The organism is Capnocytophaga sp. oral taxon 903 (assembly GCF_013394785.1).
Classification (GTDB): domain Bacteria; phylum Bacteroidota; class Bacteroidia; order Flavobacteriales; family Flavobacteriaceae; genus Capnocytophaga; species Capnocytophaga ochracea.
In genome coordinates, this window is sequence record NZ_JABXYW010000002.1 from 2,335,315 (window position 1) to 2,450,657 (window position 115,343).

At 38.9% G+C, this 115,343-nt stretch carries 100 protein-coding genes and 3 pseudogenes (2 of these 103 only partly in view); 60 read left to right on the forward strand and 43 right to left on the reverse strand.

The genetic code is table 11. The features are described from left to right. The 3 genes from lgt to idi all read left to right on the forward strand — a co-directional run. Positions 1 to 511, forward strand: the 3' portion of a protein-coding gene (gene lgt / locus HW279_RS09770) for a prolipoprotein diacylglyceryl transferase (protein ID WP_009411110.1). Its footprint begins 449 nt before the window's first position; 511 of the gene's 960 nt are visible here — the last part of the coding sequence; its start codon lies beyond the left edge, outside the window; the stop codon is at positions 509 to 511. Positions 512 to 572: 61 nt separating this feature from the next. Next, positions 573 to 1,088 (forward strand): DUF192 domain-containing protein, encoded by a 516-nt coding sequence (locus tag HW279_RS09775; protein WP_009419960.1) that lies wholly within the window; start codon positions 573 to 575, stop codon positions 1,086 to 1,088. 18 nt (positions 1,089 to 1,106) lie between these two features. Further along, entirely contained in the window at positions 1,107 to 1,625 is a 519-nt protein-coding gene (gene idi, locus HW279_RS09780) for an isopentenyl-diphosphate Delta-isomerase (RefSeq protein ID WP_178958832.1), read from the forward strand. A gap of 57 nt (positions 1,626 to 1,682) precedes the next feature. On the opposite strand, the gene speB is transcribed toward idi, so the two are convergent. The 7 genes from speB to pncA all read right to left on the reverse strand — a co-directional run bounded on the left by speB (position 1,683) and on the right by pncA (position 8,210). After that, a complete protein-coding gene (gene speB, locus HW279_RS09785; RefSeq protein WP_048748020.1) occupies positions 1,683 to 2,588 on the reverse strand; it encodes an agmatinase in 906 nt (301 codons plus the stop codon). A gap of 101 nt (positions 2,589 to 2,689) precedes the next feature. Next, positions 2,690 to 3,064 carry a DUF4293 domain-containing protein gene (locus HW279_RS09790; RefSeq protein ID WP_002672326.1) on the reverse strand — a complete coding sequence of 125 codons (375 nt, stop codon included), beginning with the start codon at positions 3,062 to 3,064 and terminating at the stop codon, positions 2,690 to 2,692. A 56-nt stretch (positions 3,065 to 3,120) separates the two neighbouring features. Then, positions 3,121 to 4,026: a YitT family protein gene (locus HW279_RS09795; protein ID WP_009411114.1), complete on the reverse strand. Its 906-nt coding sequence runs from the start codon at positions 4,024 to 4,026 to the stop codon at positions 3,121 to 3,123. A gap of 104 nt (positions 4,027 to 4,130) precedes the next feature. Then, a complete protein-coding gene (locus HW279_RS09800) occupies positions 4,131 to 5,321 on the reverse strand; it encodes a pyridoxal phosphate-dependent aminotransferase (protein ID WP_178958833.1) in 1,191 nt (396 codons plus the stop codon). A 15-nt stretch (positions 5,322 to 5,336) separates the two neighbouring features. Then, on the reverse strand, positions 5,337 to 6,161 hold the full coding sequence (locus HW279_RS09805; protein WP_178958834.1) for an endonuclease/exonuclease/phosphatase family protein: 825 nt from the start codon (positions 6,159 to 6,161) through the stop codon (positions 5,337 to 5,339). 25 nt (positions 6,162 to 6,186) lie between these two features. After that, positions 6,187 to 7,647, reverse strand: coding sequence for a M14 family zinc carboxypeptidase (locus HW279_RS09810; protein ID WP_178958835.1), 1,461 nt, complete (start codon positions 7,645 to 7,647; stop codon positions 6,187 to 6,189). A 23-nt stretch (positions 7,648 to 7,670) separates the two neighbouring features. Further along, the gene (gene pncA, locus HW279_RS09815) at positions 7,671 to 8,210 is read right to left on the reverse strand and encodes a bifunctional nicotinamidase/pyrazinamidase (protein ID WP_016479475.1); all 540 of its coding nucleotides are present in this window, start codon (positions 8,208 to 8,210) and stop codon (positions 7,671 to 7,673) included. A gap of 640 nt (positions 8,211 to 8,850) precedes the next feature. Here pncA and HW279_RS09820 point away from each other — a divergent pair. The 3 genes and pseudogenes from HW279_RS09820 to HW279_RS09830 all read left to right on the forward strand — a co-directional run bounded on the left by HW279_RS09820 (position 8,851) and on the right by HW279_RS09830 (position 13,394). Next, positions 8,851 to 9,492 carry an O-methyltransferase gene (locus HW279_RS09820; protein WP_178958836.1) on the forward strand — a complete coding sequence of 214 codons (642 nt, stop codon included), beginning with the start codon at positions 8,851 to 8,853 and terminating at the stop codon, positions 9,490 to 9,492. Positions 9,493 to 9,580: 88 nt separating this feature from the next. Further along, a pseudogene (locus HW279_RS09825) lies at positions 9,581 to 11,802 on the forward strand (patatin-like phospholipase family protein). A 137-nt stretch (positions 11,803 to 11,939) separates the two neighbouring features. Then, a complete protein-coding gene (locus tag HW279_RS09830; RefSeq protein WP_178958837.1) occupies positions 11,940 to 13,394 on the forward strand; it encodes an aminoacyl-histidine dipeptidase in 1,455 nt (484 codons plus the stop codon). Between the two features lie 90 nt (positions 13,395 to 13,484). On the opposite strand, the gene fumC is transcribed toward HW279_RS09830, so the two are convergent. Then, positions 13,485 to 14,882: a class II fumarate hydratase gene (gene fumC / locus HW279_RS09835; protein WP_178958838.1), complete on the reverse strand. Its 1,398-nt coding sequence runs from the start codon at positions 14,880 to 14,882 to the stop codon at positions 13,485 to 13,487. Between the two features lie 967 nt (positions 14,883 to 15,849). Between fumC and HW279_RS09840 the strand changes: the two genes are divergently transcribed. From HW279_RS09840 to HW279_RS09860, 5 genes are all read left to right on the forward strand, one after another. Further along, positions 15,850 to 16,431, forward strand: a complete 582-nt coding sequence (locus tag HW279_RS09840) for a MarC family protein (RefSeq protein WP_002672351.1) — start codon at positions 15,850 to 15,852, stop codon at positions 16,429 to 16,431. Between the two features lie 93 nt (positions 16,432 to 16,524). Continuing rightward, positions 16,525 to 17,316, forward strand: coding sequence for a 3-deoxy-8-phosphooctulonate synthase (gene kdsA, locus HW279_RS09845; protein WP_002672353.1), 792 nt, complete (start codon positions 16,525 to 16,527; stop codon positions 17,314 to 17,316). Further along, positions 17,316 to 18,725, forward strand: coding sequence for a CCA tRNA nucleotidyltransferase (locus tag HW279_RS09850; protein ID WP_178958839.1), 1,410 nt, complete (start codon positions 17,316 to 17,318; stop codon positions 18,723 to 18,725). The genes kdsA and HW279_RS09850 overlap by 1 nt, the downstream gene beginning before the upstream one ends. Positions 18,726 to 18,800: 75 nt before the next feature. Further along, complete coding sequence (locus HW279_RS09855; RefSeq protein ID WP_255495814.1) at positions 18,801 to 19,580, forward strand: carboxypeptidase-like regulatory domain-containing protein; 780 nt, start codon at positions 18,801 to 18,803, stop codon at positions 19,578 to 19,580. 93 nt (positions 19,581 to 19,673) lie between these two features. Continuing rightward, complete coding sequence (locus HW279_RS09860; protein ID WP_178958840.1) at positions 19,674 to 21,380, forward strand: phospho-sugar mutase; 1,707 nt, start codon at positions 19,674 to 19,676, stop codon at positions 21,378 to 21,380. Between the two features lie 168 nt (positions 21,381 to 21,548). On the opposite strand, the gene HW279_RS09865 is transcribed toward HW279_RS09860, so the two are convergent. From HW279_RS09865 to HW279_RS09895, 7 genes are all read right to left on the reverse strand, one after another. Further along, positions 21,549 to 23,030: a RagB/SusD family nutrient uptake outer membrane protein gene (locus HW279_RS09865; protein WP_178958841.1), complete on the reverse strand. Its 1,482-nt coding sequence runs from the start codon at positions 23,028 to 23,030 to the stop codon at positions 21,549 to 21,551. 24 nt (positions 23,031 to 23,054) lie between these two features. Further along, positions 23,055 to 26,327 (reverse strand): SusC/RagA family TonB-linked outer membrane protein, encoded by a 3,273-nt coding sequence (locus HW279_RS09870; protein ID WP_178958842.1) that lies wholly within the window; start codon positions 26,325 to 26,327, stop codon positions 23,055 to 23,057. Positions 26,328 to 26,396: 69 nt separating this feature from the next. Further along, complete coding sequence (locus HW279_RS09875) at positions 26,397 to 27,320, reverse strand: dihydrodipicolinate synthase family protein (protein ID WP_002672362.1); 924 nt, start codon at positions 27,318 to 27,320, stop codon at positions 26,397 to 26,399. 145 nt (positions 27,321 to 27,465) lie between these two features. Next, positions 27,466 to 28,698 (reverse strand): MFS transporter, encoded by a 1,233-nt coding sequence (locus HW279_RS09880; RefSeq protein ID WP_016479466.1) that lies wholly within the window; start codon positions 28,696 to 28,698, stop codon positions 27,466 to 27,468. A 135-nt stretch (positions 28,699 to 28,833) separates the two neighbouring features. Continuing rightward, a complete protein-coding gene (locus HW279_RS09885; RefSeq protein WP_178958843.1) occupies positions 28,834 to 30,099 on the reverse strand; it encodes a cyclically-permuted mutarotase family protein in 1,266 nt (421 codons plus the stop codon). Between the two features lie 6 nt (positions 30,100 to 30,105). Further along, positions 30,106 to 31,275 carry an AGE family epimerase/isomerase gene (locus HW279_RS09890; protein WP_009420570.1) on the reverse strand — a complete coding sequence of 390 codons (1,170 nt, stop codon included), beginning with the start codon at positions 31,273 to 31,275 and terminating at the stop codon, positions 30,106 to 30,108. A gap of 556 nt (positions 31,276 to 31,831) precedes the next feature. Next, positions 31,832 to 32,191, reverse strand: coding sequence for a hypothetical protein (locus tag HW279_RS09895; protein ID WP_178958844.1), 360 nt, complete (start codon positions 32,189 to 32,191; stop codon positions 31,832 to 31,834). A 198-nt stretch (positions 32,192 to 32,389) separates the two neighbouring features. Here HW279_RS09895 and HW279_RS09900 point away from each other — a divergent pair, with 198 nt between their 5' ends. Genes HW279_RS09900 through HW279_RS09910 form a run of 3 tightly spaced genes read left to right on the forward strand, consistent with a single transcriptional unit; the run spans position 32,390 to position 36,739 of the window. Continuing rightward, a complete protein-coding gene (locus HW279_RS09900; RefSeq protein ID WP_178958845.1) occupies positions 32,390 to 33,115 on the forward strand; it encodes a copper homeostasis protein CutC in 726 nt (241 codons plus the stop codon). A gap of 20 nt (positions 33,116 to 33,135) precedes the next feature. After that, positions 33,136 to 34,347 (forward strand): metallophosphoesterase, encoded by a 1,212-nt coding sequence (locus HW279_RS09905; protein WP_178958847.1) that lies wholly within the window; start codon positions 33,136 to 33,138, stop codon positions 34,345 to 34,347. A gap of 22 nt (positions 34,348 to 34,369) precedes the next feature. Further along, positions 34,370 to 36,739: an ATP-dependent helicase gene (locus tag HW279_RS09910; RefSeq protein WP_053580703.1), complete on the forward strand. Its 2,370-nt coding sequence runs from the start codon at positions 34,370 to 34,372 to the stop codon at positions 36,737 to 36,739. Between the two features lie 124 nt (positions 36,740 to 36,863). Here HW279_RS09910 and HW279_RS09915 read toward each other — a convergent pair whose 3' ends face one another. Then, a complete protein-coding gene (locus HW279_RS09915) occupies positions 36,864 to 37,292 on the reverse strand; it encodes a hypothetical protein (RefSeq protein WP_178958849.1) in 429 nt (142 codons plus the stop codon). A 100-nt stretch (positions 37,293 to 37,392) separates the two neighbouring features. Between HW279_RS09915 and bshA the strand changes: the two genes are divergently transcribed. Further along, positions 37,393 to 38,517, forward strand: coding sequence for an N-acetyl-alpha-D-glucosaminyl L-malate synthase BshA (bshA, locus tag HW279_RS09920; protein ID WP_178958851.1), 1,125 nt, complete (start codon positions 37,393 to 37,395; stop codon positions 38,515 to 38,517). A gap of 328 nt (positions 38,518 to 38,845) precedes the next feature. On the opposite strand, the gene HW279_RS09925 is transcribed toward bshA, so the two are convergent. Next, positions 38,846 to 39,745: a GYDIA family GHMP kinase gene (locus HW279_RS09925; RefSeq protein ID WP_178958853.1), complete on the reverse strand. Its 900-nt coding sequence runs from the start codon at positions 39,743 to 39,745 to the stop codon at positions 38,846 to 38,848. 66 nt (positions 39,746 to 39,811) lie between these two features. Here HW279_RS09925 and HW279_RS09930 point away from each other — a divergent pair, with 66 nt between their 5' ends. From HW279_RS09930 to HW279_RS09940, 3 genes are read left to right on the forward strand one after another with little or no spacing between them, the layout of a single operon-like run. After that, entirely contained in the window at positions 39,812 to 40,729 is a 918-nt protein-coding gene (locus tag HW279_RS09930) for a leucine-rich repeat domain-containing protein (RefSeq protein ID WP_178958855.1), read from the forward strand. 24 nt (positions 40,730 to 40,753) lie between these two features. Beyond that, a complete protein-coding gene (pdxA, locus tag HW279_RS09935) occupies positions 40,754 to 41,812 on the forward strand; it encodes a 4-hydroxythreonine-4-phosphate dehydrogenase PdxA (RefSeq protein WP_178958857.1) in 1,059 nt (352 codons plus the stop codon). Between the two features lie 7 nt (positions 41,813 to 41,819). Beyond that, the gene (locus tag HW279_RS09940; RefSeq protein WP_048748042.1) at positions 41,820 to 42,704 is read left to right on the forward strand and encodes a Ppx/GppA phosphatase family protein; all 885 of its coding nucleotides are present in this window, start codon (positions 41,820 to 41,822) and stop codon (positions 42,702 to 42,704) included. 91 nt (positions 42,705 to 42,795) lie between these two features. Here the strand turns inward: HW279_RS09940 and HW279_RS09945 are convergent, their stop codons facing one another. Further along, the gene (locus HW279_RS09945) at positions 42,796 to 43,980 is read right to left on the reverse strand and encodes an alpha-hydroxy acid oxidase (RefSeq protein WP_009417310.1); all 1,185 of its coding nucleotides are present in this window, start codon (positions 43,978 to 43,980) and stop codon (positions 42,796 to 42,798) included. 316 nt (positions 43,981 to 44,296) lie between these two features. Here HW279_RS09945 and lepA point away from each other — a divergent pair, with 316 nt between their 5' ends. The 8 genes from lepA to HW279_RS09985 all read left to right on the forward strand — a co-directional run bounded on the left by lepA (position 44,297) and on the right by HW279_RS09985 (position 53,571). Further along, entirely contained in the window at positions 44,297 to 46,093 is a 1,797-nt protein-coding gene (gene lepA, locus HW279_RS09950; RefSeq protein WP_178958859.1) for a translation elongation factor 4, read from the forward strand. Positions 46,094 to 46,156: 63 nt separating this feature from the next. Then, positions 46,157 to 47,479 (forward strand): FRG domain-containing protein, encoded by a 1,323-nt coding sequence (locus tag HW279_RS09955; protein ID WP_178958861.1) that lies wholly within the window; start codon positions 46,157 to 46,159, stop codon positions 47,477 to 47,479. A gap of 22 nt (positions 47,480 to 47,501) precedes the next feature. Continuing rightward, the gene (locus tag HW279_RS09960; protein WP_178958863.1) at positions 47,502 to 48,029 is read left to right on the forward strand and encodes a hypothetical protein; all 528 of its coding nucleotides are present in this window, start codon (positions 47,502 to 47,504) and stop codon (positions 48,027 to 48,029) included. Between the two features lie 76 nt (positions 48,030 to 48,105). Continuing rightward, positions 48,106 to 48,915, forward strand: a complete 810-nt coding sequence (locus tag HW279_RS09965; RefSeq protein ID WP_178958865.1) for a hypothetical protein — start codon at positions 48,106 to 48,108, stop codon at positions 48,913 to 48,915. Positions 48,916 to 48,954: 39 nt separating this feature from the next. Further along, positions 48,955 to 49,860 carry a hypothetical protein gene (locus HW279_RS09970; protein ID WP_178958867.1) on the forward strand — a complete coding sequence of 302 codons (906 nt, stop codon included), beginning with the start codon at positions 48,955 to 48,957 and terminating at the stop codon, positions 49,858 to 49,860. A 79-nt stretch (positions 49,861 to 49,939) separates the two neighbouring features. Beyond that, positions 49,940 to 51,790, forward strand: coding sequence for a DNA topoisomerase IV subunit B (locus HW279_RS09975; RefSeq protein WP_178958869.1), 1,851 nt, complete (start codon positions 49,940 to 49,942; stop codon positions 51,788 to 51,790). Beyond that, positions 51,787 to 52,767 (forward strand): polyprenyl synthetase family protein, encoded by a 981-nt coding sequence (locus HW279_RS09980; RefSeq protein ID WP_178958871.1) that lies wholly within the window; start codon positions 51,787 to 51,789, stop codon positions 52,765 to 52,767. The genes HW279_RS09975 and HW279_RS09980 overlap by 4 nt, the downstream gene beginning before the upstream one ends. Before the next feature lie 69 nt (positions 52,768 to 52,836). Continuing rightward, a complete protein-coding gene (locus HW279_RS09985) occupies positions 52,837 to 53,571 on the forward strand; it encodes a shikimate dehydrogenase family protein (RefSeq protein ID WP_178958873.1) in 735 nt (244 codons plus the stop codon). Positions 53,572 to 53,586: 15 nt separating this feature from the next. Here the strand turns inward: HW279_RS09985 and HW279_RS09990 are convergent, their stop codons facing one another. After that, a complete protein-coding gene (locus tag HW279_RS09990) occupies positions 53,587 to 54,246 on the reverse strand; it encodes a class I SAM-dependent methyltransferase (protein WP_178958874.1) in 660 nt (219 codons plus the stop codon). 157 nt (positions 54,247 to 54,403) lie between these two features. Here HW279_RS09990 and HW279_RS09995 point away from each other — a divergent pair, with 157 nt between their 5' ends. The 3 genes from HW279_RS09995 to HW279_RS10005 all read left to right on the forward strand — a co-directional run bounded on the left by HW279_RS09995 (position 54,404) and on the right by HW279_RS10005 (position 57,087). Continuing rightward, positions 54,404 to 55,150 (forward strand): electron transfer flavoprotein subunit beta/FixA family protein, encoded by a 747-nt coding sequence (locus HW279_RS09995; protein ID WP_178958876.1) that lies wholly within the window; start codon positions 54,404 to 54,406, stop codon positions 55,148 to 55,150. A gap of 6 nt (positions 55,151 to 55,156) precedes the next feature. After that, the gene (locus HW279_RS10000; protein ID WP_178958878.1) at positions 55,157 to 56,107 is read left to right on the forward strand and encodes an electron transfer flavoprotein subunit alpha/FixB family protein; all 951 of its coding nucleotides are present in this window, start codon (positions 55,157 to 55,159) and stop codon (positions 56,105 to 56,107) included. A gap of 185 nt (positions 56,108 to 56,292) precedes the next feature. After that, complete coding sequence (locus tag HW279_RS10005; protein WP_178958880.1) at positions 56,293 to 57,087, forward strand: lysophospholipid acyltransferase family protein; 795 nt, start codon at positions 56,293 to 56,295, stop codon at positions 57,085 to 57,087. Here HW279_RS10005 and rlmH read toward each other — a convergent pair whose 3' ends face one another. The 8 genes from rlmH to HW279_RS10045 form a co-directional block, all read right to left on the reverse strand. Then, the gene (gene rlmH / locus HW279_RS10010) at positions 57,088 to 57,561 is read right to left on the reverse strand and encodes a 23S rRNA (pseudouridine(1915)-N(3))-methyltransferase RlmH (RefSeq protein WP_009412231.1); all 474 of its coding nucleotides are present in this window, start codon (positions 57,559 to 57,561) and stop codon (positions 57,088 to 57,090) included. Positions 57,562 to 57,605: 44 nt separating this feature from the next. Further along, positions 57,606 to 58,070 (reverse strand): Appr-1-p processing protein, encoded by a 465-nt coding sequence (locus tag HW279_RS10015; protein WP_178958882.1) that lies wholly within the window; start codon positions 58,068 to 58,070, stop codon positions 57,606 to 57,608. Positions 58,071 to 58,374: 304 nt separating this feature from the next. After that, entirely contained in the window at positions 58,375 to 59,790 is a 1,416-nt protein-coding gene (locus tag HW279_RS10020) for a S1C family serine protease (protein WP_178958883.1), read from the reverse strand. Positions 59,791 to 59,850: 60 nt separating this feature from the next. After that, positions 59,851 to 61,203, reverse strand: coding sequence for a UDP-N-acetylmuramate--L-alanine ligase (gene murC, locus HW279_RS10025; protein ID WP_178958884.1), 1,353 nt, complete (start codon positions 61,201 to 61,203; stop codon positions 59,851 to 59,853). A 54-nt stretch (positions 61,204 to 61,257) separates the two neighbouring features. Continuing rightward, a complete protein-coding gene (locus tag HW279_RS10030) occupies positions 61,258 to 62,166 on the reverse strand; it encodes a hypothetical protein (protein ID WP_009410129.1) in 909 nt (302 codons plus the stop codon). Between the two features lie 5 nt (positions 62,167 to 62,171). Next, a complete protein-coding gene (gene murG / locus HW279_RS10035) occupies positions 62,172 to 63,254 on the reverse strand; it encodes an undecaprenyldiphospho-muramoylpentapeptide beta-N-acetylglucosaminyltransferase (protein ID WP_178958885.1) in 1,083 nt (360 codons plus the stop codon). A 51-nt stretch (positions 63,255 to 63,305) separates the two neighbouring features. After that, entirely contained in the window at positions 63,306 to 64,256 is a 951-nt protein-coding gene (locus HW279_RS10040) for a hypothetical protein (RefSeq protein WP_178959048.1), read from the reverse strand. A gap of 1,144 nt (positions 64,257 to 65,400) precedes the next feature. Further along, positions 65,401 to 66,210: a M48 family metallopeptidase gene (locus tag HW279_RS10045; RefSeq protein WP_009410124.1), complete on the reverse strand. Its 810-nt coding sequence runs from the start codon at positions 66,208 to 66,210 to the stop codon at positions 65,401 to 65,403. 201 nt (positions 66,211 to 66,411) lie between these two features. On the opposite strand from HW279_RS10045, the gene HW279_RS10050 reads away from it, so the two are divergent. The 3 genes from HW279_RS10050 (at position 66,412) to HW279_RS10060 (ending at position 71,824) form a co-directional block, all read left to right on the forward strand. After that, positions 66,412 to 68,943: an ATP-dependent Clp protease ATP-binding subunit gene (locus HW279_RS10050; RefSeq protein ID WP_178958886.1), complete on the forward strand. Its 2,532-nt coding sequence runs from the start codon at positions 66,412 to 66,414 to the stop codon at positions 68,941 to 68,943. Positions 68,944 to 69,008: 65 nt separating this feature from the next. Continuing rightward, positions 69,009 to 69,917 (forward strand): C40 family peptidase, encoded by a 909-nt coding sequence (locus HW279_RS10055; RefSeq protein ID WP_178958887.1) that lies wholly within the window; start codon positions 69,009 to 69,011, stop codon positions 69,915 to 69,917. After that, on the forward strand, positions 69,914 to 71,824 hold the full coding sequence (locus HW279_RS10060; RefSeq protein ID WP_178958888.1) for a ComEC/Rec2 family competence protein: 1,911 nt from the start codon (positions 69,914 to 69,916) through the stop codon (positions 71,822 to 71,824). Before HW279_RS10055 ends, HW279_RS10060 begins: the two co-directional genes overlap by 4 nt. On the opposite strand, the gene HW279_RS10065 is transcribed toward HW279_RS10060, so the two are convergent. Next, positions 71,810 to 72,514, reverse strand: coding sequence for a CDP-alcohol phosphatidyltransferase family protein (locus HW279_RS10065; RefSeq protein ID WP_178958889.1), 705 nt, complete (start codon positions 72,512 to 72,514; stop codon positions 71,810 to 71,812). The two genes, HW279_RS10060 and HW279_RS10065, sit on opposite strands and share 15 nt — an antisense overlap. 1 nt (position 72,515) lies before the next feature. Continuing rightward, positions 72,516 to 73,349 (reverse strand): FKBP-type peptidyl-prolyl cis-trans isomerase, encoded by an 834-nt coding sequence (locus HW279_RS10070; protein ID WP_178958890.1) that lies wholly within the window; start codon positions 73,347 to 73,349, stop codon positions 72,516 to 72,518. Positions 73,350 to 73,429: 80 nt separating this feature from the next. Between HW279_RS10070 and HW279_RS10075 the strand changes: the two genes are divergently transcribed. Further along, the gene (locus tag HW279_RS10075; RefSeq protein WP_178958891.1) at positions 73,430 to 73,816 is read left to right on the forward strand and encodes an RNA-binding S4 domain-containing protein; all 387 of its coding nucleotides are present in this window, start codon (positions 73,430 to 73,432) and stop codon (positions 73,814 to 73,816) included. On the opposite strand, the gene HW279_RS10080 is transcribed toward HW279_RS10075, so the two are convergent. Continuing rightward, entirely contained in the window at positions 73,811 to 76,156 is a 2,346-nt protein-coding gene (locus tag HW279_RS10080; RefSeq protein WP_178958892.1) for a thiamine pyrophosphate-dependent enzyme, read from the reverse strand. The two genes, HW279_RS10075 and HW279_RS10080, sit on opposite strands and share 6 nt — an antisense overlap. Before the next feature lie 407 nt (positions 76,157 to 76,563). On the opposite strand from HW279_RS10080, the gene HW279_RS10085 reads away from it, so the two are divergent. After that, a complete protein-coding gene (locus tag HW279_RS10085; protein WP_178958893.1) occupies positions 76,564 to 77,175 on the forward strand; it encodes a fumarylacetoacetate hydrolase family protein in 612 nt (203 codons plus the stop codon). 99 nt (positions 77,176 to 77,274) lie between these two features. Here HW279_RS10085 and HW279_RS10090 read toward each other — a convergent pair whose 3' ends face one another. Genes HW279_RS10090 through HW279_RS10100 form a run of 3 tightly spaced genes read right to left on the reverse strand, consistent with a single transcriptional unit; the run spans position 77,275 to position 80,310 of the window. Next, on the reverse strand, positions 77,275 to 78,051 hold the full coding sequence (locus tag HW279_RS10090) for a diadenylate cyclase (RefSeq protein ID WP_009417337.1): 777 nt from the start codon (positions 78,049 to 78,051) through the stop codon (positions 77,275 to 77,277). Further along, positions 78,048 to 78,866, reverse strand: coding sequence for a dihydropteroate synthase (gene folP, locus HW279_RS10095; protein ID WP_178958894.1), 819 nt, complete (start codon positions 78,864 to 78,866; stop codon positions 78,048 to 78,050). The genes HW279_RS10090 and folP overlap by 4 nt, the downstream gene beginning before the upstream one ends. Before the next feature lie 25 nt (positions 78,867 to 78,891). Beyond that, complete coding sequence (locus HW279_RS10100; RefSeq protein WP_178958895.1) at positions 78,892 to 80,310, reverse strand: L-serine ammonia-lyase; 1,419 nt, start codon at positions 80,308 to 80,310, stop codon at positions 78,892 to 78,894. A gap of 321 nt (positions 80,311 to 80,631) precedes the next feature. Here HW279_RS10100 and HW279_RS10105 point away from each other — a divergent pair, with 321 nt between their 5' ends. From HW279_RS10105 to HW279_RS10165, 13 genes are all read left to right on the forward strand, one after another. Next, the gene (locus HW279_RS10105) at positions 80,632 to 80,955 is read left to right on the forward strand and encodes a hypothetical protein (protein ID WP_178958896.1); all 324 of its coding nucleotides are present in this window, start codon (positions 80,632 to 80,634) and stop codon (positions 80,953 to 80,955) included. A 127-nt stretch (positions 80,956 to 81,082) separates the two neighbouring features. Next, the gene (locus HW279_RS10110; RefSeq protein ID WP_178958897.1) at positions 81,083 to 81,235 is read left to right on the forward strand and encodes a hypothetical protein; all 153 of its coding nucleotides are present in this window, start codon (positions 81,083 to 81,085) and stop codon (positions 81,233 to 81,235) included. 75 nt (positions 81,236 to 81,310) lie between these two features. Further along, entirely contained in the window at positions 81,311 to 83,989 is a 2,679-nt protein-coding gene (locus tag HW279_RS10115) for an AsmA-like C-terminal region-containing protein (RefSeq protein ID WP_178958898.1), read from the forward strand. 22 nt (positions 83,990 to 84,011) lie between these two features. Continuing rightward, the gene (gene gpmA / locus HW279_RS10120) at positions 84,012 to 84,758 is read left to right on the forward strand and encodes a 2,3-diphosphoglycerate-dependent phosphoglycerate mutase (protein WP_002672496.1); all 747 of its coding nucleotides are present in this window, start codon (positions 84,012 to 84,014) and stop codon (positions 84,756 to 84,758) included. A 149-nt stretch (positions 84,759 to 84,907) separates the two neighbouring features. After that, the gene (locus HW279_RS10125; protein ID WP_178958899.1) at positions 84,908 to 86,029 is read left to right on the forward strand and encodes an N-acetylmuramoyl-L-alanine amidase; all 1,122 of its coding nucleotides are present in this window, start codon (positions 84,908 to 84,910) and stop codon (positions 86,027 to 86,029) included. A gap of 20 nt (positions 86,030 to 86,049) precedes the next feature. After that, a complete protein-coding gene (locus HW279_RS10130) occupies positions 86,050 to 87,000 on the forward strand; it encodes an MlaD family protein (protein WP_178958900.1) in 951 nt (316 codons plus the stop codon). 9 nt (positions 87,001 to 87,009) lie between these two features. Continuing rightward, positions 87,010 to 88,320 carry a (Fe-S)-binding protein gene (locus tag HW279_RS10135; RefSeq protein ID WP_178958901.1) on the forward strand — a complete coding sequence of 437 codons (1,311 nt, stop codon included), beginning with the start codon at positions 87,010 to 87,012 and terminating at the stop codon, positions 88,318 to 88,320. Between the two features lie 23 nt (positions 88,321 to 88,343). Then, the gene (locus HW279_RS10140) at positions 88,344 to 90,209 is read left to right on the forward strand and encodes an ABC-F family ATP-binding cassette domain-containing protein (protein ID WP_178958902.1); all 1,866 of its coding nucleotides are present in this window, start codon (positions 88,344 to 88,346) and stop codon (positions 90,207 to 90,209) included. A gap of 121 nt (positions 90,210 to 90,330) precedes the next feature. Continuing rightward, positions 90,331 to 91,581 carry a peptidase U32 family protein gene (locus HW279_RS10145; protein WP_178958903.1) on the forward strand — a complete coding sequence of 417 codons (1,251 nt, stop codon included), beginning with the start codon at positions 90,331 to 90,333 and terminating at the stop codon, positions 91,579 to 91,581. A gap of 23 nt (positions 91,582 to 91,604) precedes the next feature. After that, on the forward strand, positions 91,605 to 91,835 hold the full coding sequence (locus HW279_RS10150; RefSeq protein ID WP_002672503.1) for a ferredoxin: 231 nt from the start codon (positions 91,605 to 91,607) through the stop codon (positions 91,833 to 91,835). A gap of 39 nt (positions 91,836 to 91,874) precedes the next feature. Continuing rightward, positions 91,875 to 92,489 carry a porin family protein gene (locus HW279_RS10155; RefSeq protein WP_128090731.1) on the forward strand — a complete coding sequence of 205 codons (615 nt, stop codon included), beginning with the start codon at positions 91,875 to 91,877 and terminating at the stop codon, positions 92,487 to 92,489. 20 nt (positions 92,490 to 92,509) lie between these two features. Next, positions 92,510 to 92,986 carry a hypothetical protein gene (locus HW279_RS10160; protein ID WP_178958904.1) on the forward strand — a complete coding sequence of 159 codons (477 nt, stop codon included), beginning with the start codon at positions 92,510 to 92,512 and terminating at the stop codon, positions 92,984 to 92,986. Continuing rightward, complete coding sequence (locus tag HW279_RS10165) at positions 92,986 to 93,918, forward strand: hypothetical protein (protein ID WP_178958905.1); 933 nt, start codon at positions 92,986 to 92,988, stop codon at positions 93,916 to 93,918. The genes HW279_RS10160 and HW279_RS10165 overlap by 1 nt, the downstream gene beginning before the upstream one ends. Here HW279_RS10165 and upp read toward each other — a convergent pair. Continuing rightward, positions 93,892 to 94,545, reverse strand: coding sequence for a uracil phosphoribosyltransferase (gene upp / locus HW279_RS10170; RefSeq protein ID WP_178958906.1), 654 nt, complete (start codon positions 94,543 to 94,545; stop codon positions 93,892 to 93,894). The genes HW279_RS10165 and upp overlap by 27 nt on opposite strands. 138 nt (positions 94,546 to 94,683) lie before the next feature. Here upp and HW279_RS10175 point away from each other — a divergent pair, with 138 nt between their 5' ends. Further along, complete coding sequence (locus HW279_RS10175) at positions 94,684 to 95,268, forward strand: porin family protein (RefSeq protein WP_002672509.1); 585 nt, start codon at positions 94,684 to 94,686, stop codon at positions 95,266 to 95,268. A 104-nt stretch (positions 95,269 to 95,372) separates the two neighbouring features. Here the strand turns inward: HW279_RS10175 and HW279_RS10880 are convergent, their stop codons facing one another. Beyond that, complete coding sequence (locus HW279_RS10880) at positions 95,373 to 95,516, reverse strand: hypothetical protein (protein ID WP_218975868.1); 144 nt, start codon at positions 95,514 to 95,516, stop codon at positions 95,373 to 95,375. Between the two features lie 131 nt (positions 95,517 to 95,647). After that, positions 95,648 to 96,970: an exo-beta-N-acetylmuramidase NamZ domain-containing protein gene (locus HW279_RS10180; protein ID WP_178959049.1), complete on the reverse strand. Its 1,323-nt coding sequence runs from the start codon at positions 96,968 to 96,970 to the stop codon at positions 95,648 to 95,650. Here HW279_RS10180 and HW279_RS10185 point away from each other — a divergent pair. From HW279_RS10185 to ybeY, 3 genes are all read left to right on the forward strand, one after another. Further along, positions 96,954 to 98,111: an ABC transporter permease gene (locus HW279_RS10185; RefSeq protein ID WP_053580744.1), complete on the forward strand. Its 1,158-nt coding sequence runs from the start codon at positions 96,954 to 96,956 to the stop codon at positions 98,109 to 98,111. The two genes, HW279_RS10180 and HW279_RS10185, sit on opposite strands and share 17 nt — an antisense overlap. A gap of 101 nt (positions 98,112 to 98,212) precedes the next feature. Continuing rightward, positions 98,213 to 98,422, forward strand: coding sequence for a DUF2892 domain-containing protein (locus HW279_RS10190; protein WP_002672528.1), 210 nt, complete (start codon positions 98,213 to 98,215; stop codon positions 98,420 to 98,422). 5 nt (positions 98,423 to 98,427) lie between these two features. Further along, complete coding sequence (gene ybeY, locus HW279_RS10195; RefSeq protein WP_178958907.1) at positions 98,428 to 98,847, forward strand: rRNA maturation RNase YbeY; 420 nt, start codon at positions 98,428 to 98,430, stop codon at positions 98,845 to 98,847. On the opposite strand, the gene HW279_RS10200 is transcribed toward ybeY, so the two are convergent. The 3 genes from HW279_RS10200 to rfbA all read right to left on the reverse strand — a co-directional run bounded on the left by HW279_RS10200 (position 98,834) and on the right by rfbA (position 102,608). After that, on the reverse strand, positions 98,834 to 100,252 hold the full coding sequence (locus HW279_RS10200) for a lipopolysaccharide biosynthesis protein (protein ID WP_178958908.1): 1,419 nt from the start codon (positions 100,250 to 100,252) through the stop codon (positions 98,834 to 98,836). The two genes, ybeY and HW279_RS10200, sit on opposite strands and share 14 nt — an antisense overlap. Before the next feature lie 12 nt (positions 100,253 to 100,264). Further along, positions 100,265 to 101,629 (reverse strand): DNA repair protein RadA, encoded by a 1,365-nt coding sequence (radA, locus tag HW279_RS10205; protein WP_016479409.1) that lies wholly within the window; start codon positions 101,627 to 101,629, stop codon positions 100,265 to 100,267. A gap of 97 nt (positions 101,630 to 101,726) precedes the next feature. Next, on the reverse strand, positions 101,727 to 102,608 hold the full coding sequence (rfbA, locus tag HW279_RS10210; protein ID WP_178958909.1) for a glucose-1-phosphate thymidylyltransferase RfbA: 882 nt from the start codon (positions 102,606 to 102,608) through the stop codon (positions 101,727 to 101,729). 839 nt (positions 102,609 to 103,447) lie between these two features. Here rfbA and HW279_RS10215 point away from each other — a divergent pair. Both HW279_RS10215 and HW279_RS10220 read left to right on the forward strand, forming a co-directional pair. Further along, entirely contained in the window at positions 103,448 to 104,500 is a 1,053-nt protein-coding gene (locus tag HW279_RS10215; protein WP_178958910.1) for a glycoside hydrolase family 6 protein, read from the forward strand. Between the two features lie 80 nt (positions 104,501 to 104,580). Next, entirely contained in the window at positions 104,581 to 105,747 is a 1,167-nt protein-coding gene (locus HW279_RS10220; RefSeq protein ID WP_178958911.1) for a glycoside hydrolase family 6 protein, read from the forward strand. Positions 105,748 to 105,771: 24 nt separating this feature from the next. Here HW279_RS10220 and HW279_RS10225 read toward each other — a convergent pair whose 3' ends face one another. Further along, complete coding sequence (locus HW279_RS10225; protein ID WP_178958912.1) at positions 105,772 to 106,374, reverse strand: M15 family metallopeptidase; 603 nt, start codon at positions 106,372 to 106,374, stop codon at positions 105,772 to 105,774. Positions 106,375 to 106,451: 77 nt separating this feature from the next. On the opposite strand from HW279_RS10225, the gene smpB reads away from it, so the two are divergent. Together smpB and HW279_RS10235 are read left to right on the forward strand one after the other, a co-directional pair. Next, positions 106,452 to 106,907 (forward strand): SsrA-binding protein SmpB, encoded by a 456-nt coding sequence (smpB, locus tag HW279_RS10230; protein WP_009410605.1) that lies wholly within the window; start codon positions 106,452 to 106,454, stop codon positions 106,905 to 106,907. Between the two features lie 150 nt (positions 106,908 to 107,057). Continuing rightward, on the forward strand, positions 107,058 to 107,540 hold the full coding sequence (locus tag HW279_RS10235; RefSeq protein ID WP_178958913.1) for an ABC transporter ATPase: 483 nt from the start codon (positions 107,058 to 107,060) through the stop codon (positions 107,538 to 107,540). Positions 107,541 to 107,610: 70 nt separating this feature from the next. On the opposite strand, the pseudogene lysA reads toward HW279_RS10235, so the two are convergent. Then, a pseudogene (lysA, locus tag HW279_RS10240) lies at positions 107,611 to 108,806 on the reverse strand (diaminopimelate decarboxylase). A gap of 595 nt (positions 108,807 to 109,401) precedes the next feature. Here lysA and rpmB point away from each other — a divergent pair. From rpmB to ftsY, 4 genes are all read left to right on the forward strand, one after another. After that, complete coding sequence (gene rpmB / locus HW279_RS10245; RefSeq protein ID WP_002672544.1) at positions 109,402 to 109,638, forward strand: 50S ribosomal protein L28; 237 nt, start codon at positions 109,402 to 109,404, stop codon at positions 109,636 to 109,638. Positions 109,639 to 109,655: 17 nt separating this feature from the next. Then, on the forward strand, positions 109,656 to 109,838 hold the full coding sequence (gene rpmG / locus HW279_RS10250) for a 50S ribosomal protein L33 (RefSeq protein ID WP_002672545.1): 183 nt from the start codon (positions 109,656 to 109,658) through the stop codon (positions 109,836 to 109,838). A 10-nt stretch (positions 109,839 to 109,848) separates the two neighbouring features. Further along, positions 109,849 to 110,001 carry a DUF4295 domain-containing protein gene (locus HW279_RS10255; RefSeq protein ID WP_002672546.1) on the forward strand — a complete coding sequence of 51 codons (153 nt, stop codon included), beginning with the start codon at positions 109,849 to 109,851 and terminating at the stop codon, positions 109,999 to 110,001. Between the two features lie 113 nt (positions 110,002 to 110,114). Beyond that, positions 110,115 to 111,077, forward strand: coding sequence for a signal recognition particle-docking protein FtsY (gene ftsY / locus HW279_RS10260; protein WP_178958914.1), 963 nt, complete (start codon positions 110,115 to 110,117; stop codon positions 111,075 to 111,077). Between the two features lie 39 nt (positions 111,078 to 111,116). Here ftsY and HW279_RS10265 read toward each other — a convergent pair. Both HW279_RS10265 and HW279_RS10270 read right to left on the reverse strand, forming a co-directional pair. Then, a pseudogene (locus tag HW279_RS10265) lies at positions 111,117 to 112,144 on the reverse strand (2Fe-2S iron-sulfur cluster-binding protein). Further along, on the reverse strand, positions 112,141 to 113,619 hold the full coding sequence (locus HW279_RS10270; RefSeq protein ID WP_178958915.1) for a S41 family peptidase: 1,479 nt from the start codon (positions 113,617 to 113,619) through the stop codon (positions 112,141 to 112,143). Before HW279_RS10270 ends, HW279_RS10265 begins: the two are co-directional and overlap by 4 nt. A 478-nt stretch (positions 113,620 to 114,097) precedes the next feature. Between HW279_RS10270 and mutL the strand changes: the two genes are divergently transcribed. Beyond that, on the forward strand, positions 114,098 to 115,343 hold the 5' portion of the coding sequence (gene mutL / locus HW279_RS10275; RefSeq protein WP_178958916.1) for a DNA mismatch repair endonuclease MutL. The gene runs 593 nt beyond the window's last position; the window shows 1,246 of its 1,839 coding nt (coding positions 1-1,246); the start codon lies at positions 114,098 to 114,100; its stop codon lies off the right edge, out of view.

A 115,343-nucleotide genomic window follows, 5' to 3' on the forward strand; every position in this document is an offset into this window, starting at 1 on the left:
CACTATCGGAGGTATGTTTGTGCGCTTTGGTAACTTTTTCAATTCCGAAATCAACGGCAAAATAGTAAGCAATACTTATCCGTTAGGGGTGAAATTTGTACAAGGCGGAGCTATCTCTCCCCGTCGAGCAATGGCTATTACTGAACAAACCGACCCTCAAACTGCTTATAAACTCATTGCTCACGACCCTCGTTATGCTGATATTTTAGCTTCTATCCCTTACCAACACCCTGCACAATTATACGAAGCCTTTGGCTATTTTTGCTTGTTTTGGGTACTGTGGTATGTGTATTGGAAAACTGACAAAAAAGATCAACCTTACTTCATCTTTGGACTATTTTTAGTAGCCTTGTGGAGTATTCGTTTTGCAGTAGAATTTGTAAAAGAAAGTCAAGGAGGTTTCGAAAGCTCTCTCGGCTTGCTCTCTACTGGTCAGTGGCTCAGTATTCCATTTATCTTAGCAGGTTTCTACTTGTTATTCAGAAATCGCATCGAAACACGTAAGTATTAATATTAATTTTGTGAACATTTTAGAACTTAATTAGAGTTAAAATTTAAATTTTATAATTAGAATGCAATTTTTTAGAAAACACTTTGTAACTGTAGCATTAGTATTGGTAGCCTTAGCAGCTATTGCTCTTATTTTACCTCGTTTCTTCTCTAATGAGAGTAATAGAGTACAAGAAATAGAAATCACTCCTCAGGATATTGATTTTACTCGGGACGGTGAAGTCTCTATCTTTAAGAACGACTCTCTTATCCAAACTATTGAAGTTGAATTTGCTAAAAACGATGAGGAGCGTGCCTTAGGACTAATGTACCGCTCTTCAATGGACGAACATCAAGGAATGTGGTTTATTTTTCCAGAAGAAGCTCCTCGTTCTTTCTATATGAGAAATACTGAAATACCTTTGGATATCATCTATCTAGATAAAGATAAAAAGGTGGTTAGTATAGCTAAAAACGCTCGCCCTTACGACGAAACCTCTTTACCCTCAGAGAAACCCGCTATGTATGTATTAGAAATCAATGGAGGATTGTCCGATAAATGGGGAATTGAAAAAGGCGATAGAATGGAAGTAAAATAAGTACTCCTATTTGCAAATATGGAAGAACAAGTAATATTAGTGAACGAACACGATACTCCCATAGGCTTAATGGGGAAGCTTGAAGCACACCAAAAAGCCTTATTACATAGGGCTTTCTCAGTATTTATACTCAACGATAAAGGGGAGATTATGCTACAACAAAGAGCTACGAGCAAATATCATTCGCCTAACTTGTGGACGAATACTTGTTGCAGTCACCCACGTCAGGGCGAGACAACTATTGAAGCAGGTAAGCGTCGCTTACAAGAAGAAATGGGGTTTGTTACTGAACTTACCGATATATTGAGTTTTATCTACAAAGCCCCTTTTGATAACGGGCTTACAGAGCACGAACTCGACCATATTCTCATAGGATACTATAACGCCTCCCCTACTATCAACCCTGAAGAAGTAGCCGATTGGCGTTGGGAACTTCCAGAAAAGATAAAGGAAGATATTGCTAAGCACCCGCATCGGTATACTGAATGGTTTAAGATTATTTTCGATAAATTCTTACATCAAGTACTAAAAGGATAAACAAAAGAGGCTATTTGAAAAATCAAATAGCCTCTTTTATTATTTATAATCATTAATTTATCCCTTCTTCGCAAAAAACTCTTCTATACCTTTATTCTCTTTTTTCTTGCTTCTATATTTAAAATAATAAGCTAACATCTTGTAATAAAGTTTAGCTGCCAAGAAAGCTGTAGGCTTAGCCTGCGGACTATCCATTAGTTCTACAATGTCAAACGCTACCACATTACATTTTTTAAACACTTTACGTAAGAGTTTAAGAGTAGGGTACCATTGCAATCCTCCTGGTTCAGGAGTGCCTGTTGAAGGTGCGATAGCAGGATCGAAAGCGTCTAAATCTATCGTGATATATACATTCCCCGATACTTTGTCGAGTACATCATCAATCCACTCTTTATTTTTAGCTATTTCGTGAGCGAAAAATACACGCCCTTTTGGTAAATATTGCTTTTCTTCTACATCCATCGAGCGAATACCTACTTGTACTAATTTATGTTTTTGGTTAGCTTCAAATACGGCACAAGCGTGATTAGAGGTTGAACCGTGATACTCAGGGCGCAAATCAGTATGGGCATCAAGCTGCAATACTGTAAGCTTTTCATACTTTTCACCTACGGCACGTATAGAACCAATAGACACTGAGTGTTCCCCACCAAAAAGAGTAAAAAGCTTATCTTCGTGCTTCAATAGTTCTTGGGTCTTTTCATAAACCGCTTGTGTCATTGCCTCTGGCGAACTGTTTTCGCTTACTTCACCTGCTAAAAACACTCCGTTGAGATAAGGCTCGGTATCCGTTTCAATATCGTATAGTTCCATATTTTCTGAGGCATCTAAAAACAGTTCAGGTCCTTTATCGGCTCCTTTACCCCAAGTAGACGTACCATCATAAGGTACTGTTACCAGCATTACTTTCGAGTTTTCCAGCGTTGCATTTTCTGTTGGAATACCTGCATATGTTCTTTTCATTATCTGATTTATTTAATAAATAGGGTACAAAGATAATAAAAAAATCCTAAGTTCAAACACTTAGGATTTTTTTAACGCACAACACTACTAAGATTATAGGTCTATCGCAATCGGTCTGCTGATTTTACGAGCTTCTCGTCCCGTCTGATAGCCTTGTTGGCTAAAAACAAAAAAACGATAGAAAGCACGGGTACGAAAACCCCAACACCTTTCTCCGAAAGCAAGCCTTCTCCAGATGAGTTTAGCATTCGATATACAAATATTCCTAGTAAAGTAAAATTTATAAGGACGTTCAGCCAGTTAAGCCACTGCTGAACACTTCTTTTCTTATATTTAAATATGGTGTATAGAGCCAATATTGCTGTTATCCCTAATAAGATACTCCTAAGCCAATCTATACTAAAAAGCATCGGGACGGCTACGGTAGCTACAATCACTACCAACAGCATATAAATAGTTTGTATTCTCTGAATCATTCTTTTTTGTTTTGAACGTGCAAATATAGTACTTTTTCTAAAACTTGAAAAATATTTTACTTTAATTTATCAAAACCATTACCATAAACCCCCATTACGTTGGTCTTCGTTACAAAGGCAGCAGGGTCTATTGTTCGCACCAAACGGAAGATAGAAGTAGCCTCTGTACGGCGAGCTATTACAATCACTATTTTTTGTGAGGATTTAGAATACCAACCTATCCCATCGATAATAGTACAGCCACGTTTGAGTTCACTATTGATGTGGTTCGCAATCTCATCATAGTGTTTAGAGAAGATAAACAACTGCACCGACTGTCTTGCTCCATTGATAACAATTTCTACCATCTGCCACATCAGTGGTAAGAGGATAAGTCCATAAATAGTCTTTTCAAGTGAATTGTCTTGGCGTTCCAAAATGAAGAAAGATGATAGCACGATACACACGTCCACCACCAAAAGAATACGCGCTATACTGATGCTGTAATACTTAGTGATAACAAAGCCTATTATATCAGTGCCTCCTGTACTTCCGTTAGCTGAATAAACCAATCCTAAACCTGTACCGCATAGCAATCCTCCCATAATTACATTTAAGAAGTCGTCTCTCAAAGGAGGGTGTTCTATAAAATAAGGCATTAAATACTCTTTCCCAGCCCAAATCAATCCCGATAGAATAGTTATAGAGATGAGTGTTCGGTAGGTGAATTGCTTACTCATTGCTTTAAAGCCTATCACCAAGAGTATAAAGTTGATAATCCAATAGGTAATAGCCAAGTCGGCTCCTAACTTATAATTTAGGATAAGACAGATACCTGCCAAACCTCCCGTTACTATCCCATTAGGCATTATAAAGCCTGTAATCCCTATCGCATATGATATAAGCCCTAAGATGATAATAAGATAATCCTTTATGTAAAAAGACTTTAGGTATTTAATAGTCTTGCTATCTGCTATTGCCATAACACTACTTTAATTTTACAATGATTCTTTAGTCGTTTATTTTTTAGGCGCAAAAGTACTATTTTTAATTGAATGTGCAAACCAAAACCGAAAAAGTGTTTTTATTATTGCAAACTCTCTTTTATACGTCTTATAGCTTCTCGCAAATCTTTCTCAGAAGCGGCATACGAAAAGCGAATACAATTAGCATCACCAAAGGCTTCACCCGTAACAGTAGCTACCATTGCTTCTTCTAACAGATACAAAGAGAAGTCGGTTGCGTTATGGATATTGCGACCTCTTAGGGTTTTGCCAAAGAAAGACGATACATCGGGGAACACATAAAAGGCACCTTCGGGGACGTTGAGTTTAAACCCGTCAATCTCACTTAGGAGTTGTAATACTAAATCTCTACGCCTTTTAAACTCGTCTACCATATATTGTATTTTGCTCTTAGGTGCTTTCAGGGCAGCAATAGAAGCGCGTTGAGCTATGGCATTAGCACCGCTGGTTATTTGTCCTTGTACTTTGGTACAGGCTTTAGCAATCCATTCAGGAGCACCCATATAGCCTATACGCCAGCCGGTCATTGCAAAGGCTTTGGACATTCCATTTACGGTGATAGTACGTTCATAGAGTCCATCAATTTCGGCTACACTGGTTACTCTCTCATTGGTGAAGTTGATATACTCATAAATCTCATCAGATAGAATGAAGATGTTAGGGTGTTTTCTAAGCACTACGGCAAGAGCTTCTAATTCTTCTTTGCTGTATATAGAACCACTGGGGTTACAAGGGGTATTAAACCATACCATTTTAGTTTTAGGAGTAATAGCCTCTTCCAACTGAGCTGGAGTTATTTTGAAGTCGCTATCAATGGTTGTGTGAACCTCTATGGGAACACCTCCTGCCATTTTAGCTATTTCCTTATAACTTACCCAATAAGGAGCAGGAAATATCACCTCGTCACCAGGATTGAGCATCGCCAAGGCTACATTTGCCAAGCATTGTTTAGCTCCCGTAGATACTACTATTTGTGACGGCTTGTAATGAAGGTTATTGTCGCGTCTGAACTTTTCACAAATCGCCTCTCTCAATTCCAAATAACCATCGATAGGAGTATATTTACTGTAGTTCTGTTGTACTGCCTCGATAGCTGCTTCTTTTATAAAATCAGGGATATCGAAATCGGGTTCGCCTAAGCTAAGACCAATGATGTCCTTGCCTTCGGCTTTTAGTTCACGTGTTTTGGCTGCCATTCCTAAGGTAGCCGATACTTCCATAGCGTTGATACGGTCGGACAAATACTGTTTCATACTGTTTTAAAAAGTTTATTTCAGTTCTAATTCTACCCATACAGGTAAGTGGTCGGAAGGATAGAGACCATCGATGCGGGTTTCTATAATTTTATATTGTTTTACTTTTATAGACTTCTGAACAAAGATAAAATCTATGTGTCCTTTTAAAGGTTCATCGGTTTTAAAAGCATTGAAAGTACCCATATTAGGTGTTTTATTAGTGGGTGATAACTGGGTATCGTACAACTGAGATGCTATTTTTTGTACGGCAGGGTGCTCAGTAGGAAGATTGAAATCACCCATTAAGATGACTTTTCCGCTCTTGGCAATCTCCTTGATTTTTTGCAATACCAAGTCAGCACTTTGTACCTGAGCTACCTTGCCTTCGTGGTCGAAATGGAGATTGAACACCCAAAAGGTCGTCTTCTTATCTTTGAGTTTCACCCAAGAGCAGATGCGGTTACAGCAAGTAGCGTCCCAGCCTAAGGAAGGCACCTCAGGAGTTTGAGAGAGCCAAAAGTTCCCCTTGTCGAGCAAGGTAAAACGTCCTTTTTTGAAGAAAATAGCCGAATGTTCACCCGCTTCTTTGCCGTCGTCACGCCCTACACCTTCACGCTGATAAGTAGGGAAACGCTCTTCCAAAAATTTAAGTTGGTGTGGTAAGGCTTCTTGTACTCCAAAGATATCGGGGTTTGCCTCTGTAAGCACTGTAAATACCTTTTCTTTCCTATTGCCATCAGTCCAAGCGTTTACACCGTCTTGAGGAACTTCGCAACGAATGTTATAAGTCATTACGGTTAGGTCTTGCGCTATGGAAAAAGTAGGCAAGACACATAAAATAAATAATAATGGTTTCATAATATTGCTATTTTAAAATTATTAATTATTCTTTTCGGTAAATAGGGTAAATAGGTTTATTTTTGCCTTCTTCTTTCCCTAAAATACTATCAAAAAAGTTCCAATTAAAGAAAGAATCAGGTGCTTGAGGTTCTAAGGTTTCTAACAGATAGTGTTTAGCAGGTTGCGCTACCTCAATAAGATAATCGCCTTTGTAAAGTTGTACTTTTTCTTTCTGAGGACTCACTTGTGTTTGGTGATGCAAATAATGCCCCTCAAACGGATAGGTATAAGTTTTAAAATTCTCAATGCGATAAGATGTTACATTCATCAGCGTATCTTTCTCTATTTCTGTTATTGCTACACCGTTAGCTTTTAGGCGATCAATTACTCTTTGCCATACTTTAGGAACGATATAACTTTGAGGAATACTAACACTCTGCACGGGTTTAAAATGATTGTAAAGAGGTTTTTCATCTACTTTTGTATATTGAGTGGAATCTATTTCCCATTCCAACGAATATTCTTTTTGTGCATTATCAGCCTCTGTTTGTTTGATTTTTACTTGCTTGATATACTGATTGTCAGCATCGGCTATTTCTACAAGGGTCTTCATCATCTCATAGTTAGCTTCTACGCGTTGTTTGTAGGGTTTCTGCCCATTAGTATTAATGCGGATACTCATACAGTTCCACAAGCTGACATAACCAGTGGCATATCGAGGAATATCGGGGTGTGAGGATAAGGTTAATTGCTTAAAAGGGGTTCTCAAACTATCGCTTTGGAAAGGGAGTTGCCTTTTTTCTAACTGCTGAGAGAGACGTGGCAATAAAGCATCACGTATATAACCTCCTGTAAAAACACCTAACTTCTCAATTTGTGAGGTAGAATAGCTTAACACATAAGAAGCATTAGCTACATCAGTTACGTGGTTATCAATAAAGATATCTGGCTGTACTTCTTGTAAGATTTTAGCAAATGAGAAAGTATTCTCTACATCAGCTTTTACAAAATCGCAGTTCAAATTATAGTTTGCTTCACTGTTTTTCTTACCTGTGAGCATTCCGCCTATATTATACACTGGGATAGTTACTACTATCACATTTTTGGAAAGCTTGATTTCATTCTGCGCCAAATTACGAAAGAGCAACATAGTAGCGTCCACTCCATCAGGTTCGTTGCCGTGAATAGCATTATTAATAAAAACAATGGTTCTATCTTTGTGATACTTGGAGAGATTGAACTCGGCATCGGGACTGTAGATTACCAGGTGCAATGGCTGACCATTATCGGTTTGCCCCATTGTTTTAAAGGAAATAGAAGCAAACTCTTTCGATAAATCTTTGTAGTAGTCTATTACTTCCTCATACGATGAGCTCTTGGTACCATCAGTTTGCTCAAAGGGTGTTTGGTAGTTCTCCCTTGGAGAGAAGAAAGGTGTATCACAACCCTCAAAAGCCACAGCTAATATTATATAAGCAATATATTTCACTTCTATTTTTAACATATTATTCTTTCAATATTTATTTTTTAGCAATTGATTGACCTTATACCTTTGTCGAACAAACTTACCTTATAGCCTAAGGCTTTGGCATCATTGGCACTATAAGCTACACAAAAATCACCTGCTAAGCCACAAAATACGAGTTCTGTAATGCCTTTGTCTTGCAAAAAGCCGTGTAATCCTGTGTTGTTCTGTTTATTATTATCAAAAAAAGCACTGTAACTATCCACTTCGGGATTCATTCCTTTGCGAAAGATGGCTGCAATGGGGCGAATATCTAAATCTTTATGCAGTTCAGCTCCGAAAGTACCTTGCACACAGTGGTCAGGCCACAGTATTTGGTCGATACCTCCGAGCTGTATTACTTCAAAAGGCTTTTTTCCTGCGTGCTGACTTGCAAAACTTTTATGAGTAGCAGGGTGCCAATCTTGTGTTGCAACAATAAGGTCATACCCTTGTGTCATTTCGGCATTGATAAAGGGAATTATTTGGTCGCCTTGAGGTACAGGTAATGTACCGGTAGGCATAAAATCGTTTTGAACATCTACAATTACAAGTGCTTTCATAGTAACTCTTTTTCTAAACTAATGATTAATGGTTAATGATTAATAATTAATGGTTAATGGCGAGTTAGGAGGGTTTATACGAAATCTTATGTGATAAACGGTGCGAGCCACACGGGCAGTCATAGCACGACAGGCAGATAATGAAAAGACGAACAAATGACGGTGCGAGCCGCACGGGCAAATAAGCAATGAACGAACAAAAGACGAACAAAAGACGAACAAAAGACGAACAAAAGACGAACAAAAGACGAACAAAAGACGAACAAAAGACGAACAAATGACGAACAAATGACGAACAAATGACGAACAAATGACGAACAAATGACGAACAAATGACGAACAAATGACGAACAAATGACGAACAAATGACGAACAAATGACGAACAAATGACGAACAAATGACGGTGCGAGCCGCACGGGCAAATGAACAATGAACGAACAAATGATGGTGCGAGCCACACGGGCAAATGAACAATGAACGAAGAAAAGGTATAGTAAAGTTATTGTTATATTGGAAATAAAAAGTACTTTACCTCGCTTCTTCTACATTTCTATCAATCTCCTCTACCTTTGGCTTTTGTGGCAAAGGTACAGCTTTTTTGAATATTATTGCTATCTTTGCCAAAAAAATATTTTACCAATGCACTTTTTATCAGAAGATTTAGAAAATTACGCTTGCGAACATACTGACAGCGAACCTCCTTTACTGCAAGAACTCAGTAGGCGCACTCACCTTACTGTATTGCAACCGAGAATGATTAGTGGTCATTTACAAGGGCGTTTCCTCAGTTTGCTCTCTAAATTGATACAGCCTAAAACCATTTTGGAAATAGGCACTTACACGGGCTACGCAACCCTCTGTTTGGCAGAAGGGTTGGCAGTTGATGGTGTCTTGCATACTATCGACATCAAAGAGGAACTCACTGACCTGCAAAGGGAGTTTTTTGACCGGAGTGGCTATGGGGCGCAAATTGTGCAACACTTAGGCAAGGCAACCGATATTATTCCTACTCTCAGCACTACTTTCGACCTTGTTTTCATAGATGCTGACAAACAGAATTACGCTCATTATTTTGATTTGGTGATAGACAAAATGAACTCAGGAGGTGTTATCCTCTCTGACAATGTGTTGTGGAGTGGTAAAGTAGTGCAAGAAGTAAAGCCTTCGGATAAACATACCCAAGCCTTAATGGCTTACAACCAAAAACTAAAAGAAGACCCTCGTATAGAGACAGTGCTACTCCCCATACGGGACGGTATTACCATATCGAGAGTAAAATAGAGTGATTAAAAAATTAATCCTCATTTTTATATTGTTATTTGTTAATTATTTTATACCTTTGTACCTGTTTTAAAAAGCAATTCATTGGATGAGAATATTCTTAGCAACCATATTTCTGATACTTAGTAGTCCTCTTCTGCGTGCGCAAGATACTACCCACAAAAAGGATTTAAAAGTGGGATTGGTACTCAGCGGTGGAGGTGCGAAAGGGTTAGCACATATAGGGGTACTAAAAGTGTTGGAAGAAGCAGGGGTGCGCATCGATTACATCGGGGGTACGAGTATGGGGGCTATGGTAGGAGCTATGTATGCAGCGGGATATTCAGCTAATGAGTTGGACTCTATCTTCCGTCAGTTAGACTTTGATAAACTCCTGCAAGACAAGACTTCACGCCGTGCTAAATCATTACACGAGCGCTATATATACGACCGTTATGCAGTAGCATTGCCTTTCAATAACTTCAAAGTAGGGTTGCCTCGTGCGGTATCAAAAGGACAAAACATCTACAACGAGTTTGTGAAACTACTCTATCCGGTGAATGAAATCTATGATTTTTCGCAGTTACCCATTCCTTTCTTGTGTGTAGCAACGGATATAGAAACAGGTAAAGGAGTAGTACTCGAAAACGGTTTCTTGCCTCAAGCGATACAAGCAAGCGGTTCGTTTCCTTCGCTATTCGATTTGGTAGAAATAGATGGTAAATGGCTTACCGATGGCGGTATTGCCGATAATTATCCGGTAGACGAAGTTAAGAAAAAAGGAATGGATATTATCATAGGGGTAGATGTACAGAGTCCGCTAGCAAAACGAGAGGAGATTAACTCTTTTTTGAGTATTTTTTCGCAGATTACTACCTTCCCGATGATAGATAATATGCCAAAAAAAATAAAAGAGACCGATGTGTACATCAAACCTAATATAGAGGGATTCAACGTTATTTCGTTTGATAAAGGAGAGACAATCATCAACAATGGCAAAATAGCAGCGGAACATTTTCTACCAAGATTGCGTGAGATTGCAGCTCAACAAAAACATACAGAGGAAAGAGAACGAATACAAAAGATAGATTCCTTTTACTTAAAAGACGTCCATTTTCATAACAACGAACACTTTTCGCGTAGTTATTTGCGCGGTAAACTACACTTGAAATATTTAAACCGTAAGATTTCGTTCGAGCAACTGAACGACGGAATCGACAACTTGATGGCTACTAACAATTTCCATTCTATCAATCACCAGATTAGGCACACATTTGAAGGGGAACATATAGACTTTTATTTAAGAGAGAATCCGCAACGCACCTTTTTGAAATTTGGGATACATTATGACAATCTGCTAAAAACAGGGTTCTTGATGAACTATACTCGGAACTATTTCTTACAAAGCAGTGATTTTCTTTCACTCGACCTTATTGTAGGAGATAACATACGCTATCAGTTTGATTATTTTGTGGATAAGGGATTTTACATCAGTTATGGATTGCGATCTAAGTTTGTGCAATTCGACCGAAAGCTGAACACAAAACGCTTGTCTAACTACCGAATAGAGCAGTCGGAGCTCAACCGAATGGACGTAGAGGCTTACGACTGGGTAAATCAGCTGTATTTGCAAACACTTTCGGGTAATGGTTTTGTATTTGGCTTAGGAGTAGAGCACCGTAAAATACAGTTTGATACTGAGCAAGTGTATTCAATAAGTTCAGCGACTTCGTATTCGGAAAAGAGTCATATAGGCAGTTTGTATTCTTATCTTAAATACGACAGCTTTAACAATAGCTTTTTCCCCAGTAGAGGGGTGTACTTCAATACACAGTTCAATTTTTATGCACTTGCCTCTAACTACTCAGATTTTAACAAATTTACAACGGGTAAAACAGAGTTATCATTTGCTTTTCCTATCTTGCCAAGATTGAGCGCACGAGTAGGATTAGAAGGTGGTGTTACCATAGGAGGCTCTAATGTATACTCATTAGACTTCTTTTTAGGAGGGTATAACAAGAATGTATTTACGAACTATTCACCTTTTTACGGCTATGATTTTTGAGTATTGGTGCTAAAAACTACTTAAAATCAGAATTGGTAATAGATATCCAACCCTTTAAGAAACAACACTTGCTATTATTAGCGAATATTGCTAAAGCAGACAATAATCTTTTTGAGAGCTTTGAGTGGAAGAAATACCCAGACTATTCGGGGTATGGGATAGGATATAGCATTGAGAGCTTTTTAGGTCCTATAGAACTGAAGTGCACTTACTCACCTGAAATACGACAAGCGATATGGCTGTTTAATATAGGGTACTGGTTCTGATTAGGTAAAAGATAAAAGGTAAAAGGTAAAGCCAGCGAGGGCTCACAGCTGGGTATGTGAATAAAAGGTAAAAGCGGTAGCGACTAAATACTAACAACTGATAACTGATGACTAAAAACTAATAATTAATAAATATAATGAAAATAACAGAGTTAGAACCAAAACAGTTATGGGCGAACTTTGCGAGCTTGAATGCCGTGCCTCGTCCATCAAAAAAAGAAGAGAAAGTCATTGCTTTTATGGTGGCTTTTGGCAAAAGTTTAGGACTTGATACCTACCAAGACGAAACGGGCAATGTAATCATTAAAAAGCCCGCTACGGCAGGAATGGAAAACCGCAAAACAGTAGTGTTACAATCGCACCTCGATATGGTACACCAAAAGAACAATGATACGGTGTTCGACTTTAGTAAGGAAGGTATCAAAATGTTAGTAGATGGCGACTGGGTACGTGCTGATGGTACAACTTTGGGAGCCGATAACGGTATTGGGGTTGCGAGTATTATGACTATCTTACAAAGTAAGGATATCCCCCACCCTGCTCTTGAAGCTCTCTTTACTATTGACGAAGAAACAGGAATGACGGGTGCTAAAGGGCTCAAAGGCGGATTGCTCTCTGGTGATTTTCTTCTCAACTTAGATACTGAGGAAGACGACGAAATTGATATAGGATGTGCCGGTGGTGTAGATGTATCGGCGTTTAGAGAGTACGACGTGATAGATACGCCTGATAATTCAGTAGGCTATATACTTACCATAAAAGGATTGCACGGCGGACATAGTGGTACAGATATCCATAAGGGCTATGCTAATGCTAACAAACTGATGAACCGTATATTATTCACTTGTACTGAGAAATTTGGTTTGCATATTGCAAGTGTAGATGGAGGCGGTTTGCGCAATGCTATTCCGAGAGAAAGCGTAGCGGTGGTAACTATTAATAAAAACGACGAAGTAGCTTTTAAAAAAGAAGTAGCTACGCTTACCCAAGCTCTCCAACACGAGTATTCAGTAACTGAACCGACTCTTACAGTATTACTTGAACCTACTGCGGTACCTGAGAAAGTAATGGAAGAAGAAGAACAAGAAGATGTGTTACGCGCTCTTTACGCAGCCTTCAACGGGGTGTACAAAATGAGTCAGACGATTGCTGACCTTGTAGAAACCAGCAATAACGTAGCAAGGGTACAAATTAAAGACGGCGAAATAAACGTGTATTGCCTCACTCGTTCAGCTTCAGAAACTTCTAAATATGATTTGGCTGATACGATTCGCAGTAGTTTTGAGTTAGCTGGATTTGAAGTAGAATACACTGGTAGTTACCCAGGTTGGGAGCCCAAAGTAGATGCTGAAATCTTGAAGATTGTAAAAGCACAATACAAAACGCTCTTCGGTGAAACGCCTAATGTAGTAGCTTGCCACGCAGGCTTAGAATGTGGCATTTTAGGAACCCACTACCCCGAAATGGAAATGGTGAGCTTTGGTCCTACTATCAAAGGGGCACACTCGCCAGCTGAAAAGGTAAATATAGCTTCTGTACAGAAGTTTTGGAAGTTCTTACTAGCGATATTGCAACATATTCCTAACAAATAAGAACAAGTATACAGTTACTTATATAAAAAAGGGGAAGCTATCTAATTGATAGCTTCCCCTTTTTGAAATATTATACACTTTTTATATTACTTATTTAAGGCTTCCGACCATATCTTCAGGGCGTACCCATTTGTCGAAGTCTTCCGGAGTTACATAACCTAAACGCACAGCTTCTTCTTTAAGAGTAGTACCATTGCGGTGAGCCGTTTGCGCTATTTCGGCTGCTTTGTAATAGCCAATCTTAGTGTTAAGAGCTGTAACAAGCATTAACGAGTTATCTACTAATTCCTTAATACGTTTGTAATTAGGTTCAATACCACTTGCACAGTGTTCTTCAAATGATACACAAACATCTCCTATCAACTCAGCTGATTTAAGGAAGTTAGAAGCCATTAATGGTTTAAATACATTTAATTCATAATGACCTTGTGTACCTCCTATTGAAATGGCTACATCATTACCCATTACTTGAGCTGCCACCATTGTCATAGCTTCACATTGGGTAGGATTTACTTTACCGGGCATAATAGAGCTACCAGGTTCGTTAGCAGGAATAAGGATTTCGCCTATACCTGAGCGAGGTCCTGAAGCCATCATACGAATATCGTTTGCAATCTTATTGAGTGATACGGCTAATTGTTTAAGAGCTCCGTGGCTTTCGACAATTGCATCGTGAGAAGCTAAAGCTTCAAACTTATTAGGAGCGGTTACAAAAGGTAGACCGGTGAATTTAGCAATGTATTCAGCTACTTTCACATCGTAACCTTTAGGGGTGTTGAGCCCTGTACCTACGGCTGTACCTCCTAAGGCTAATTCTGAAAGGTGAGCTAATGTGTTTTTAAGAGCACGCAAACCGTGGTCGAGTTGAGATACGTAGCCAGAAAGTTCTTGCCCCAAAGTAAGTGGTGTAGCGTCCATAAGGTGAGTACGACCTATTTTTACTACATCTTTAAAAGCTTCGGATTTAGCAGCGAGAGTATCGCGTAGTTTCTGAACACCAGGAATAGTTTTCTCAACTACCATTTTATAGCAAGCGATGTGCATACCGGTAGGAAAAGTATCATTAGACGATTGTGACTTGTTTACATCGTCATTGGCTTTTAATACAGGGTCGCCTTCACCTATTTGTTTACCAGCCAACACTTGAGCACGATTGGCAATCACTTCGTTCACGTTCATATTAGATTGTGTGCCTGAACCGGTTTGCCAAATTACTAATGGGAATTGGTCGTTGAGTTTGCCTTCGAGAATTTCATCGCAAACTTGAGCGATAGCATCGCGTTTTTCGGCTGAAAGCACTCCTAAATCGAAGTTTGCATAAGCGGCAGCCTTTTTAAGGTAAGCAAAACCACGGATAATTTCAATCGGCATAGAAGCGGGTGCACCGATTTTAAAGTTGTTGCGTGAACGCTCTGTTTGTGCTCCCCAATATTTATCGGCTGGCACTTTCACTTCACCCAAAGTGTCTTTTTCAATTCTATAACTCATTTTGTTTGTATTAGTTAAAATAATCTTCTTTTAAAAACGCTACAAAGGTACGTTGTATTTTCTAAATATTAAAATTTTTCTGAGATTTTTTGATACCATTACTGTATTCTATTTATTAAAGACAGGTAGTGCGAGCCACACAGACAGTCGTAGCACGACGGGCAATTGTAGCACAACGAGCAGTCGTAGCACGACGAGCATTTTGGGGGTGAAATGAATTAATGATGAAATTAGGAGAGGAATATACAAAACTTATAGGAAACTTATAGGATAATCGAACAATAAGTGGCTTTTCAGTGGCTCTACAGTGGCTCTACAGTGGCTCTACAGTGGGTCTACAGTGGCTCTACAGTGGGTCTACAGTGGCTCTACAGTGGGTCTACAGTGGGTCTAGAACGAACAAAAGACGAACGATGGATAAATCTAAGTTAAAGCTAAAAGATAGATAAAAAGAAGGTTATTAGTGGATTTCAACTTTGCCAAAGTTTGAAACTTGGGCAAAGTTCATACAAAAAGCGGTGCAAGGTACAAGGTCAGATAGAGAAAAGACGAGTGAGAAACCTCCGAACCCCCGAAGGGGGACAAGCCTTAAAGAAAAATTGATAAAGGCTATCGGTCTGAAAGACAAGACTTATTTGAAGATAGAGCGAAACTGAATCAAGCCTAAGGAAAACAAAAGACGAACAAAAGACGAACAAAAGACGAACAAAAGACGAACAATGAACGAACAAATGACGAACAAATGACGGTGCGAGCCGCACGGGCAAATGAACAAATGACGAACAAACGATGAAGGAAAGATGATGCTATGACAATTGTAAAAAGCGTTTTTATCGTATTATGATGTAGGTGAAATAAAGCTTTTAGTTATATTGAAATATTGGTAAATCAATTAATTAACAAATTGGGAGATTTTTTTTTCATCGTTCGCAATTATTTTAGTACTTTTGCACAAATTTTTTAGATTATGAATTTCGATGTAAAGGAGATTATCTCCGCTACTATGGTGCTCTTTGCGGTAGTTGATATTATCGGGAGTGTGCCTATCATTATTAATCTGCGCAAAAAAGCAGGACGTATACAATCTGAGAAAACAGCTATTGTAGCCGGTATTTTGCTTATTCTGTTTTTATTTATAGGCAAGCAATTACTCAATTTGTTTGGAGTAACGGTTGAGGCATTTGCTGTAGCTGGGGCATTTATTCTCTTTTTTCTCGCCTTAGAGATGATTTTAGGTATCACCCTCTACAAAGGCACTACGCCCGAGACTGCCTCTATTGTCCCTTTGGCTTTCCCTATGGTGGCAGGAGCAGGGGCACTCACTACTGTACTCTCCCTTAGGGCAAAGTTTTATGTAGAGAATATTATAGTGGCAATCCTCATTAATATGATTATTGTGTATATAGTGCTTAAATCTTCGGAGAAAATAGAGAAGTTTTTAGGCAAACAGGGCATTACCGTAATTCACAACCTTTTTGGAGTTATACTTTTAGCGATTGCAGTAAACTTGTTTACTACTAATATTAGGGCGATGTTATTTGGGCAATGATGAATGATAAATGACAGTACGAACCTCACCGACAAATAAAAAATTACGAAAAAGCTACTAACCTCAAAGAATTATAACTAACAATTAAACAAAATGATAAACAAAGAAGATAATTTCTTTCTCTTAGCGGGACCTTGTGCTATAGAAGGGGAAGATATGGCGATGAAAATTGCTGAACATATAGTGAATATCACTCATAAACTGAATATATCCTACATTTTTAAAGGGAGTTTTAAGAAAGCCAATAGGAGTCGCGTAGATTCGTTTACGGGCATAGGCGATGAAAAGGCACTAAAAATACTCCAAAAAGTAGGGCAAACCTTTAATGTCCCTACTGTTACTGATATTCATCAGGTGAGCGATGCGGCGATGGCTGCCGAATATGTAGATGTACTGCAAATACCAGCTTTCTTGGTACGCCAGACTGATTTGGTGGTGGCAGCAGCCGAAACGGGCAAGGTAGTGAACCTGAAAAAAGGTCAGTTTATGAGTCCTGAGAGTATGCAATTTGCCGTGCAAAAAGTATTTGATAGTGGCAATGAAAAAGCGTTGATAACTGACCGTGGCACGATGTTCGGTTATCAAGACTTGATAGTAGATTTTCGAGGAATTCCGACGATGCGCAAGTTTGCTCCTGTAGTAATGGACGTTACGCACTCGCTACAACAGCCTAACCAAAGTAGTGGGGTAACAGGCGGTCGCCCAGATATGATTGAAACCATTGCCCGCGCTGCTATTGTGAACAATGCTGATGGACTTTTTATCGAAACCCATTTTGACCCTGCTAACGCCAAAAGTGATGGGGCAAATATGCTACATCTCGACCTCCTTGAAGGTCTTTTAACGCGTTTGGTTGCCATTCGCAAAACAATTAACGAATTTTAATGAACTATACTGAAGCACTTTCTAATCCTATTTTTAAACTCATAAGCGATATTTCAGCTGAGATATCGGTTGAAAGTTACGTGATTGGGGGCTTTGTACGCGATTATTTATTAGAGAAAAAACTTCCCAAAGACATCGATGTAGTATCAATCGGTAGTGGTATTTCGTTGGCTGAAAAAGTAGCTGAGCGATTGCCTAATGCTCCTAAAGTATCGATATTTAAAAACTTTGGTACAGCAATGATTAAAGCCGATGGCTTAGATATTGAGTTTGTAGGGGCACGCCGTGAAAGCTATGAGGCAAACTCACGCAAGCCTTATGTAGAGAGTGGCACGCTACAAGACGACCAAAACCGTAGGGATTTCACTATCAATGCAATGGCTTTCTCTCTGAACAGAGATACTTTTGGCGAGCTTATCGACCCTTTTGACGGCTTAGGCGACTTAAAACGAAAGCTCATTCGCACTCCCTTAGACCCTGATATTACTTATTCAGACGACCCTTTGCGTATGATGCGTGCTATCAGGTTTGCTACCCAACTGAATTTTAAGATTGAAAAGCAGTCGCTAAAAGCTATTACTGATAATAAGGAACGGCTAAAAATCATCTCGAACGAGCGTATTGTAGAGGAACTGAACAAGATACTCGCTTCGGCTAAACCTTCTATTGGACTGAAATTGCTGTACGAAACGGGCTTGTTACACTATATCCTCCCAGAACTCATTGCCTTGCAAGGGGTGGAGGAACACGACGGACAACGTCATAAAGATAACTTTTGGCATACCTTAGAAGTGGTGGATAATATATCAGAAAACACCGATAACCTCTGGTTACGTTGGGCAGCACTCTTACACGACATTGGCAAAGCACCTACCAAACGCTTCGACAAGAAGATAGGTTGGACATTTCACGGACACGAGTTTGTGGGGAGCAAGATGGTATATCACCTCTTCAAACGTTTGCGAATGCCTCTGAACGACAAGATGAAATACGTGCAGAAAATCGTAAAGATGAGTTCGCGCCCTATTATCATCGCTGATGATATTGTTACTGATTCGGCTGTACGCCGCTTAGTATTTGATGCTGGAGAGGAATTTGAAGACCTAATGACCCTCTGCGAAGCTGATATTACTACTAAAAACCCTAAGAAATTCAAAAAATATCACGACAATTTCCAGATAGTACGCCAAAAGGTAGTGGAAGTAGAAGAGAAAGACCACATTCGCAATTTCCAACCTCCGGTAAGCGGCGAAGAGATAATGCAGACGTTCAACTTACCTCCTTCACAACCGGTAGGAATGCTAAAAGAAGCGATAAAAGAAGCGATTTTAGAGGGGAAAATCCCTAATGAATACGAGGCTGCCAAAGCCTTTATGATGGAGAAAGCAAAGAAGATGAAGTTGATTTAGAGGTACGAGATGCGAGCCACACAGGCAGTGTGAGCCACACAAGCAGTGCGAGCCGTACAGGCGATTAATTTAGTAATGAGATTATGGTTTTTCATATTATTGCTGATGAGTCCGCTTTTGATAAGGGGGCAAGAAATAACGCGTATCAGAGGAAAAGTATTCTACAACAATACGCCTTTGGAAGGGGTGCATATTCAAAACATAGACAACCAGCACTATACTACTACCGATGCTGAGGGGTCTTTTTCGATAGACGCTACCAAAGGACAGAGCTTAAAAGCTACGTATGTAGGCAAGAAAACACTTTACCACAGCCTTACACAAGTGGATTTACAGCGATTGGTTGTTTTAAAAATGGCTGATATTACCATTGCATTAGAAGAAGTGAGTGTTACTGAAAAGCCTAAGATTACTGCTCAGAGTTTGGGTATTTTACAACACACTCCAAAAGAACGCACTTGGGAAGAGAAACGGAAGTACGCTAATACAGATATTCTTCAAATAGACAAACTCACTCTCTACAAACTACTAGTAGGAAATGTGAGTTTTAACTTCAATGCAATTATCAACCACCTGAACGGAAAGGCAAAGATTATAAAGCAACAAGTTATCAATGAAAAGAACCTAAGAGTGGCACATTACATCGTAAATGAGATGAGCAACTACCTCAAAAATGAACATCACCTAACGGAAGAAGAAATAGGCTCCTTGGCTTTCTATGTAATGGAAAAGCCCGAAGCACACCGGCTTGTAGAGCGAAAAGACAACAAGCAATTAGAATTTATGTTATACGAATGGTGGAATGAATTAACTAATTTACAGAAAGAAGAAACAAAAAAAAATGTTAATAATTAATTGTTATTTAATAATTAATTTGTACCTTTGCTAACGAAAAACAACGCTGATAAAATATATAACAAGAGTCAGCCTCTATATAAAATTAATTTTATGAAAAGTATTGAAACAGCAAAAATGTGGCTTTCTGACACTTTTGATGCAGAAACCCGCAACAAGGTTCAAGCCCTCATCGACGGAAATCCCGATGAGCTCAACGAAGCCTTTCACAAGAACTTAGAGTTCGGTACTGGTGGTATGCGCGGTATTATGGGAATTGGTACTAACCGAATCAACAAATACACGTTAGGCAAAAATACCCAAGGATTGAGCAACTACCTCAAAAAATGCTTCCCTAACCAAGAGATTAAAGTGGCTATCGCTCACGACTGTCGCAACAACTCTAAGAAGTTTGCCAAAATAGTAGCCGATGTGTTTGCTGCTAATGGCATAAAAGTATTCCTCTTCTCCGACCTCCGCCCTACCCCAGAGCTTTCGTTTACAGTACGCTACTTAGGCTGCCAAGCAGGTATCGTGCTTACCGCTTCTCACAATCCACCAGAATACAACGGTTATAAAGTGTATTGGCAAGACGGCGGACAAACCGTACCACCCGAAGATGGTGATATTATGAAAGCTATTGAAGCAATTGACTTCAAAGATATCAAATTCAATGCCGATGAGAGTCTTATTCACTACATCGACAAAGAACTTGACAATGCTTTTGCCGAAGCATCTATCAAACACGGAGACTTCAATGCTCCTGAGAAAGACAAGCTAAAAATTGTATTTACTTCTTTGCACGGAACGTCTATCACTATGGTACCCGATGTGCTCAAACGCGCAGGCTTTACTAATGTACACATCGTAGAGGAACAAGCTGTACCTGATGGTAACTTCCCAACTGTAAAATCACCTAACCCCGAAGAGCCCGAAGCTCTTACGTTGGCACTCAAAAAAGCAGACGCAATAGGAGCTGATATCGTAATAGGTACTGACCCCGATTGCGACCGTATAGGTATAGCCGTTCGCGACCTTCACGGCAAAATGGTGCTACTTAACGGTAACCAAACAATGGTAATGATGACCGACTTTCTCTTGGCACAACAAAGCAAAAAAGGCTTTAAAGGCAACGAGTTTGTAGCTTCTACTATCGTTTCGACTCCTATGGTAAAAGCTATCGCCGATGCATACAAAGTGGAATACAAAGAAGGTCTCACGGGCTTCAAATGGATTGCCAAGATGATAAAAGACTTCCCTAAGCTTACTTTCATAGGCGGTGGAGAGGAAAGCTTCGGCTATATGATAAGTAATTTTGTACGCGATAAAGATGCCGTAACTGCGACCCTATTGGCTTGTGAGATTGCAGCATTTGCCAAAGCTAAAGGCAGTTCTTTCTACAAAGAATTGCTACACGCTTATAGCAAATACGGTTTCTACAAAGAGTACCTCATTTCCTTAGTGAAAAAAGGTATTTCGGGCTCAGAAGAGATTGCTAAGATGATGAAAGACTTGCGCGAAAATCCGTTGAAGGAAATTAACGGAGAAAAAGTAACGCTGATTTGCGATTACCAATCGTCTAAGGCATTCCACCCACTTACTGGCAAAGTAGAAGAAATAGACGTTCCTAAATCGAATGTGCTTATCTACCACACCGATAAGGGTACCCGCGTAGCAGCACGCCCCAGCGGTACAGAGCCTAAGATTAAGTTTTATTTCAGTGTAAATACATCTTTGAGCAGTGTAGACACTTTTGAAGCAACTCAAAAGGTTTTGGATAGCAAAATCCAAAAGATAGTAGAAGAGTTGAAGCTAAAATAATGAACCACTCTATATACTCTATAGAGTCCGCAAATAGACAGTACCTCTGCATTCAATGATTGAAAGCAGAGGTACTTTTTTGAAGAAAGAAATATGTAAAACAGAAAACAGAGCCCCTTTTACTAGAGACTCCGTTTTCATCTTCAATAAAGCTAAAAATCTTTATCTTTATTTGTAACCAGGTGTTTGAACAAGTGTATTATCATCAGCTATCATAGCTGGAGAAATAGGTAAATATATATTCTTTTTTGTACCATTGGAAGTCATTGAAGCTACTTCATCATATACATAGTTATCACCCGCACGTAGTAAATCCCACCAACGTTTACCTTCTCCAATGAACTCTTTGTAACGTTCATCAAGAATAGCTTTAGCATTATTAGCCTTAGTACTATTAGTATAACCGTGAGTAGCTACGTTATAATTGCTACCATAAGCTCTTGCACGCACTTGGTTTATCTCAGCAGAAGGGTCTTCACCCAAGTTATTTTTAGCCTCTGCCAATAGCAATAATACATCAGCATAGCGATAAATAGGTACGTTATTTTCGTTCACTATATCTCCTGAGTTATTCCTTCCTACGAATTTTGATAATATAGAACCTAAATAATTAGTAGTGTTAAAAGGAATATGTCCTACATTATCAGAGTAAACACGTACAAATGTAGCACGACGTTGATCTTTTACGTCATCTATTAGGCGCAAAGTTTTTTCAGAAGGAGAATGATAGTTACCACCTTCTACATACAAGAATGATGAAATTTTTCGACCACTATCATCAAACTTATCCTTAACATCAGTATTACGTGCTGTTGTTACTTTATAGAAGTGTTCAGCTTCATCTTTCTTATAGTCTAAGGCAAAAATAAACTCAGTATTTTTTTCGTTATCAATACCCCATAAGTTTTCATAGGGCACTAATGCTCCTGAGACTTGGCTAAGAGCATTCTTGGCTTCAGTAAATTCAGTGGCACCACCACCTAACACTTTACCTGACCACAAGAATACATCTCCTTTAAGAATAAGGGTAGCTCGTTTTGACCAATAGACATTATCACGATAAAAATTCTCATTGTTTTCAAATAAGTCTAATGATTTTTGAATATCTTGTTTGATAAAAGCTAATACTTCTGCTTTAGGAGCACGTGCTTTTTTAAGAGCTACTAAGTTATCAACGTTTTGCAAAGGTTCTGTAACAATAGGTACATCTCCCCAACTTTTTAGCATAGTGTAATAGATATAGGCTCTAAGTCCATACATCTGTGCCAACATATTCTTCTTCTCACTTTCATTACTGAAAGGAGTTTGAGGGGCATTTTTAATAAAGTCATTGATATAATGCAACATTGAATACCAATTCCCCCAATTATTAAATGCGACCTTAGTAATGTTAATGTCGTTAGTATAGAGGTCTTGATTATGTGAATTTTCAATACCTTTACCACCCCATATATCAGAACGGAGTTCCCCCATCAGCCACATTGTATACCCATAAGATCTAAAACGTGAATATACGCCTGAGTGTACAGATTTAGCAGCTTCTTCTTTATTCCAAAATCCTGTATAAGTAAGATCACTTTCAGGAGGTGTTTCTAATTCACAGGCTCCCAAAAATAGTAATGAGAGTCCTAATAATATATTTCTTTTCATTTTAGTTCTATTTTAAAAAGTTATTTAAAAAGTAGCATTGATACCAAAAGTAAAGCTACGTGGTAAAGGGAAACGCCCATTATCCCAACCGCCTTTTTCAGGAGAATAACCCGAATACTTAGTAAAGTAAGCTAAGTTAGTACCTGAAACGAAAAGACGAATATCTTTAAAAGCATTATTCACTAAAGATCCTGGCAAATTATAGCTAAGAGTAATTTCACGCAAAGCCAAATAATCTCCTTTCTCCCAGTAGCGAGAACTTGCTGTAAATTGTTCTTCTCCTGCTTTTGTTTCAGCTTTATGGTTGCCGCGAGGGTCGGTAAAGTCATAACGTGGAATATCAGCATTAGGATTCTCAGGTGTCCAAGTATCTTTTATCTCTGATGTCCAGTTCATATTACCCTGTACTTGTGAAATACCTCTACTTCGTACGGAATTGTGTACTAAGTGCCCCACCGCATAGTCTGTTTTGATAAAGAGATTAATGTTTTTATAGGTAAAATCAGTAGTAAAACCTCCTATAAAATCAGGGGTGGTTCTACCCAATACTACTCTATCTCGGCTATTGATAATACCATCGCCATTTACATCTTTCCAACGGGTATCACCTACCATAGGTTTTCGGTTAGCAGCAGGTATAGTACCCGCATAAAAGTCAATTTGCCTATCTTTATCAGCTTCTAATTCTGCTTGGTTATGATATACACCTTCATCTTGATAGCCTAACACCAAATCATCACCCACACGTTCTCCCTCTTGGCGACCACCTACATACATAGTTTTAGTAGGATCAGAAGGATCCCATATTTCTTGTCCTCCTATACGATTCTTATTATTACCGTTATGTGGAAGTTTCTTCACAAAGCTACGAATACGGGTAAAGTTAGCTCCTATATTCCATTTTATATCATCGGTATTGATAACTTTGAAGTTCGCTTCAATTTCAATACCTCTGTTTTGTAGCGTACCATTATTAATTTTCACAGATGAGAAACCTGTAGAGATAGGTATTCTTTGGTCTGCCAATTTATCATAAATATCACGAATGAAATAATCTACTAAGAAATTCACACGATTGTTAAAAAGTCCAAGGTCTAATCCAAAGTTTAGGGTAGTAGCTTTTTCCCATTTCAAGTAATACAAAGGTACAGAAGTATTTACATAGCCTTTCTTACCATTATAGGGTGATTGTACGCTGTATTTTCCTAACAACCAATAGTAATCATTACTTATAGTCAAAGCATCAATATTTCCGTTTACCCCATAGCTCACACGTGGTTTTAGTCTGCTGATTACTTGGCTAATTTTTCCTTCTTTGAAGAACTCTTCATTATGAGCATTCCAACCTATAGAAGCTCCCGGGAAAAAGCCGAATTTATTATCACGTAGTTTTGAAGTACCGTCATAACGGAAAGTAAGTCCTAAAAGGTAGCGGTCGTCATAATCGTAATTAAGTTGCCCAAAAGCAGACACTATGCTATAATCGCGTTTGTAGGAATAAGGGATTCCACTTGCTTTAGCTCCTGCATTGAGGGTACGGATAAGGTCAGTGGGAGAACCTTCAGTAGCTGCATTAGAAGCGAATTGTTGTTGTTTGAAAAACTCACCTCCTAATAATACACTTAGATTATGCTTTTCAGCAAAAGTATTTTTGTAGTTCAGCGTAAGGGTACCCTGATTGTTCATAGTGCGATCGTAAGCCGTTTTAGCTTGGCGAGAAGATACTAAAGCTCCACTATTCATATAAGCCTTGTAAAACCTGTCGTCTGTATTATGTACAGCGAAGTGGCTAGCGCGTGCCATCAAAGAAAGATTTTTAAGCAATTTCCAATCAAACTGTACCGAAGCCGTAATACGGTGTTCTATATTGTCCATTAAGAACTTATCTTTGTAGTAAGCAGGGTTCCCAAAACTTGAGTTACTACCAGGGTTGTAGTCTTTAGAAGAACTGCCATCGGGATTGGTATTGTAAATACGCGAAGTAGGCGCTTGCCCTGCAAAACGTTGGAAAATAAAATAATCATCTTCATTGGCATAAGTACTCAAAGCATCTCTAAAAGACCCTACTTTGTTAGATTGAGCATAAAGAACATTAGAAGATACTTTAAAATCATCTGTAATCTTATAAGAGCCATTAAAAGTACCAGAATAACGTTTAAAGTTAGACCCTAATACTAAACCTGTATCATCTAAATATCCTAATCCCAAATAGTAAGTGCCTTTATCATTACCTCCTTCAAATGAAACACTGTAATCTTTAGCATCACTATATTGATAGATAAGTTCTCCTACATTATTATTTTGAAAAATAAGTGTTTTAGTAGGGTCTAAAGGATCTGTCATTGTTTGCCATTCTGGATTATTAAGCAAATAACGATTGGCATTAGTAAGTTCCATTGTAGTATATGGTGAATCAGTAGTGTTATTACCTGTTGACATAGCGTGTGTACCAGTAAGGAATTGGTCGAAATTGTGTACTCCGTAGTCTTGTACATTCTTAATAGCACGTCTATTCCAGTAGATAAAGTCGCGCGCATCAAGATAATCGGGTAAAGCACGTTTCTGATTCATCGTATATTTGGTTCTGACGGTAATATTAGAACGTCCTGTTTTTCCTTTTTTAGTAGTTATCAAGATAACTCCATTCGCAGCACGTGCTCCATAAATAGCAGTAGAAGCAGCGTCTTTTAAGACCTCCATAGATTCTATATCATCAGAGTTCAAAGCGTAAAAAGAACCTGGTACTCCATCTATTAAGACCAAAGGTGAACCACTACCATCGAAGCCAGTACCACCACGCAATTGTATTTCGGGGGTAGTCCCTGGTTTCCCTGTTACTTGGGTTACTCTAAGTCCTGCAATACTACCTTGTAGAGCGGTAGCCGCATTAGAACGTGGAGCACTTTCTAATACTTTTGTGTTCAATTTAGAAACTGAAGTAGCTAAGGTTTTACGAGTTTGCACTCCATATCCCGTCACCACCACTTCATCAAGCGTATTGCTCTCTTCTTTTAACTTAATATTAAGTGTAACATTTCCACCTCCTGTTACTCTTCTCTCTTGGGTAGTATATCCGACAAAGCTAAATACAAGAATATCACCCTCCTTTGCAGTGAGGGTATAGTTCCCTTCAAAGTCGGTCTGGGTACCGTGTGTGGTACCTTTCACAACTACAGCAGCACCTGGCAACGGCATTTCATCAGAAGAAACCGTCCCTTTCACCATTATCTCTTGAGCCCAACCTATTGTGGTAAAGAACAACAAGAAGAATACACTAAATAAATACTTTTGCTTCATTACTTTAAATTTTTACTGATTGATTTTATAAATACAATGGGGTGGTAGGTTAATTACATTTTATATATACTACATTTGGTTACATTTGTTAAAGAAATCAATGCTTTCCAATTCTTTCTTAATGACTGCTTCCTCTTCATCAGTAATATTTTGGAAAGGCGTACGGTTGATACCTAAGTCTAAACCAAGCAACTTCATTATACGCTTGCCGCACACTATGTTGCCACGATATTTAGCAATTACATTTATCACGTCTTGGGCGTAGTTTTGCAACTCAGCAGCTTTGGCAATATTACCCTTGTGGTATTCATCTATGATACCTACCAATACCTTACCTATATAGCTACCAGTACCGCTAATACCACCACGAGCACCCCCCATTACAAGAGCATTGAGGATAGTCTCGTCTAAGCCGTAGAGCATATCGTATTTACCATTGTTGTACAACATACATTGGTTGTACTCATAAAGCGGTTCGTAGGTGTATTTGATGCCCGCTAAGTTAGGAATACGTCCGTCAGCTGCTTTAAGGAACGGCAACATAGGAAGGTACACTCCATTGAGCACAGGGATATGGTAAAAATAGAAAGGCAGATTAGGCGCTCCACAAGCTATTTCTTCGCAGTATTTCACCAGCTCCTCTACCCTACCCGCTTTGGGGAAAGGTGAAGCCATTGCCCCTATACCGAAAGCTCCAATTTCTTGGGCGTGCTGTGCCATTTTGTAGCTATCTTTGATGCAGGTGGCCCCACAGTGTACAATCACTTTGAAGCCTTTGGGAGCTACTGATACCCATTTTTCGGCTATCTTCATACGTTCTTCAACTGTCATCATATAGCCTTCACCTGACGAACCGTTGATAAATACCCCTATCAATCCATTTTTTTGCAAGAGTTTTGCATACTGATCAATAGGGTCTAAATTTACTTCTCCTTTCTTGTCAAAAGGTGTAAAAGGCGCTACTATTAGCCCATTAATTTTTTCAAATGTCATTTTATTTACTTATTTATTCCTCTCCCTCTCCTTTCTTCCCCTCCCAAAAAGGAAGGGGAAGGGGAACCTCAAAAGCAATAATAAGGAGAGTGTTTATTAATAATTCTATTTCAATTAGCTCCTCCTTGGGAAGAGTTGGGGAGGATTATTCTCCACACAATTCTCTCTTAGGTTTTAAGAATAACAACATCAGTACAATGGCTATTAAGATAATCACCGAGAGTTTACTAAAATCAGCTCCTAAGTTGCCCGCATCGGTAGAAGTACCGAGCATTAAGGTAACGGCATAGCCCGAAAATACGCCTCCCATATTCATAATGCCATAAGCCGTAGCGCGTTGCTGTTGCGGAATAATTTGGCATAAGATAGGCATATTGTTGGTATCGAACATTCCGTAGCCAATACCAAAAAGCAAGGTTGCCCCTATCATTGCCACGTACGACTCACCAAATCCTATGAGTATCAAGGCAGGAATGGTAAGCCCTAAGCCAATAGTACTAGTATAGATGCGCGCTTTGATATTAGTCTGTACCCAGCGGTCGGACAATGTACCTCCTATGAGCACTCCTAAGAAAGAAGATATAGCGATAGAAATTGTTGCTATAGGTCCTGCGGTAGCCATCGGTACATTTAAGTTAGTAGCAAAGAGCGTAGGCAACCAGTTCTTAGTTCCCCAGCCTGGAAAGCTCGATGCCATAAAGTAGAACAAGAGTATCCAGAAAGAGAAAGTGCCAAACACAAGAGCAAGCGATGATAACAATGAGTTTTTCGGTGCTGGCGTTGTTTGTGTAGTTGCTTGTGGCTTGCGCTCTATGTCAAAGAGAGTAAATACCAAGAAAAAAGCATACACTATCCCTACCATACCAAACCAGTGAAACACAGTATGCCAAGTATAGTTAGAGGCAATGGTAGCTCCAAAGCCTCCTAAGGCTTGTCCTGCATAGAGTCCCGACATATGAATACCTATAGCCAAAGAGCGTGTTTTTGAAGTATGGTAATCGGCTATCATAGAAAGAGCAGTAGCTAAGTAAAGCGCTTCACTGAGTCCCATTAAGGCGCGTAGCCAATACACCTGGTTAAAGGTTGTCGCATAACCCATACCATAAGTTACTGCCGACCATACAAACAGGCTTCCTACAATCATCCACTTGCGGTTCACGCGGTCAGCAATAATACCAGCCACAGGGCTCATCAATCCGTAGATAAGAAGGAACACTCCCATCAGCCTACCAAAGTTTTCTCCCACAGCAAGCTCTTTGATATCCATTTTCATCGACTCCTGCATCGTGGAGAGCATTTGTCGATCTAAATAATTGAGTAGTGCCACCACCCATAGCAATGCCACTACTATCCAAGGGTATATTTTACTGTTTTTCATAGTATCAATTGTTATATTAGTTTGTTAAAGAGCCTCCCTACGGTCGGGAAATCTAACAGATTAACAAAAGTTTGTTTGATTTTGTTTTTTTGATTGATTTCTGAGGCATAGCCTCACCCTTTAAGTAAGTATATACTATTTTACCACAACTTTGAAAGTTTTATTGCTACGTACACCGGGTTTTAGTTCTCCTTGCACGAGGTAAAACTCATCTGGAGAACCTACTAAGGTAGCACCTGCTCTAGCGAAATCAGTTTGTGTATCGAGCTCCGACCACTTTTGCGTGTGAGTATCGAACAGATAACACTCTTTATTGAAACGATAGTACTCAATAGGCTGTGTCATATAATGCGACATATAGTCGTAGTTTTTCTGCTTGCGTGTCTCATCAGTGAGGGTAGTATCGCGACCTATATGATAGAGGTCGGTGATGGTTTTTAAGAAAAGTGTCGCATTTACACCTCCAAAACAAGCAATATAGCGGTTATCAATAGCCAAAGCTGTAGCTCCTGTGAGCGAAAATGGCACTTTATCAGGACTTTCTTGTGTAGCTATTTTTTGCCATTGCTGTTGTTGCACACTATACCTCCACACAGCAGTAAAGAGAGCAGGCACGCGGGTAGTATCCCCCCCGAAAAAGCCTCCTAACAAGAATAAGTGTGTATCACCCTCTTGTTCCATCGCTACTAATACAGGTTGTACACTGGGCTCTTCGGGAAAATCAGGCAAGCGATGCCACCCTTTATCAGTAATAGTATCGATATAATACACTTTGTTAGAGGGTTTTCCCGAAGCACTACCTCCTGCTACAAACACCTTGCTACCTATACTCGCACCTGCAAAGTTATCGAGTGGTTCAGGCAAAGAAGGGAAAGAAGTAAGCGTAATACCTTTTTCTTTTGAGTACTGCACCTTATAGCAATTGGCTAAAGAGTGTGTAGCCGTCTGTCCTCCTATCCACAGATAGCCAGCAGGAATCGCTACTGATACCCCATACGCCGCTGCTTCAGGAAGTTTGCCCACTGTTTGCCATTGGTTTTGCGTTTTATTGAAGTGAAGTATTTCATCGTAAAACACTTTCTTTCCGCCTTCAAACCCGAGTTTATCAGGGAAGTTACACCCTCCTGCTACCAATAATTCACCGTTGAGCAGGGCAGCATAAGAAGCCGAAACGCCTTTCTGCAAATCGCCTTCCAAGCCTTGGGTTGCGAGTTCTGTAATATTAATTTTCATAGGTTGTTCTTTTTGGGTTTCTGTACAAGCCGTCAATATTATTAGAGATAAAAGGAATAGTGCAGACTTTGCCAAAGGTGCGAGCCGCACGGGCAGGAAACTTTGGCAAAGTAGCTTAGACTTTGTCAAAGTTTTTCTGTTCATTATTTGTCTTTTATCATTAACCATTAACAATTAACCATTAATCATTGCAATTGTTTTCCACACTTGATATAAGCCACGTGGTACGTGGAAACATCCTTTCCATTTACCGCCTTTGAGGTCTAAAAGCACTTCGCCTTGGCGATTGAGGTACCCCCACCATTCGCGGTGTTTAGGGTCTTTAAAATGTTCCCAAGTGTAATGATGCACTTTCTCAAACCACTGCAAGCACTCTTTATTACCAGTGAGTTGATATCCTTTTATCAGCGAGATAAGCGTTTCTATATGTACCCACCACAGTTTCTGATCCCATTCTAATTGTTGGGGCGGACAGCCTTTTCTATCCATAAAGTAGTAGATACCGCCATACTCTTTATCCCAACCGTAGTCAATCATTTTTAGGGTAGTTTGCACCGCCTTTTCGATGAGTTCAGGACGATTGAGACGTTTGCCTAAGTCCATTATAAACCACATTGCCTCAATGGCGTGACCGGGGGTAAGCTGACGACCTTCAAAAGTATCAGATAGCGAACCGTCTGCATTTACATTTTCTACTACGATGCCACCCAGTTCAGGGCGTAAAAATACGTCCATTACTTCGTGAATACAAGTATCCATCGTTTTCTCAATAAAAGCCTCGTCCAATAAGGGTTCTATCTCCAATGCCAAATTACAGAGAATCATAGGCAAGGCAAAGTTTTTAAGCGAACGAGTGCCTGGGTAGGCTTTGCTCCATTTCCCCTTAGGATTATCTTGTTTAGAAAGGATAATATCAAAAGTGCGTTTGGCTATATCGGCATATTCCTGATTGCCTGTGGCAATGCTCAACTGACCGAAAGCCATCGTAGCAAAGGTATAAGAGAAAATATTATAAGGTTCCACAAGAGGGTTACCTTGTCGGTCTAATGAAAAATACCAGTTTAGGTTTCCGTCGTGTCCGTATTTTTTGAGAAACTCTGCCCCTTGTATAGCGCAATCCAACCATTCTTGTCGTTTTTCTACACGGTTATAAAGCATTGCAAAGAGCCATACTTCACGCCCTTGTAACCAAATAAACTTATCGGTATCAAATACATTTCCTTGGCGGTCGAGACAAGTAAAATAACCACCATATTCTTTGTCTTGCGATTTCTCTAACCAAAACGGAATCACATTTTGTAACAATTCATCGCGATATTGTTTTTCTAATTGTTTAAAATCCATTATTAAAATAGTATCTTAGTTCTAATTGCGATTTAGTTTTTATTCTTCTTTAATCGACGGGGCAAAATAACAAATAAAAAATGATATGAACAAATATTTAATAAAGTTTTTTTGTATATAAATTTTATGAAATCTTAATTTTAGAGATAATAAACTGATTTACAGATATATTTAAATTAAACAGGAAGTATTACATTTTCGTATTATTTCGAAAAAATAACTATAAACAATCTTTTTATTTTCTATTTCATTCAAAAATCTATTATAAAGAATAATTTAAAATATTTTATTTTACAAATCCTACATAGCATAAAAACTACAATAATAAAACTTTTAATTAATAATAGCCTATTAATTTATTTGAAATAGAAAATAAAGCGTATAATAATAAAATAGAAAGGTTTTATTAATATGCATAAAGCAAAGCACATAACTTCGTACTATAATTTATTTCCAAGAATAAATCCATCATTTTCCTATTGCAATAGAGCCTCTCCTTTTTTTTATTACACATTATATATCAATCGCTTACAAACTACTCCCTATATTTCAACATTTATATTACTTCATAAAACCTATTTTCCTTCATTGTTCCATTATCTGCCCGTGCGGCTCGCACCGTCTTTTCTTCGTCTTTACGTCGCTGTAGTTCCCCCTTTGGAGGAAGCCAGCGAAAGCTGGGTATGTGTAAGGGGGAGGTTTTTTTCGTCTTTTCTTTATCTGCCCGTGCGGCTCGCACCGTCTTTTGTTCGTCTTTTGTTCGTCTTTTGTTCGTCTTTTGTTCGTCTTTTGTTCGTCTTTTGTTCGTCTTTTGTTCGTCTTTTGTTCGTCTTTTGTTCGTCTTTTGTTCGTCTTTTGTTCGTCTTTTGTTCGTCTTTTGTTCGTCTTTCCTATAAGCTTCTTCTAAATTAACCATTAACCATTAACCATTAACCATTAACCACTAACCATTAACCACTAACCATTAACCACTAACCATTAACCACTAACCATTAACCACTAACCATTAACCACTAACCATTAACCACTAACCATTAACCATTAACCATTAATTAAAATTTTGCTCATTTGCTAATTATTCTCTACCTTTGCACTCCAAATTAACAAAGACATTATGATTTACGAAATATGTGCCAGCTCATTCGAGTCGGCTAAAAATGCACAAGAAGCAGGTGCTACTCGCATTGAATTATGCAGTGAATTGGGAGTAGGAGGCATCACTCCCAGCTACGGATTGATTAAAAAAGTAATGGACGAGCTGAGCATCGGCAATTGTGTGCTGATACGTCCACGCAGTGGCGATTTCACTTATACCGAAGAAGAATTCGATGTAATGTTGCGCGATATTGTTCTTTGCCGTGAGTTAGGTTGTATGGGCGTAGTAACGGGTGTGTTGCACCGCGATAATACCATCGATGAAGAACGCACCGCACGCCTCATTGAAGCCTCTGGTGATATGGAATTTATCTATCATCGCGCTTTCGACTGTACCCCCGACCCCATTGTAGCTATTCAAACCTTGAAACGTTTGGGAGTGAAACGCATTCTCACCTCAGGAGGTAAGAAATCGGCTATTGAGGGGCTCGCTCTTCTAAAAGAACTCAACCACATTGGCGGAGGACAACCTACTATTATGCCCGGTGGAGGCATCAATGCGCAAAGTATCGTGCAGATAAAGGCTGCCGGTTTTACCGAAGTACATTTCTCAGGTACTGTTTTCGAAGATTTAGGTACTACCTTACCTTTCTCGTTCAAAACAGAAAGTTTTTTAGATGAAACCAAAAGACCTATTTCTAACGTTAAAGTTATTCGTGAGATTATTAGCAAATTAGCAAATTAGCGAATAACCAAATTAATTCTATGGTTTATATTATACTTATCAGTATTTTTACGCTGTATTTCTTATTGAGTTTTTATGCTAGCAGAAGTTTAAAGACTCTTACCGTAGCACGATGGATACATTGGACTTTCTGGGGAATAGCAGTAGCGATTGTTCTCAACCTTCTTTATCATTGGTTCAACAGAGGTAAAACGGTGTGGAGTGCTCCTCAGCAATATGCTGTGGCAGGACTACTTACGTGGCTCATCATCTGCTTATTTGTCAGTTTGCCTTTGCTTATAGAAGATATTACTCGGCTTATACGCGCTCTTTTCAGCAAGAAAAAGCAAAACGCTCCTCGTTTGCCCTCACGACGCAAGTTTATCAGTATGCTGGGTTGGGGCTTGGCAGCAATTCCTTTTGCCTCTATCCTCTATGCTATTTTTAAAGGAAAGTACAATTATAAGGTATGGAAGTATACCCTTTATTTTCCCGACCTTCCTAAGGCGTTCGACGGCTATCGAATTACTCAAATTTCAGATATTCACTGTGGAAGTTTTGACAATTATGAAAAGATACGTTACGGAGTAGAACTTATCAATGCCCAAAAGAGTGATGTTATTCTTTTCACGGGCGATTTGGTAAATAACTTGGCAGAGGAGGTTCACGATTGGAAAAGCTTGTTTGCTACGCTGTACGCTCCTGATGGCGTCTTTTCTATTATGGGTAACCACGATTATGGCGATTACTCTTCTTGGGAAAGCGTTGAAGCTAAACGCAAGAACTTAGAACACTTGTTTGATTTACAAAAGGAAATGGGTTGGGACTTGCTCCTCAATGAGCATCGCTATTTAGAACGCAATGGCGAAAAGATTGCCCTTATAGGCGTTGAAAACTGGGGGCGCGGTAGGTTCTCTAAATACGGCGACCTCAATAAAGCTATGGAGGGGGTAAACGAAGAAGATTTTAAAATACTGATGAGTCACGACCCTACTCATTTTCAAGAAATTGTTTTGCCCGAGAAAAAGAACATAGCGCTCACCCTTAGCGGTCATACACACGGAATGCAATGTGGAATTGAAATACCCCAATGGCGGTGGAGTCCCTCACAATATATTTATAAATATTGGGGAGGTATGTATCAAGAAGGAGCACAATATTTAAACGTAAATCGTGGGTTTGGGTATCACGCCTTTCCTGGAAGATTAGGCGTATGGCCTGAAATTACTGTCATAGAACTCAAACGAGGATAATATAACTTTTGCGAAGATTATTATGGATACATTTTTAAAGGAATTAGAAAGTCTAAATGCTCCTCAACGCGCTGCCGTGCTTCAAAAAGATGGACCTATCATCGTGATAGCAGGAGCAGGCTCTGGTAAAACTCGCGTGCTTACTTATCGCATAGCCAACTTGATGCGAGAAGGAGTAGATGCTTTCAATATCCTTGCTCTTACCTTTACTAATAAGGCTGCCAACGAAATGAAAAAGCGTATTGCTAGTCTTGTAGGCAACAACGAAGCAAAGAACCTATGGATGGGTACATTCCACTCTGTTTTTGCTAAAATCTTGCGCATCGAAGCCGATAAATTGGGATATCCTCAAAATTTCACTATATATGACACTCAAGATTCCCAACGTCTTATTAATGGCATCATTAAAGAGATGGAGTTGGACAAGGATATCTATAAGTATAAACGAATACAATCGCGTATTTCTTCCTTTAAAAACAGTCTTATTACCGTGAGAGCCTATTTTAATAATCCTGAACTAATGGAAGCTGATGCAATGGCAAGGCAACCACGTTTAGGAGAAATTTATCAAGAATATGTAGATAGGTGTTTTAAAGCAGGAGCAATGGATTTTGACGATTTACTGCTGAAAACAAATGAACTCCTTAATCTATATCCTGATGTATTGGCAAAATATCAAAATAGGTTTAGGTATATTCTCGTAGATGAGTATCAAGATACCAATCACTCTCAATATCTTATCGTGAAGGCTTTGGCAGACCGTTTTCACAACATTTGTGTAGTAGGAGATGATGCGCAAAGTATTTATGCTTTTAGGGGAGCAAACATCAATAATATTCTCAATTTCAAAAATGATTATCCAGAAGCAAAAGAATATAAGTTAGAGCAAAATTATCGTTCTACAAAAAATATTGTGGAAGCAGCTAATAGCGTGATAGAACACAATAAAATACGATTGGAAAAGGTAGTTTTCACCGAAAATGAATTAGGAGAACCTATTAAAGTTCATAGAAGTCCTACTGATGCTGATGAAGGTCGTTTTGTGGCGAGCTCTATCTTTGAAAACAAGATGCAATACCAGCTCCCTAATGGTAATTTTGCGGTGCTTTATCGTACTAATTCACAATCGCGTGCTATTGAAGATGCTCTTAGAAAACGTGATATTCCATACCGCATCTATGGCGGATTGTCATTCTACCAACGCAAGGAAATCAAAGATATGCTTGCTTATTTAAGACTTATCATCAATCCAAATGATGAGGAGGCTTTGGTGCGCATTATCAATTTTCCTGCACGAGGCATTGGTGAAACTACAATGGAAAAGCTTACTTTGGCAGCAAATCATTATAAGAAGTCTATCTTCGAGATAATGTATAACATCAATAAACTTCCAGAATTGCACATCAACACTACTACAAAGCAAAAACTTACTGATTTTGTGGTAATGATTCTTAACTTTCAAGCTCTCAATCAAAAAGCAAATGCTTTTGAAGTTGCCGAGCAAGTAGCAAAGAAAACAGGGCTTTTGCAAGAGTTTAAAAAAGATGGTACACCCGAGGGTATAGCCAAAATGGAAAACATCGAAGAGATGCTTAATGGTATGAAAGATTTTGTAGAAGGACAAGAAGATGTAGCAGATAGCAGGGCAAGTCTTTCAGAATATTTAGAAGATGTTGCTTTGGCTACTGATATGGATAAAGAGATAGGCGATGATGACCGTGTAGCTCTGATGACTATTCACTTGGCAAAAGGATTGGAGTTTCCGTATGTATACGTGGTAGGGATGGAAGAAGATTTGTTCCCTTCGGCAATGAGCATACAATCACGTAATGATTTGGAAGAAGAAAGAAGGTTATTTTATGTAGCACTCACCCGTGCTGAGAAACAAGCCTATTTAACTTATGCAGAAAACCGTTATCGTTGGGGAAAACTTTCTGATGCCGAGCCAAGTAGATTTATCGAAGAAATAGATGAACGTTATTTGCAGTATCTTACACCTTCTATTTCTAATCCTAATTATCGATATAAACCACTTATTGATAGGGATATTTTTGGTGAAGTAGATAAAAGTAAACTACGTTTGCAGAAACCTATAAGTGGAATACCTCCTCATAAAAACGCCCCAACAGGAGAAGAACAACAAAAACTCAGGAAGCTAAAACCTGTAAATGCTTTGTATAATTCTAATAGTAATAATAAAAATACTTATAACGGACTGGATATAGGAACAGTAGTTTATCACGAACGTTTCGGTCGTGGTAAAGTAATTTCATTGGAGGGAACAGGAAATGATAAAAAGGCACAAATAAACTTTGAAACAGGAGGTTTAAAAAATATATTATTACGCTTTGCTAAACTAACTATTATTGATAGTTTAAACGAAGATTTATAACCCGCTACCTATCGTCATTTCAAATTAAAGAGCCTTATACCTATTTTAAACTGAGGTACGAATTCTTCACTGAGAGGCTCACCCGATAACAAGAGGTTTTCTATAACTTTATAGAAAACCTCTTTTATTTGTTATAATTCACCCAAATAGCTGTACCTCCTCCTTTGCGGTCGTAAATAGACTTAATACTTCCCCAAGAGAAAATGCGTTCCTTGCCTATATGTGCTGTAAGCCATTGGTCATAGTATTTTTCAGTCTGCAATTCGTATACTTCACTCCAATCGTCCCACGAGGTTTGTTTTTCATTCTTCATTGCAAAACCTAAGAATTTTAGCTGTTCTCCTTCAAAACAAAGCGACACATTAAATAACTTCCCTTCAAAAGAACAATCGCTGAAATACAACCAATAATAGCCTGTCCCTACGTCCCATACTTCGTTATTAGGAAAACGTTCTCTAAGAATTGCAAAAGTAGTATCAGCAGTGATGGTCTCTCCTTTTATAAGGAGAAAATCGCCGTTTTTAATATTTATAAAAGAATCTAAAGTTTTCATATAGAACGCTGTTTACTGAGTACAAAGATATAATTTTTTGTTAATATTTTCAATACCCACAGAAAAATTAGTACCTTTGCCTCTCTAATATATATCAAATATGAATATAGCCATAGTGTGTTACCCTACCTTTGGGGGGAGTGGTGTTGTAGCTACCGAACTCGGGATTGCCTTAGCTCGCAAAGGTCATCAGGTGCACTTTATCACGTATAGTTACCCCGTGCGTTTAGACTTCTTGGAGATGAACATTCACTTTCACGAAGTGCACGTAGAAGAATACCCCTTGTTTCACTACCAGCCTTACGAACTAGCATTGTCTAGCAAAATGGCTTATGTGATAAAAACCTATCACATAGATATTTTGCACGTGCATTATGCCATTCCGCACGCTTATGCAGGTTATATGGCTAAACAAATGCTCAAACGGGAAGGAATAGAAGTGCCTATGGTAACAACCCTTCACGGCACCGACATTACCCTTGTGGGCAACCACCCTACTTACAAAGAGGCAGTCACGTTTAGCATTAACGAATCGGATATTGTAACTTCAGTGTCCGAGAGTTTGAAGCAAGATACTCTAAGGCTTTTCCGTATAGATAAAGATATTAAAGTAATTCCTAACTTCACAAATATTAAAAAATCCAAAGAATCTTCTCCTTGCAAACGCACTGTAATGGCAAAGCCTGAGGAACTTATCGTTACACACATTAGTAATTTTAGGAAGGTAAAACGCATAGACGATGTGGTGAGAATTTTTTATGGCATTCAGCAGAAACTTCCTGCTAAGCTCATAATGGTAGGTGACGGACCTGAGCGCGAGATAGCCGACCAGCTCTGCAAGGATTTAGGCATCAAGAGCAAAGTGCTGTTTTTAGGTAATACTTCTGATATAGACCGCATTTTGTGTTTCACCGATTTATTCTTACTCCCTTCTGCCTCTGAGAGCTTTGGACTTTCGGCATTAGAAGCAATGGCAGCAGGCGTTCCGGTAGTATCGAGCAATACCGGAGGACTTCCAGAAGTGAATGAAGAGGGCGTATCGGGCTATCTGTGCCCCATAGGCGATGTAAAAGCAATGGCTGAGAAGGCTATTTACATACTTGAAGACAAAGCCCGATTGGCACAATTTAAACAGAATGCCCGCAAAGTAGCTGAACGTTTTGACGAGGATAAAATAGTGCCAATGTATGAAGCTCTTTACTATAGTGCTATCGGCAATGAATAGGCAAAGTACTTTTGCGTTTTTTCTGTTAAAGATAGTTAAAACACCAATTTTTCTTCAAAATAAGACAGTAAAATGTTTTTTAGCTCCAAATTTATAAAGTACTGAAAAACAGTACAACTAAACATTATCGTATCTTATAGGTAACTTATAGGAAACTCGAAGCTAAAGCGAAGGAAAGACGAACAAAAGACGAAGGAAAGACGAAGGAATGAGCTTACTATACTGAATATCAGAGGGAGATAAGACGATTTTAAAATATTGAATAAATTAAGGGTAAAACCTTAATTTTAACAGAAAAAATGCAACAGTAGCAATTCAGAGGTTTATGTTATATCATTTCGTTGTAAGGGACGCAAGTATCAAAACCTTTGGAGGCAAAATAAGCGGGGGTATCTTCGGTTTCGGAAATGGCTAATACAAAATCACCACCCCAAGCGCCCAAACTCTTCACTGTGCCGTTGAAATCAGAAAAAAGGCGTTCTTTAACGGTGGGCATATTCAAGTAGTTGCTAATGAGGGTTTCGTGTTCGTTTAATATCTGACAAACATCGGTTATGGTGTGCGCTAAAACAAACTGTTCAGTAAGGTGAGTAATGCTCTCAGCAAGTTTGCGTTTACTTTTAGTTACTGACCGATAACGCGCAATTCCGTCCTTGCTATTTTGTTTCTGATTGAGATAAACGAAGTAGATTTGATGTGTATGAGGAAAAAGAAAGCGCAAAGGGTAACTATGTGGTTTGCCTCCTTCCAACTTATACAACAATGGAGTATTGCTTTTGGCACAAGCGATATCGTAACCACTGCCACCAAAACTCTTAAAAAGCAGTTCGTATGGATTTACGGCTGCCCACTGCGCTATATTGTTGATGAGTGTAGACGAAGTGCCTAAGCCCCACAAACGAGGGAACTCTAAATGAGTTTGCACCTGAGAGTGTAGCCATTTATCTTTGAAATTGGGGTTGAGGTGAGTAGCCGTAGTGAGAATTTTTTGCAATGTTTGTGCTATTTGTTGGTCGGTTTCAGTAGTGAGTGTCGCACTGTCGAACCACAAATCACCGTTGGCATCAAAGGCTTGCCATCGGTTTTCGTTTGCTCCCTCTATTACCTTCAACGTCTGTCCTTTTTGGGTGGGTAAAGCAAAAGCGAGCGCCCCGTCGAGCACTGCATATTCGCCCGTAATGAGCAATTTACCATTACTATGAAAAGAATAAGTTTGTGTTACTCCCATATTTTTTATATCTTTGCACTCTGAAAGGACAAAAGTAATAATTATTTACAGATAAAAAATAGAACAATGAAAAAAATAAAACAACTTTTATGCGTGTTTGCCCTCGCATTTCCGTTTGTTGCAGTGGCACAATCTATGCAAATAAGAATTACCACTACCAGCGGAGATGAAGAAAGTTTCAGGAGCGCTGAGGAGCTTATGAAGACTAACTTTGCTAAGCTAAAAGAAGTTAGAATTTATAGCAATTCAAGTAATGAAGTACAAATAAACGAGTTTTTGTTAAAAAAACTTTTCAGTGAAGCACAGCAATTGGAAGTATTGGAAATAAAGGAAGTGGGGATAGCTTCATTTCCTGAGCTAAGTGTTGAAAATAAAACACTAAAAGTATTGGTGTTACGCCTCAACAACCTAAGCAAATTACCTGAGAACATCGGCAGTCTTTCGGCTTTGCAAACTATAGATATCTATAACCCGATTACCGAAGTGCCTGCCTCACTTATGAACTTAAAACAGTTAGAAAATTTGAAGTTTGAAGGAGCTGAATTTACAGATTTCCCAGAGCAAGTGTTTGCTTTACCTAAGTTGAAATCACTTATCATCAGTCAGTTTGACACGAAGAACAAAATAAAAGTACTTCCTGATAACTTCGACAAGTTGCCATTACTTGAAGAACTATCGTTGCGCAATGCTGCGCTTAGCGAAGTACCTGCCTCAGTAGGACGTTTGCCAAAGTTAGAAAACGTATACTTCAATGCGAACAACCTCACTAAATTACCACAAGCATTGGCTGAAAATCCACGATTAACTTACGTGAATATCAATGACAATCCGCTTGATTTCAAACAATTTATAAAATCGATAGAGAAAATACAGTGGAAGGGTGTTTTGTACATCAACAACCGTAATTTCACTACTCAGCAATACGAAGAAGTAGAAAAACGCTTGCCCAGAATAAGCGTATTCTACACTCAGAGAGAAGAATAAGTACCTTAAAATGTATTTCATTTTATGAAAGAAAAACCCATAAAAGTAGGAATTTCCATTGGTGATATGAACGGTATAGGGCTTGAAATTATCCTAAAAACCTTTGAAGACCACCAAATATTGGAATTGTGTACGCCTATTATTTTTGCTTCGAACAAGTTAGTTTCTTTTCAGAAGAAACATTTCAATACCACTGCCAATTTTCAAGGAATTGAGAGTGTGGAAGCTGCTATTGACGGCAAGCTAAATGTGCTAAACTGCTGGAAAGAAACACCTACGGTTACCTTCGGACAAGAAACCGAAGAAGGTGGCAAATATGCCTTTTTATCATTACAAGCTGCGGTGGAAGCGTTAAAAAACAACAGTATTGATGTGCTGGTAACTGCTCCTATCAATAAAAACAACATACAGTCGGACGCGTTTCACTTTCCCGGTCACACCGATTATTTGGCACAAGAGCTCAACGGTACTAGCCTGATGTTTATGGTGAGCGAAGACCTGAAAGTGGGTTTACTTACTGACCACGTACCTTTGAAAGAGGTTTCTTCTCTTATTACAGAAGCCTTGATTATGGAGAAAGCGCGCTTGATGAACGAATCACTCATTAAGGACTTCCGCTTACAACGCCCTAAAATAGCCGTATTGGGCATTAATCCACATTGCGGAGATAAAGGCGTGATAGGTAGCGAAGATGACGAAGTGTTACGCCCAGCCTTGAAAAAGCTGTATTTCGATGAGAATATATTGGTATTTGGACCTTTTGCTGCCGATAGTTTCTTCGGTTCACAAACCTACCGGAACTACGATGCGGTATTAGCACCTTACCACGACCAAGGGCTTATCGCGTTCAAAACCATTGCCTTTGGTAGTGGTGTGAACTATACAGCAGGACTTAGCAAAGTACGTACTTCGCCCGACCACGGTACGGCTTACGAAATAGCAGGCAAGGGCATTGCCGACCCTGAGTCGTTCCGTCACGCTATTTTCACTGCTTTAGATGTGTTTAGAAACCGTGAGGAATACGCTGAACTGACCAAGAATCCGCTAAAAGTGCGTTCTTTAGAAATGGATAAAGACAAATAATTACGATATGAATATCAAAAAATTAGGAGCGATAGACATAGGATCGAACGGGGTGAGATTGCTCATCTCGAACGTATTGGAAGAGCCTAACGAAGCTCCGAAATTTACCAAAGCCAGCTTGGTGCGCGTGCCTATCCGTTTGGGAGCTGACGTGTTTTTAGACGGACTCATCTCAGAAGAAAACACCGATAGATTGGCAGACACGATGCAAGCGTTCAGTTTGCTGATGAAAGTAAACCAAGTGGAAAAGTATCGTGCTTGTGCGACCTCGGCAATGCGAGAATCTACCAATGGACAACAAGTAGCCGATGAGGTATACAAACGTACAGGAGTGCGCATAGATATTATAGATGGCGCCGAAGAGGCGAGCATTATTGCTTCTACCGATATTTCAAGTTTAATACAAAAAGATAAAGATTACCTATACATAGACGTAGGCGGGGGTAGTACTGAGTTTACGGTCTTCTCCAAGGGGAAGGTAAAAAAGTCGCGTTCGTTCCCCATAGGTACAGTGCGTTTATTAGACAACAAAGTAAGCAATAAAACGTGGGAAGAAGTGGAGCACTGGATAAAAAAGCATACGAAAGACTGTGAGCATATAGAAGCCATTGGTTCAGGAGGAAATATCAACAAGATACACAAGAACTCCAACAGCAGAGAAGGAGAACCACTGAGCTATCAGTACCTCACCGATTACCATAACTATGTATCGGGATTTACTTACGATGAACGCATCAGGCTCTTAGGCTTTAATCCCGACCGCGCCGACGTAATTTTGTATGCACTTACAGTGTTCATCAATGCGATGAAATGGTCAGGAGCAGAAATTGTACACGTACCCCGTATTGGTCTTGCCGACGGGATTGTAAGGAGCATTTATAATGAAGAATAAGTGGTTTAAATTTTAATAGTTTGTAATAAAAAGTGAAAGAGCTTAATACATCATTCGTATTAAGCTCTTTCTTTTTACAATGAAAGTTAAACTAAACTCGGAAATTATTGCTTGGTAGAGGATAAGTACCCTCTACTAAAATACTACTATCTACATCTTGGAGGTTACGATGACCTGAAAAAGCCATAGTAGTATCCATTTCGTCATATAATATTTGCAAAGCACGTGTTACGCCTTCTTCGCCATAAGCACCGAGCCCATATACAGGAGCACGACCAAGCATAATACCTTTGGCTCCTAACGCCCACGCTTTGAGCATATTTTGCCCTGTATAGAAACCAGAGTCTATCCATACTTCGGTTTGGCTACCTACGGCGCTTACAATATCGGGGAGTGCTTTGATAGTGGAAATAGTATCGTCCATTTGGCGACCACCGTGGTTAGACACAATAATCGCATCGGCACCATATTTCACAGCTTCGATAGCATCTTCAGGAGTCATAATACCCTTTAAGATGATAGGTCCCCCCCACAATTCTTTAATTTCGGCGATATCTTTCCAACTAAGACTTGGGTCGAACTGCTCTTTTGTCCAAGAGGAAAGTGAAGAGAGGTCGGATACGCTTTTCGCGTGACCTGCAATATTGCGGAATGTCCAACGGCGATTGCCAAACACATAGCGCAACCCCCAAGGAATTTTAGTAGAGAGGTTAATCATATTAGGGATAGTGAACTTAGGCGGGGTGGAAAGTCCATTCTTGATATCGCGATGACGATTGCCGAGCACCTGCAAATCTACGGTTATCATTAAAGCAGAGCATTTAGCATCTTTAGCGCGACGAATAAGGTCTTTCATAAAATCGCGGTCGCGCATTACATACAACTGAAACCAAAAGGGCTCTACTCCTGCTTCTACCAAATCTTCGATAGAGCAAATAGACATCGTAGAAAGCGTAAAGGGGATTCCAAATTTTTGAGCGGCTTTTGCCATATGGATTTCACCATCAGCCCACATCATTCCCATAAAGCCAACAGGAGCCGTCATAGCGGGAAACTTTACCTTTTGCCCTAAAAGAGTACTTTCGAGGGTACGGTTATCCATATCCACTAATATGCGTTGACGGAATTTAATAGGATTAAAATCGGAAACATTTTCTCTGTAAGTTGATTCAGTCCAAGAGCCGGTGTCTACATACTCATAGAACATCTTAGGGACGTTGCGTTTACACACCACACGCAAGTCCTCAATGTTTGTCATTTTAGTTAAATCTCTCATTTGGATAAGTTTTTTAAATTGATAATCTTAATACTTTTAAAGAAATAGATATTGTTTTCTTTTTCTAATTTGGTCGCAAATATAAACAATAATTTTGATTTAGCAACTTTTTCTTTTGAAAAAGTAAATTTGCAATCAAAAAAATATTGCAAATAATCCGACAGACTACAAATGAGAACCTCTTTGAAGCACGATAGAACTTTCAATTTGTGAATTGACAATTATTTTCTATCTTTGCACCTTTAATTATTAGTTCGTTGTCTCTCGGTACAGACAACTCACAACTCATCACTAAAAACTAAACACTAAGAAACAAATGAAGAACATACGTAATTTCTGCATTATTGCACATATCGACCACGGAAAGAGTACCTTAGCCGACCGTTTGCTCGACTTTACCCAAACCGTAACCGAACGCGAAAAACAAGACCAATTGCTCGACAATATGGACTTGGAGCGCGAGCGCGGTATTACTATCAAGAGCCACGCAATACAAATGGAATATGTGTACAAAGGCGAAACGTATATCCTCAACCTTATCGATACCCCCGGTCACGTGGATTTCTCTTACGAAGTATCGCGTTCCATCGCTGCTTGCGAGGGGGCGCTCCTGATCGTAGATGCTGCGCAAAGCATACAAGCACAGACGATTTCTAACCTCTACTTAGCTCTCGAAAACGACCTTGAAATCATTCCCGTACTCAACAAAATAGACCTACCCAGCGCTAATCCCGAAGAGGTGAAAGACGACATTGTAGACCTATTAGGTTGTTCGCCCGATGAGATTATCCCTGCCAGTGGTAAAACAGGGTTGGGCGTAGAGGCGATTTTGGAGGCTATTATAGAGCGTATTCCTGCCCCTACTGGCGACCCTAAGGCACCACTACAAGCGTTGATATTCGACTCGGTATACAACTCTTTTCGCGGGGTGGAGACTTACTTCCGGGTGATGAACGGTGAGATACGCAAAGGACAGAAAATCAAATTTATGTCCAACGGCAAAATCTATGATGCGGACGAGGTGGGTACGCTCAAACTCAACCAAGTGCCCAAGCAGGTAATTAGTACTGGCGATGTGGGGTACCTTATCACTGGTATTAAGGACGCGCGTGAGGTGAAGGTAGGTGATACCATTACCTCAGCAGTAGACGGTTGTACAGAAGCTATTGACGGCTTCGAGAACGTGAAACCAATGGTATTTGCAGGAATTTATCCGGTAGACACCGAAGATTACGAAGAGCTACGCGCCTCAATGGAAAAACTCCAACTGAACGATGCCTCGCTGGTATTTACCCCCGAAAGTTCTGCCGCTTTGGGCTTTGGCTTCCGCTGTGGATTCTTAGGGATGTTGCACTTAGAAATCGTGCAAGAGCGTTTGGAACGCGAGTTTGGTATGACCGTGATTACCACCGTGCCCAACGTAAGTTACCACGCCTTTACCAAGAAAGAACCTGAAAAAGCGATTATCGTAAATAACCCTTCTGACCTTCCTGACCCGTCGAAATTAGACCGTGTGGAAGAGCCGTATATCAAGGCGAGCATCATCACCAAATCGGATTTTATTGGTCAGGTGATGTCGCTATGTATTGAAAAACGCGGACAGATAACCAACCAGCACTACCTCACCCCTGAGCGTGTAGAGCTGAACTTTGATATGCCTCTTGCCGAAATTGTATTCGACTTCTACGACCGACTTAAAACAGTGAGCAAGGGGTATGCCTCATTCGACTATTCGCCTATTGGGATGCGCGCTTCTAACCTTGTGAAGGTGGATATCCTTATCAACTCACAATCGGTAGACGCCCTCTCTGCCCTTATCCACGCCGATAATGCTTACAACATAGGCAAGAAGATGTGTGAGAAACTGCGCGAACTCATACCGCGCCAGCAGTTTGACATTCCTATTCAGGCAGCTATTGGGGCTAAAATCATCTCGCGCGAGACCATTAAAGCCCTCCGCAAAGACGTTACCGCCAAGTGTTACGGAGGTGATATCTCACGTAAACGTAAACTCTTAGAAAAACAGAAAGCCGGTAAAAAACGTATGCGCCAAGTGGGGAATGTAGAGATACCACAGAGTGCGTTTATGGCGGTGTTGAAGCTGAATGATTGACCGTAGCACGGTCAGGCGGTTACTTTGATAAAGAGTTAAGAATAAAATCTAACAAATGAAAGTATGAACACAGACAAACCAAAGAATACAAAGAGTATTGAAAACATAACATATATAGAAAATGTAAGTCAGTTTTTAGAACTGATAAGGAATATAGGGAATACAGAAGATGAAAAAACTTTATTCTATAGAGGACACTCTGATATAATTTATGAATTAAAACCTTATGTTTATCGAGAAGAAAAGTTTATTATAAATGAGCATAACATTTATAGAGATGTGATTTCTAAAGTACCTTATGATTTTAGTGGCAAGAGTGCTATAGAGTCATTAGCATTAATGCAACATTATGGTGCCCCTACACGATTATTAGACTTAACGACCAATGCTTTAGTAGCTTTGTATTTTGCTTGTGAAAAATCTAAAAAATTTAAAAGAGAAATAGATAAGAAAGGGAACCCTAAATTCAATAAGGAAAGAAAGCCTCTTTATAAAGAAGATAATATAGATGGAGAGGTTATAATCCTTAATATTCCTAACGAAAATATTCGCTACTTTGATAGTGATAGAATTGCTGTTTTAGCTAATCTTGCTAAATGCAAAGAAGATTTTTTCTACAGAAATGACGATTACTCTCATCTCAAAAACTATAGAGATGAAGTTAAAAAAATAAAAGAAAAAGAATATATAGAATCTTGTGATAGTAAATTAGAAGAGTCATTAGATTCGATAGACAATTACATAACAGATAAAAATTTCTATCTATATCCAAATGAAATAAAAGAATGTATCAATAATATAATAAGAGATAAATTCCAGTCCTCTTGTGATGAAGAAAAAAAACAATTAATATACATTTTACTTAAAAAACTTGAGAAGAAAACAGAAGATTTCTTATGGGAAGAAAGAGAGCATATTAATGAAAAATTTTTTGGGGAACTATTGCACTTCATAAAAGAAGATAAATCTTATTTTCAGAACATAATTAATCCTGATGATGTAGGAAGTGTTTTCGCAATTAAGCCTAAGTTAGACAACCCACGTATAATAAGACAACAAGGAACATTTTTAATCTTTGGAATTGAAAAAACTCATTTAACAATAGACCCTAAAGAAAAGCCTTTAAAGAAAATGGCAAAAGTTCCTTCTGAATGGGTAATAAGAGGAAAAGTAGAAATTGAAGAAAACGAATTTGATAACTTAGGAACAGATACTTCTTCTAAGTCTGATAAGCAGGTAGAGGTCAAAGAGAGATTAATAATTAAAAGTTTAGATAAGGAACAGATTATAAAAGAATTAGATAAATTAGGAATAAATGAAAGCTCTTTATTCCCTGAAATAGATAAAGTAGCTGATTATATTAAAGAAAAGTATACTCAAAAGTAATCTTTCTTGTAAAATAATGAATATGAAAAACTACATTATAGAATTTGAGAATTACGAAGATTTCACACTTGGTGACTTTATTGAAGTAATCAAAAAAATAGAAGGAATTTCTTTAAATGAATTGAAGGTTAAAGACTTAACTTATTGTAATGACGAGTTTATTGAAGGAGGATGTGGAGTATATATTTTTAAAGAAAAAGAGGATATTATTTTGGTAGGAAAAGCTGAAACAGTTTCTTTTACTGAAAGGATAGCTAAGCATTTTGATTTGAGAACAAATGCATGGTTTAATAGATTGCTATATGTCATTTCTATGAAGAAATTAGGTTTTGGAGCAAAAGATGAAAAAGGTTATAGAGAGGCTTCAAAATATGTCTTTAATAATTGTTCTCTTGTATTAATTAATATAAAAAATAATCCTAATGCTCAAAAGCCTTCTAAAATTAGTATATTAGAAAACGTGCTGAGAGGTTCTGCAAACCCACTTAATAAGTTCAAAAATAAAACTTTTGATACTAATAAGAAGTTGAAAGATATATTAGGATGTTAATTGATTTTTCAGAGTTAAATAGCAAAGTTAAAGATTAATTCATAAGATTAAAAAAATTACATAAATATTTTTAGAAATGAGAATTATTAAAAGAAATAAGCATTATACTTCTATTGGTAGCTCTCTATTAGAGAAAAATAAAAATAAAAAAAATATCAATCAACAAAAAAATGATTGGGCTCTAATAAGTCTTATCTCTGTACCTATTTTTATATTTATAGGTTTTATATATTTAACTTCTTTTTTAGGTGAGTTTGGTATTTCTTATGAAATGTATTTTAAGATCAGTGATTGCATAAATTTCTTTTATATAAAATCACTATTATATTATTTTCTAATATCATTTGTAATACTTTTTTGCACTCCATTTTTAGCTTTTCTTATTCAGATGGGCAAGAATAATGTAAGGAATAAAATAAATATTATAAGGGCAGTCTTATTAATACTTATTCTTTTATTTAGCTTGTTTATTTTATACAAGTCTAATTTTCTATCATTGCAAAGTACAGGAATAATAGCCCTAGTTATTGTATTTATTGTTATAATATGGTTCTTTTTAGATAGTACTTTTGCTATTATAATAGGAATAGCTATTTTTTCTGTCTCTTCATATATGATAGGAATAGAAGAGGCAAAAGAGGTTAAAAAAAGACGAAAAACATTTAATATAGTATTAAAAAATAATGATACTATTTTAAGAGATAATGACCCTAATAGATATTTCATCTATAAAACAACAGATTTTATATTTCTCATACAGGAAGATACTATAAAACAAGAAAAGAATGGCGTTGAGAAATATTATTTTAGAAGAAAATATATAACTAAACCAGTTTCTGAAATACAAGAAATATCTTCTGTTACTGATACCACACTATTATTATAATCACTTTTAATAAACATACACTTAACAAAATCATACACTATGGACTTTTTAATAGGAAAACCACTATCGGATACTATCTATGATACCCTTTTTAAGGCAGAAAAGGAGCTTATCATCATTTCGCCTTATATTCAGCTAGGGGATTACCTCAAAGACAATGTTTTTAAACAGCTTTTAAACAACACCAAACTGCATATACTCATTGGGTTTGGCAAAAGTACTTCTAATGGAGAAGAAAATTGTAAGCGTGAAGATATTGAGTACTTCTTGGGCTTCCCGAATATCACAATGGTGTATATTCCACAGTTACACGGACAATATTATGCCAACGAAAAGCAATCGGTGATTACCTCTATGAACCTTTTGGATTACTCGTTGGAAAATAAGGTAGAGTTTGGTGTACTCTCCGAAAAAGCCCTCACCGACCTTGTAAACAAAAACAATTTCTTCGAGACTTCCAAAAACACCATTATGAGTGTACTCGACAGCGGTTACACTATCTTTGCCAAACGCCCTAACTACAACAAGAAGTTTTTAGGTCTGGCGAAAGACTATGCAGGCTCTACCGTGCATTTGGATTTGGTAGACGATGTATTGTCTAACAGAGAGGTGAAGCCTATTCGCTACTCCTCTTTTGTACCCGAAAACTACGTAAATGCCGAGAACAGACCACTCGTAGAGCGCGAGCCTACCCCTGAAAGAGCTGTGGAAACCGAAACACCTCAGGAAAATGCGGTACAAGAAGAGAAAAAAGGGCACTGTATCCGTTGTAATACTGCTATTCCTTTTGACCCTTCGAAGCCTTTATGCGACAGCTGTTATGAAGGGTGGGTGAAGTTCGGCAACCGTTTCTACGAAGAGAAGTACTGCCATTGCTGTGGTGAGGAGAAGAAAGTAACAGTAGCGACACCTTTGTGTTATAATTGTTTTTCAAAACAATTGTAAGCAAGGGAGACAGATATTTATTTTTTGGATATGAATAATTTTTAATACTTTTGCACATCTAAAAACGAAAGTAAACTTTATGGAAGAAATTAGATATGACGAGGATAGTATCCGCTCTTTGGACTGGCAAGAACACATTCGCACACGCCCTGGTATGTATATCGGGAAGCTGGGCGATGGCTCTTCAGCCGACGACGGTATTTATATCCTTCTCAAAGAGGTCATCGATAACTGTATAGATGAGTTCGTAATGGGAGCTGGTAAGACCATCGACGTAAAAATCACCGATAATCAAGTAGAAGTACGCGACTATGGGCGCGGTATCCCCTTAGGAAAGGTAGTAGATGTAGTATCGAAAATGAATACGGGGGGTAAGTACGACTCCCGAGCTTTTAAGAAATCTATCGGACTCAATGGGGTGGGTACAAAAGCTGTGAATGCCCTTTCTACCTACTTCAAAGTGGAATCGGTGCGCGATGGTCAGTCTAAATCGGCTATTTTTGAGAGAGGTCTGCTAAAAGAAGAAGGCGCTATCGAGGAAAGCCAGAAAAGGCGCGGTACCAGCGTAGCTTTTATTCCAGACGATACTATCTTTAAGAACTTCAAGTTCCGCAATGAGTATGTGGTGCGTATGCTCAAAAACTACGTATACCTCAACCCAGGGCTTACTATCAACTACAATGGTGAAAAGTACTATTCTGAAAACGGACTCAAAGACCTCCTCACCGAAAACAACAATGAAGAGGATTTTCTTTACCCTATCATTCACCTTAGAGGTGAAGATATTGAGATTGCTATATCTCACAGCAAAACTCAGTACAGCGAGGAGTATTACTCTTTTGTAAACGGTCAGAACACTACACAAGGGGGTACACACCTCAACGCTTTCAAAGAGGCTTATGTAAAGACCATTCGCGACTTCTACAAAAAAAACTATGATGCCTCCGATGTGCGTAAGTCTATCATCGCGGGTCTCTCAATCAAAGTGATGGAACCTGTGTTTGAGAGTCAGACGAAAACCAAGCTCGGTTCTACCGAAATGGGAGAAGGAATGCCTTCTGTACGCACCTATATCAATGATTTCATCAGTCGCCACTTAGATGATTTCCTACATAAAAACCCTGAGATATCCGATGCGCTACAACGGAAGATTATGCAGGCACAACGCGAACGTGAAGACTTGGCAGGTATTCGCAAATTAGCTAAAGAAAGAGCTAAAAAAGCAAGCTTACACAATCGTAAACTACGCGACTGTCGCGTGCACCTCACCGATACCAAAGACGAGCGTGCCCTACAAAGTACCTTGTTCATTACTGAGGGAGATTCAGCTTCGGGCTCTATTACCAAATCGCGTGATGTAACCACACAAGCCGTTTTCTCACTACGTGGTAAACCTTTGAATACCTACGGAATGAGTAAAAAAATAGTGTATGAAAATGAAGAGTTCAACCTATTACAAGCCGCCCTAAATATTGAAGACTCTATGGACGACCTTCGCTACAATAACATCGTGGTAGCCACTGATGCCGATGTAGACGGTATGCACATTCGTCTTTTGCTTATCACTTTCTTTTTGCAGTTCTTCCCCGAAATCATCAAAGAAGGGCATTTATATATCCTGCAAACACCTCTGTTCCGTGTACGCAACAAAACACAAAAAATATATTGTTACAGCGAAGAAGAAAAGGAAGCAGCCATAGACAAGTTAAAGGGCAAGCCTGAAATTACTCGTTTTAAAGGATTGGGAGAAATCTCCCCCGATGAGTTTAAAGATTTTATAGGAGAAGATATACGCTTAGACCCTGTAATGATGGACAAAACTATCCATACCGAACAGCTCTTGGAGTTCTATATGGGCAAAAATACTCCTGACCGTCAAGAGTTTATCATCAATAATCTAAAAGTAGAAATTGATAACTTCGAGCAATGAAGATAACAGCTCAAATAAAAGAACCTATCCGTGAAGAAATGGAACTTTTTGAACAGAAGTTCCGTAGCTCGATGTCGTCTAAGGTTGCCTTACTGAATCGTATTACCTACTATATTGTAAATCGCAAAGGCAAGCAAATGCGACCAATGTTTGTGTTCTTGGTAGCCAAGATGGTATCGGGAGGTAAGGTGAGCGAACGCACCTATCGGGGAGCATCGGTAATAGAGCTCATACACACTGCTACCCTTGTACACGATGATGTAGTGGACGACAGCAACAAACGCCGAGGGTTCTTCTCAATCAATGCCTTATGGAAAAACAAAATAGCTGTATTGGTAGGTGATTACCTACTTTCTAAAGGCTTACTACTCTCTATAGACAATGGTGATTTCGACTTATTGCGCATTATCTCGGTAGCCGTACGTGAAATGAGTGAAGGCGAACTTTTGCAGATAGAAAAAGCTCGTCGGTTAGACATTGTAGAAGAGGTGTACTACGAGATTATCCGTCAGAAAACCGCGACGCTTATAGCCGCTTGTTGTGCGATGGGAGCTTGTTCGGTACAGCCAGAACAGACCGAACTGATAGAGAAAATGCGACTCTTTGGCGAATACATAGGAATGGCTTTCCAAATAAAAGACGACCTCTTTGATTATACCGAAGACGCAATTGGCAAACCTACGGGTATAGATATTAAAGAACAAAAAATGACCCTACCACTTATTTATGTACTCAATACTTGTTCCGAAGAAGAAAAACAATGGCTTATCAATTCGGTAAAAAAATACAACAAAGACAAAAAACGCGTAAAGGAAGTAATTGAATTTGTAAAGAATCATAAAGGGCTAGAATACGCTACGACTAAAATGAAAGAGTTCCAACAAAAAGCCCTAAATATATTGGATGAATTCCCAACCTCACCTTATAAAGAATCCTTAACCCTAATGGTAAATTACGTGATTGATAGGAAAATTTAATTTAGGTAAGAGGTAACATTCAGTATATAGATAATATGTATAGTTTATCTATTAAAAAAGCGTTTTCTTATGACAACTTTTGCTCTTGTGGGGCGCAACATTGGCTATTCTTTTTCTCGAAAATATTTCACTGAGAAATTTAAACGAGAAGGTATTAATGATTGTGAATATATCAATTTTGATATACAAAATCTCAATGAATTACCCGCTCTCTTAAAAAGCACTCCCAATTTACGAGGAATGAATGTTACCATTCCGTATAAGCGAGAAGTAATAAAGCTACTTACTGCCATTGATACTACTGCACAAGCCATTGGAGCTGTAAATACTATAAAAGTCACCCCTGATGGACTCGTCGGTTATAATACCGACTACTATGGCTTTAGCAAATCATTATCTCCCTTATTGCGACCACAACATACTCACGCTCTTATCTTAGGCACGGGAGGTGCATCGAGTGCTGTTGCTTATGCACTCAAGCAACTAAATATTGATTATCATTTTGTATCCCGCACACCACAGATAAATCAGTTTACTTACGGAGAACTTACCAAAGAGATTATAGAAAATTATCATCTTATTATTAACTGTACTCCTTTAGGTACATTTCCTAATATTAACGACTGTCCTCCTATTCCTTATGAATATCTCACTCCTGAGCACTTGCTTTATGACCTTATTTATAATCCTTCACAAACTATATTTCTACACAGAGGAGAAAAGCAAGGAGCTACCATTTGTAATGGGCAACTAATGTTAGAACTTCAAGCTGAAAAAGCGTGGGAAATATGGAATAAAGAATAAAAAGCAGAGAGTTTTTTATTTTTCTCCTATCATTATGCAATAAGGACGACGTATTTTCTTGCCACTCTTAGAAACAAGTGTTTCTTCAAAAGTGTACTCTTTGATATTCTTAAACCCTATGTGTGAGAGTATCTTTCGCACTTCGGAAACGGTATAAAACTTAAATCCCACTTGTGCAAAAGGAGCTTTCTCACCTACTGACTTGTCAATAAAAGTAATCACTACCTTTCCCATAGGCTTGAGCAACTGATAAATATTGCGATAATAGCGAGTAGGGCTTTTGAGAAAGTAAAGTGTATTGACTGAAAAGCAAACATCGAAAAGTATATTAAACTCAAGTCTCTCATCCGGTTGTACTTGCAGAAAAGAAACAAATTGTTGCGCTACCAATTCGGGATTGCTTAAAGCAGCTTCAGTTATCATTTCCACAGAAGTTTCTACTCCTGTATAGTGAATGGTTGGCTCTTTTTCAAATAAATAAGGTAAATGGCTGGCATTGCCGAAGCCAATTTCTAAAACATTGCTATTGGGCAAAAGTGATAAACAATCAATAGTATTGAAAATCATAGTGCGATTGGAAAAGAAAGTATATTCACCTACTTCTTTTGCATATATTCCGCTGGGGCAACGCAATAACTGCCCTAAAAGTTGCATATCGGTTACTGGAGGATTCATTATTTCTATTTAGTATTTCAAATAGTTAGACGGCAAAGGTACATTTTTTTCGCATAATAGTTTGCACAGTTATACAAAAGGAAGTACTTTTACCGCTTCAAAAATAACCACCTTTTGGTTATTAATATATCATTTTAATTATATTATCTATAAGATTATGAAGATATTAGTATGTATCAGTAGCGTCCCCGACACTACTTCGAAAATAAAATTTACTGATGAAAATAAGAAGTTTGACCCTACAGGAGTGCAGTTTATCATCAATCCTAACGATGAATTCTGCCTCACTAAGGCAATCTTACTTAAAGAAAAGTTAGGCGCTACTATCACCCTTGTGAATGTAGGCACCCAAGAAACAGAACCCGTATTGCGCAAGGCTTCCGCCATTGGTGCTGACGATATTATCCGTATTGATGCCACTCCTACTGATGCTTTTTTTGTAGCTACTCAGTTGGCTAAGGTAGCTAAAGAGGGAAATTACGACCTTATCATTACAGGAAAGGAATCTATTGATTATAACGGCGGAATGGTGGGAGGATTTTTGGCAGGATTACTAAATCTACCCTTTATCAACAAATGCATAGGTTTAGATATCAATGGGACAGAGGTAACAGCCGAACGAGAAATAGATGGCGGTAAGGAAAAACTCTCCGCAACTCTTCCGTTAGTAATTGCCGGACAAAAAGGACTTACACAAGAGAAAGACCTTCGTATACCAAATATGCGCAACCTAATGGCAGCTCGCGCTAAAGTAATTACTGTGTTGCCTGCTGAAAATACAGATACGAGAGTAACAACCATAGGTTTTGAAAAACTTCCTACCAAAAAACCTGTAAAAATGGTATCGGCTGATGATTTAGATACTCTTATTGATTTATTACACAACGAAGCAAAAGTAATTTAATAAAAAATGTCCATACTCATATATATAGATTCCGAAAACGGAAAAGTAAAGAAAAGTAGTTATGAAGTGGCTACTTATGCCAAAACTCTTGCTCAGAAACAAAATACCAAAATAGTAGCAATAGCTATCAACATTGATAATCCTGAAATGTTAGGCACTTATGGTATTGATAAAGTATTGAACGTAGCCGATGAAAAGCTACAACACTTTTCGGCGAAGGCTGTAGCACAAATATTAGAACAGGCAGTGAAGAAAGAAGGGAGTACAACGGTGCTTTTCAGCGCCTCGTCGCAAGCCAAGAATATTGCCCCTTTATTAGCCATTTCTCTACAAGCAGGTTATGTACCTAACGCCATTTCACTCCCTGAAAACGATTTTACTATTAAGAGTAATGCCTTTTCTAACAAAGCCGTAAGTTTAAACAAAATCACAACACCTATAAAAATAGTAGGATTAGCTCCTAATGCCTTCGGAGTAAAAGAAAATCCTACTCCGGCAATTGTAGAACCCTTCTCCCTTACCCTTTCAGATAGTGATTTCGATATAAAGACAATCGCTACCGAGAAGGCTACAGGAAAAGTACCGTTAGACGATGCCTCTATTGTGGTATCAGGAGGACGCGGATTAAGAGCCGCCGAGAATTGGCACATAATCGAAGATCTTGCCGAAGTACTCGGCGCTGCCACCGCTTGTTCTAAGCCTGTGGCCGATATGGGTTGGCGTCCACACGCTGAACACGTAGGACAAACAGGGAAACCCGTTGCGCCTAACTTGTATATTGCCATTGGCATTTCAGGGGCTATACAACACTTGGCGGGGGTTAATGCCTCAAAAGTAAAGCTGGTTATTAACACCGATGCCGAGGCTCCTTTCTTTAAAGCTGCCGATTACGGCGTGGTAGGCGATGCTTTTGAAGTTGTTCCTAAGCTTATAGAAAAACTAAAAGCTAAACTTTAATATTTGTAATAACTTTTCACGGCTGGGAAATGCCCAAGAAACTGTGAAGATTTACAACAAATACAAAGAATGCTATACAGATAGCAAGAGAGACTTTTCAATAAACTAAACTGATGAGTTAATGAGTTAATTTGTTACTATAGTAATTGACTTTTTAGCTCATCACCTAATCAAAAAATTGAACAATGCCTTTATTCAAAAAAGACCCTTTCGGACATACACTTTTCGTAAAACGATGGCTCATCCGCGTTTTTGGTATCCTTACTCACAGCAGGTATGATGGTTTTAACCAACTGAAGATTGAGGGTTCGGACGTTATTCGCGAGTTGCCACCACAGAATGTACTGTTCATTTCAAATCACCAGACTTATTTCGCCGACGTAACGGCTATGTTTCACGTGTTCAACGCAAGTCTTAAAGGTCGTAAAGATACCTTGGATAATATGGGCTATCTGTGGAACCCAAAACTCAACATTTATTACGTGGCGGCTTCCGAGACTATGAAATCAGGGATTCTGCCCAAAATATTAGGTTACGCAGGAGCTATACCGGTGAACAGAACTTGGCGCGAAAAAGGGAAAGAAATACACCGCGAAGTCCGCCGAGTTGATGTAGAAAACATAGGTATCGCCCTTGCCGATGGTTGGGTGATTACTTTCCCGCAGGGCACTACCTCGCCGTGGAAACCTATCCGCAAGGGTACTGCACACCTCATCAAGCAATACAAACCTGTGGTGGTGCCCATCGTAATCGATGGATTCCGTCGCTCGTTTGATAAAAAGGGAATAAATATCAAAAAGAAAGGAGTGCAACAATCGATGATTATCAAATCGCCTTTGCAAATAGATTATGAAAATGATACGGTTGAAGAAATTGTAGCTAAAATAGAAATGGCTATCGAACAACATGAATCATTCCTTAAAGTTAAGAAATTAGACGGTGAAGATGCTCCTAAAACAGTAACAACACCACAACCCTAATTACTGATGATGATAGGGCTCATTACGGAGAATCGTAAAAGCACGGTAGAGTTGTTCTACAAAAAATAGGCGTATCATTTGGTGTGAAAAGGTGAGTTTGGAAAGTGACAACTTGCCATTAGCACGGTCGTATACTTCTTTTGAAAAACCATAAGGTCCCCCAATCACAAAGGTGAGCTGCTTGATGCCGGCATTCATTTTCTTTTGCAATTCATCGGCAAAAGCTACTGAGGTAAACTCTTTGCCACGTTCGTCTAAGAGTATCAGATGATGAGACGAGGCTACATTGCCGAGGATAAGCTCCCCTTCTTTTGCTTTTTGTTGTTCTTCCGATAGTGATTTGCTATTCTTAATATCGGGCAAGAGTTGCAATTCAAAATTGATGTAATACGAAAGTCGTTTTTCATACATATCAATGAGCTGTTGCAAAGCAGGATTATCGGTCTTGCCCACCGCGAGAAGTTTGATGTTCATTATTTTTCAGAATAAAAGCTAAAAGGTAAAAAATAAAAATAAGGTTATAAATCACAAACAAATACTTCAATGTTTTTCCTTAAAAGTGTTTGCCTTATAAGTTTCTCAATTCTGTCCCAAGAGCCTCCTGCCAATCCGCAACCTATGCGAGGCATTTGCACTTTGGCATTTATTTCATAAGCAAAATCAGTTATTATTTGCAATCCTCTTTTCACAGCCTCGTAACGAATAGGCGGGTTGCCGTTTTCATCATTGTATATATTGTGTTGCCCAATGAGATTGGCAACCCATATCCTCTCTTCTACCGACACAAATTGTACCTCTCCCAAGGCAAAATCTTCACCTTCTTTATACCATTGTTTGTATTGTTTTTCGGGGTATTTCCAGCGTTTAGAAAGTGCTAACACAAATCCCTTTCCCCAAGCGCCTATATCATTACAAATATGGACAATAACAATGTTCCCTTCGACTTGTGGCACCGTAGCATCTGCTTTTAAATAGTGTATCATCGCTTAAATCTTTTGTTATTTTGGCAAAGATAACTAATTTTTATTAACACTACAAAAACAATTTTTTATTACCTTCATCACAATAAACAACTCTTTTTTTACTATTTAAGGCAAATTCTATATTAAAAACTTTTATAAGGGAACAGAATACTTATAATAAATTATACAAGTACACTATTTAGATTCATAAAAAAACTTTGTCAAAGTACTTAAACTTTGACAAAGTTTGTGATGTGAAGGAGATTGGAGACTTTTCTCATCTCTTTTTTATAATGCAAGAGTGATTATCATTATTGTTTTATCATTAGAAAAAGAACCTTTCTTTTTCTCCTTTTTCGTTCAAGATTTCTAACGAGTTACGATTGCGTGAAGAAAGGGTAGACATTATATTTTTCAATTCATCTACATCTTTAATGGTTTTTCCATTCACTGAAAGCAACACTTTTCCTACTATATTGATATTATTGTACTCATAAAACTGACCCGCAGCAGTAACCTTCACTCCGTTTTTAGTTTTAAATCGCTTGTGGTCGGTATCTGAAAGGTTTTTCACTTCTAAACCTAAGGATTGTATTACATAAGTAGTATTTTTCTTAAGTGTAATATTGGCAGTGCGTTCTTTACCTTCGCGTACATAAGTTACTTTTAGCATATCACCAGGACGTTTAGAAGCGATGTGACCACTAAGGTCAGAGTATTTATGTATCTTCACATTGTCAATTTGCTTGATGATGTCACCTTTTTTAAGTCCGGCAGCTCCTGCTCCTGACTCATCATCTACTGAATCTATATAGAACCCTTCTGTTTCTTTTACGTTAAGTTTTTTGGCTACTTCGGAGTCTAATCCTTGTCCGCGTACGCCCATCACCCCGCGTTGTACATTTCCGTATTCTATCAAATCTTCTACCACTTTCTTAGCAATATTACTAGGCACGGCAAACGAGTAGCCCATATACACACCCGTAGTAGATGAGATAGCTGTATTGATACCAATGAGGTCACCGTTGAGGTTTACCAAAGCTCCCCCACTGTTCCCCATATTCACCACGGCATCGGTTTGTATGAATGATTCTATTTTATCGCTACCGCGCTCGCTGATGTTACGCGCTTTCGCACTGATGATTCCCGCAGTTACGGTAGAATTTAAGTTGAAAGGATTCCCTACTGCGAGTACCCATTCGCCTACTTGCGTATTATCGGAGTCTGCAAAGGTGAGGAAAGGTAGTTTTTCGTCGGCTTCTATTTTCAGTAAGGCAATATCCGAAGAAGCATCTGTGCCTATAAGTTTAGCAGTATAAGTTTTATTGTTGTTGAGAGTAACCTCCAAAGTAGTAGCATTGGCAATCACGTGGTTATTGGTAACTATATAACCATCGGGGGTAATGATAACGCCAGAGCCTGTACCTACTTGGGTTTGTTCGCCTCCACCATTACCGTAAAAAAGGTCGAAGATAGAGGTAACGCCTCCTTGTGATTTTACAGTGTTCTTCACGTGCACGACGCTATTCACCGTTTTGTTAGCCGCTTCTACAAAGTTAGTTTCACCTGCTACCGTCCTTTCAGGAGTAGTGTGATTAGTTTGTACCAAAGCAGGACGTGAGAGCAAATCAAGCGCCTCTTGTTTGGCGTCGTGTTTATCTATAAAGAGTTTATACCCTCCTAAGGTCATAGCTCCGCCGAGAAAGGCAGTAGCTATCATTGTTGCATAATTTTTCATCATATTCTTTGTTTTACTAATTTGTTTTATATCGTAAAACGATTAGGCAACAACTGTGCCATTTTAATGACCAACGGTAAAAGCTTCTTTAATTTTCTCTACTTCAGCTCCTATATCGCCTGCTCCTACGGCAAGTAATAATTTTGGTTGTTTTTTAAGCAATAAAGGTATCAATTCTGCTTTGCTCACCAATATTTTCTGTTTAGCCGTTACTTTGTCTAACAATACTTGTGAGGTAATACCTTCAATAGGCAGCTCTCGAGCTGGGTAAATATCCAATAGAACTACATCGTCAAACTGTGATAGGCTTTTTGCAAAATCGTCTAAAAAGTCACGTGTACGAGTGAACAAATGGGGTTGGAAGACAATAGTTTTAGGAGTGTGTGGGTACATCTCCTCTACTGCTTGGAACAACGCATTGATTTCCGAAGGGTGATGTGCATAATCGTCTATAAAAGCAAAGTTGTCTTCCTTGATAATATATGAGAAACGCCTTTTCACACCTTTGAATGTAGCCAAATGAGGGAGCAACTTTTCAGGGGCAAATCCTGCTTTTACCGCCATCGATACGGCTGCTAAGGCATTGAGTAGATTATGTCTTCCTGGCTTCAATAAAGTATAGTCTTTATAGACGCCTCCTTTATAATGAAAATCAAAATGGTAAATACCGTTCTTTACGGTTATATTTTGGAAAGTATAATCGGCATTATCTTCTAATCCGTAGGTCTCACCTTCTATATCTAAACCATTGCGTACTATAAGACTTCCCCCTGGTTTTATCTTACCTGCAAACTCTCTAAAACCTTCTATCAAGTGTTGTTTATCGCCATAAATGTCGAGATGGTCGGCATCCATAGAGGTGATACAAGCTATATTGGGCGAGAGTCGCAAGAAGGAACGGTCGAACTCATCGGCTTCTGCCACAGTGTACTCACTGCCTTTCAGTACTAAGTTGCTGTTGAAGTTTTCAGCAATCCCTCCTAAAAACGCACTTACTGAGACTCCTGCTTCCACTAATAAATGGGCGAGAATACTTGAAGTAGTGGTCTTACCGTGCGTACCTGCCACTGCAAGACAGAATGTATTTTTGGTGATAAACCCTAATACTTCCGAGCGTTTTACTACTTCGTAGCCATTTTGCTGAAAATAGTTTAATTCCTTATGGTCTTTGGGTACGGCAGGTGTATATACTACCAACGTAGTGTGCTTGTCTTTAAAAGAGGCGGGAATAGCATTTACATCATCGGTAAAATGTACTTTTATACCTTCTTTTTCGAGCATTTCAGTAATTTCAGTGGGGGTACGGTCATAACCACACACCTTTTTGCCATTGGCATTAAAATAACGAGCAAGGGCGGACATTCCTATGCCCCCTATGCCTATAAAATAAACGTTCTGTATAGGTTGTAAATCCATTTGTATAAAATGCGAAGTAAGAGGTAAGAGTTTTTAATTCTTCACTCAATTACCTCATAATTTTTTAGTTTCTATTAGCTTTTTTGAAGCATCGTATTTGCGAACTTCCTTTTTCTTAGTATCAGTTACAGTGTAATTGTCTAATTTTCCATTCTTGTAGATGGAAACAGTAGTCTCTTTTGTACTGCGGTCTTCACAAGTTTTTTGGCTAATTACTCCTTTGTCATAAGTTTCACGACAATTGCCGTTTTCAGTAACATACCATTTTTCTGTAATTTTCCCAGTTGGGTCATATTTAGTAGTGATTTTGCTATCCACTTGGTCTAATTTCAGCTTCCCGTTTTGGTAAAATTCCTTTGTAGTACTCTTGATTGTATTCACTTCTTTGCTGGGGTTACCATTCTTGTGGTAAGTAGTAACTACCTGGTCGGCTCCTTCCTTCAAGTTGGTGTGTATTTCTATCTTTTGGGCGAGCTTACCAGCGTGGTCAAACACGTGTCCTTCAATAATGTTCCCTTTGAAGATGTTTTTCTTGCGCAATCTACCTTCGGTATTGAATATGTGTATTTCCGAGAGCTTCCCATTGGCGAAGATATAGGTAGATTTTAGGTTTTTTTCCTTGTTTTCAAACTGCCCTTCACCTACAAACTGCCCGTTGTTGCCTATCTCGAATTCAAAGCGCTGTTCATCGTTGTCAATAACGTAATTCCCTTTCGGCAGAACTACCTTTCGTGTCATATACGCTTGGCGAATCATATCGCTATTAATACCTGCCGAATTGCCCGATTTAAGGTTTCTTTGTAACTGCAAATATGCGTCGTAATTTACGTATTCCTTCACTTCCACGATGCCTCTTTTAAATTCATCGCTTTTAGTATCTATAAAAAACTGTTTTCCCAATTGGTTTTGCGCAAAAGTAAATGCGGCACACCCTAGCGCTATAAATGTAAAAAGTCTCTTCATCTGTTCTAATTCTTATTTTCTAAGATAATATTTACTATTTCCTCAGTAGCATTAGGCAAAGCCAACGTCTTAATGTGTTGCGACAGGCTCTGCTGTTTTGCCTCATCGTTTATGAGTTCGGTAAAAGTAGTAGCAAAAGTAGTGCCTAAATCTGTTTCGCGTATCAAAATAGCAGCCTGTTTTTGCTCAATAGCTCGTGCATTTTTGGTCTGGTGGTCTTCTGCCACATTAGGCGAAGGAATAAATATCACTGGTTTCCCCACTACACACAATTCGCTCACCGAGCTAGCTCCTGCGCGAGAGATAATTACGTCGGCAACAGCATAAGCCAACTCCATTTTGTCAATAAAAGCCAAAACTTTCACTCGCTCGCTTTCATATTTCTTGTACTCTTCATAATACAGTTTACCACACTGCCATAACACTTGCACCCCAAGTTTTTCAAATAAAGGCAACTGCTCTTCTACCAGCTGATTGATGCGTCTGGCACCCAAACTACCCCCTAATACCAATAACGTTTTTTGCTCAGAGTTTAGCTGAAAATATGTGAGTCCTTCTGTGCGGTGCTTTGCTATATCCAAAAGCCCATCGCGAATAGGATTACCTGTTTTTACGATTTTCTCTTTGGGGAAGAACTGTTCCATTGCATCGTAAGCCACACATATTTTTTTTGCCTTTTTGGAAAGCATTTTGTTGGTAATACCCGCATACGAATTCTGTTCTTGAATGAAAGTAGGAATACCCATTCCGCCTGCTACCTTCACCACAGCACCGCTGGCAAAACCTCCGGTACCTATCACGGCATCGGGTTTAAAACGCTTGATAATGCTCCGAGATTTCAGCAAGCTACTGATGAATTTTAAGGGGAATAGCAGGTTCTGCAAGGTAATTTTACGCTGAATGCCCGAAATCCAAAGCCCTTCAATAGGATAACCCGCCTGTGGTACCTTTTGCATCTCCATACGGTCTTTGGCGCCCACAAACAGAATGTCGGCATCTGGAATACGTCTTTTCAATTCATCGGCAATAGCGATAGCAGGAAAAATATGCCCGCCTGTACCTCCTCCTGATATGATAAACTTTTTCATTTCTCGTTCTAATTTGGTGCAAAAGTACGCAAATCTTCACAAAAAGCAATATTATTTAAGCGTTTGCTTAATACTGCTGTTGATAGCCTTAAAAACTTCACTGTTTTGATGAGGCACACAGTCCTGCACCCAATACCACCAAAAATAACCGCCCACGTAGTTCTTTACATATTTAGGCATCGCATAATAGTGCTCAGCTCTTTGCACTTTACTCTGTACAGAGTACTTCTTATAATCGTTGTTGCCACACTCTCCTATGCCTAATTTAACCTTCGGAAAAATAGACTCTAAATTGTTAAATACCTCTTGCCAATTAGGCTGATAATTGCCGTTATCATCTTCGTAATAGCTTACTAACAGGTAATCCAACTGCTTTTTCATATCTTCGGGAATATATCTTTTTAGCCAATCCTCCATCGTCACCTTTTGGTCACCTGGTTTAAAATAGTAGCTCACAAGTACTGTTTTCGCATTTTTACTGCGGATAAACTTATAAGCACCATAGGCTTTATCGGCAATAAACTGAGGGTCGTCACCCATCCAACCTTCTCCGTTAATTTCATTGCCCACTTCCCAAAAATCCGTATATGCCGATAGTTCTTTATACGAATCTTGAAATCTCTTTACATAACTATCTACGTTAGTGTATTTTTTCATATCTTCGGAATCGGCAGGTGTTGCCATCACATAAGCTACTTGATGAACAGCCGAAAAAAGCGGTTTGTAATTAGCTATCGCTGTACCCTTGGACATCACAATGCGCACCGTAGGCTTTACAGGCATCGCCTTGATAGCACTCACAATCTGCTGAACAGTAACTTTGGTTTTATCCCAACTGTCGTCTATAGTAATGCCATACAAATAGGCTTTCGTAGGGGTATTAGGTTTGGGATTATCAGGCTTGGGTTTGTCTGGAATTGGCTTATCAGGGGTAGGTTTATTAGGGTCTGGTTGGGGAACTTCGTCATTGTTTTTATGGCAAGCTATAAAAACGATTGCCATACATAAGTATAATATTCTTTTCATTTGTTAAACAATTTTATTCTGAAAGTGCAAAGGTACTATTTTTATTACAAACTGCTTCAAAAAAAATCATCTGAAAAATCAAAATCTACCCTTTCCCCCTCAGCTTTCGCATTTACCCCATTCTTTCTTCGCTTTAGTGTTATAAATTTTACCAAAATTTGAAGCTTTGGCAAACTTGAAGCCTTCCACTAACCTTCTTTTTATCTCTATTTCAACTCTAACTTACCTTCGTCATTCGTTCGTCTTTTCTTCGTTCATTGTTCGTCTTTTCTTCGTCTTTTCTTCGTCTTTTCTTCGTCTTTTGTTCGTCTTTTGTTTATCTGCCCGTGCGGCTCGCACCGTCTTTTGTTCGTCTTTTCTTCGTTCATTGTTCGTCTTTCCTATAAGCTCTCCATATCTACATTATTTCATTCTCTCGCACCCATTTGTTAATTCTCAAATTTGCTAATTTGCTAATTACACCTGCCTGTGCGACTCGCACCGTCTTTTGTTCGTCTTTTCATTATCTGCCTGTCGTGCTACGACTGCCCGTGCGGCTCGCTCTGCCTATCGTGCTATAACCTCGCATCGGTTTTCTTTTAAAGCTTGTCCCCCTTCGGGGGTTCGGGGGCTTTCGCCACACTGTCACTCGTCATTGATTTGGTATTTTTGGCAAAGTTGAAAGCTCCCAATAGTCTCTTTCTTATCTCCATTATATCCTTATTTTTAATTTGTCTTTTGTTCATTCATCAGGCATTCTTAAACCGCCATAGACCCACTATAGACCCACTATAGACCCACTGTAGACCCACTGTAGACCCACTGTAGACCCACTGTAGACCCACTGTAGACCCACTGTAGACCCACTGTAGACCCACTGTAGACCCACTGTAGACCCCATTGTAGACCCACTGTAGACCCACTGTAGATCCACTGTAGACCCACTGTAGACCCACTGTAGACCCACTGTAGACCCACTGTAGACCCACTCTTTATTCATCTATCCTATAAGCTTTGTATAAGCCCCCACCTAATTAACCATTAACCACTAATCATTAATCACTAATAAAAAACCTCCAAAAAGCTATTCGCTTTTTGGAGATATTCTTATTTTTATCGTACTTTTTACTGATAAAACAGTTTATTTGATAGGCGTTTTAGGCAAGGTAACTTCTCCTGGGTCTTTCCAAAGCCCATCTTTGATAGCTCTTTTTTTAGCCGCTTCAGCACGTTTCTCGCTATCAGGGTGTGAACTCATCATCTTTTGGAATTTACTTTGGGTTGCTCCACCTGAAAGCAAAGCCAATTTCTTAAATGCTGTATAAACAGCCACCACATTATAACCGTGTTTCTTCATAAAATTGTAAGAATATTCATCGGCTTGTGATTCTTGTTTTTTGCTGTGTTTAGCATCAAGGATAGCATTAGCCATTTCACCCAATTCAGTGTCGCTTAGTTTTCTTACAACCCCCGAAGCCGAGCTTGCAGCATCTTGTGCAGCAGCACGCATATAAGCAGATTTGATAGCATCTTTAGTGTCCTCATTCTTCACGTGACCTATTTCGTGACCGATAACTGCCAATAATTCATCATCAGTCATCAAATCCATCAACGATGAAAACACACGTACACTCCCATCAGCACAAGCAAACGCATTGATATCGGTTACCAGATACACTTTGTAATTGAGCTTCAAACCGTCCTCATTTTGGTGTTTCCCAAACACACGATTCAAGCGTTTAGTATACGGACTGTTTTTGCCTGCTACCGGATTATGAGCATCCATCCAGTCTACTGATTCCTTTGAAAGCCTTTTAGCATCTTCATTAGTAAATGATAAAGCTTGTGCTCCTTTTGTAACAGCACTTGCGGCTTTCCCTAAATTAATTTTTTGAGCTTGTCCCATAGAAAATAGCCCTATAGACATTGCAATTAAGATAAAATTTTTCATTTGAAATTCTTTTAATAATAATGGCGCAAATTTATGCTTTTCTATGGTTAAAACAAAATATTTTTATATTTTTATTTCGTATTAATATTTTTTTTCGTACCTTTGCCCGCAGTGTAGAAGACTGCCTTTTTTCCTGATAGGGAGAAATGGAATAGTTTTTGTTACTACCCAACTATTTAATACAAAACAAGAGGAGATTTTATGAACGATAACTTTTCACCAAGAGTTAAAAGGATATTCACATATAGCAAAGAAGAAGCCATTCGCTTAGGGCAATCTACGGTAGGCACTGAGCACTTTGTGTTAGCCATATTGCAAGAAGGTGAAGGTAGTGCAATTGATTTAATGCACAGTTTAAATATCGATATGGAAAGACTGCGCCAAAACATCCACACGCTCACTTCTGCACGTGGTCTCAACCCTCCTAACTTCAATGCCGTTCATTTCACCGTACAAGCCGAAAGAGCAATGCAGGCTACTTACTTAGAAGCAAAACGTTCTCAGAATGATATGATTAATACAGCTCATCTATTACTAAGCATTTTGCGTAACGAAAACGACCCTACTACTAAAGTTTTCAACAAGCTAGGTGTAAATTATGAAGTAGCAAGAGATAAATTCCAACCCATACGCGACGATAATTATCAAGTCTCATCACCCACCGATGAAGTTGATGAATACGACCGAGACTATAGTTTACCTCACGAAAACAAATCGGGTTACAAAGGTCAGCAACCCAATCAAGGGGGGCAATATGGGCAACGAAAACTCACTGTGTTAGATAATTTTGGTAGAGATTTAACTGCTTTAGCCGAACAAGGTAGTTTAGACCCTGTAGTAGGTCGCGAGAAGGAAATAGAACGCGTATCCCAAATATTGAGCCGCCGTAAGAAGAATAACCCAATACTCATCGGTGAACCTGGTGTTGGTAAAAGCGCCATCGCCGAAGGATTAGCTTTACGCATTATTCAGAAAAAAGTGGCACGAGTATTGTATAACAAACGTGTGGTAACACTCGATTTAGCTTCCTTAGTGGCTGGAACTAAATATCGCGGACAATTTGAAGAACGCCTTAAAGCCATAATGAGTGAACTCGAAAAGAATAAAGATATCATTCTTTTTATTGATGAAATTCACACCTTAGTGGGAGCTGGTGGTGCCTCAGGTAGCTTAGATGCCTCTAATATGTTTAAACCTGCCTTAGCACGTGGTGAAATACAATGTATTGGAGCTACTACCTTAGATGAATATCGCCAATCTATTGAAAAAGATGGCGCCTTAGAACGCCGTTTCCAAAAAGTAATCATCGAACCAACAAGTGTAGATGAAACCATACAAATCCTTCGTAATATAAAAGGAAAATACGAAGAACATCACAACGTAACCTATACCGATGAGGCTATCGAGGCTTGTGTAAAGCTCACCAATCGTTATCTTACCGACCGTTATTTGCCCGATAAAGCTCTTGATGCCTTAGACGAAGCTGGTGCAAGAATACATATTATGCAAGTAAAAGTTCCACAATATATCGTGGAATTGGAAGAACGTTTAGAACAAGCTACTCAAGCCAAAAACAGAGCTGTTTCACGTCAGCAGTTTGAAGAAGCTGCCCGTTTGCGCGATAACGAGAAAATTATCGAAAATTCATTAGTCGAAATGAATAAGAAATGGGACGAAGAATCTAAACAACACCGTGATGTAGTAACCGCCGACCATATTGCCGATGTAGTCTCAATGATGTGTGGCGTACCTGTAAACAGAATTGCTCAAACTGAAATGAGCAAACTCTCAGGATTATCCGAGATAATGAAATCCAAAATCATTGGTCAAGATGAAGCGGTAGAAAAGGTAGTGAAATCTATCAAACGCAATCGTACGGGCTTAAAAGACCCAAATAAACCTATAGGTTCTTTCATCTTCTTAGGACAAACAGGAGTTGGAAAAACACAACTCGCTAAAGTGCTTGCCAAAGAACTTTTCGATTCAGAAGAAACAATGGTACGCATTGATATGAGTGAGTATATGGAGAAGTTCTCAGTTTCTCGTCTCATAGGAGCTCCTCCAGGGTATGTAGGTTATGAAGAAGGCGGTCAGCTCACCGAGAAAATACGTCGCAAACCTTATTCTGTAGTGCTTTTAGATGAGATAGAAAAAGCACACCCCGATGTTTTCAATATGCTTTTACAAGTGCTTGACGATGGTTTCTTAACTGATAGTTTAGGACGAAAGATTGATTTTAGAAATACTATCATCATTATGACCTCTAATATAGGAGCTCGTCAAGTAAAAGATTTTGGGCAAGGTGTTGGTTTTGGCACTTCAGCAAGAATAGCCCAATCTGAAGCTAATGAGAAATCTATTGTCGAAAATGCTTTGAAAAAGGTATTTGCTCCTGAGTTTCTAAACCGTATTGACGATGTGATTACTTTCAATCCTCTTAGCAAAGAAGATATCTTTAAAATTATCGATATTGAGCTTTCTAAACTGTACTCACGTATCAACGATTTAGGCTATGGAGTACAACTCAGCCAGAAAGCAAAAGAATTCATTGCAGATAAAGGCTATGACAAACAATATGGTGCTCGACCTTTGAAACGCGCTATTCAGAAATATGTAGAAGACATATTAGCCGAAGAAATAGTATCTAACCAAGTGCACGAAGGCGATAGCATTCACTTTGATTTAGATGAGAAAGGAGAAAACCTCATAATAACGCAAAAAGAACTTATTTAATAACATCAACCTTTTGAACTTTTAGGCGTTCCCTCAAAGTTCAGAATTTAAACGCTCAAATTACTATGTACGTATTAAGAATTTTAGGTTTATTTACACTACTACTCAGCTTATCTTCCTTTTCAGAGGCAGTAAAGAATACCGAAAAGAGTGTAGTTGTAAATACAGCTACCACAAAGGCTATGGAAAATAAGAGCAAGCCTAAAAAGAAAACATTTTCTCCTCGCAAGAAAGGGAAAAAAGCTACCACCAGAGTGGCTTCAACAGCTAAAAAACGTCATAAGTTACCTCCTAAACGCAGTGTAGCTCATCATTCTGCTAAAAAGTCTGTAAAAAAAGCTCCTGTTAAGAGAGCTATAGCTATAACTGATAAAAAGAAAAAGCCTGTAAAAGCAGATATAGCTGTTGCTAAGAGTAAGAGATATGCTCCTAAAAAACACACCGGTAATAAAGCCCTAAAACAATACGCTGAAAATACTCTCGCAGACACTGAATTGGAAGACGACTTAGAAGACGAAGAACTATTTGAGGAACCTGAAAGCTATGAAACTACCGATATAGCGCTTACTGCACTCTCTAAAAGTAAAGCAGATACCAAACAACAGAAAGTATTATTAGATACAGCTTTCTCATATTTAGGAACTCCTTACAGACACGGAGGTGTTACCCGTAATGGTATGGATTGTTCTGGTTTTGTAAGTACTACTTTCAAATCTATTTCAGTACCATTATCTCGCTCCTCACAAGAAATGGCTACACAAGGAACTAAAATTGACTTGGAAGATGTAAAAGTAGGCGATTTACTTTTCTTCAGAACGACTAGGAAAAGCAGAATATCACACGTAGGTATGGTAGTAGATATAGATGGAGATATTAAATTCATACACTCTTCCTCTAAAAGAGGAGTTGTGATTTCTTCATTAAGTGATGAATATTACAAGAAAACATTTCGTATGGCAAAACGTGTAATGTGAGATTTGTAAATACTCCCATATTAACTATCTTATTAGGACTCATAGGAGGGATTGCTATTACTGATGTAATAGCTCCCTCTTTTTTATTTGCAATAAGTAGTTGTATATGCTTACTGCTCACTTTGGCAATACATCAGTTTTTAGCTACCAAACGATATGCTTTTCGTCACGGAATTGTAATACACGTAGGTCTCACTTCCGTAGCAGTGGGTATACTGATAACGATCCTTCATACCCCCACCTATAACTCTAAACATTACACACAAAAACTAAATGCCAATGAGTATTACACTTTAGAAGCTGACATAATAGAGCAAACTTCACAAACAGATTACGGTACTACCTTTAAAGCCGAGCTCTTAACGGCTAACCATACAAGTACAGAAGGAAAAATTCTGTGCTTTTTCCCTTCTAAAACAATTACCGATGATGTAAGAACATTAGTTCCAACGGATAGATTGGTTTTTGTAGGTAAATATACTCCTATATCTCCTCCTAAAAATCCATATCAATTCAACTATAAACGGTATATGGAGCAAAAAGGTGTATATGGGCGAACAGAAGTAGTTGCTTTTTCTGTTGTTAAAAATAATACAACAGGTTTTATGGGGAGTATTGCGAGAACACGCTCTCATTTAGCTATTGTAATAGACAAACATTTTAATCAAGAGTCTTCTGCTCTGTTAAAAACACTACTCTTAGGAAAACGCACTGATTTAGATAACGAAGTCTATCAACATTATGTTGATGCGGGAGCGGTGCATATCTTAGCTATTTCGGGATTACACGTAGGGATTATTACTGCTATACTCCTTTTACTACTGCAAAAGATGCCTAATTTAGGTTTTTATCGTCCACTGCGATACTTTATACTATTAGCAGGCTTATGGGCTTTTGCTTTCATAGCAGGCACCTCTCCTTCGGTACTGAGGGCTACTGTAATGTTCAGCTTTGTAGGATTGAGTACTCTTATACGTAGGAAACAAGGCAGGTTTGATGCGTTAATGCTCTCAATGTTATTTCTGTTGCTTATCAATCCTTACTATTTGTATGATGTAGGCTTTCAGTTGAGTTATGCAGCGGTATTTTCTATAATGAAATTCTATCCTGTGATGCGCAAATGGTGGCAACCTGAGAATAAATTCCTACAATGGATATGGTCACTATTTTTAGTAGGATTATCTGCTCAAATAGTAGTTTTACCTATCAGTTTGTACTATTTTCACCAGTTTCCTATATTGTTTTTCGTTTCTAACTTGGTAGTGGTACCTTTATTGCAACCTATACTCATAGGAGGTATTATTGCTTTATGTTTGGGAAGTTTGGGAATTTTACCTTACGCAATGGTCTTTATCTTAGAAAAATTAATCGCTTTGATGAACTCTTTGGTGGCATTTATAGCTCATCAAGAAATGTTTATCATACGCAACATATCTTTTACTACTCCCCTACTTCTTTCTTCCTTATTGACGGTGTCCATTCTCATTGTTTTTGTACATTATAGGAAATACAAAGTATTGGTAGCACTTCTCTTATCTGTTATTTTATTTCAAGGGGTACTTTTCTATTACAAATATCAATTAGAAACTACTGAAGAAATGCTAGTTTTCAGCAAATATAAACAGAAAGTAATCGCCATTAGACAAGGTGATAAACTAAGTATCTATCAAACAGATACAATTTCTCCTGATCCTGTAGTAATGAACTACATAAAAAATAAAGGTGTCAGTAATATTGAGCTTAAGAAAATGCCTTATATACTACGCTTCAAACAAAAAAACTACTTGCTAATGGATAGTTTAGGGATATACCCAAAATCCAAGCAAATAGTTATTGATAGTGTTATCTTCTTACAGAAACCTAAAATCAATTTGGATAGAATGAAGCAAGATTTATCGCTTAGGTAGTAAGGAAAGAATAATGTACAATAAAATAATTAGCGGAATAGCGATTATCTTTAAACTTAGAAGTAAAATGATGCAAAGCGCTAAGAATATATATTTCAACGCATTATTCTTAAAAGAATAATCGCTAAACTTCAACGCAAAGAGTGCTATTTCAGCATTCAACAAGTAAGCACTCAACAAAGTAATCCCTAACAAGACCCACATATTATGCAATAAACTATTGAATAATTCAGTAGGCTGATATTGTAATATAAGAGGCAAAGAAAGAATAAACATTGTATTAGCTGGGGTAGGAAGCCCTATAAAGCCTGATGTCTGCCGTGTATCTATATTAAAATTCGCCAATCGATAGGCAGAAGCTAAAGTAATAAAGAAACCAACATAAGGCAACAACATAGCAAAAGTCCCCTCAGTTTGTAATACATAAGTACTATTACTCAACAGCTGAAACATCACAATGCCAGGAACTACTCCAGAAGTAACCATATCGGCTAAGGAATCTAACTGTAAGCCCATTTCGGATTTTACGTGTAGCAAACGAGCAAAGAAACCATCAAAAAAATCGAGGAAGATACCTATTGCCACAAACAAAGCAGCCCAATCAATCGTTCCTCTTACGGCAAAGACAATTGCTACAGTTCCGCAAAGGAGATTGGATAAAGTGATAAGATTAGGGACATACTTCTTCATTCTACTTACAATCGGCATCTAAATAATCTGGAAGATATGAAATATCTTTGTTAGCATCACAATCTGGATAAGTTACCACGCCATATTCATTACGCACAATCTCATTTATAGAAGGTTTACCATCGTGATCGTGGTCGGCACGACGTGTAGCAATAAGTCTTACTGTAAAAATTAAAGGTGAATAGGCTGGTATTTTAGCTTGACTGTTATTGAAATAGCCTAAACCTGAAGGAATAAAGAAAACTCCAACTCCTCCATCAGTAGGAGCATTTAGAGTACCATCACTATTGTTTGTAAGCCCTCTAGCTGATGCTTTTAGTTGAGCAACCCCCTCCCTAAAACCTCTAATAGTACCTGAAGGCTTGTTGGTAACAATATTACCTATGAGATCCATCCAATTAGAAGTAGATTGTGTTGTTGTTTCATCAAATACACTTAAATCTAATAATTGTCCTTTATAATTCACATATACTGAATCAGCAATAGTAGTGGTAGTTCCTGTCCCCTCTTGCAAAATAAGATAGTAAAGCGTATGACGTACAAGAGCATTATTAGCATCATAGACATCTAATTCCAATCGTTTTAGCTTACTATCATTGAAGATAGACGCTGTAGTATTAGAGGTTGTTGCAAAGGTAACCGTTTCAGAAATAGTAGTTGTTGCAGAAAAAGTGTAAGTATGCGTTTTTAAGAATGTTTCAATACTTTGATTATTCTCATTTCTCACCTCTGTAACATCACGTGGAGGTGTTACATTAGAGTTTTCATTTTTCTTACACGAAACAGCAAATAGTAAACCTATTGCACTAATAGTAAATATAAATTTATTCATCATATAAAATTTCTTTATTCCTTAGTATAAGATACAATTAATTTATTATTTTTGCACTTATTATTTTTCTAAAATACAAAAAAATGCGAATTGATAAGTACTTATGGTGTGTGCGTTACTTCAAAACACGTAATATAGCTACTGAAGCCTGCAAAAAAGGACACATCAAAGTGAATGGTGAAACTGCAAAACCCTCAAGGGAAATTTACAAAAACGACCAAATAATAGTGCGTAAGAACCAAATCAACTACCAATTGGAGGTTTTAGATATCCCTGAGAGCCGTGTGGGAGCTAAGTTAGTAGACCTTTATCGCCAAGACAACACGCCTCCTGAGGCTTTTGAACAAGCCGAAATACAAAGACTTGCGCAAGACTATTATCGCGAAAAAGGAGAGGGTCGCCCTACTAAAAAAGATCGCCGTGCTATTGATAATCTCTTGAACGATTTTCAAGAAGATAATGAATTATAGCAAGGTTGGATATTTTTCAGGATTAGCTTCGTGCATTATACTATATATCTTCTCAATGATACTATCGGCATTAGGTTTAGAGAAATAATCACCATCAGTAGCATACGCTGGACGATGTTCTCCTGCTGCTAAGGTTTGTGGCGCACTGTCCAAATACTGATAAGCATTTTGTTCTTCTACTATCTTCTGCAAAATATATGCCGAAGTAGCTCCAGGCATATCTTCGTCTACTACTAATAGTCGATTGGTTTTCTGTATGCTCTTCACTATATCGTGACGCACATCGAATGGTGCCAAGGATTGTGCATCTATAATCTCTATATCAATACCCATAGAGGCTAACTCATCGGCAACTTCACACACGATGCGCAAAGTAGAGCCATAAGATACGACTGTAATATCTTTTCCTTCACGAAGTGTTTCGACTACTCCAATAGGCGTTTTGAACTCGGTGAGATTCGTAGGCATTGGTTCTTTCAGACGGTAACCATTAAGACATTCCACCACTACCGCAGGTTGATTACCTTCTAAGAGTGTATTGTAGAATCCTGCTGCCTTCACCATATTACGAGGAGTAAGAATACAAACCCCACGAAGAGAGTGCAACAATACCCCCATAGGAGAACCAGCATGCCATATTCCTTCCAAACGATGCCCACGTGTGCGCACAATGAGCGGTGCCAACTGACGACCAAAGGTACGATAATGTAAGGTTGCTAAATCGTCACTGAGGGTCTGTAGTCCATAGAGAATATAATCTAAGTACTGAATTTCGGCAATAGGACGCAAACCACGCATAGCCAAGCCTATTCCTTGTCCTACGATAGTCGTTTCACGGATACCTGTATCAGAAACTTTAGTCACACCGTGTTTCTTTTGCAAACCTTCTAATCCTTGGTTTACATCACCTATATTACCTACATCTTCGCCAAATATCAAAAGATTAGGATACTTGGTTAGTAACGCATCAAAGTTCTCACGCAAGATCAGTCTTGCATCAACAAGTTTAGCATCTGGTTCATATATAGGAGCTACTTCTGTTATTTTCATAACATTATGAGTTCCTTCAGTATACAAGTATTTGCTATACTTAGGTTCATTAGTTGCTATATAGTTAGTTATCCAAGTACGCAAGTTCGATACTTCTTTATTCTCTTTTAAGAACTGTCGCAATGCTTTACGTGCTACATTCATTATTGTCTTACGAGAAAGAGTTGGAACTTGAGATAATTCTGTAGCAAAGGTACTTTTAGGTTGTACGCTATTGAGTAGTTGCAAGAGTTCCTTACGTTCTGTTTCCATAGGTCTCATATACGCTTCCCAAGCTTTTCTCTTGCCATCGCGTACGCGCTTTTTAGCTGATTCTTCTATTGCCTGCAAGTCCTCTTCCGTAGCATAGCCTTCTGCTAATATCCACTCTCGCATTTTGGTAATACAGTCGAAATCTTTTTCCCATTGAAGTCGTTCAGGACTTTTATAACGCTCGTGTGAACCAGATGTGGAGTGTCCTTGGGGTTGAGTAAGGTCAAGAACGTGTATTAATATAGGTATATGTTGTTCACGAGCTATCTTACTTGCTTTTTGATAAGTTTCATATAAAGTTGGATAATCCCAACCTTTTACGACAAATAGTTCAAAACCTTTATGTTTTTTGTCTCGTACAAAGCCTTTTAATGCTTCAGAAATACTTTGCTTAATAGTATGATATTCTTTAGGAACAGAAATACCATACTCATCGTCCCAAACCGAAATTACCATTGGTACTTGCATTACGCCCGCAGCATTGAGAGTTTCAAAAAAGTGTCCTTCACTAGTGCTTGCATTACCAATAGTACCCCAAGCTACCTCATTACCGCGATTTGAGAAGCCTTTACTTTCAGCATTCGGTAACTCACGATATACTTTAGAGGCTTGCGCTAAACCTAATAAACGAGGCATTTGCCCTGCAGTACACGATATATCGCTACTGCTATTCTTTTGTTTTAATAAATCTTTCCAATTTCCCTCTTCATCTAAACTATGAGTAGCAAAGTGCCCCCCCATTTGGCGTCCGGCACTGGTGGGGTCTGCTTTTATATCAGCGTGAGCATACAGTCCAGCAAAGAAATTTTCAACTGTATGTACCCCAAGAGCCATCATAAGGGTTTGGTCTCGATAATAACCACTCCGAAAGTCCCCATACTGAAAGGCTCTCGCCATTGCTACTTGAGGAACTTCTTTCCCATCACCAAAAATACCAAATTTTGCTTTACCTGTAAGCACTTCTTTCTTTCCCATCAAGCTACATTCTCTACTGAGAACAGCGATGCCATAGTCTTCTAAAATATCTTCTTTTTTCATTGGTTATATCTTAAAATAATATTTATTTTATTCCATAATCATTTTTGTTTTGTTACAAAAAACTCCGGCAAATGTATTACTTTTTTTTAATTTACAAACATAATACAGTTTTTATTTTTACTTTTGCAATCTATAAGCTGTATTTCAGTAATGGAAAATTATTGCATATGAAGCGTATTCTTATCACGATAAACTATTTTTTTAATTGAACAAATAGGTGTTTTGTTGCTTTAAAATCTCTGATAGCTTTTATAAAATAAAACCTTTCCCAAAGGAAAGAAAACCAATTTATAAATAATAAAGAAAGGCGCTTTTTGCCTCAAACTCTTATTCCTAAGATGGAATTGTAACAACGTAAAAGCGATTGAAAAATAGTATTTTTATATCAAACTCACATTAAAATAAATATGAAAATTATTTGTATAGGTAAAAATTACCGCGAGACTATAGAAAAATTTGATAAAACAACGGTTCAGCCCATAGTGGTATTTATGAAGCCTGATACGGCTATTCACAACCTTGAGATTCCTTACTACATTCCTGATTTTACAAAGGATTTGCACTACGAAATAGAGTTAGTACTGAAAATCAACCAGAATGGAAAGTGTATTTCGAAAAAATTTGCACATAAATATTACGACGAGATTGCGGTAGGCATTGACTTTACCGCTTGCGACCTGCAAGTGGAATTGAGTCAAAAAGGACTACCGTGGGAGCTGGCGAAGGCTTTTGATGGCTCGGCTATCGTAGGGAAGTTTGTCTCTAAAGAAACAATTGAGAGTTCTTCCTCTATTCAGTTTCACTTAGATAAAAATGGTACTACTGTACAAGAAGGCAATACGACACAAATGCTTAGAGGCTTTGACGTTATCATCTCGGAGGTATCGCAGTTCTTTACCCTTCGCAAAGGCGACCTTATCTTTACGGGAACGCCCAAAGGTGCAGGAAGAGTTATAGCAGGTGACGTGTTAGAGGGATTTTTAGGGGGAGAGAAAGGATTTAGTTTGAAAATTAGATGATTTGAAAATTAGCGAATTTGACGATTAGCCCCTAAAGCCCCAAAGACAGTGAATACTTGAAGCTAAGTATCTGAAAAAAGCTTGTAACGCGACAAGCAATTAAAAATCGGATTGTACAGCCTTGATGAGTTCATCGTTATTCTTGAACTTTACAAAGGCGCCATTCTTGAAGTAGGAAATGTGTCCGGTTTCTTCAGAAACGACTAAGGCAGTAGCGTCTGTTTTTTCGGTGATGGAAATGGCGGCACGATGGCGCAAACCATAGCGTTTAGGCAAATTAATTTCACTTGCAACAGGCAATATTACCCTTGTAGCTACGATGTGGTCACCCTTTATCACGATGGCTCCATCGTGTAGCGGACTGTTCTTATAAAAGATACTTTCGATAATAGGCTCAGAGAACTCTATATTTACTTTGTCCCCAGTTTGGGTTACAAAATCGAGAGGCATATTGTGCTCCAAAACGATAAGCGCCCCTGTATTGGTGCTAGCTAACTTCTGACATACATTTATCAAACTCTCAATATTAAGAAGAATTTCCTTCTCTTTGAAGAAGTGAAAAGCACGATGTAGCTTGTTGCGCGCAGTGATATTGGTAGAACCAATGGTGAGCAAGAAGCGACGTATTTCCTGCTGGAATACAACTATCAGTGCGAAGACTCCTACCCCAATGAACTGACCTAATATACTACTAAGCAACTGCATTTGCAAAGCTTCGGTAATCTTCCATATCAAGTAGATAATCACAATACCCATAAAAATATTAATGGCTACCGTGCCTCGAATCAATCGGTAGAGGTAGTACAGGAGAGCTGCAAACAGCACTATGTCAATCGCATCGACGATTGTAAAGTCTAAAATATCGAATAGTTTCATTGTATTTTTTCAAAGAGTGTTACACATTCTTTAGCTTCTTTTACATCGTGTACCCGCAAAATGTGTGCCCCTTTCATCAGGGCTATGGTATTGACTACTGTCGTAGCATTCAGCGCACCAGCAGGGTTAGTGTTTAACAATTTGTACAACATCGACTTGCGGGAAAAACCTACCAATAGCGGACAACCAAAGCTATGGAATAGCTCTAAGTGCTTCAACACTTCGTAATTCTGGTCTAAGGTTTTAGAGAAACCAAAGCCTACATCTACTATAAAATCGTTAATCCCCGCTTGCAAAGCTTTGGCTTTGCGCTCAGAAAAATAGTAGCGCATATCACTGATGATATCCTTATAATCAGTGTGCTGTTGCATTGTTTGGGGTGTACCTACGAGGTGCATCGCAATATAAGGCACCTGAAATTGCGCTACTGTAGCCAACATCTGCTCATCTAAGAGTCCGGCAGAAATATCGTTGATAATACAAGCCCCTTCTAAAAGCGATTGGCGTGCTACCTCACTGCGGAAAGTATCTACCGAGATACGTATCTCGGGGAAATGTTGCACCAAAGAGCGCACTACGGGCACTACCCTACTGAGTTCTTCGGTTTGTGAGACTTCGGGTGCATTGGGGCGGGTGCTATAACCACCCACATCAATAAAATCTGCGCCGTGAGCGAGCATTGTTTCTGCGCGTTGTAAGAGTGTTTTTTCGGTTACACGACTTCCTTCGTAGAAAGAGTCGGGGGTATGATTAAGGATTCCCATCACTCGCGGGGTATCCATAGAGAGGAGTTCTCCTTTACAGTTTATTGTCATTAATTGTTAGTTATTAGTTGTTAGATTAGCAGTCCGCCATATTTACAGCTACCGCTAAGCCCCCTTCTGAGGTTTCTTTGTATTTAGAGTTCATATCTTTGGCAGTTTGCCACATAGTATTGATAACCTTGTCTAAGGGTACTTTCGCATTCTTAGGGTCGGTCTCGATAGCCAATTCGGCAGCGTTAATTGCTTTGATTGCCCCCATAGCATTGCGCTCGATACAAGGGATTTGCACCAATCCGCCAATAGGGTCGCAAGTAAGCCCCAAGTGGTGTTCCATTGCTATTTCGGCAGCGATGAGCACCTGCTCAGGAGAACCACCCAAGAGTTCGCAGAGCGCACCTGCCGCCATTGCGGAAGATACACCTATTTCAGCTTGACAACCGCCCATAGCTGCTGAAATGGTTGCCCCTTTTTTGAAGAGACTGCCTATTTCGCCCGCTACCAATAGGAATTGCTGAATTTGCTCCTCGGTAGCTTGTTGGTTTTCGATAGTTATGTAGTAGAGTAACACGGCGGGAATCACCCCTGCACTACCATTGGTAGGTGCCGTAACTACACGCCCCAACGAAGCATTCACTTCATTAACTGCCAGCGAAAAACAACTTACCCATTTAAGGATTTCGCGAAACTTGATATTCGTTTTCTTGATAGAGTTCAGCCAATTCTCTGGACTATCGTAGGTGACTACCCCTATGAGGTTCTTGTGGATATCATAAGCACGACGGCGCACGTGTAAACCACCAGGGAGTACGCCCTCGGTATGACAACCTATATAAGTACATTCCAACATTGTATGCCATATACGCATCAGTTCGCTATGGATTTGCTCCTCAGTACGCAAGGCTTTTTCGTTTTCATAGACGATTTCGGATATTTTCTTTCCTTCTTGGCAACAATAGCTAATCAGTTGCTCAGCTTTATCAATAGGGAAAGGGAAATTTCGCTGAGTATCTTCCTTGACTGTTGCTTGTTCTCCTTCTTTTACTATAAAACCACCCCCTACTGAGTAGAAAGTAGAAACATAACTGAACCCCTCGCCTTCAGCTGTAAAAGTAAGACCATTGGGGTGAAAAGGCAAAAAATCTCTATTGAAAATAATGTCTTCCTTAGGATTGAAGCTAATGATGCTCTCATTACCTAAATAGAGCTCTTGATTATTAGTAATAGCCGTAATAATCACATCTAAACTCTCGATAGGCACATACTCAGGGTCGGCACCACTGAGACCTAACATTACTGCCAAATCAGTAGCGTGACCTTTGCCTGTGAGGGAGAGTGAGCCGTATAAATCTACGTGCACTTTGGTTGTGTGGGTTAGGAGGTGCTTCTCTCTCAATTCTTTAAGGAAAGCCTCAGCAGCACGCCAAGGACCTAAAGTGTGAGAGCTGGAAGGACCTACCCCTATTTTTAGCATATCGAATACACTTATCTGCTCCATTTTTTCGTTATAAGACTTTATAAGAATGCAAAAATAGAGATAAATTAGCAAATTAGCAAATTTGAAAATTAGCATATTAGATAAAACACACTAAATTAGTGAAGTAAAAGAGGTATAGCTTGGCTGTAAAAATTGAACAAAAATGATTAATAAAATTTCCTCTAAACCTCTAACGAAGAATCAGCGGACAGAATATCTACTTACAAGGAGAGGGAGTATAATAACGGAAAAAGTAAGACGAACAATGAACGGTGCGAGCCACACGGGCAGATAAAGAATGAACGAACAAATGACGGTGCGAGCCGCACGAGCAGATAAAGAATGAACGAACAAAAGACGAACAAAAGACGAACAAAAGACGAACAAAAGACGAACAAAAGACGAACAAAAGACGAACAAAAGACGAACAAAAGACGAACAAAAGACGAACAAAAGACGAACAAAAGACGAACAAAAGACGAACAAAAGACGAACAAAAGACGAACAAAAGACGAACAAAAGACGAACAATGAACGAACAAAAGACGAACAAAAGACGAACAAAAGACGAACAAAAGACGAACAAAAGACGAACAAAAGACGAACAAAAGACGAACAAAAGACGAACAAAAGACGAACGAATGACGAACGAATGACGAACGAATGACGAAGAAAAGACGAACAAATGACGAACAATGAACGAACAAAAGACGAACAAAAGACGAACAAAAGACGAACAAAAGACGAACGAATGACGAACAAATGACGAACGAATGACGAACAATGAACGAACAATGAACGAAGAAAAAGTGGCGTTAAAGCAAAGGGAAGTTAAAGCTAAGAGAGAGTTAAAAAAGAGGATATTGGTGGATTTCAACTTTGGTAAAGTGCAAGATGAAAATTTGCAGACCAATTCTGGTAGACTACAAAAACAAAGAACAAAATAATTATTTCAGAATTTATTGCTAATTGTTAATTATTTCGTATCTTTGCACTCAGAAAACATAATTGCTAAAACACGAATGAAAATAGCTAAAAAAATACTGAAATGGGGAGGTATAACCCTACTGCTCCTCATCATCGCAATGATTGCTATTCCTTTTTTCTTTAAAGATACTATCAAGGAAAAGGTTATTGAGATGGCAAATGAAAACTTAAAGGCGAACATCGGATTGCAAGATGTTGATATTAGTCTGTTTAAGAACTTTCCTAAGGCACGCGTTACCCTCAACGATTTTGTTTTGGTAAACAAAGAGCCTTTCGTAGGTGATACACTTTTTGCTGCTAAACACATAGATGTAACGCTTAGCATCAAAGATTTATTAGCGGGCAACTACAATTTGCTAGGAGCTAATGTGAAAGATGCTTCGGTGTATATACACCTTAACAAGGAGGGAGAAGGCAACTATGATATCGCTATTCCTTCGGATAAACCTGAGGAAGAGTCAGCACCTATCAAGCTAGATATTCAGCGGTACAATGTAGAAAATCTGAAATTTACTTTCAAAATGGACGACGGCAACCTCTTTATGGAAGCAGCCGATATTTACCACAGCGGGAAAGGAAACTTTGCCGAAGAGGTATTGGACTTAGACACTCAGACGAAAGCCAACCTAACTTTTGCAATGGGTAAGAGCACTTTTATGAAGCGAGTGCCTATCACCTTGCAGGCTATTTTGGGCATCGACCTCAAAAATCAGAAATATACTTTCAAGCAAAACAAAGCTACTGTAAATCGTTTGGATTTGGTATTCGATGGTTTTATTCAGTTATTGGAGGAAGGACAACATTACGACCTTACTTTTAGCACCCCTACCAATTCATTTCAAAACTTTTTAGCGCTCATTCCCGAAGAGTACTCTAAAAGCATTGAGAATGTAAAAACCACAGGAAATCTGACCCTGAAAGGTTTTGCCAAAGGTGATATGGTAGGTGATAAAATCCCTACTTTCGGACTTGAAATGTATGCAGACAATGCTTCTTTTAAATATCCGAACCTGCCTAAAACGGTGCGTGACATCACTATCGACCTAAAAGTAAACAACGCTACGGGTATTACCAACGATACCAAAGTGAACCTCAACAAATTTACGATGAGTATCGACCAAGACCATTTTTCGGCTCGTGCCAATGTGAGCAATGTGGTAGTAAACCCGTTTGTGGATATGGCAGTAAAAGGGACTATCAACTTGGCAAACTTATCGCAAGCATACCCTATTTCGTTAAACAAGAAGTTGGCAGGAATCTTACGTGCTGATATAGCGACACAATTGGATATGAAATCGGTAGAGGCTAAGAATTATCAAAAGATTAAAGCACAAGGCAATTTGTCGCTTTCTCAGTTTGTATATGCAGGTGAGGAGTTTGTAAAACCTTTCCATATTGATAACTTAAACGTAGCCTTTAATCCGTCGCACATTGGGCTTTCAAAATTTGATGCTCGCACAGGTGATAGTGACTTACACCTTACTGGAACGATAGATAATCTGTACGGTTTTGCTTTCAGAAAAGAAATCCTCAAAGGAAACTTTAATCTATCTTCGAACAAGTTAGTAGTAAACGATTTTATGCAACCCGCAACAGAATCGTCTGCTCCTGCAAAACAAGAAACCAAAGAAGCACCTAAAGCTAATAAGACCTCTACAAAAGAAGCGGCTATAAAAGTACCTGCTTTCTTAGATTGTGCGCTTACTGCAAAAGCCAATACGGTGTTATACGACAATTTGAAATTAAGTAATGTATCGGGCAAACTGATTATAAAAGACCAAAAAGTAACCTTAGAGAACTTAAAATCAGATATTTTTGGAGGAAATATAGCTCTTGCAGGAGATGTATCGACCAAAGAAAAAGTACCTACCTTTGACGTAGATTTGAACCTTAATCGTCTTAACATATCCGATGCTTTTACGCAAATTACTATGCTCGAAAAGATAGCGCCTATTGCGAAAGCTGTACAAGGGAAAGTGAATACGGTTATCAACGTAAAAGGTAATTTGAAAAACGATTTAACTCCTCAAATTAACAGTATCTCGGGCGACCTATTCGCAGCACTTATTGACTCTAAGATTGACAGCCACGGTTCTCCTCTACTCTCAGCTTTAGATAGCCAATTTACAGGTTTAAATTTAGCCAATCTCAACCTAAAAGATGTGAAAGCAGCGGTTGATTTTGAAGATGGAAAAGTGAAAATCAAGCCTTTTACTATCAAATATAAAGATGTAGCCATAGAGGTAGCAGGTTCTCACGGATTTGACCAACAGATGAATTACAAGCTCACCTTTAATGTACCGCCTCAAATGTTGGGTAAAGAAGCAGAAGGTTTGTTAGCAAAACTGACTCCTGAAAACCAGAAAAAGATAAACAATTTGCCTGTGGTAGCAACCGTAGGAGGAACTTTCAAAAAACCACAAGTAAGCACCGATGCTAAAGCCGTAGTAAAAAATTTGGCAACCCAAATTGCTAAAAACCAAATTAACAACCTTACCGCTAAAGGCACTGACGCACTACAAAAGGCTTTAGGAGGTAAAACAAGTTCGGGTACAGCAGGCGAAATAACTAAAACCGTGGGAGGACTAATGAAGAACAAAGACAGCACAATGACTAAAGTGAAAGAGAAAGCCAAAGAAGAGGCTAAAAAAGAAGCCAAAAAACAAATAGGCAATTTCCTCAGAGGTTTGGGTAAAAAAGAAGGAGAAGAATAAAAATAAAATTAATTAAATATATATGTATAAAGTAGTACTTTTACGCCACGGGCAAAGTGAATGGAACAAGCTCAACTTATTCACAGGGTGGCAAGATGTAGATTTAACAGAGCAAGGCGTACAAGAAGCACGTGAAGCAGGACGCGTAATGAAAGAAGAAGGCTTTAAATTTGATGTTGCCTATACTTCAGTGCTCAAAAGAGCTATCAAAACCTTGAACAATGCTTTGGAGGCGATGGGCGACCTTTGGGTGCCTACACACAAAAGCTGGAGACTCAATGAAAAGAGTTACGGGGCGCTACAAGGTTTGAACAAAGCTGAAACTGCTGCTAAATACGGTGAAGACCAAGTACTTTTGTGGAGACGCTCTTACGATGTTCGCCCTCCACTTATTGAAGAATCAGACGAACGTCACCCTTCACACGACCGTCGTTACGCTTCACTTACCAAAGAAGAAAAAACAGCAGGCGAAAGTTTAAAAGATTGTTATGACCGTATGTTGCCTATATGGTTTAACGAAATTGCGCCAGACATTAAAGCAGGCAAGAGTGTGATTATCGCAGCACACGGTAACAGCTTGCGTTCTTTGGTACAATATCTCGACGGGCTTTCAAAAGAAGAAATCTTAAAGCTCAATATCCCAACGGGAGTACCTTTGGTATATGAACTCGATGCTAATTTGAAACCTATCAAACATTATTATTTAGGCGACCAAGAAGCTATTGCAGCCGCTATCAACAGCGTGGCAAATCAAGGTAAATCAAAATAAAATTTGCTTGATATATTGATAGAAGAAGGAGGTTATTTATTGCAGATAACCTCCTTTATTCTTTTAAAAATGAAACTTTAACGTCACGCTTTTTGTATATTCGAGTAAAATAATTACCTTTGCACCAATTTTAAGCAGAACATATATTAATGAAATTTATATACATTCTTCTTTTTTCACTATGCAGTAGTACTTTTAGTCTGTTTTATGGACAGAAGAACCCTGTGTTTAAAGTAGTTTTAGATGCGGGTCACGGAGGTAAAGACCCCGGTAAAGTAGTACAGAAAAACATCTTTGAGAAAGATGTGGTGCTGAAAATAGTATTATTAGTAGGCAAAAAGTTAGAGGCTTACCCTGATATAAAGGTGATTTACACTCGCAAAACCGATGTGCTAATTGACCTTTATGAGCGTGGAGCTATTGCCAACAGGAACAAAGCCGATGTATTCGTTTCAGTACACTGCAACGCTCACGAAACACAAGTAGACGGTGCGGAAACATATGTATTAGGGCTACACGCCAACCAGCAGAACTTCGAGGTTGCCAAAGCCGAAAACTCGGTAATCTACTTGGAAGATGATTACAAAAAGAAATACGCTAAGTACAATATCAACTCACCTGAATCGGTAATAGGGCTATCTATTATGCAAGAAGAGTTCTTGGAGCAGAGCATTCAGCTAGCTAAGTTAGTGCAAAACCAACTCACAGGAGTGATGAAACGCACTAACAGAGGCGTGCGCCAAGCGGGATTCATCGTCTTGCACCAAACCTATATGCCCAGTATTCTTATAGAAACAGCATTCCTTACTAACAACGAGGAACGCAAATTCCTTACCTCGGCTAAGGGGCAAGAAGAGTTTGCAGAGAACATTGCTGAGGCGATACTCGCTTACAAGAAATGGATAGAAGACAAAAGTTCTTATACTACCCCTGACGACAGTATTTCACAAGTAAGAGAAAAAAGTAATACCCCAAGACAAAGTACAAGTAATAGCACTATCAACAACAGCGATTTGAGCTATAAAGTACAGATATCATCAAGCCCTAAAAATTTAGAAACAAAGGCTTTTAATTTCAAAGGACTCTCGCCTATATCAGTTGAAAAAGACGGGCGTGTATATGTGTATTACTATGGTGATACTTCGAAACACAGAGAAGCCCTTGAGCTACTGGACAAAGCAAAAAAAAAAGGGTATAAAGATGCTTATATCGTAGCTTTTTACCAAAAGAAACGCATTACAGTAGAAAGAGCTAAACAAATAGAAAAGTAAACTTATTCAAATAGAAACTGATGAAACTATCCAGAGAAATAAAAACAGCTATTATAGTTGTGGCGGGTATTGCCGCTTTTTATATAGGCTTTAACTTCTTGAAGTCTAAATCATTATTTAATAAAACGAATACTTATTACGCTTATTTTCCTCATTCGGGAGGGTTAAAAACAGGTACACAAATCACTGTGAATGGGGTGAAAGTAGGGAGTGTGGAAGCAGTGGACTTAGAAGAGAAAAGTGCCAAGATAAAAATCACGATGGAGTGTTCAGACGATTTTAAGTTCTCTAAGAATAGTGTAGCCGAGCTTTACAACAGTTTGCTTGGAGGTGCAGGACTGCAAATTATTCCCGCCTTCGATAATGCTCCTATAGCCGTATCGGGAGATGTATTAGAAGCACGTGTACAAGAAGATATGCTCGCCTCTATCTCTTCGTCAATCAAACCTACACAAGACAAACTCAATCGCCTCTTAGGACAAGCCAATACCACTCTTACAGGAGTGAACAGTGTTTTAGATGCTAAAACTACTAACAATTTAAAAATTGCCATTGCCGAACTGAGCGCGACAATGCACAACCTAAATCAGGCATCAGTAAACCTCAATAAGATGTTGGTAGCTAATCAAGCCAATTTGAATGCTACTTTAAGCAATGCTAATAAAATCACTACTGATCTATCAAAAGTATCAGGACAGCTTTCGGAAGCTGAACTCAATAAAGTAATTGCCAATGCACAAACAACTCTTAACAACCTCAATACTCTTTTGGCTGAAGTAGAAGGAGGCAAGGGTACTATTGGAAAATTACTAAAAGACGAAACGCTCTATAAAGATTTAGACAAATCGGCTAAACAGCTCGAATTGCTCTTACAAGACCTTCGTTTAAATCCTAAGCGTTATCTTCATTTCTCCGTTTTTGGTAAAAAAGCTAAAACATACGAGCCTCAAGACGAAGAAAAAGGAGAATAAACTATATTGATGAGCTTCTTTCCTAACATAGTATTTATAATACTTCTCTGTATAGGAGGAGGCTTTTTTATTTATAATCTACGGAAACTCATTAGGAATATCCGTTTAGGCAAGCCGGAAGACACTTCTGGCAACCGCAAAGAACGACTCAAAAATATGTTGTGGCTCGCCTTAGGGCAACGAAAAATGTTGGTACGCCCCATAGTGGGTGTGTTACACATTATTGTATATGCAGGTTTCCTGATTATCAACATCGAACTTTTAGAGATTATTACTGACGGTATCATAGGAACCCACCGCATATTTGCCTCCTTAGGGGCGTTCTACAACTTCTTGATAGCTTCTTTTGAGGTATTGGCTCTCTTAGTGATTGTAGCAGTAACCGTATTTTGGATAAGGAGAAATGTACTAAAACTACCACGCTTTCGCAAGGCAGAAATCAGGGGGTGGGCAAAAAAAGATGCAAGCAATATCCTTTATGCCGAAATGATAATGATGAGTCTTTTTCTACTGATGAACGCTGCCGATGGTCAGCTACAAACATTACACGTACCCCACTATGTGCAAGCAGGTTCTTTTCCTGTGAGCGAATGGTTACGCCCCTTGTTAGGAAACGCTTCGGTAAGCACTCTTATCGCTGTAGAACGCAGTTGTTGGTGGTTACACATTACCGGGGTTTTATGCTTTTTAAACTACTTGTATTACTCCAAACATCTACACATACTGTTAGCTTTCCCTAATACGTACTACGCACCTATTCGTCCGTTAGGAGCTTCTAAGGTAAACCCAGTGGTAACACAAGAGGTGAAACTAATGTTAGACCCCAATGCCGACCCTTTTGCAACACCACAAGATACAGCCCCTCCTGATAAGTTTGGAGCTTCGGACGTGACCGACCTCACTTGGTTACAGCTGATGAACGCCTATACTTGTACCGAGTGCGGGCGTTGTACCGATGAATGTCCGGCGAACCTCACTGGTAAAAAGCTTTCTCCTCGCGCGATTATGATGAAAACACGTGACCGCTTAGAAGAGGTAGGGCGCAATATCGACAAACACGGTACTTTTGAACCCGACGGCAAACAACTTTTAGGCGACTACATTACTCCTGAAGAACTATGGGCTTGTACCACTTGCAATGCTTGTGTGGAGGTCTGCCCTGTGAGCATCAGTCCGTTATCTATTATTATGGATATGAGGCAATATTTGGTAATGGAAGAATCGGCAGCCCCTACCGAACTCAATGTGATGATGACTAATATAGAGAACAACGGAGCCCCTTGGGCGTATAGCCAAGCGGATAGAGACATCACAAATTAATTTTAATTTATTATCTAAATTAAATGAACTTACTATCCGTAGAAAATATATCAAAAGCCTTTGGCGAACGCATAATCCTTAAAAACATCTCTTTTGGCATCAATAAAGACCAAAAAATAGCCTTTATCGCTAAAAATGGTACAGGGAAGACTACTTTACTCAATATTATTGCAGGCAAAGACCAACCCGATAGCGGACAAGTAGTATTCCGCAAGGGCATACATATAGGTTTTCTCTCACAAAATCCTTCTTTTAACGAAGAACTCACGGTAGAAGAGACTATTTTTGCAACCGACAATCCTATTTTGCGATTGATTCAGGAGTACGAACACGCTTTACAGCACCCTGAAAACGAAATGGCTTATCAAAAGGCTTTTGAACAGATGGAACGCCATAATGCCTGGGATTTTGAAACACAATACAAACAAATACTATTCCGTCTAAAATTAGACAACCTCCAACTGAAAGTAAAAAACCTTTCGGGAGGACAGAAAAAGCGTCTCGCCTTAGCCAATGTACTTATTAGCAAACCTGACTTGCTGATATTGGACGAACCTACGAACCACCTCGACTTAGAAATGATTGAATGGTTAGAACAGTACTTTGCCAAAGAAAACCTCACACTCTTCATCGTTACGCACGACCGTTATTTTTTGGAACGTGTATGCAATGAAATCCTAGAATTGGACAATGGCGAACTATTCAGCTACAAAGGGAACTACTCCTATTTCTTAGAGAAAAAAGAACAGCGATTAGCACAAGAACAAGCATCGGTAGAGAAGGCTAAAAACCTTTATGTAAAGGAACTCGACTGGATGCGTAGGCAACCTAAGGCACGAACTACTAAGTCTAAATCGCGTATAGACGATTTTTATAAGATAAAGGAGGCAGCCCACAAGCGTCGGAAGGAGCACTCCGTACAGCTCGAAATCAATATGGAGCGATTGGGAAGCAAGACGGTGGAGTTTCACAATGTGAGCAAGAGTTTCGGAGACTTGCGCGTACTCAATAAGTTCAATTATAATTTCTTGCGGGGTGAACGAGTGGGAATTATAGGTAAGAACGGCACGGGCAAATCCACCTTTCTCAACTTGCTCACCTCGTCTATCGCTCCTGATAGTGGCAAAATAGTAGTGGGAGACACTATTAAGTTCGGGTACTATACCCAAGATGGTATTGAGGTACAACAAGGACAAAAGGTAATAGAAGTGATACAAAAGTATGGCGATTACATTCCCCTACTTAAAGGACACACTCTCTCAGCAGGACAGCTATTGGAGCGCTTTCTCTTCGACCGTAAAAAGCAATACGACTATGTAGAGAAACTCAGCGGAGGGGAACTCAAACGCTTATACCTATGTACTGTACTCATTCAAAACCCCAATTTTTTGATTTTAGACGAGCCTACGAACGACCTCGATATTGTTACTCTGAACGTCTTAGAAGACTTTTTGTTAGACTATCCAGGATGCTTGTTGGTAGTATCACACGACCGCTATTTTATGGATAAAATAGTAGACCACCTTTTTGTCTTCAAAGGCAACGGCGAAGTAGAGGATTTCCCTGGTAACTACACCGATTACCGCGTGTACGAAGAGAGCGTTCCTCCGACAGACGATGCTCCCAAGAAAGAAGCCACCAAAAACACTTGGCGCAAGGACGGAATGAAAGGTTTATCGTTCAACGAGCAGAAGGAATACAACCGATTGGAAAAAGAAATAGCGCAGTTAGAAGAGAAAAAAGCTGCTATAGAAGCTACTTTTGCCGAAGGAAGTCTTAGCAGTAATGAAATACAAGAACAATCAGTAGCCTTGCAAGAGACGCTTATTGCGATAGAGGAAAAGACCGAACGCTGGTTTGAACTAACGGAGAAGCTAGAAGAACATTAATATTTTACTCCACTGACAAGTTAGCATATTAAGCATATTTTCGCTATTTACTTAATTTTATACATTACAATTTTCAAATTCTACTTTATTTTCGTATCTTTGCCCCCTCACTCACTATATAATGACTCATTCAGGAAAAATTGAACTAATGGCACCAGCTGGTAATTTTGAGTCGCTACAAGCGGCAATAGACAATGGTGCCGACTCAGTGTACTTTGGGGTAGACCAGCTGAATATGCGTGCAAGAGCAAGTATCAACTTTACGATTGACGACCTTGATGAAATAGCGCGCCGTTGTGCTCCTAAGGGCATTCGCACTTATCTTACCCTTAATACTATTATTTACGACCACGACCTATCTATCATCAAAACACTATTAGACGCTGCCAAAAAAGCAGGTCTTACAGCTGTGATAGCTATGGATCAGGCAGTCATAGCTTATGCTCGACAAATAGGAATGGAGGTACATATCTCTACCCAAATCAATATCACTAATATTGAAACCGTGCGCTTCTACGCGATGTTTGCTGATACAATGGTAATGAGTCGTGAACTGAGCTTGCGACAAATCAAGAAGATATGTGAGCAGATAGAAAAAGAGCAAATCAAAGGACCTTCGGGCAATTTGGTAGAAATAGAAATATTTGGACACGGGGCGCTTTGTATGGCGGTATCGGGCAAGTGTTACCTGAGTTTGCACTCACACAATTCCTCAGCTAATCGCGGAGCTTGCAAGCAAAACTGTCGCAAGAAATACACTGTAATCGACCAAGAAAGCGGTTTTGAAATAGAATTAGACAACGAGTATATGATGTCGCCTAAAGATCTCTGCACGATTGACTTTCTCGACCAAGTAATCGACACAGGGGCAAAGGTATTAAAGATTGAAGGGCGTGGGCGCGCTCCTGAGTATGTGGCTACCGTTATTCGCACCTACCGAGAAGCAATAGATGCTTATTACGCAGGCACATACAGTAAAGAAAAATTTGAAGGCTGGATAGAAGCCCTCAAAACGGTGTACAATCGCGGTTTCTGGAGTGGGTATTATTTAGGGCAAAAACTCGGTGAATGGAGTGAAAACCCAGGCTCTAATGCTACCCAAAAGAAAGTGTACATTGGGCAAGGCAAACACTATTTCCCTAAGACTGGTATTGCAGAGTTTGCTATTGAAGCCTTTGATATAAAGGTAGGTGACAAATTACTTATCACTGGACCTTCAACAGGCGTTCAAGAAATAGAGCTCACCTCAATGATGGTAAACGATAGTCCTGCTGAAAGAGCTAAGAAAGGTGATTCTTGTACTATCAAAACCAATTTCAGAATAAGGTTATCAGATAAACTGTATAAAATAGTAAAAACAAATATCAATTAGCAGATTAGCAGATTTAGTTTAATATGGTAATAGTAACCTTACAGCGTGAAAAATGCATAGGCTGTAACTACTGTGTAGAGATGGCTCCTGAGCAGTTCCAGATGTCGAAAAAAGATGGCAAGAGCGTATTATTACGTTCCACTGAAAAGAAAGGCTTCTTCACCCTAAAAAGTTATGACGATAGTATTTTTGAGGATTGTGAGAAAGCACAAAAAGCCTGCCCCGTGAAGATTATCTCTACCAAAAAACTATAGTATTAACAACAGACGACTAACATCTAAAAATAATAAACAATGAGAAAAATAGTATTATTAGCCATATGTTTGTTTGCTTTTTACAATGTAAAAGCACAATACATAGGAGTGAAAGCAGGGTACAATTATGCTACCTTAAAAGGAGATGTAAGTAGTGAGGCAAGTTTTAAACCATATCACGGTTATTATGCTGGGGTTACTTTAGAGTTTCCCCTATCTAAATTGTTCTCTTTACAGATAGAAGGTATCTACAATCGCCGTGGTGCACAAATAAAATCTGATAGATATGGGAATGCTACTTTGGCTCTTGATTATATTTCGGCTCCTGTAATGGCACGATTCAATGTAGGGAAGGGTATTAATTTGCACGTAGGTCCTCAGATAGAATATCGCGTTGACCAGCCTAATTTCTACTTCAATGGTACAGAACCCGTAACTCGTGTAAAATCAGATGCCATAGACATTATAGATGTAGCTATGACTGCAGGGATAGGTTACACTACTGATGCAGGTTGGTTTTTCGAAATACGTTGGGTACAAGGACTCACTAATATCTTTGAAGGCGATGAGGCAAGCCTCATAAGTACGGGTATTGCTAATTCTTACGACTTTAAAAATAGAACGCTCTCAATGGGAGTAGGGTATCAATTTTAAGCTAAATAATAGGTAACAAAATGTATAGACTGATATATGTAATACTTTTGATTGGATTGTTTTCTTGCGAGAAAGAACGGCAAACGCGCAACCCTAACTTAGGAGAAGTACATTTCACCTATACTATCGATATAAGTTTACCTCTCTATAACAGCTTAAAAACACCTATGAATACGGTTTTTATACCTCACAGAGGTATTAAAGGATTTTTTGTGACTTGTTATAGTAATGGAGGATATCGTGCTTGGGAAGCTGCTTGTCCTAATCATAATTTACAAGAATGTCATAGTCGCCTGTTTGGCATAAAGGCTATAGAAGATGAAAATAGCTATGAAGAAACTGGTCATAGCTATACTTTTGCCAAATGTTCTTGCGATGGAACTGTTTATGATTTGAGAACAGGCTCCCCTATTGCTATTGGACAAATTGCCAAACCTTATCCTTTACTAAATTATAATGTTTCAGTAGCTGGTAATATTTTAACTATTAGTAACTAATGCTATCAGTACGTTTTGAAAATACAAAGCCCATCACATTTATCATTGTGCTATTAGCACTATTGATAGGTGATGGGCTATTTCAATTTAAAATACTACAACTACCTCTCAGTGACGTGTCTCATCTCACTGTTTTAATGAGTACTTTTGTATTACTCTTTCTTTCTTTATTATTACTTCACCAAATAGACCGGTGGAATGAACTTACTGACACCAAAAACTGCTACTCTATAGCCTTCTTTAGTATTTTCGTAGTGCTCTTCCCTACCCTTTTTGATAAAGTGAAATTAGTAGGTGCTAACTTACTCATCATTGTAGCCTTGTGGCGTGTACTTACTCTTAAAACAGGTGATGGCATTCCACAAAAACTATTCGATACTTCTCTACTAATCATTTGTGCAGGCTTGTTGCATCCTTGGGCTTTAGCATTTCTGCTAAATGTATGGATTTCTCTACTCTTTTACGGAGCTGAAAAACGCCGTTATTGGTTTATACCTCTTTTAGCAATCATTACTGTTAGCATCTTATTAGGGACTATTTTATTAATACTTCAAGAGCCTTTTCCTATTGATGATTTTACAAATCTCATCACTTCAGATATAAATAATCTTCTAAACTTTTCTTCTCATTCCATTGCTACAACAATAGCAGTATGTAGCTTAGCTCTCCTTCTTTTAGTGGCATTAGCAGTATACTATTTCAGAAGTGTTTATCACAGTATCAGCTCATTAGTAGTAATACAATTCCTCTGGATAGGACTTATAGTAGTATTCCTTTCCAAAGAAGTGATATACATCTTTGCCCCTATTGCCATTCTCTTTGCTCTTTATGTAGAGAAAATACGTGTGTGGTGGCTAAAAGAAATCGTACTATGGTCACTATTATCTATGCCTGGCATAGGGCTTCTACTCCATTTTATTACCAAAAGCTAAATCACCCGCATCACCTAAACCTGGTACTATATAGCCGTGGTCGTTAAGGTGAGGGTCTATGGTAGCAATCCATAAATGAGTAGTCTCAGGAAACTTATCTTCCAAGTATTCTATCCCCTGCTGTGCCCCTATAACAGCAAACAAATGTATCTCTTTAGGTGTCCCTAAAGGTTTCAGCGCATTGAATACATTAGCAAACGAACGCCCTGTAGCCAGCATTGGGTCAGCTAAGAAGAGGATTTTACCTTCTAAGGACGGTGAAGCCAGATACTCCACCATTATATCAAAATCAGTCTCAGAAGTGTGTTTGCGATAAGCCGAGATAAAAGCATTATCAGCATTATCAAAGTAATTCATTAAGCCTTGATGCAATGCCAAACCAGCACGCAAAATAGAGCAAATTACTATCTCGTCTTTCGGAAGTTGTACCTTCTTTTCGCCCAAAGGTGTAGTAATTGTTTCCGTTTTATAGTGTAGAAACTTACTCATCTCGTAACACAATACCTCCCCTATTCGTTCCAAATTTTTACGGAATCGCATACGGTCTGCCTGAATATTTACATCACGCAACTGGGCGATAAATCGGTTTAATACGGAAGGCTCTTCGCCTAAATGATGTATGATCATTGGTCTATTAGCTTTATATTTTCACGCCACAAAAGTAGTATATAATTTGCTAATTTCCAAATTTGCCAATTTGCTAATTTACTTTTTGGCACACTATTTGGGACGTCTATACTGAATCATTAAACAATAATTAAGCGTATGAAAAACAAAATCACTAAATTAACAGCTTTTATTGCGATAATGCTACTCACCACCGCTACCTATGCTCAAGAGTTTCACTTAGGAGCAAAAGCAGGTGCCAACTTAGGTAAAGTAGAAGGTGTAGCCTATGACAAAAACTTTAAATTGGGCTATCAATTAGGAGGTTTCGTCGAATTTGATTTCAATGATAGCTGGGGGCTACAGGGTGAAGTACTTTTTAGTCAAACCAATACAAAGCTCCGCGATAGCTACCAATCTGTTTGGGACGACAAGTTCGAAAAGAAAAAAACACTAAACTACGTAAGTGTACCAGTACTCTTGAAATACAACCCTAACGGATTGATTTCACTACACGCAGGACCTCAATTTAGTTTCCTTGCTAATAAAGACGATAGTACTTGGGAAAACGGAAAAAAACTTTTCAAAGATACCGATTTTTCATTAGTAGCAGGAGCCGAAGTGAATTTAGGTCCTCTTTTTGCTTACGGTCGCTATGTATGGGGTTACAGTGATATTAGTAACGCCCTTAAAGAAAAAGCAACTACCCAACAAATACAATTGGGCGTAGGGGTGCGTTTTTAGAAAATAGGAATATTAGTTAATTAGAAATAGGGTTTAAGTGATTTATAAATCACTTAAACCCTTTCTTATTTTTTTAACAACCCTAATTATTCTTCGCCTTAGGTTCACCTTACCTTCGTTGTTCCTTCATTTGTCCGTGCGACTCGCACCGTTCTTTGTTCGTTCTTTGTTCGTATTTTCTTCGTCTTTTCTTTATCTGCCCGTGCGGCTCGCACCGTCTTTTGTTCGTCTTTTGTTCGTCTTTTCATTATCTGCCTGTCGTGCTACGACTGCCCGTGTGGCTCACACTGCCCATCGTGCTACGACCTCACACTTTACCTTTTATCTTCAACAATTAGTATTATTAGTATTATTGGCATTATTGACATTATAGTATTAATTACGGATATAGTAAATATTTCTTTCTCATCTCCTTAAACTGCTCTATATCCTTTTGCCACGATTGGCGTATTTCGTCTTCGGTCTTCCCTTCGCTTATTTGCTTCTTTAATATATCATTACCAGCAATCTTATTGAACGATGAAGTAAAGAAAGGTGTTTTCACTCCTTTGCCTTGCTCAAAAGCTTTTTTAAGCCAAGTGAGATTTAGTTTATCCAAACGAGGTGTTTTTCTCAAGTCCTCACCGTAACATAGTTCACCGTTAAACTTCGGATTCTTGTCGCCTGCATTAGGGTGTGGCGTAAAGCTAAAAGCCGTCTTATCAAAATAAGGAGAGCCATAAATCTGAAACTGCATATCGGTACCGCGCCCCATACTTACATTTGTCCCTTCAAAAAAACACAAACTTGGGTACAAGTTCACCGATACATCATTAGGTAAGTTAGGCGAAGGTTTTATCGGTAAGCTATAAGACGTTTGATGTGTATAATAGGCAAGAGGAATCACTTTAAGGTCAGTAGTAACGCCTGCTTGCAACCACTTTTCACCATTTATCATCTGAGCATATTCTCCAATAGTCATTCCATAAACCACGGGCACAGGGTGCATTCCAATAAAACTCTTAAAGGCAGGTTGCAATACCGCTCCATCAATATAATGCGCATTAGGATTCGGACGGTCGAGTACTATTACAGGAATATGCTGTTCAGCACAAGCCTCCATCACATAATGCAAAGTAGAAATATAAGTGTAAAAGCGTACCCCTACATCTTGCAAATCAAAGAGTACAAGGTCTACACCTTTCAGTTGCTCAGCAGTAGGTTTTTTGTTTTTACCATAGAGCGATACAATAGGCAAGCCCGTTTTAGTGTCTTTGCCGTCTTTCACCACTTCACCTGCATCGGCTTCCCCTCTGAATCCGTGTTCAGGAGCAAAAACCTTGCTGATAGATACTTTCTTCTTTAATAACGTATCCACCAAATGCACATAATTCCCCTTTTCGGCTTTCACAATTCCAGTCTGATTCGTAACGATAGCTATATTTTTAGCGCGTAAATCCTTAATGTAAAGATACATTCGGTTAGCGCCTACCACCACTTCTTTCATCTGTTTTTCAGTGTTTTGCACAGAAGCATTATCTTGTGTCTGTCCATTATTTTTGCACGATATAAGCGTACATAAGAAAAAAAGTGTAACTTTGGCACTTCTAAAAGGCATTATTGTTTTGAATGTTGAATATTTCATAGCAAAAAGAGTTATTTTTTCGAAAGGGGACAAAGATACAATTTCTTCCCCAATTATCAAAATGGCAATAGCTGCCATTGCTGTGGGTATGGTGATGATGCTCATTGCCATTGCTACGGGTATTGGCTTGCAACGCAAGATTAGGGAGAAGTTGGTAGTCTTTCACGGGCACATTCAGATTTTTGATTATAGCAGTAATGCGTCACAAGTTACTACCAAACCTATTGCTATAAAACAAGATTTTTACCCTACTTTTTCAGCAGTACCCGAAGTTACCCATATTCAAGCAGTAGCTACCAAAGGTGGTATCATCCGTACTGAAACCACTTATGAATCGATTCTCGCTAAAGGTGTGGGGAAAGACTACAATTGGTCGCTTATTCGCGATTTTATTACCGAAGGGCGCACCCCTAATGTAGCGAGTGAAGAAGTAACCGATGAGGTGCTAATGTCTACCTATTTAGCCAACAGATTGCACTTAAAACTGGGCGACCGTTGCCAAGCTATCTTTTTAAAAGACGAAGCTGCCCAAGCTCCTAACCAACGTAGTTTTAAGATTGTAGGGCTTTATAACAGTGGCTTTCAAGAGTTTGATGCGTCGTACATCTTCACTGATATACGTCATATTCAGAAAATCAATAAATGGCAACCTGACCAAATAGGCAATTTCGAACTTTTTATCAAAGATTTTGACCGTATAGAAGAAGTAGGCAAACAAGTGTACGGCAAGGTAGGTTCATTCCTCGATTCGCAAACTATCATTCAAAAGTTTCCTTTTATCTTCGAATGGCTTGGTATGTTCGATTTCAATATTTATCTCATCATCGGGATAATGATAGTAGTAGGAGGATTTAATATGATTACGGCTATTCTCGTGCTCATTTTGGAGAAAACACCAATGATAGGTACTTTAAAGAGTTTAGGTGCTTCTGACCGCAGTATCCGCAAGATATTTTTGTATAATGCTACCTATATCATAGGCTTGGGACTCTTATGGGGGAATGTTTTGGGATTTCTGTTACTCTGGTTACAACAGCGTTACAGCCTTATCAAGTTAGACCCTGCCACCTATTACGTAACCGAAGTACCGATTGCTTTCACTCCTCTGTGGGTGTTATTGCTCAATATAGGAGTTTTGCTATTGTGCTTGCTAATGCTACTCATTCCTACCTACGTGATTACCAAAATATCACCTACTAAATCTATGAAGTTTGCGTAAATAATTTGAGATAGTGCAAAAGTGAGTATATAATTATTTAAAATCTTTGCTTTATTCAAAATAAAGAAGTACATTTGCCACAAATTAAGAAATGTGACTATATGAAAAGAAATATTAGCACTTTGGACAAGAATATCCGTTTGCTCATTATCGTTATCACTGCGATATTGGGGTATTTTAACGAGTTTTCTATTACCATTGCTTCCGTGTTATCAGGCGTTTCTATATTGCTTTTGGTAACCATTCTCATCAATTTCTCACCCATTTATGCACTTTTAGGTATCAGTACCTATAAGCCTAAAGAAAAATAATTATTATGACTTCTTTTTTTAACGAAACTCCTTTTGTCTTCCCTTTTAAGAAAAACGAAGTAAAACGTTGGGTGAAATGCGTAGCCCAATCCGAAGGTAAAGAGGCAGGTAATATCAACTATATTTTTTGCGATGATGAGTATTTGCATAAAATCAATGTAGAGTACTTGCAACACGACACCTTTACCGATATCATCACCTTTGATTATTCTGAGGGCAAGGTGCTCCATTCGGATATTTATATTTCGGTAGAACGTGTAAAGGAGAATGCTAACATCTTTAAGGTACTGTTCCAAAAAGAACTTTTGCGGGTATTAGCACACGGCTTGTTACACCTCTGCGGTTATAAGGATAAAACACCGGAAGACAGTGCGCTAATGCGCAACAAGGAAGAAGAAAAGATGAATCTTTTTACGGTTGTTTAGGAAGAGTAGATTTGAGCTTTATAGTAAAACTCGCCAAATAACCATAAATAAGCAAAAGTAAGATACCTATGTAGATACTATTGTCAAAAGCATAGAAATTTACAAAGGAGAAAACGACACTCATTCCAAGGAAGATTTTTATCTTCCTTTTTTTGTAGGGTATCGGATAGTATTTTTGTCCGTAGTAATACGAAATAAACATCATCGCCCCATAAGTGATAAGAGTTGCTAAAGCCGCTCCTTTATAACTGAGCCAAGGAATAAGTGCAAAGTTGAACACTACTGTGATAGCCATTCCTATCAAGGATACGATAGCCCCGAAGCTAGTACGGTCGGTTACTTTGTACCATACCGAAAGACTGTGATAAATACCCAAACAAAGGTTAGCTAACAAGATAATAGGTACTATCCAAAGGGCTTCCCAATAGGCTTTGTTAGGTATCAAAATAAGTTTAAAAACATCGGTGAACACGGTAATAAAGAGCAAAATAAAGCCTCCGCACACAATGAAGTATTCAGTGATACGAGCATAGGTTTTAGGCGCATTCTTATCTTGTGCACTGCTGAAAAAGAAAGGTTCTATGCCAAGTTTATAAGCAGTCACAAAAAGGTTCATAAATACCCCCATTTTGTAACAAGCTGAGTAGATACCTATAGTTCCATCGGCAGTATCAGCGGGGAGAAGCATACGCAAGAACACGCGGTCAAAACCTTCGTTTACCGCAAAAGCAATACCTGCCAATAATACAGGGAAAGCATAAACCATCATCTCTTTCCAAAGTGAATAATCAAAACGGAAATGTATTTTGAAATAGATAGGCAGTAAGACAATGAAAGTCGCTAAACTCGCTATTACGTTGGCTAAGAAGATATAATACACACCGCCGTTGGTAGCAAGGGTTTCAGTAGGTAAATAGTTTAGGTAGTAAATATTCAGAGCTAAATTCACTGCTGTATTCCCTATTTTAACAATAGCATAAAGTTTAGCTTTAGCTTTGTTACGCAACCACGCAAACGGAATGACCACTAAGGCATCGAGTACTAATATATAAATGGCAAAGACAATATACTGTACATCGTAGTTCAGCCACGAGGCAATAAAGTGTCGCAATAAGTAGGCAATCAGCAGGAAAAACAAAGAGCTGACTGTAAGAGAAGTAAGCGCGGTAGATTGTACCTTCTTCTTCTGTTCGCCTTTGTTCATAAAGCGGAAGAAAGCTGTTTCCATACCGTATGATAGCAGTACGTTCCCCAAGATAAGATAGACAAACAACCCTGAATAGATACCAAAATCGGCAGTATCGAGTTTATTCACGTACAGCCTTGTGAGCAATAGAGTAAGCACACGAGGGAGTACAGTAGCAATGCCGTAGATAATGGTATCTTTAAAGAGTTTTTTCAACATAAGGCGTTTTTATTATCCAAATAGTTCTTGTATTGCATCTTCTATTTTGGCAACTTTTACAATCCTAATTTTAGTATTTTTAAGGGCTATTTTGTTATATTTTGATACAAAAATAGTGTTGAAGCCTAATTTCTCAGCTTCAGTAATGCGTTGCTCTACGCGTTGTACAGGGCGTATTTCACCGCCTAATCCTACTTCGCCGGCAAAACAGACGTCCTTTTCAATCGCTATATCTTCATTAGAAGATAGGATAGCCATCGCCACTCCTAAGTCAGTGGCAGGGTCGTCGATAGTAATGCCTCCCGTAATATTTAGGAAGACGTCCTTAGCACCTAAGCGGAATCCTGCGCGTTTCTCAAGCACTGCCAAAAGCATATTGAGGCGTTTGGCATTAAAGCCCGTAGTACTGCGTTGTGGTGTACCATATACCGCTGTACTTACGAGTGCTTGTATTTCAATCATCAGCGGACGCATACCTTCCAAAGTGGCAGCTATGGAGGTACCGCTAATCGTCTCATCAGTTTTGGAAATGAGAATCTCCGAAGGATTATTTACCTCACGCAATCCGTTGCTAAGCATCTCGTAAATACCTAGTTCAGAAGTAGAGCCAAAGCGGTTTTTCAGTGAACGCAAGATACGGTACACGTGATTACGGTCGCCTTCAAACTGCAAAACCGTATCGACCATATGCTCTAATATCTTAGGTCCTGCTATTTGTCCGTCCTTAGTGATATGCCCAATGAGTATTACAGGAGTGTGAGTAGTTTTAGCAAACTTAATCAGTTCGGAGGTACATTCCCTAATTTGAGAAATACTCCCTGCTGATGCCTCTATATAATCGGATTGAAGGGTTTGAATAGAGTCGATAATCACGATTTCGGGTAAGAGTTCTTTTATCTGCTGAAAGATATTTTGCGTCTTAGTTTCAGTGAGAATAAAGCAATTATCGAGCTTATGCGGAATACGGTCAGCGCGCATTTTTATCTGTTTCTCACTTTCCTCCCCCGATACGTAGAGCGTACGATAAGGCAAGTTAAGAGCTATTTGTAGCAGTAGCGTACTCTTGCCTATCCCCGGTTCTCCTCCTAAAAGAGTAACCGACCCCGGTACAATTCCCCCACCCAAGACGTTATTCAATTCGTGGTTGTTGCTGTTGAGGCGCGCCTCCTGTTGTGTATCGATTTGCGAAATAGAAATATACTTAGGAGCTTTACTCTTGATAGGTGATTCTTTCTCTTGCCAAGCAGGAGCAGTGTCTTTCTGTACGACTTCTTCCACAATGGTATTCCACTGCTTGCAGACGTAACACTGTCCTTGCCATTTGCTGTATTGTGCTCCGCAATTCTGACAGAAATATGCTGTTTTTAGTTTTGCCATTTTTTAGGAGGTTAGATGTTAGGAGGCACGAGCTACAAGCTCGCGCCAGCATAGATAGAGGTTAGGTTTTAGGCGTTAGATTATCTGGAAAAGCAAATTATCTATTGTTCATCGTTAATTGCAAAAGATATTGCCCGTATTGGTTTTTGAGCATTGGTTTTGCTAACTCTTGCAACTTTTCAGCAGTAATCCAACCTTTACGATAGGCTATTTCTTCCAAACAAGAGATTTTGAGTCCTTGACGTTTCTCTAAGGTTTCTACGAAGTTTGATGCCTCGCTAAGCGAATCGTGGGTGCCGGTATCAAGCCACGCAAAACCGCGCCCTAAGAGTTGTACTTTTAACTCGCCGTCGTTTAGAAACTCTTGATTCACAGTAGTAATCTCCAATTCACCTCGTGTTGAGGGTTTGATACTTTTGGCTACTTTCACTACTTTATTGGGGTAAAAATAGAGTCCTACTACCGCATAGTTAGATTTAGGCTGTGTGGGTTTTTCCTCAATGCTAAGCACATTGCCCTCGGTGTCAAACTCAGCTACTCCATAGCGTTCAGGGTCTTTTACGTAATAACCAAAGACAGTAGCTTTGCGTTCTTTCTTTACATTCTCTACCGCTTGAGCGAGCATTTTCGAGAAACTCTGTCCGTAGAAAATATTATCTCCTAATACCAGGCATACATCGTCATCACCTATAAACTCTTCGCCTATGATAAAAGCTTGAGCCAAACCATCAGGACTGGGTTGCTCGGCATAGCTAAGGCGAATACCGAAGTCGGAACCGTCACCTAAGAGACGCTCAAAACCTGGTAAGTCCTGAGGAGTAGAAATTACCAATATCTCGCGAATACCCGAAAGCATCAGCACTGATAATGGGTAGTAAATCATTGGTTTATCGTAAATAGGGAGTAATTGTTTAGAAACTCCCTTAGTAATGGGGTAAAGGCGTGTACCTGAACCACCTGCTAATATAATTCCTTTCATCGGTTGTTAGTTTTTTAGACGTTAGTAATTACTGTAACTTTCATATTATATTGAGCTTTGCCCAAAGTTGTTATACGACAAGCTATCAAAAAAACTTTGGCAAAGGTACAGTATTTATTTGAAATTAGCAAATGTGTTATTAATACCACAATGCCAATAATGCCAATAATACCAATTGTTGAAGGTAAAAGATAAAAGATAAAAGGTAAAGTATGAGCTCGTAGCGCAACAGACAGATAAAATTAGTAAATTAGTAAATTAGTAAATGAGTCAATTAGCAAATGGGGGCGAGAGAATAAAATAATGTAGATGGAAGCTTTATTTAATGGTTAATGATTAATGGTTAATGGTTAATGATTAATGGTTAATGGTTAATTTAAGAGATGCTTATAGGAAAGACGAACAATGAACGAACAAAAGACGAACAAATGACGAACAAATGACGAACAAAACCTCCCCCTAACCCCCTCCAAAGGGGGAACTAAAGCGACGAAAAACGAACAAAAGACGGTGCGAGCCGCACGGGCAGATAAAGAAATGAGAAAGGAAAAGTGGGGGTAAGTTAAAGCTAAGATAGAAATAAAAAGAGGTTTATTAGTAGATTTCAACTTTGGCAAATTTTGAAACTTTGGCAAAGTTCGTACATATAAACGAATAAATGACAGTGCGAGCGACACGGCAGATAGACAATGAACAAAGAAAAAGTAGAGACAAGGTGGTGAAAAAGCGGAGAGCAAACGGAGGAAAATGACTGGAAAAATAAATTAGAAAATAATTTTGGGTAAATAAAAATAAATTCCTATCTTTGCCAAATTAAGACATAAATAAGATTAAAGATTATGAAGAAATTACTAGCCTTAATAGCTTTTTTATGGGTAATGACCGCCTGTGAAAAATCAGGGGAAGATACGCCCCAAAATACGCAAACTCAAATACCTTATGATTGGGATTTTTATTTGAAACCTTCTCGGTTATATGCAGTAAAAAATGAAAAAAATGCTGAGTTGAAAAAACTGTATTACCAAGTATATGGTACGCCCTGCGGAGATTGGTATGATGGAATTAACCCCAATAGTGAGGATAGCGACCGCTACCTAAAGAATTTTGTTGAAGGTGCTGAACACGCTCGCAAAACGCCTATTGTAGTGATTTACGGTATCCCCAATCGCGATTGTGGATCATTCTCAGGAGGCGGACACCCTAATGCTGCTTCTTACAGAGCGTGGATAGACCGCGTAAGTGCTATTATTGGAAAACGCCGTGCAGTAGTAATTATCGAACCCGATGCTATTAACTACTGTGGACATAAAAAGGGCTCGGCTGAGTACGAGGAGCGTGCTAAATTATTACGCTATGTTGCTGAGAAACTGAAGAACAACAACCCGAATGTAGCGAGCTATATCCACGCCGGGAATGGACCTTTGGTGACCAATAATTCTGAAACAATGGCTACTGCCATTATTGATGCTGGTTTAAAAGATATGCGTGGTTTCGCATTGAATGTTTCGGGAGTGGGAGGCACTGCTGAAGAACAAGCAGCAGCTGAAACATTTGTAAAATACTTAGCTTCCAAAGGTTTTAAAGATGTGCATTACGTGATTGACACAGGGCGCAGTGGTATCAATAGACCTAAACACCAGAATGCAAATGCTCCTTATAACTCTTGCAATAACTTTAATGCAGCTTTAGGCCCACGTAGCACTACCAAAACCACAGGTGCACACGCCGATGCTTATTTGTGGATTAACGGAGGAGGTGGCTCTGATGGTGAATGTAATATGGGAGCCCCAAAAGCGGGAAAGCCTTATCCTGAATATACGAGACACTTGGTGCAAAACGCTATGAGAGTGAAAAGTATAGAGATTTTGGAAGTACCTCAAAACTTAAAATAGTCGTAACACGACAAGCAATTATAAAATAACCTTTATCATTGCAAAGATAAGAATAATACAGATAAATAAAATTAAAGATTATGAATAAATTACTATCCTTAGTAGCTTTTTTATGGGTAATGACCGCCTGTGAAAAATCAGGGGAAGAGACCGACCCCTCTACACAGACTCCAACAACGCAAACCTCTACTACACAAACTCCTACTACTCAGACCCCTACTACACCTCCGGTTACCCCTCCTACCCCACCTAACCCACCACAAGGTAAAAAGCCGGTAGCTTATGACTGGGATTTTTACTTGGAGCCTTCTCGGTTAGACGTAGTAAAAAATGAAAAAAATGCCGAGTTGAAAAAGCTGTATTACCAAGTGTATGGTACGCCCTGCGGAGGTTGGTATGACGGCGGTGTTAGTCCTGGTAGTGGTGGTAAAGAGAAAAATGACCGTTGGCTTAAAAACTTTGTTGAGGGAGCAGAACGCGCTCGCAAAACGCCTATTGTGGTGCTTTACGGTATCCCCAATCGCGATTGTGGCTCGTTTTCAAAAGGTGGACATCCTAATGCCGCTTCTTACAAAGAGTGGATAGACCGTGTAAGTGCCATTATTGGACAACGCCGTGCAGTGGTTATTATTGAACCTGATGCCATTAACTACTGCGGTCACCCAAGAGGCTCAGCTAAATACAAAGAACGCGCTGAACTGCTTAGTTATGCCGCTGAAAAACTAAATAAGAACAACCCTAATGTAGTGAGCTATATTCACGCTGGGAATTCTGATTTGGTCACAAAACACCCTGAAGCTGTTGCTAATGCCATTATAGATGGAGGTTTAAAATATATGCGTGGTTTTGCACTGAATGTTTCGGGCTTAGGAGGCACTGCTGAAGAACAAGCAGGAGCAGAAAGATTTGTAACTTACTTGGCTTCTAAAGGTTTTAAAGATGTGCATTACGTGATTGACACAGGGCGCAGTGGTATCAATAGACCTAAACACCAAAATGAACACCCTCCTTATAACTCTTGCAATAACTTTAATGCAGCTTTAGGCCCACGTAGCACTACCAGAACCACAGGTGCACACGCCGATGCTTATTTGTGGATTAACGGAGGAGGTGGCTCTGATGGTGAATGTAATATGGGAGCCCCGGAAGCGGGAAAGCCTTATCCTGAATATACAAGACACTTGGTGCAAAACGCTATAAGAGTAAAGAGTATAGAGATTTTGGAAGTACCTCAAAACTTAAAATAGTCGTAGCACGACAGAAGAGACATTTTATTTACATTGCCATTGGAAGTCTTCGACTTTAGATTGCATTTCGGGGCGGTACTCATAGTGCCACCACTCTGAGAAAATAGATTTAAAGTTATATTTGTTGAGTACATCCTTCAACAACTTACGATTCTCAAGTACCTTTTTAGGAAGGGTCGTGCAAGTGTGGTGTGCTTTTTTACCAAAGAAATCAAAAGGAGTACCCATATCTAATTCCTTGCCTTGTGCATCTACAAGGGTAAGATCGACAGCAGCCCCGCGATTGTGTTTAGAACCTTTCGCGGGGTTTGCTACGTAGTGGGTACCTGGAAATATCTTCCACATCTTTTTCTGTACCGAAAGCGGTCGGTAGCAGTCGAACAATTTAATGCGGTATCCCAACGATTTAAACTCTTCATTAGCTTTTACCAAAGCCTTTGCAGTACTCTTGCGGAGATAACACTCACCACAATCATATACTGCTTGTTTGAGGAAATTATCGGGGGTGGCGTATTTCATATCGAATATAAAGTCATCAGAAAGGCTTCTGAGGAGCACAAAATCATTCTGCTGCGCTAAAAGTGAGGACACTGATAATAATGTAAAAAGTTGTAAGAGGTATTTCATAAGAGTGATTTTCGGCAAAAGTACAAAAAAACTTAAAAAAGGCTTGCTATATGTAATAAAATTACTACTTTTGTGCTATGATTCAGAAAACAGTACAAATACTCAACAAACGGGCAAAATTTGAATATGAAATCCTTGACAAATACACGGCGGGGATTGTGCTCGTGGGTACCGAGATAAAGTCTATACGAATGGGAAAAGCCTCGATAGCTGAGAGTTTTTGCGAATTTAACGATAAAGGAGAGCTTTTCGTAATCAACTCTACCATTGAAGCATATGACTTTGGCACCTATTACAACCACCGCCCCAAAAGCGAACGCAAACTGCTTTTGCAGAAAAAAGAACTACGCAAACTCAATAAAGAAGTGAAAAATAGCGGGCTTACTATTGTACCACTTAAACTCTTTATTAACGAAAAAGGTTTGGCTAAAATGGATATAGCCTTAGTACGCGGTAAGAAATTGTACGATAAACGCGAAACTATTAAAGACCGTGATAACAAGAGAAACTTGGATAGGCTGATGAAGAAATAATGGTTAATGATTAATGGTTAATGGTTAGCATAGAGTGCTTACCATTATCATTAGTTGCTAACTACTAAAAAGAAGGCCTTCTCTACGTTCCTTTCTAACAAGGAGAGGGGCAAACTGTGAATTAATTATTAACAATTAATCATTAGATAAGTGTATAGAGATTTTAAAGAACTCCCCGATGATGCCCGTGTGTGGGTATACCAATGCAACCGTAGCTTTACAGAAGAAGAGCAAAAGCAACTGCATTCACAATTAGAAGAATTTATAAACCACTGGATGGTGCACGGCAAGGATTTGCTATCATCATTTGAATTGCGCTATAACCGCTTTATAGTTATAGGAGCATTACCCGATGCCCACGGTGTAGGAGGTTGTTCTCTTGATGCTTTAGCACACTTTATTCAAGAGCTTGAAGCCCAATACAACGTTACATTGCTTGACCGTATGAATGTGAGTTACCGTCAAGGTGAACACATCGCTTATAAAAACCTTGCCGATTTCAAAAAAATGGTAAAAGAAAAAGCAGTATCGGCACAGACTATAGTGTTCAACAATTTGGTAAATACTAAAATAGAATACGAAGAGAATTGGGAAGTGCCTTTGGAAGACAGCTGGCACAACCGATTTTTATAGTGCGAGTTGTACAGGCAATAAAAGAAGTATGAACTTTACCAAAGTTTAAAACTTTGGTAAAGTTTTATTGTTAATATATCTGTCCTCTTAGTAAGTCTTCGAAGGTTTCTGCCTTTCTGATAAGTTTAGCTTCCCCATTCTGCCACAATACTTCTGCTGGACGCAAGCGTGAATTGTAGTTGCTCGCCATAGTGTAGCAATAGGCACCTGCATTGTGAAAGCACAATATATCACCCTCAGTAATCTCAGCTATTTGTCGGTTAGAGGCAAAAGTATCGGTCTCGCATATATACCCGACTACTGAATAGAAACGCTTCTTACCTTCGGGGTTAGAAATGTTTTCGATATAATGATTAGCCCCGTAGAACATTGGTCGGATAAGATGATTAAAACCAGAGTCGATGCCTGCAAATACCGTAGAAGTGGTTTGCTTTACTACATTCACCTTTACTAAAAAGTAGCCTGCTTCACTTACCAAAAACTTACCAGGCTCGAAAGCTAATGTAAGGTTGTGACCGTACTCCTTGCAGAAATCAGCAAAGCGACTGCTGAGACGTTCGCCCAACTCTTCTATATTGGTTTGTATATCTCCCTCTTTATAAGGCACTTTAAAGCCACTGCCAAAGTCGATAAATTGTAAATTCTTAAAGTGTTTAGCGGTTTCAAAGAGTATTTCGGCAGCGTAAAGAAATACATCAATATCTAAAATATCACTACCTGTGTGCATATGAATACCGTTGATGTGCATCTTTGTATTCTCGACGATGCGCAAGATATGCGGTATTTGATGAATGCTAATACCAAACTTACTATCGATATGTCCTACCGAAATATTGCTATTACCGCCTGCCATCACGTGTGGATTGATACGAATACACACTGGTATCTCAGGGTGTTGTGTACCAAACTGCTCCAAGAACGAAAGATTATCGATGTTGAGCTGTACTCCTAAGCGCATAGCCTCCTCAATTTCGTCCATTGAGACACCATTAGGCGTAAAAATAATTTGCTGAGGGTTAAAACCCGCCAACAATCCCAACTGTACTTCCTGAATAGAAACGGTATCGAGACCAGCCCCAAGTCCTTCATCAATTTCAAGATAGAAATATTAGAAAGGGCTTTCATTGCATAGTTGATGCGCAACTTGGGTACTGAGGCAAAGGCATTGGTAAGTCGGTTATATTGAGAAGCAATCTTCTGGGCATCATATACATATACAGGGCTACCGTAAGTATGTGCTATGTTTAGTAAATCGTTTATTTTCATTGAATATACTGTTGTTTAAATGATTATAGGGCACAAAAGTACAAATAATTAGCAAATTGGCAAATTTGAGAATTAGCAAATGGGGGCGGGAAAATAAAATAATGTAGATGAAAGCTTTATTTAATGGTTAATGGTTAATGATTAATGATTGATGGTTAATGATTAATAGTTAATTTAAGAGATGCTTATAGGAAGGACGAACAAATGACGAACAAATGACGAACAAATGACGAACAAATGACGAACAAATGACGAACAAATGACGAACAAATGACGAACAAATGACGAACAAATGACGAACAATGAACGAAGGAAAGATAAAGCTAAGGTAGAAATAAAAAGAAGGTTATTAGTAGAATTCATACTGCAACGGCGAAGGATATATGAAGATATGGTTGTTTTATGACTAAAAAGCAGTAGTTTTCAGATATTTAAATAAGAATCTCATATTGATTAAACACCTGGAATACAGTATATAATAAATTAGTATTCACAAAAATAATCTGAAAAAAGAGAAAAAAGTTTTGCTGTTTCAAAAAATAGTTATACCTTTGCGCCCTGAATATAAATAACACATTAATAAATAGAGAAAAAAATGGCAAGAGTTTGTGACTTAACAGGCAAAAAAGCATTGGTGGGCAACAATGTGTCACACGCAATGAACAAAACTAAACGTAAATTCAATGTAAACCTCCGTACAAAACGTTTCTTCATTCCAGAAGAGAATCGTTGGATTACCCTAAAAGTATCGGCAACTGCGATTAAAACTATCGACAAGAAAGGCATCTATGCAGTGCTTAAAGAAGTAGAACGTAACGGATATATTAACTAATTTAAAAGAATACTAAAATGGCTAAAAAAGGAAATAGAATTCAGGTTATTTTGGAGTGCACTGAGCACAAAGAGTCTGGTTTACCAGGAACTTCACGTTACATCACTACCAAAAACAAAAAAAATACTCCAGATAGATTAGAGCTTAAGAAGTTCAACCCTATCCTAAAGAAAGTAACTGTTCATAAAGAAATTAAATAATTAAAACATTATGGCAAAGAAAACAGTAGCAACCCTACAAGGTAAATCTAAGAAGCATACTAAAGCTATCAAAATGGTGAAATCACCCAAAACAGGTGCTTATACTTTCGTAGAAAGCGTAATGGCTCCTGAGCTCGTTGATGAATTTTTGAAGAAGAAATAATTAAATTTTCTCTATTTTTATCATATTTAAAAAAGCTGTCGTGAGACGGCTTTTTTGCATATATAAACTTTTTTACTACCTTTGCACTCATATCCTAAAATATACAATAAGCTATGGCATTGCAATTTCTGAAAAATATCTTTTCAAAAGAAAAGAAAGAAACCTTAGATAAAGGCTTGGAGAAATCTAAAAACAGCTTTTTTGACCGCTTAGGAAAAGCTCTCGTTGGGAAATCGAAAGTAGATGAAGAGGTGCTCGATGACCTTGAAGAAGTGCTTATTGCCAGTGACGTAGGGGTGAATACTACTCTTAAAATCATTGACCGTATAGAGGCTCGTGTGGCTAAAGACAAGTACTTAAATACTTCTGAACTGAATACTATCCTTCGTGAAGAAATAGCAGGACTTCTATCAGAAACCCATACAGGAGAAGCAACAGACTTTACTTTACCTACTGACAAAAAGCCTTATGTGATGATGGTAGTAGGGGTAAACGGAGCTGGAAAGACCACTACTATTGGCAAGCTAGCAAGTCAGTTTACTAAAAAAGGCTTGAGAGTAGTATTAGGTGCTGCTGATACTTTCCGCGCTGCTGCGATTGACCAGCTACAAGTGTGGGCAGACCGTACCGGAGTGCCAATGATTAAACAGCAGTTAGGTAGCGACCCTGCTTCGGTAGCCTATGATACCCTTAGTTCGGCGGTAAAACAAAATGCTGATGTAGTAATTATTGATACAGCAGGACGCTTGCACAATAAAATCAATCTAATGAACGAGCTTTCTAAAATCAAGCGCGTGATGCAAAAAGTGATTCCTGATGCTCCTCACGAAGTGCTGTTAGTACTCGATGGTTCTACTGGACAAAATGCCTTTGAGCAAGCTAAAGAATTTACCAAAGCCACTGAAGTAACCGCTTTGGCTGTTACTAAATTGGACGGTACCGCCAAAGGAGGTGTAGTAATAGGTATCTCTGACCAATTTCAGATTCCTGTAAAATATATAGGAGTAGGAGAAGGTATAGACGACTTACAAATTTTTAACAAATATGAGTTCTTAGATTCTTTCTTTAAAGAATAACAACTTCAAAACTAAAATGAGTAATTAATTAACATTGTACTAAAAGCGAACCTTTATTGTATCGGTCATCGCATAAGCTTGGCAGGTAAGAATATAGCCTTGCGATATTTCTTCTTCGCTGAGGGTTTCATTCTTCGCCATTTTGGCTTCTCCCTCCTCTACCCTACCGATACAGCTACTACACACGCCGTTCAGGCAAGAGTAAGGTGCATCGTAGCCACGTAAGAGTGCCGAACTAAGAAGTGTTTGGTTGCCTCAAAGCTGTGCGTCTGTCCGTTAAGTTCAAGAGTAATGGCAACATTGCCTTGTAGGGTGCTGTAATCTATCTCAGCTGGCGATGCCTCAAAAAGCTCCGTAAAAATGCGGTCTTTGTCTATCCCTCTTAACAAGAGTATCTCACGGAGGTTTTTCACCAATTCCGTAGGACCACAAGCATAGTAACGCCCCCAGTTAAGATCTTTGTATTTGGCAAAAATCTCGTTTACTATCCTATCGTTAATGCGCCCCGTATAGTGGTCGCCCCAAGGCTGCTGACTGAAAACGTAGTGGACTAAAAAGCGTTCGGGATACTGAATGCAGAGGGCTTCTATTTCATCAAAAAACAAAGCTTCCTCTTTAGACTTATTACCATAGACAAATACTACCTTGATGTTCGTTTTTGCCAAAGCTGTTTTAGCAATGCTCATCATAGGGGTTACGCCACTTCCTGCCGAGAAGAGCATAATATCACGGTTGCCAAAGATGTCGTAGAAGAATACGAAAGAACCCATAGGTGGCATCACTTCTAATACATCACCCGCTTTGAGTTGGGTTGTCGCATAGGTAGAGAACACACCATTAGGCACGCGCTTTACGGCTACGCTCAGTTCACCTTCGTTCACTCCAGAACAAATAGAATAAGCACGACGCACCTTTTCTCCACCGATCGTTTGTTGGAGAGTAAGGTATTCGCCAGCTTCAAAGTGAAATACTTTCTTCAATAACTCAGGTACTTCAAAGGTAATCATTACCGATGAAGTAGTAAGTTGTGTGATTTTAGATATGGTTAGTTCGTAAAATCGATTCATTTGTACATTTCGTTCAAGCCAAAATAGCCAGAGGTAGAAGTACCAAGCTTCTCAAAGTAAAAAGTTTCTTTCGACGCTGATCTCGAAGCTCTTCCGGCAACATTCCCTGTAATTTCTTGTAAAGTGCGTGCCAAAAGAGGTTCAGTTTCGTCGCCTAATACCCCTAAATCATTTACAATCTCACTAATCTGGATATTAGGTTCTAAGCCATTTACGTAATCGCCTATGCCTTTGGCGTTTTCTATCTTCATTACCAAGGGTTGCATCGCCCATTTGTGCTTAGGGTTTTTAACTTTTCGTTGCTTATCGGTAAAGTCGTAAACAGTCACCGAGCCTTGGTTCTTACCCATTGTGGTTTCACCTATCTGCACTACATCTATGTAGGCTTTAAGACCATTGATAACCAATTCACTGGCTGAAGCTGTCCCGTCCGAAGTAATTACATACACTTTATTAAGGCGCAAACTATTGATAGCCACCTGCCGACTGCCTTTTACCATATTAGACGTAAAATACTCTCTTTCATTCCCTCTAAAAGGTTGCAACTTACTATTCCATTTTTCTACCGCAAACACCTGACCGTTAAACTGACCTGTAATCATCGATGCTAAGTAAGTAGCCGAATCGACACTTCCTCCTCCATTGTAGCGCAAATCAAGAATTAAGTCAGTAGCACCCTGTGCTTTAAAATCCGCAAAGGCATCGTTCAGTGCCTCATCAAAATCAGCTGTAAAGGCATTGTACATCAGGTAAGCTATTTTTTTACTTCCCTTGTTGAATACTTTATGAATAAGTACAGGGTTTTCAGGGGTTTGGTTTTGATTTAAAGTATAGGTTTTCCCTGTAGAAGTTGCTTCGCCATTCACAATTCTAAAGGTTGAAAACGAAATAACAGCCGTATTTTGCAACAGTTGAAGATAATTAGAACGGTTAAGTGATTGCCCGTTGATACTCAATATCACATCTCCACGTTGCAAACCTTGTTGTTCTGCCTCCGATTTAGGCACTACATAACGCACTACAGCATAAACTCTAGTTTTTGTTTCGTCTACAAAACTAAAAGCGTAGTTTATACCCACACTGGCAGTAATACCCTTGAATTGGTTTTCGAGATCGGTGTAATTATCGGTGATATAGCTAAAGCGGTCTATTTCTTCATATCTATTAAGTAACCCTTTATAGAAAAGGACTTTAGGATTGCTAAAACTCTTTAAGAATTGAGTATAACTCTTATTTTTATCTGCTTTGGTATCAGCCAAACTACCAAAACGGTTATTTTGCAAATTAGGCACATCGGCTTGCCACAAATAATACGTGTTAAGTCCCTTCCAAATAAAATCGCGTACGCGCAAATCGGTATCGTTACCGGTATAGTCAGAGCCCGTAAAAGACACCTCATTGCCATTAGTAACAGGTTCTTTAGCACAAGATAACAAGCTGATAGCTATGAATATAGAGATAAACGAGTGTTTCATATTGAAAATAATTTTCCACAAAAGTAATACTTTTTTTATATTTGCACAAATTTTGTACCAGATAAGAAGTAAAACTAAATACCGATACGTGAAGTGTGAAAAACAAAATTTTCTGTTTTACAGCATAAAAAGTAGCTCTTTTTCCAACTAAAATAGAAGATTCCTTCAGTTTTCATACGCTTATTGTTCGTTCATCGTTCGTCATTCGTTCATTTGCCCGTGCGGCTCGCACCGTCATTTGTTCGTCATTTGTTCGTCATTTGTTCGTCATTTGTTCGTCATTTGTTCGTCATTTGTTCGTCATTTGTTCGTCATTTGTTCGTCTTTTGTTCGTCTTTTGTTTATCTTTTCATTATCTGCCTGTCGTGCTACGACTGCCCGTGCGGCTCGCACCTGCCTGTGTGGCTCACACTGCCCGTCGTGCTACGACCTCGCACTTTTTACCTTTTATCTTTTACCTTTTACCTAAATAGATAGAATGTCAGATATTATAAAATTACTCCCCGATCACGTAGCCAACCAGATAGCCGCTGGCGAAGTGATTCAGCGTCCCGCCTCAGCAGTCAAAGAGCTGATGGAGAATGCTATCGATGCCGGTGCTACCGAAATAAAACTGCTCATCAAAGACGCAGGCAAGACCCTCGTGCAGGTGATTGATAACGGTGTAGGAATGAGTACTACCGATGCGCGTATGGCTTTCGAGCGTCACGCTACCTCCAAAATACAAAAAGCAGAAGACCTTTTCCATTTGCAAACTAAAGGTTTCCGCGGGGAAGCCCTTGCCTCCATAGTGGCAATTGCGCACGTAGAGATGCAAACCAAGCGCCCAGAGGACGAGTTGGGTACCGAAATACACATCGAAGGCAGTAAGATTACGCGTCAAGAGCCCTGCGTATGCCCTACCGGTACGAGTATTGCGATGAAGAACCTCTTTTTCAACATTCCAGCGCGTCGCAACTTTCTAAAATCAGATACGGTGGAATTCCGTCATATACTCGATGAGTTTCACCGTGTTGCCTTGGCACACCCTGCAATTCATTTCTTTTTGTACAACAATGGCAACGAGCTGTTCAACCTGCCAGCTACCAATTTCCGCCAACGCATTGTACATCTTTTTGGAAGCAAAACCAATGAAAAGTTAGTGCCTATCATTGCCGAAAACACACCTTTGGTGCAAATCAGCGGATTTATCGTGAAACCTGAGTATTTAGCAAAGACTAAAAACTTGCAGTTTTTAATGGTCAATCATAGGTTTGTGAAAAATCAATACCTCAACCACGCAATTGCTTCGGCTTACGAAGGTCTTATCCACACCGACCAGAAGGCAGAGTATTTCATCAGTTTGGAAGTAGACCCCACAACTATCGACATCAATATTCACCCTACGAAAACCGAAATTAAGTTTGAAGAAGAGCATAGTATTTATGCCCTACTGAAGTCGGCAGTAAAACACAGTTTAGGTCAGTTTAACATCTCTCCTACCCTCGATTTTAGCAAAGACCCTACTTTCGATATTCCTTATAACTACAAGGATAAAACCCCAGAGTTTCCTAAGATAGAAGTAGACCCCAATTTCAACCCATTTAAAGAAGAATATGTAAGCCGAAGCAGTGGAAGCGATAGCCATAGTAATTTCGGCTCTTACAGCAAAAAAACACCTACGTGGGAGAGTTTGTACACGGGCATTGAATCTTCCATCAATACCTCAACCCCTGAAACTATCG

Excerpts from the sequence above, each read along its gene's own strand:
- upp (WP_178958906.1), bottom strand. The coding sequence starts at position 94,545 with ATGATCATACATCATTTAGGCGAAGAGCCTTCCGTATTAAACCGATTT.
- HW279_RS09850 (WP_178958839.1), top strand. The coding sequence starts at position 17,316 with ATGAACTATACTGAAGCACTTTCTAATCCTATTTTTAAACTCATAAGC.
- HW279_RS10200 (WP_178958908.1), bottom strand. The coding sequence starts at position 100,252 with ATGTTGAAAAAACTCTTTAAAGATACCATTATCTACGGCATTGCTACT.
- HW279_RS09925 (WP_178958853.1), bottom strand. The coding sequence starts at position 39,745 with ATGGGAGTAACACAAACTTATTCTTTTCATAGTAATGGTAAATTGCTC.
- HW279_RS09805 (WP_178958834.1), bottom strand. The coding sequence starts at position 6,161 with ATGAAACCATTATTATTTATTTTATGTGTCTTGCCTACTTTTTCCATA.
- murC (WP_178958884.1), bottom strand. The coding sequence starts at position 61,203 with ATGGATTTACAACCTATACAGAACGTTTATTTTATAGGCATAGGGGGC.
- HW279_RS10215 (WP_178958910.1), top strand. The coding sequence starts at position 103,448 with ATGAAGAAATTACTAGCCTTAATAGCTTTTTTATGGGTAATGACCGCC.
- rpmG (WP_002672545.1), top strand. The coding sequence starts at position 109,656 with ATGGCTAAAAAAGGAAATAGAATTCAGGTTATTTTGGAGTGCACTGAG.
- HW279_RS10145 (WP_178958903.1), top strand. The coding sequence starts at position 90,331 with ATGACTCATTCAGGAAAAATTGAACTAATGGCACCAGCTGGTAATTTT.
- speB (WP_048748020.1), bottom strand. The coding sequence starts at position 2,588 with ATGAAAAGAACATATGCAGGTATTCCAACAGAAAATGCAACGCTGGAA.
- HW279_RS09930 (WP_178958855.1), top strand. The coding sequence starts at position 39,812 with ATGAAAAAAATAAAACAACTTTTATGCGTGTTTGCCCTCGCATTTCCG.
- folP (WP_178958894.1), bottom strand. The coding sequence starts at position 78,866 with ATGACAATAAACTGTAAAGGAGAACTCCTCTCTATGGATACCCCGCGA.
- rpmB (WP_002672544.1), top strand. The coding sequence starts at position 109,402 with ATGGCAAGAGTTTGTGACTTAACAGGCAAAAAAGCATTGGTGGGCAAC.
- ybeY (WP_178958907.1), top strand. The coding sequence starts at position 98,428 with ATGACTTCTTTTTTTAACGAAACTCCTTTTGTCTTCCCTTTTAAGAAA.
- HW279_RS10000 (WP_178958878.1), top strand. The coding sequence starts at position 55,157 with ATGTCCATACTCATATATATAGATTCCGAAAACGGAAAAGTAAAGAAA.
- HW279_RS09810 (WP_178958835.1), bottom strand. The coding sequence starts at position 7,647 with ATGTTAAAAATAGAAGTGAAATATATTGCTTATATAATATTAGCTGTG.
- HW279_RS10225 (WP_178958912.1), bottom strand. The coding sequence starts at position 106,374 with ATGAAATACCTCTTACAACTTTTTACATTATTATCAGTGTCCTCACTT.
- HW279_RS09980 (WP_178958871.1), top strand. The coding sequence starts at position 51,787 with ATGAAGATAACAGCTCAAATAAAAGAACCTATCCGTGAAGAAATGGAA.
- HW279_RS09830 (WP_178958837.1), top strand. The coding sequence starts at position 11,940 with ATGAAAATAACAGAGTTAGAACCAAAACAGTTATGGGCGAACTTTGCG.
- HW279_RS09885 (WP_178958843.1), bottom strand. The coding sequence starts at position 30,099 with ATGGTTAATGATAAAAGACAAATAATGAACAGAAAAACTTTGACAAAG.
- HW279_RS09855 (WP_255495814.1), top strand. The coding sequence starts at position 18,801 with ATGAGATTATGGTTTTTCATATTATTGCTGATGAGTCCGCTTTTGATA.
- HW279_RS10075 (WP_178958891.1), top strand. The coding sequence starts at position 73,430 with ATGCGAATTGATAAGTACTTATGGTGTGTGCGTTACTTCAAAACACGT.
- smpB (WP_009410605.1), top strand. The coding sequence starts at position 106,452 with ATGATTCAGAAAACAGTACAAATACTCAACAAACGGGCAAAATTTGAA.
- HW279_RS10015 (WP_178958882.1), bottom strand. The coding sequence starts at position 58,070 with ATGATACACTATTTAAAAGCAGATGCTACGGTGCCACAAGTCGAAGGG.
- rfbA (WP_178958909.1), bottom strand. The coding sequence starts at position 102,608 with ATGAAAGGAATTATATTAGCAGGTGGTTCAGGTACACGCCTTTACCCC.
- HW279_RS09795 (WP_009411114.1), bottom strand. The coding sequence starts at position 4,026 with ATGGCAATAGCAGATAGCAAGACTATTAAATACCTAAAGTCTTTTTAC.
- HW279_RS09775 (WP_009419960.1), top strand. The coding sequence starts at position 573 with ATGCAATTTTTTAGAAAACACTTTGTAACTGTAGCATTAGTATTGGTA.
- radA (WP_016479409.1), bottom strand. The coding sequence starts at position 101,629 with ATGGCAAAACTAAAAACAGCATATTTCTGTCAGAATTGCGGAGCACAA.
- HW279_RS10155 (WP_128090731.1), top strand. The coding sequence starts at position 91,875 with ATGAGAAAAATAGTATTATTAGCCATATGTTTGTTTGCTTTTTACAAT.
- HW279_RS10270 (WP_178958915.1), bottom strand. The coding sequence starts at position 113,619 with ATGAAACACTCGTTTATCTCTATATTCATAGCTATCAGCTTGTTATCT.
- HW279_RS09910 (WP_053580703.1), top strand. The coding sequence starts at position 34,370 with ATGGATACATTTTTAAAGGAATTAGAAAGTCTAAATGCTCCTCAACGC.
- HW279_RS10150 (WP_002672503.1), top strand. The coding sequence starts at position 91,605 with ATGGTAATAGTAACCTTACAGCGTGAAAAATGCATAGGCTGTAACTAC.
- HW279_RS09865 (WP_178958841.1), bottom strand. The coding sequence starts at position 23,030 with ATGAAAAGAAATATATTATTAGGACTCTCATTACTATTTTTGGGAGCC.
- HW279_RS10005 (WP_178958880.1), top strand. The coding sequence starts at position 56,293 with ATGCCTTTATTCAAAAAAGACCCTTTCGGACATACACTTTTCGTAAAA.
- HW279_RS09820 (WP_178958836.1), top strand. The coding sequence starts at position 8,851 with ATGCACTTTTTATCAGAAGATTTAGAAAATTACGCTTGCGAACATACT.
- HW279_RS10045 (WP_009410124.1), bottom strand. The coding sequence starts at position 66,210 with ATGAAAAATTTTATCTTAATTGCAATGTCTATAGGGCTATTTTCTATG.
- gpmA (WP_002672496.1), top strand. The coding sequence starts at position 84,012 with ATGTATAAAGTAGTACTTTTACGCCACGGGCAAAGTGAATGGAACAAG.
- HW279_RS10175 (WP_002672509.1), top strand. The coding sequence starts at position 94,684 with ATGAAAAACAAAATCACTAAATTAACAGCTTTTATTGCGATAATGCTA.
- HW279_RS09905 (WP_178958847.1), top strand. The coding sequence starts at position 33,136 with ATGGTTTATATTATACTTATCAGTATTTTTACGCTGTATTTCTTATTG.
- rlmH (WP_009412231.1), bottom strand. The coding sequence starts at position 57,561 with ATGAACATCAAACTTCTCGCGGTGGGCAAGACCGATAATCCTGCTTTG.
- HW279_RS10050 (WP_178958886.1), top strand. The coding sequence starts at position 66,412 with ATGAACGATAACTTTTCACCAAGAGTTAAAAGGATATTCACATATAGC.
- HW279_RS10085 (WP_178958893.1), top strand. The coding sequence starts at position 76,564 with ATGAAAATTATTTGTATAGGTAAAAATTACCGCGAGACTATAGAAAAA.
- HW279_RS09965 (WP_178958865.1), top strand. The coding sequence starts at position 48,106 with ATGAGAATTATTAAAAGAAATAAGCATTATACTTCTATTGGTAGCTCT.
- lepA (WP_178958859.1), top strand. The coding sequence starts at position 44,297 with ATGAAGAACATACGTAATTTCTGCATTATTGCACATATCGACCACGGA.
- HW279_RS09900 (WP_178958845.1), top strand. The coding sequence starts at position 32,390 with ATGATTTACGAAATATGTGCCAGCTCATTCGAGTCGGCTAAAAATGCA.
- pncA (WP_016479475.1), bottom strand. The coding sequence starts at position 8,210 with ATGAAAGCACTTGTAATTGTAGATGTTCAAAACGATTTTATGCCTACC.
- idi (WP_178958832.1), top strand. The coding sequence starts at position 1,107 with ATGGAAGAACAAGTAATATTAGTGAACGAACACGATACTCCCATAGGC.
- HW279_RS10065 (WP_178958889.1), bottom strand. The coding sequence starts at position 72,514 with ATGAAGAAGTATGTCCCTAATCTTATCACTTTATCCAATCTCCTTTGC.
- HW279_RS10080 (WP_178958892.1), bottom strand. The coding sequence starts at position 76,156 with ATGAAAAAAGAAGATATTTTAGAAGACTATGGCATCGCTGTTCTCAGT.
- HW279_RS10105 (WP_178958896.1), top strand. The coding sequence starts at position 80,632 with ATGAACGAACAAAAGACGAACAAAAGACGAACAAAAGACGAACAAAAG.
- HW279_RS10115 (WP_178958898.1), top strand. The coding sequence starts at position 81,311 with ATGAAAATAGCTAAAAAAATACTGAAATGGGGAGGTATAACCCTACTG.
- HW279_RS10100 (WP_178958895.1), bottom strand. The coding sequence starts at position 80,310 with ATGGAGCAGATAAGTGTATTCGATATGCTAAAAATAGGGGTAGGTCCT.
- HW279_RS09895 (WP_178958844.1), bottom strand. The coding sequence starts at position 32,191 with ATGGTTAATTTAGAAGAAGCTTATAGGAAAGACGAACAAAAGACGAAC.
- HW279_RS09960 (WP_178958863.1), top strand. The coding sequence starts at position 47,502 with ATGAAAAACTACATTATAGAATTTGAGAATTACGAAGATTTCACACTT.
- HW279_RS09870 (WP_178958842.1), bottom strand. The coding sequence starts at position 26,327 with ATGAAGCAAAAGTATTTATTTAGTGTATTCTTCTTGTTGTTCTTTACC.
- HW279_RS09970 (WP_178958867.1), top strand. The coding sequence starts at position 48,955 with ATGGACTTTTTAATAGGAAAACCACTATCGGATACTATCTATGATACC.
- HW279_RS10165 (WP_178958905.1), top strand. The coding sequence starts at position 92,986 with ATGCTATCAGTACGTTTTGAAAATACAAAGCCCATCACATTTATCATT.
- HW279_RS09790 (WP_002672326.1), bottom strand. The coding sequence starts at position 3,064 with ATGATTCAGAGAATACAAACTATTTATATGCTGTTGGTAGTGATTGTA.
- fumC (WP_178958838.1), bottom strand. The coding sequence starts at position 14,882 with ATGAGTTATAGAATTGAAAAAGACACTTTGGGTGAAGTGAAAGTGCCA.
- HW279_RS09880 (WP_016479466.1), bottom strand. The coding sequence starts at position 28,698 with ATGAAAAACAGTAAAATATACCCTTGGATAGTAGTGGCATTGCTATGG.
- HW279_RS10070 (WP_178958890.1), bottom strand. The coding sequence starts at position 73,349 with ATGATGAATAAATTTATATTTACTATTAGTGCAATAGGTTTACTATTT.
- HW279_RS09975 (WP_178958869.1), top strand. The coding sequence starts at position 49,940 with ATGGAAGAAATTAGATATGACGAGGATAGTATCCGCTCTTTGGACTGG.
- HW279_RS09840 (WP_002672351.1), top strand. The coding sequence starts at position 15,850 with ATGAATTTCGATGTAAAGGAGATTATCTCCGCTACTATGGTGCTCTTT.
- murG (WP_178958885.1), bottom strand. The coding sequence starts at position 63,254 with ATGAAAAAGTTTATCATATCAGGAGGAGGTACAGGCGGGCATATTTTT.
- HW279_RS10040 (WP_178959048.1), bottom strand. The coding sequence starts at position 64,256 with ATGGCAATCGTTTTTATAGCTTGCCATAAAAACAATGACGAAGTTCCC.
- HW279_RS10255 (WP_002672546.1), top strand. The coding sequence starts at position 109,849 with ATGGCAAAGAAAACAGTAGCAACCCTACAAGGTAAATCTAAGAAGCAT.
- HW279_RS09940 (WP_048748042.1), top strand. The coding sequence starts at position 41,820 with ATGAATATCAAAAAATTAGGAGCGATAGACATAGGATCGAACGGGGTG.
- kdsA (WP_002672353.1), top strand. The coding sequence starts at position 16,525 with ATGATAAACAAAGAAGATAATTTCTTTCTCTTAGCGGGACCTTGTGCT.
- HW279_RS10030 (WP_009410129.1), bottom strand. The coding sequence starts at position 62,166 with ATGAAGAGACTTTTTACATTTATAGCGCTAGGGTGTGCCGCATTTACT.
- HW279_RS10130 (WP_178958900.1), top strand. The coding sequence starts at position 86,050 with ATGAAACTATCCAGAGAAATAAAAACAGCTATTATAGTTGTGGCGGGT.
- HW279_RS09890 (WP_009420570.1), bottom strand. The coding sequence starts at position 31,275 with ATGGATTTTAAACAATTAGAAAAACAATATCGCGATGAATTGTTACAA.
- HW279_RS09995 (WP_178958876.1), top strand. The coding sequence starts at position 54,404 with ATGAAGATATTAGTATGTATCAGTAGCGTCCCCGACACTACTTCGAAA.
- HW279_RS10160 (WP_178958904.1), top strand. The coding sequence starts at position 92,510 with ATGTATAGACTGATATATGTAATACTTTTGATTGGATTGTTTTCTTGC.
- HW279_RS09955 (WP_178958861.1), top strand. The coding sequence starts at position 46,157 with ATGAACACAGACAAACCAAAGAATACAAAGAGTATTGAAAACATAACA.
- HW279_RS10125 (WP_178958899.1), top strand. The coding sequence starts at position 84,908 with ATGAAATTTATATACATTCTTCTTTTTTCACTATGCAGTAGTACTTTT.
- HW279_RS09915 (WP_178958849.1), bottom strand. The coding sequence starts at position 37,292 with ATGAAAACTTTAGATTCTTTTATAAATATTAAAAACGGCGATTTTCTC.
- ftsY (WP_178958914.1), top strand. The coding sequence starts at position 110,115 with ATGGCATTGCAATTTCTGAAAAATATCTTTTCAAAAGAAAAGAAAGAA.
- HW279_RS10220 (WP_178958911.1), top strand. The coding sequence starts at position 104,581 with ATGAATAAATTACTATCCTTAGTAGCTTTTTTATGGGTAATGACCGCC.
- pdxA (WP_178958857.1), top strand. The coding sequence starts at position 40,754 with ATGAAAGAAAAACCCATAAAAGTAGGAATTTCCATTGGTGATATGAAC.
- HW279_RS09875 (WP_002672362.1), bottom strand. The coding sequence starts at position 27,320 with ATGACATTTGAAAAAATTAATGGGCTAATAGTAGCGCCTTTTACACCT.
- HW279_RS09985 (WP_178958873.1), top strand. The coding sequence starts at position 52,837 with ATGACAACTTTTGCTCTTGTGGGGCGCAACATTGGCTATTCTTTTTCT.
- HW279_RS10180 (WP_178959049.1), bottom strand. The coding sequence starts at position 96,970 with ATGGCAGCTATTGCCATTTTGATAATTGGGGAAGAAATTGTATCTTTG.
- HW279_RS10110 (WP_178958897.1), top strand. The coding sequence starts at position 81,083 with ATGAACGAAGAAAAAGTGGCGTTAAAGCAAAGGGAAGTTAAAGCTAAG.
- HW279_RS10055 (WP_178958887.1), top strand. The coding sequence starts at position 69,009 with ATGTACGTATTAAGAATTTTAGGTTTATTTACACTACTACTCAGCTTA.
- HW279_RS09945 (WP_009417310.1), bottom strand. The coding sequence starts at position 43,980 with ATGAGAGATTTAACTAAAATGACAAACATTGAGGACTTGCGTGTGGTG.
- HW279_RS10185 (WP_053580744.1), top strand. The coding sequence starts at position 96,954 with ATGGCAATAGCTGCCATTGCTGTGGGTATGGTGATGATGCTCATTGCC.
- HW279_RS10190 (WP_002672528.1), top strand. The coding sequence starts at position 98,213 with ATGAAAAGAAATATTAGCACTTTGGACAAGAATATCCGTTTGCTCATT.
- HW279_RS10880 (WP_218975868.1), bottom strand. The coding sequence starts at position 95,516 with ATGAAAAGACGAACAAAAGACGAACAAAAGACGGTGCGAGCCGCACGG.
- HW279_RS09800 (WP_178958833.1), bottom strand. The coding sequence starts at position 5,321 with ATGAAACAGTATTTGTCCGACCGTATCAACGCTATGGAAGTATCGGCT.
- HW279_RS10135 (WP_178958901.1), top strand. The coding sequence starts at position 87,010 with ATGAGCTTCTTTCCTAACATAGTATTTATAATACTTCTCTGTATAGGA.
- HW279_RS10140 (WP_178958902.1), top strand. The coding sequence starts at position 88,344 with ATGAACTTACTATCCGTAGAAAATATATCAAAAGCCTTTGGCGAACGC.
- HW279_RS09990 (WP_178958874.1), bottom strand. The coding sequence starts at position 54,246 with ATGAATCCTCCAGTAACCGATATGCAACTTTTAGGGCAGTTATTGCGT.
- HW279_RS10090 (WP_009417337.1), bottom strand. The coding sequence starts at position 78,051 with ATGAAACTATTCGATATTTTAGACTTTACAATCGTCGATGCGATTGAC.
- HW279_RS10020 (WP_178958883.1), bottom strand. The coding sequence starts at position 59,790 with ATGATGAAAAATTATGCAACAATGATAGCTACTGCCTTTCTCGGCGGA.
- HW279_RS09860 (WP_178958840.1), top strand. The coding sequence starts at position 19,674 with ATGAAAAGTATTGAAACAGCAAAAATGTGGCTTTCTGACACTTTTGAT.
- bshA (WP_178958851.1), top strand. The coding sequence starts at position 37,393 with ATGAATATAGCCATAGTGTGTTACCCTACCTTTGGGGGGAGTGGTGTT.